This window comes from Brevibacterium sp. Lmc1, from assembly GCF_057654315.1.
Window position 1 is genome coordinate 747085 of sequence record NZ_CM172803.1, and the last position, 115343, is coordinate 862427.

90 protein-coding genes and 3 rRNA genes (1 of these 93 running past the window's edge) are annotated in these 115343 nt (G+C 63.8%); 54 read left to right on the forward strand and 39 right to left on the reverse strand.

Annotated elements, in window-relative coordinates:
- Together AC239G_RS03210 and AC239G_RS03215 are read left to right on the forward strand one after the other, a co-directional pair.
- A protein-coding gene (locus AC239G_RS03210; RefSeq protein WP_487489799.1) for a lysophospholipid acyltransferase family protein crosses the window boundary here: on the forward strand, positions 1–480 show its 3' portion. Its footprint begins 255 nt before the window's first position; only the last 480 of its 735 coding nucleotides appear in the window; its start codon lies off the left edge, out of view; its stop codon occupies positions 478–480.
- Complete coding sequence (locus AC239G_RS03215) at positions 477–2195, forward strand: FAD-binding oxidoreductase (protein WP_487489800.1); 1719 nt, start codon at positions 477–479, stop codon at positions 2193–2195. Before AC239G_RS03210 ends, AC239G_RS03215 begins: the two co-directional genes overlap by 4 nt.
- A gap of 31 nt (positions 2196–2226) precedes the next feature.
- On the opposite strand, the gene AC239G_RS03220 is transcribed toward AC239G_RS03215, so the two are convergent.
- The 7 genes from AC239G_RS03220 to AC239G_RS03250 all read right to left on the reverse strand — a co-directional run bounded on the left by AC239G_RS03220 (position 2227) and on the right by AC239G_RS03250 (position 17452).
- Positions 2227–2961 carry a 4'-phosphopantetheinyl transferase family protein gene (locus AC239G_RS03220; protein WP_487489801.1) on the reverse strand — a complete coding sequence of 245 codons (735 nt, stop codon included), beginning with the start codon at positions 2959–2961 and terminating at the stop codon, positions 2227–2229.
- Positions 2958–3758 (reverse strand): ABC transporter permease, encoded by an 801-nt coding sequence (locus AC239G_RS03225; RefSeq protein ID WP_487489802.1) that lies wholly within the window; start codon positions 3756–3758, stop codon positions 2958–2960. Before AC239G_RS03225 ends, AC239G_RS03220 begins: the two co-directional genes overlap by 4 nt.
- Positions 3755–4738 carry an ATP-binding cassette domain-containing protein gene (locus AC239G_RS03230; protein WP_487489803.1) on the reverse strand — a complete coding sequence of 328 codons (984 nt, stop codon included), beginning with the start codon at positions 4736–4738 and terminating at the stop codon, positions 3755–3757. Before AC239G_RS03230 ends, AC239G_RS03225 begins: the two co-directional genes overlap by 4 nt.
- Complete coding sequence (locus AC239G_RS03235) at positions 4738–4944, reverse strand: MbtH family protein (RefSeq protein ID WP_172174762.1); 207 nt, start codon at positions 4942–4944, stop codon at positions 4738–4740. Before AC239G_RS03235 ends, AC239G_RS03230 begins: the two co-directional genes overlap by 1 nt.
- 6 nt (positions 4945–4950) lie before the next feature.
- Complete coding sequence (locus AC239G_RS03240; protein WP_487489804.1) at positions 4951–15597, reverse strand: amino acid adenylation domain-containing protein; 10647 nt, start codon at positions 15595–15597, stop codon at positions 4951–4953.
- A gap of 117 nt (positions 15598–15714) precedes the next feature.
- Positions 15715–15930 (reverse strand): hypothetical protein, encoded by a 216-nt coding sequence (locus AC239G_RS03245; RefSeq protein ID WP_487489805.1) that lies wholly within the window; start codon positions 15928–15930, stop codon positions 15715–15717.
- A 250-nt stretch (positions 15931–16180) separates the two neighbouring features.
- Complete coding sequence (locus tag AC239G_RS03250; RefSeq protein ID WP_487490102.1) at positions 16181–17452, reverse strand: cation:dicarboxylate symporter family transporter; 1272 nt, start codon at positions 17450–17452, stop codon at positions 16181–16183.
- 324 nt (positions 17453–17776) lie between these two features.
- On the opposite strand from AC239G_RS03250, the gene AC239G_RS03255 reads away from it, so the two are divergent.
- From AC239G_RS03255 to AC239G_RS03270, 4 genes are all read left to right on the forward strand, one after another.
- Positions 17777–18205: a hypothetical protein gene (locus AC239G_RS03255; protein WP_487489806.1), complete on the forward strand. Its 429-nt coding sequence runs from the start codon at positions 17777–17779 to the stop codon at positions 18203–18205.
- The gene (locus tag AC239G_RS03260) at positions 18205–19938 is read left to right on the forward strand and encodes a sensor histidine kinase (protein WP_487489807.1); all 1734 of its coding nucleotides are present in this window, start codon (positions 18205–18207) and stop codon (positions 19936–19938) included. Before AC239G_RS03255 ends, AC239G_RS03260 begins: the two co-directional genes overlap by 1 nt.
- Positions 19886–20629: a response regulator gene (locus AC239G_RS03265; protein WP_487489808.1), complete on the forward strand. Its 744-nt coding sequence runs from the start codon at positions 19886–19888 to the stop codon at positions 20627–20629. The genes AC239G_RS03260 and AC239G_RS03265 overlap by 53 nt, the downstream gene beginning before the upstream one ends.
- Positions 20630–21060: 431 nt before the next feature.
- Entirely contained in the window at positions 21061–23352 is a 2292-nt protein-coding gene (locus AC239G_RS03270) for a helix-turn-helix transcriptional regulator (protein ID WP_487489809.1), read from the forward strand.
- 110 nt (positions 23353–23462) lie between these two features.
- On the opposite strand, the gene AC239G_RS03275 is transcribed toward AC239G_RS03270, so the two are convergent.
- A complete protein-coding gene (locus AC239G_RS03275) occupies positions 23463–25253 on the reverse strand; it encodes an RNA polymerase sigma factor (protein WP_487489810.1) in 1791 nt (596 codons plus the stop codon).
- A 520-nt stretch (positions 25254–25773) separates the two neighbouring features.
- Between AC239G_RS03275 and AC239G_RS03280 the strand changes: the two genes are divergently transcribed.
- Positions 25774–27897 (forward strand): SpaA isopeptide-forming pilin-related protein, encoded by a 2124-nt coding sequence (locus AC239G_RS03280; protein WP_487489811.1) that lies wholly within the window; start codon positions 25774–25776, stop codon positions 27895–27897.
- A gap of 61 nt (positions 27898–27958) precedes the next feature.
- On the opposite strand, the gene AC239G_RS03285 is transcribed toward AC239G_RS03280, so the two are convergent.
- The gene (locus AC239G_RS03285; RefSeq protein ID WP_487489812.1) at positions 27959–28738 is read right to left on the reverse strand and encodes a helix-turn-helix transcriptional regulator; all 780 of its coding nucleotides are present in this window, start codon (positions 28736–28738) and stop codon (positions 27959–27961) included.
- A gap of 49 nt (positions 28739–28787) precedes the next feature.
- On the opposite strand from AC239G_RS03285, the gene AC239G_RS03290 reads away from it, so the two are divergent.
- Positions 28788–29321, forward strand: coding sequence for a DUF2000 family protein (locus AC239G_RS03290; RefSeq protein ID WP_172174809.1), 534 nt, complete (start codon positions 28788–28790; stop codon positions 29319–29321).
- Between the two features lie 34 nt (positions 29322–29355).
- Here AC239G_RS03290 and AC239G_RS03295 read toward each other — a convergent pair whose 3' ends face one another.
- The gene (locus AC239G_RS03295; RefSeq protein WP_487489813.1) at positions 29356–29727 is read right to left on the reverse strand and encodes an ArsR/SmtB family transcription factor; all 372 of its coding nucleotides are present in this window, start codon (positions 29725–29727) and stop codon (positions 29356–29358) included.
- A 99-nt stretch (positions 29728–29826) separates the two neighbouring features.
- Here AC239G_RS03295 and arsB point away from each other — a divergent pair, with 99 nt between their 5' ends.
- The 3 genes from arsB to AC239G_RS03310 are packed head-to-tail and all read left to right on the forward strand — an operon-like array spanning position 29827 to position 32835.
- Entirely contained in the window at positions 29827–30924 is a 1098-nt protein-coding gene (arsB, locus tag AC239G_RS03300) for an ACR3 family arsenite efflux transporter (RefSeq protein ID WP_487489814.1), read from the forward strand.
- Positions 30925–30935: 11 nt separating this feature from the next.
- A complete protein-coding gene (locus tag AC239G_RS03305) occupies positions 30936–31403 on the forward strand; it encodes an arsenate reductase ArsC (protein ID WP_139469932.1) in 468 nt (155 codons plus the stop codon).
- On the forward strand, positions 31396–32835 hold the full coding sequence (locus AC239G_RS03310) for an NAD(P)-binding domain-containing protein (protein WP_487489815.1): 1440 nt from the start codon (positions 31396–31398) through the stop codon (positions 32833–32835). The genes AC239G_RS03305 and AC239G_RS03310 overlap by 8 nt, the downstream gene beginning before the upstream one ends.
- A gap of 74 nt (positions 32836–32909) precedes the next feature.
- Here the strand turns inward: AC239G_RS03310 and AC239G_RS03315 are convergent, their stop codons facing one another.
- Positions 32910–33563 carry a histidine phosphatase family protein gene (locus AC239G_RS03315; protein WP_487489816.1) on the reverse strand — a complete coding sequence of 218 codons (654 nt, stop codon included), beginning with the start codon at positions 33561–33563 and terminating at the stop codon, positions 32910–32912.
- Between the two features lie 63 nt (positions 33564–33626).
- A complete protein-coding gene (locus tag AC239G_RS03320) occupies positions 33627–34526 on the reverse strand; it encodes a LysR substrate-binding domain-containing protein (protein ID WP_259358804.1) in 900 nt (299 codons plus the stop codon).
- A gap of 158 nt (positions 34527–34684) precedes the next feature.
- Between AC239G_RS03320 and AC239G_RS03325 the strand changes: the two genes are divergently transcribed.
- The 3 genes from AC239G_RS03325 (at position 34685) to AC239G_RS03335 (ending at position 37934) form a co-directional block, all read left to right on the forward strand.
- Positions 34685–35599, forward strand: coding sequence for a CoA transferase subunit A (locus AC239G_RS03325; protein ID WP_487489817.1), 915 nt, complete (start codon positions 34685–34687; stop codon positions 35597–35599).
- Positions 35596–36444 carry a CoA-transferase subunit beta gene (locus AC239G_RS03330; RefSeq protein ID WP_487489818.1) on the forward strand — a complete coding sequence of 283 codons (849 nt, stop codon included), beginning with the start codon at positions 35596–35598 and terminating at the stop codon, positions 36442–36444. The genes AC239G_RS03325 and AC239G_RS03330 overlap by 4 nt, the downstream gene beginning before the upstream one ends.
- Positions 36445–36554: 110 nt before the next feature.
- Positions 36555–37934, forward strand: coding sequence for an MFS transporter (locus tag AC239G_RS03335; protein ID WP_482401396.1), 1380 nt, complete (start codon positions 36555–36557; stop codon positions 37932–37934).
- Between the two features lie 212 nt (positions 37935–38146).
- Here AC239G_RS03335 and AC239G_RS03340 read toward each other — a convergent pair whose 3' ends face one another.
- Positions 38147–40666 (reverse strand): HNH endonuclease signature motif containing protein, encoded by a 2520-nt coding sequence (locus AC239G_RS03340; protein WP_139469877.1) that lies wholly within the window; start codon positions 40664–40666, stop codon positions 38147–38149.
- A 651-nt stretch (positions 40667–41317) separates the two neighbouring features.
- Here AC239G_RS03340 and AC239G_RS03345 point away from each other — a divergent pair.
- The gene (locus AC239G_RS03345) at positions 41318–42523 is read left to right on the forward strand and encodes an NAD(P)-dependent malic enzyme (protein ID WP_482401397.1); all 1206 of its coding nucleotides are present in this window, start codon (positions 41318–41320) and stop codon (positions 42521–42523) included.
- Positions 42524–42741: 218 nt separating this feature from the next.
- On the opposite strand, the gene AC239G_RS03350 is transcribed toward AC239G_RS03345, so the two are convergent.
- The 3 genes from AC239G_RS03350 to AC239G_RS03360 all read right to left on the reverse strand — a co-directional run bounded on the left by AC239G_RS03350 (position 42742) and on the right by AC239G_RS03360 (position 45140).
- On the reverse strand, positions 42742–43164 hold the full coding sequence (locus AC239G_RS03350; RefSeq protein WP_139469879.1) for an organic hydroperoxide resistance protein: 423 nt from the start codon (positions 43162–43164) through the stop codon (positions 42742–42744).
- A 118-nt stretch (positions 43165–43282) separates the two neighbouring features.
- Positions 43283–43756, reverse strand: coding sequence for a MarR family winged helix-turn-helix transcriptional regulator (locus AC239G_RS03355; RefSeq protein ID WP_139469880.1), 474 nt, complete (start codon positions 43754–43756; stop codon positions 43283–43285).
- 214 nt (positions 43757–43970) lie between these two features.
- Positions 43971–45140, reverse strand: coding sequence for an SPFH domain-containing protein (locus AC239G_RS03360; protein ID WP_248284078.1), 1170 nt, complete (start codon positions 45138–45140; stop codon positions 43971–43973).
- Between the two features lie 201 nt (positions 45141–45341).
- On the opposite strand from AC239G_RS03360, the gene AC239G_RS03365 reads away from it, so the two are divergent.
- A complete protein-coding gene (locus AC239G_RS03365) occupies positions 45342–46040 on the forward strand; it encodes a FadR/GntR family transcriptional regulator (protein ID WP_487489819.1) in 699 nt (232 codons plus the stop codon).
- A gap of 83 nt (positions 46041–46123) precedes the next feature.
- Complete coding sequence (gene nagB, locus AC239G_RS03370; RefSeq protein ID WP_139469882.1) at positions 46124–46906, forward strand: glucosamine-6-phosphate deaminase; 783 nt, start codon at positions 46124–46126, stop codon at positions 46904–46906.
- Between the two features lie 84 nt (positions 46907–46990).
- Here the strand turns inward: nagB and AC239G_RS03375 are convergent, their stop codons facing one another.
- From AC239G_RS03375 to AC239G_RS03390, 4 genes are all read right to left on the reverse strand, one after another.
- On the reverse strand, positions 46991–47677 hold the full coding sequence (locus AC239G_RS03375; RefSeq protein WP_139469883.1) for an N-acetylmannosamine-6-phosphate 2-epimerase: 687 nt from the start codon (positions 47675–47677) through the stop codon (positions 46991–46993).
- 81 nt (positions 47678–47758) lie between these two features.
- Entirely contained in the window at positions 47759–48817 is a 1059-nt protein-coding gene (locus AC239G_RS03380; RefSeq protein ID WP_482401398.1) for an ROK family protein, read from the reverse strand.
- Positions 48814–49734: a dihydrodipicolinate synthase family protein gene (locus AC239G_RS03385; RefSeq protein WP_139469884.1), complete on the reverse strand. Its 921-nt coding sequence runs from the start codon at positions 49732–49734 to the stop codon at positions 48814–48816. The genes AC239G_RS03380 and AC239G_RS03385 overlap by 4 nt, the downstream gene beginning before the upstream one ends.
- 10 nt (positions 49735–49744) lie before the next feature.
- Positions 49745–51409: a sodium:solute symporter family protein gene (locus AC239G_RS03390; RefSeq protein ID WP_139469885.1), complete on the reverse strand. Its 1665-nt coding sequence runs from the start codon at positions 51407–51409 to the stop codon at positions 49745–49747.
- 320 nt (positions 51410–51729) lie between these two features.
- Here AC239G_RS03390 and AC239G_RS03395 point away from each other — a divergent pair, with 320 nt between their 5' ends.
- The 6 genes from AC239G_RS03395 to AC239G_RS03420 all read left to right on the forward strand — a co-directional run bounded on the left by AC239G_RS03395 (position 51730) and on the right by AC239G_RS03420 (position 57491).
- Positions 51730–52617 carry a CoA transferase gene (locus AC239G_RS03395; protein ID WP_482401399.1) on the forward strand — a complete coding sequence of 296 codons (888 nt, stop codon included), beginning with the start codon at positions 51730–51732 and terminating at the stop codon, positions 52615–52617.
- 141 nt (positions 52618–52758) lie between these two features.
- The gene (locus AC239G_RS03400; RefSeq protein ID WP_482401400.1) at positions 52759–53838 is read left to right on the forward strand and encodes a glycosyltransferase family 2 protein; all 1080 of its coding nucleotides are present in this window, start codon (positions 52759–52761) and stop codon (positions 53836–53838) included.
- A complete protein-coding gene (locus AC239G_RS03405) occupies positions 53835–54752 on the forward strand; it encodes a hypothetical protein (RefSeq protein WP_482401401.1) in 918 nt (305 codons plus the stop codon). Before AC239G_RS03400 ends, AC239G_RS03405 begins: the two co-directional genes overlap by 4 nt.
- An 89-nt stretch (positions 54753–54841) precedes the next feature.
- Positions 54842–55303: a DUF3151 domain-containing protein gene (locus AC239G_RS03410; protein ID WP_482401402.1), complete on the forward strand. Its 462-nt coding sequence runs from the start codon at positions 54842–54844 to the stop codon at positions 55301–55303.
- 103 nt (positions 55304–55406) lie between these two features.
- Positions 55407–56876 carry an MFS transporter gene (locus AC239G_RS03415; RefSeq protein WP_482401403.1) on the forward strand — a complete coding sequence of 490 codons (1470 nt, stop codon included), beginning with the start codon at positions 55407–55409 and terminating at the stop codon, positions 56874–56876.
- 162 nt (positions 56877–57038) lie between these two features.
- On the forward strand, positions 57039–57491 hold the full coding sequence (locus tag AC239G_RS03420; protein WP_482401404.1) for a MaoC/PaaZ C-terminal domain-containing protein: 453 nt from the start codon (positions 57039–57041) through the stop codon (positions 57489–57491).
- Positions 57492–57615: 124 nt separating this feature from the next.
- On the opposite strand, the gene AC239G_RS03425 is transcribed toward AC239G_RS03420, so the two are convergent.
- Positions 57616–58875, reverse strand: a complete 1260-nt coding sequence (locus tag AC239G_RS03425; protein WP_139470450.1) for an IS30 family transposase — start codon at positions 58873–58875, stop codon at positions 57616–57618.
- A 235-nt stretch (positions 58876–59110) separates the two neighbouring features.
- A complete protein-coding gene (locus AC239G_RS03430; RefSeq protein WP_487489820.1) occupies positions 59111–59491 on the reverse strand; it encodes an ArsR/SmtB family transcription factor in 381 nt (126 codons plus the stop codon).
- A 122-nt stretch (positions 59492–59613) separates the two neighbouring features.
- Between AC239G_RS03430 and AC239G_RS03435 the strand changes: the two genes are divergently transcribed.
- On the forward strand, positions 59614–60690 hold the full coding sequence (locus AC239G_RS03435) for an NADH:flavin oxidoreductase/NADH oxidase (RefSeq protein ID WP_139469892.1): 1077 nt from the start codon (positions 59614–59616) through the stop codon (positions 60688–60690).
- Positions 60691–60873: 183 nt separating this feature from the next.
- Here the strand turns inward: AC239G_RS03435 and crcB are convergent, their stop codons facing one another.
- From crcB to AC239G_RS03460, 5 genes are all read right to left on the reverse strand, one after another.
- The gene (crcB, locus tag AC239G_RS03440; protein WP_487489821.1) at positions 60874–61251 is read right to left on the reverse strand and encodes a fluoride efflux transporter CrcB; all 378 of its coding nucleotides are present in this window, start codon (positions 61249–61251) and stop codon (positions 60874–60876) included.
- Positions 61248–61682 carry a fluoride efflux transporter FluC gene (locus tag AC239G_RS03445; RefSeq protein ID WP_180345682.1) on the reverse strand — a complete coding sequence of 145 codons (435 nt, stop codon included), beginning with the start codon at positions 61680–61682 and terminating at the stop codon, positions 61248–61250. The genes crcB and AC239G_RS03445 overlap by 4 nt, the downstream gene beginning before the upstream one ends.
- Complete coding sequence (locus AC239G_RS03450; protein ID WP_487489822.1) at positions 61679–62407, reverse strand: universal stress protein; 729 nt, start codon at positions 62405–62407, stop codon at positions 61679–61681. Before AC239G_RS03450 ends, AC239G_RS03445 begins: the two co-directional genes overlap by 4 nt.
- Before the next feature lie 99 nt (positions 62408–62506).
- Positions 62507–62836, reverse strand: coding sequence for a nuclear transport factor 2 family protein (locus AC239G_RS03455; protein ID WP_487489823.1), 330 nt, complete (start codon positions 62834–62836; stop codon positions 62507–62509).
- A 69-nt stretch (positions 62837–62905) separates the two neighbouring features.
- Positions 62906–63661 carry an SDR family oxidoreductase gene (locus AC239G_RS03460; RefSeq protein ID WP_487489824.1) on the reverse strand — a complete coding sequence of 252 codons (756 nt, stop codon included), beginning with the start codon at positions 63659–63661 and terminating at the stop codon, positions 62906–62908.
- Positions 63662–63724: 63 nt separating this feature from the next.
- Between AC239G_RS03460 and AC239G_RS03465 the strand changes: the two genes are divergently transcribed.
- Positions 63725–64411 carry a TetR/AcrR family transcriptional regulator gene (locus AC239G_RS03465; RefSeq protein ID WP_172174944.1) on the forward strand — a complete coding sequence of 229 codons (687 nt, stop codon included), beginning with the start codon at positions 63725–63727 and terminating at the stop codon, positions 64409–64411.
- A 126-nt stretch (positions 64412–64537) separates the two neighbouring features.
- Here AC239G_RS03465 and AC239G_RS03470 read toward each other — a convergent pair whose 3' ends face one another.
- Positions 64538–65818: an aminotransferase-like domain-containing protein gene (locus AC239G_RS03470; RefSeq protein ID WP_259358778.1), complete on the reverse strand. Its 1281-nt coding sequence runs from the start codon at positions 65816–65818 to the stop codon at positions 64538–64540.
- A gap of 204 nt (positions 65819–66022) precedes the next feature.
- Here AC239G_RS03470 and AC239G_RS03475 point away from each other — a divergent pair, with 204 nt between their 5' ends.
- Together AC239G_RS03475 and AC239G_RS03480 are read left to right on the forward strand one after the other, a co-directional pair.
- Positions 66023–66562: a DinB family protein gene (locus AC239G_RS03475; protein ID WP_248284081.1), complete on the forward strand. Its 540-nt coding sequence runs from the start codon at positions 66023–66025 to the stop codon at positions 66560–66562.
- 147 nt (positions 66563–66709) lie between these two features.
- Positions 66710–67996, forward strand: coding sequence for an adenylosuccinate synthase (locus AC239G_RS03480; protein ID WP_139469898.1), 1287 nt, complete (start codon positions 66710–66712; stop codon positions 67994–67996).
- Positions 67997–68082: 86 nt separating this feature from the next.
- On the opposite strand, the gene AC239G_RS03485 is transcribed toward AC239G_RS03480, so the two are convergent.
- The gene (locus AC239G_RS03485; protein WP_139469899.1) at positions 68083–68361 is read right to left on the reverse strand and encodes a hypothetical protein; all 279 of its coding nucleotides are present in this window, start codon (positions 68359–68361) and stop codon (positions 68083–68085) included.
- A 446-nt stretch (positions 68362–68807) separates the two neighbouring features.
- Here AC239G_RS03485 and AC239G_RS03490 point away from each other — a divergent pair, with 446 nt between their 5' ends.
- From AC239G_RS03490 to AC239G_RS03505, 4 genes are all read left to right on the forward strand, one after another.
- Entirely contained in the window at positions 68808–70265 is a 1458-nt protein-coding gene (locus tag AC239G_RS03490) for a purine-cytosine permease family protein (RefSeq protein ID WP_482401416.1), read from the forward strand.
- Complete coding sequence (locus tag AC239G_RS03495) at positions 70255–71664, forward strand: amidase (protein ID WP_139469901.1); 1410 nt, start codon at positions 70255–70257, stop codon at positions 71662–71664. The genes AC239G_RS03490 and AC239G_RS03495 overlap by 11 nt, the downstream gene beginning before the upstream one ends.
- A 115-nt stretch (positions 71665–71779) precedes the next feature.
- A complete protein-coding gene (locus tag AC239G_RS03500; protein WP_139469902.1) occupies positions 71780–72631 on the forward strand; it encodes a helix-turn-helix domain-containing protein in 852 nt (283 codons plus the stop codon).
- Between the two features lie 80 nt (positions 72632–72711).
- A complete protein-coding gene (locus tag AC239G_RS03505) occupies positions 72712–73119 on the forward strand; it encodes a VOC family protein (protein WP_482401417.1) in 408 nt (135 codons plus the stop codon).
- A 31-nt stretch (positions 73120–73150) separates the two neighbouring features.
- Here the strand turns inward: AC239G_RS03505 and AC239G_RS03510 are convergent, their stop codons facing one another.
- Complete coding sequence (locus tag AC239G_RS03510; protein ID WP_248284084.1) at positions 73151–74311, reverse strand: GAF domain-containing protein; 1161 nt, start codon at positions 74309–74311, stop codon at positions 73151–73153.
- 156 nt (positions 74312–74467) lie between these two features.
- Between AC239G_RS03510 and AC239G_RS03515 the strand changes: the two genes are divergently transcribed.
- On the forward strand, positions 74468–76288 hold the full coding sequence (locus AC239G_RS03515; protein ID WP_139469904.1) for a flavin-containing monooxygenase: 1821 nt from the start codon (positions 74468–74470) through the stop codon (positions 76286–76288).
- A 202-nt stretch (positions 76289–76490) separates the two neighbouring features.
- Here the strand turns inward: AC239G_RS03515 and AC239G_RS03520 are convergent, their stop codons facing one another.
- A complete protein-coding gene (locus AC239G_RS03520) occupies positions 76491–77012 on the reverse strand; it encodes a TetR/AcrR family transcriptional regulator (RefSeq protein WP_487489825.1) in 522 nt (173 codons plus the stop codon).
- A 189-nt stretch (positions 77013–77201) separates the two neighbouring features.
- Between AC239G_RS03520 and AC239G_RS03525 the strand changes: the two genes are divergently transcribed.
- Both AC239G_RS03525 and AC239G_RS03530 read left to right on the forward strand, forming a co-directional pair.
- The gene (locus tag AC239G_RS03525) at positions 77202–78740 is read left to right on the forward strand and encodes an MFS transporter (protein ID WP_139469906.1); all 1539 of its coding nucleotides are present in this window, start codon (positions 77202–77204) and stop codon (positions 78738–78740) included.
- Between the two features lie 54 nt (positions 78741–78794).
- A complete protein-coding gene (locus tag AC239G_RS03530; protein ID WP_259358754.1) occupies positions 78795–79478 on the forward strand; it encodes a DUF4166 domain-containing protein in 684 nt (227 codons plus the stop codon).
- A gap of 160 nt (positions 79479–79638) precedes the next feature.
- On the opposite strand, the gene AC239G_RS03535 is transcribed toward AC239G_RS03530, so the two are convergent.
- Genes AC239G_RS03535 through AC239G_RS03545 form a run of 3 tightly spaced genes read right to left on the reverse strand, consistent with a single transcriptional unit; the run spans position 79639 to position 82896 of the window.
- Complete coding sequence (locus AC239G_RS03535; RefSeq protein ID WP_487489826.1) at positions 79639–81186, reverse strand: tripartite tricarboxylate transporter permease; 1548 nt, start codon at positions 81184–81186, stop codon at positions 79639–79641.
- Between the two features lies 1 nt (position 81187).
- Positions 81188–81862, reverse strand: a complete 675-nt coding sequence (locus tag AC239G_RS03540; RefSeq protein ID WP_172175010.1) for a tripartite tricarboxylate transporter TctB family protein — start codon at positions 81860–81862, stop codon at positions 81188–81190.
- A complete protein-coding gene (locus tag AC239G_RS03545; protein ID WP_487489827.1) occupies positions 81859–82896 on the reverse strand; it encodes a Bug family tripartite tricarboxylate transporter substrate binding protein in 1038 nt (345 codons plus the stop codon). Before AC239G_RS03545 ends, AC239G_RS03540 begins: the two co-directional genes overlap by 4 nt.
- Positions 82897–83085: 189 nt before the next feature.
- Here AC239G_RS03545 and AC239G_RS03550 point away from each other — a divergent pair, with 189 nt between their 5' ends.
- The 10 genes from AC239G_RS03550 to AC239G_RS03595 all read left to right on the forward strand — a co-directional run bounded on the left by AC239G_RS03550 (position 83086) and on the right by AC239G_RS03595 (position 95761).
- Complete coding sequence (locus tag AC239G_RS03550; protein ID WP_487489828.1) at positions 83086–85335, forward strand: S9 family peptidase; 2250 nt, start codon at positions 83086–83088, stop codon at positions 85333–85335.
- A gap of 266 nt (positions 85336–85601) precedes the next feature.
- Positions 85602–86585, forward strand: a complete 984-nt coding sequence (locus AC239G_RS03555; protein ID WP_259358752.1) for an ABC transporter substrate-binding protein — start codon at positions 85602–85604, stop codon at positions 86583–86585.
- A 145-nt stretch (positions 86586–86730) separates the two neighbouring features.
- Positions 86731–87714 (forward strand): ABC transporter permease, encoded by a 984-nt coding sequence (locus AC239G_RS03560; protein ID WP_259358751.1) that lies wholly within the window; start codon positions 86731–86733, stop codon positions 87712–87714.
- 5 nt (positions 87715–87719) lie between these two features.
- The gene (locus AC239G_RS03565; RefSeq protein ID WP_172175025.1) at positions 87720–88511 is read left to right on the forward strand and encodes an ABC transporter ATP-binding protein; all 792 of its coding nucleotides are present in this window, start codon (positions 87720–87722) and stop codon (positions 88509–88511) included.
- Between the two features lie 149 nt (positions 88512–88660).
- Positions 88661–89260 carry a TetR/AcrR family transcriptional regulator gene (locus AC239G_RS03570; RefSeq protein WP_259358749.1) on the forward strand — a complete coding sequence of 200 codons (600 nt, stop codon included), beginning with the start codon at positions 88661–88663 and terminating at the stop codon, positions 89258–89260.
- On the forward strand, positions 89257–89616 hold the full coding sequence (locus AC239G_RS03575; protein ID WP_172175031.1) for a DMT family transporter: 360 nt from the start codon (positions 89257–89259) through the stop codon (positions 89614–89616). Before AC239G_RS03570 ends, AC239G_RS03575 begins: the two co-directional genes overlap by 4 nt.
- The gene (locus AC239G_RS03580) at positions 89613–89927 is read left to right on the forward strand and encodes a DMT family transporter (protein WP_259358748.1); all 315 of its coding nucleotides are present in this window, start codon (positions 89613–89615) and stop codon (positions 89925–89927) included. The genes AC239G_RS03575 and AC239G_RS03580 overlap by 4 nt, the downstream gene beginning before the upstream one ends.
- Before the next feature lie 375 nt (positions 89928–90302).
- On the forward strand, positions 90303–92513 hold the full coding sequence (locus tag AC239G_RS03585; protein WP_487489829.1) for a BCCT family transporter: 2211 nt from the start codon (positions 90303–90305) through the stop codon (positions 92511–92513).
- Complete coding sequence (gene betC / locus AC239G_RS03590) at positions 92510–94096, forward strand: choline-sulfatase (RefSeq protein WP_487489830.1); 1587 nt, start codon at positions 92510–92512, stop codon at positions 94094–94096. Before AC239G_RS03585 ends, betC begins: the two co-directional genes overlap by 4 nt.
- 264 nt (positions 94097–94360) lie before the next feature.
- Entirely contained in the window at positions 94361–95761 is a 1401-nt protein-coding gene (locus AC239G_RS03595; RefSeq protein WP_487489831.1) for a TIGR01777 family oxidoreductase, read from the forward strand.
- Positions 95762–95789: 28 nt separating this feature from the next.
- Here the strand turns inward: AC239G_RS03595 and AC239G_RS03600 are convergent, their stop codons facing one another.
- Both AC239G_RS03600 and AC239G_RS03605 read right to left on the reverse strand, forming a co-directional pair.
- The gene (locus tag AC239G_RS03600; RefSeq protein WP_487489832.1) at positions 95790–96341 is read right to left on the reverse strand and encodes a DUF1648 domain-containing protein; all 552 of its coding nucleotides are present in this window, start codon (positions 96339–96341) and stop codon (positions 95790–95792) included.
- 109 nt (positions 96342–96450) lie between these two features.
- Entirely contained in the window at positions 96451–97680 is a 1230-nt protein-coding gene (locus AC239G_RS03605) for a cobalamin-independent methionine synthase II family protein (RefSeq protein ID WP_139906980.1), read from the reverse strand.
- 125 nt (positions 97681–97805) lie between these two features.
- Here AC239G_RS03605 and AC239G_RS03610 point away from each other — a divergent pair, with 125 nt between their 5' ends.
- On the forward strand, positions 97806–98081 hold the full coding sequence (locus tag AC239G_RS03610; RefSeq protein ID WP_487489833.1) for a hypothetical protein: 276 nt from the start codon (positions 97806–97808) through the stop codon (positions 98079–98081).
- Positions 98082–98086: 5 nt separating this feature from the next.
- Here AC239G_RS03610 and AC239G_RS03615 read toward each other — a convergent pair whose 3' ends face one another.
- Entirely contained in the window at positions 98087–98824 is a 738-nt protein-coding gene (locus AC239G_RS03615; protein ID WP_487489834.1) for an IclR family transcriptional regulator, read from the reverse strand.
- A 50-nt stretch (positions 98825–98874) separates the two neighbouring features.
- Here AC239G_RS03615 and AC239G_RS03620 point away from each other — a divergent pair, with 50 nt between their 5' ends.
- Genes AC239G_RS03620 through AC239G_RS03630 form a run of 3 tightly spaced genes read left to right on the forward strand, consistent with a single transcriptional unit; the run spans position 98875 to position 102348 of the window.
- Positions 98875–100065, forward strand: a complete 1191-nt coding sequence (locus AC239G_RS03620) for a CaiB/BaiF CoA transferase family protein (protein WP_487489835.1) — start codon at positions 98875–98877, stop codon at positions 100063–100065.
- 2 nt (positions 100066–100067) lie between these two features.
- Positions 100068–100934 carry a hydroxymethylglutaryl-CoA lyase gene (locus AC239G_RS03625; RefSeq protein WP_487490103.1) on the forward strand — a complete coding sequence of 289 codons (867 nt, stop codon included), beginning with the start codon at positions 100068–100070 and terminating at the stop codon, positions 100932–100934.
- Between the two features lie 40 nt (positions 100935–100974).
- The gene (locus AC239G_RS03630; protein WP_487489836.1) at positions 100975–102348 is read left to right on the forward strand and encodes a 2-hydroxycarboxylate transporter family protein; all 1374 of its coding nucleotides are present in this window, start codon (positions 100975–100977) and stop codon (positions 102346–102348) included.
- 138 nt (positions 102349–102486) lie between these two features.
- Here AC239G_RS03630 and purL read toward each other — a convergent pair whose 3' ends face one another.
- The gene (gene purL / locus AC239G_RS03635) at positions 102487–104871 is read right to left on the reverse strand and encodes a phosphoribosylformylglycinamidine synthase subunit PurL (RefSeq protein WP_487489837.1); all 2385 of its coding nucleotides are present in this window, start codon (positions 104869–104871) and stop codon (positions 102487–102489) included.
- A 162-nt stretch (positions 104872–105033) separates the two neighbouring features.
- Here purL and trhO point away from each other — a divergent pair, with 162 nt between their 5' ends.
- Positions 105034–105945, forward strand: a complete 912-nt coding sequence (trhO, locus tag AC239G_RS03640; RefSeq protein WP_139469925.1) for an oxygen-dependent tRNA uridine(34) hydroxylase TrhO — start codon at positions 105034–105036, stop codon at positions 105943–105945.
- A gap of 72 nt (positions 105946–106017) precedes the next feature.
- On the opposite strand, the gene AC239G_RS03645 is transcribed toward trhO, so the two are convergent.
- Entirely contained in the window at positions 106018–107034 is a 1017-nt protein-coding gene (locus AC239G_RS03645) for an epimerase (RefSeq protein ID WP_139469927.1), read from the reverse strand.
- A 536-nt stretch (positions 107035–107570) separates the two neighbouring features.
- Here AC239G_RS03645 and AC239G_RS03650 point away from each other — a divergent pair.
- The 5 genes from AC239G_RS03650 to AC239G_RS03670 all read left to right on the forward strand — a co-directional run bounded on the left by AC239G_RS03650 (position 107571) and on the right by AC239G_RS03670 (position 114882).
- A 16S ribosomal RNA gene (locus tag AC239G_RS03650) occupies positions 107571–109098 on the forward strand.
- 423 nt (positions 109099–109521) lie between these two features.
- A 23S ribosomal RNA gene (locus tag AC239G_RS03655) occupies positions 109522–112637 on the forward strand.
- A 186-nt stretch (positions 112638–112823) separates the two neighbouring features.
- Positions 112824–112942 (forward strand): 5S ribosomal RNA (gene rrf, locus AC239G_RS03660).
- Together the 16S, 23S and 5S rRNA genes form the textbook arrangement of a ribosomal RNA operon.
- A gap of 408 nt (positions 112943–113350) precedes the next feature.
- Positions 113351–113644, forward strand: a complete 294-nt coding sequence (locus AC239G_RS03665) for a helix-turn-helix domain-containing protein (protein WP_264800642.1) — start codon at positions 113351–113353, stop codon at positions 113642–113644.
- On the forward strand, positions 113641–114882 hold the full coding sequence (locus tag AC239G_RS03670) for a type II toxin-antitoxin system HipA family toxin (protein ID WP_487489838.1): 1242 nt from the start codon (positions 113641–113643) through the stop codon (positions 114880–114882). Before AC239G_RS03665 ends, AC239G_RS03670 begins: the two co-directional genes overlap by 4 nt.
- Positions 114883–115343 lie beyond the last annotated feature (461 nt).

The window sequence follows — 115343 nt, forward strand, 5'->3', positions numbered from 1 at the left end:
GGAGTCGCCAACGACTACTTCTTCACCGTATGGCACAAGCGGCTCTTCGTCCGGTGGCTCTTCAACGCGTTTCCGATCTATCGCGAAGGATCACGCGGCAGCGCGCATCTGCCCCGCGCTCTGCTGCGCTCAGGTGTGCCGGTTCTGCTGTTCCCCGAGGGCGGTCGGCAGAAGTCAGGCACGATCGCTGATTTCAAGGTCGGGTCGATCAAGCTGGCCGTCGATGCTTCTGTCCCCATCGTGCCGACGGCCGTCGTCGGAGGCTACGAAGCGATGCCCAAAGGCTCTGCCTGGCCGGTGCCGGGCAGGCCACCTGTGCATGTGGTCTTCGGCGAACCGGTCACCGCCCGATCAGAGGAATCGCTGTATGAGCTCACCGCGCGGGTGCAGCAACTCGTGGCGGAGCTCTTCGCCACGGGAGCCGACGACATCAGTGTCGGCAGTGAACACGCCGAATCGCCGGAAAGGACGAAGAAATGAGCGAACCCATGAGAATGCAGGACGTCAAGCGGCACCGCTGGTGGGGCTGGGGAGCCGAAGGAGTCGACTTCCGGTGGGAGACCAAACCCGACTTCGCTGCGATCGCCAAGGACAAAGTCGGTCTCGACCTCTGGAATGCTCCGCGGCCGACCACGCCGGCGCTCAGCGACCTGAACATACCCGAGTCTCGCATGTCAGCGAAGCTGATCGACGAGCTCGGCGCCGTGGTCGAGTCGGACAATGTCAGCGTCGACGACGAACTGCGCGTGGTCCATTCGTTCGGCCGCTCCCTGCCGGACCTCTACCGGGTGCGCCACGAGCCGATCACCCGCCTCGTCGACGCCGTCGTCTACCCAGGCAGCGAGGATGAGATCGCCGCTGTCCTCGCTCTCGTGCTCGACCGCGATCTCGTCCTCATCCCCTATGGCGGCGGCTCGTGCATCTCCGGCTCAGTGACCCCGAGCCCGGATGAGGAGCGTCCCATCGTCTCGCTGAATCTCGGGAGGATGCGTCGAGTCATCGACATCAACGAGTATTCGGGCCTCGCCCGAGTCGAAGCCGGAGCATACGGGCCCGACCTCGAGGAGCAGCTCAATCTTCGCGGATGGACGATGGGTCATTTCCCCGACTCGTTCAGCTATTCGACCCTCGGCGGATGGGCGGCGACCCGGTCATCGGGAATGCAGTCGGACAAGTACGGTGACATCGAAGACATCGTGCGTGGTCTTCGCGTCGTCCACCCTCGTGGCGTCATGATGAGCAAGCCCATTCCGGGCCGCGATTCGGGTCCCTCGGTGCATGAGATGGTCCTCGGCAGCGAAGGCCGTCTCGGTGTGATCTCGGAATGCACGGTGCAGGTGCATCGGCTGCCGAAGGTGCGGCAGGTCATCGCCTACCTCTTCCCCGATTGGGCGAGTGGAGTCGAGGCCATGCACGACATCGCCCGTTCCGAGGTCACGCCCGCGTTCACCCGTCTCTCAGACGGGCCCGAGACTCGGTTCAGTCTCGCGATGGTCTCTGAGCCGAAGGGTGTGAAGGCAACGATCGCGGCTCGCGGTCAGGACGCCCTGTTCGCCTACCTGCGGTCCAAAGGGTGGGACACGACAGAAGGCATGTGCCTGTCATACGTCTGCTTCGAAGGGTCGAAGGAGCGCGTGGCACGTGAGAAGGCCGAGGTGAAGGAACTCATCGCTCACCGAGGCGGAATCAGCCTCGGCTCCGGACCCGGCGCCGTCTACGATCAGAAGAAGTTCGACACCCCGTATCTGCGTGACTTCCTGCTCAACTACAAGGTCTTCGGCGATGTCTGCGAAACGGGAGTGACGTGGGGAGATCTCAAGAACGTCCATGCTCGGGTGCACGAGCGATTCCGCCAGACCCGCAGCGAGCAGGGCGGACCGGGGTTCATGTTCTGCCATCTGTCCCACAGCTATCACGGCGGCGCCTGCCTGTACTTCACCTTCGCGATTCCCTACACGGACGAGGACACAGCGCTGGCGGAGTATCAGGACGTCAAGGACAGCATTCAGCAGGAGTTCATCGACTCCGGCGGAGGCCTGTCGCACCACCACGGAGTCGGCACCGAACACCAGCCGTGGCTCGTCGACGACATCAGCGAGCCGGGGGCATTCATGGTCGATGCCGTATTCCGAGCCACCGACCCCGGGCAGAACCTCAACCCGGGGAAAGTCCTCGGCGATCGGGATCCGTCCTGAGGACGTTGACCTTGCTGGGCTGCATGCGTCCTCACCGGCCGGCGAGAATCTCCTCCAGACCGACAGCCTCGACGGGCAGTCGATCGGCACTGCACAACGCAGCGACATACGGTCGAGGGCATGTGAGCCGGGAGATGTTGAGTGCGTCGAGTTCGGAATTTCCGGGGGCCGCGATCGTGGCCGTCCATTGTCCGTGCGGGCCGATTCCCGACGGCAGGTCCATGATTTCGATATCACTGGGCGGCACGGACAACCCGTGCCCGGTGGTCTTCACCGCGGCTTCCTTGCACACCCAGAGGTCGACGCGCTGACGCACGGAATCGCCGCCCTCGGTCAGAGTTTCCGTCGGGCCGAGGACGTAGTCGTCGAAGCCTGAGAAGACATCGGGAGGGACCTGTTCGATGTCGACTCCGATCGGTGAGGTCCCAGGCGCCGAGGCGATCGCCACGGCCCCGTTCGACCGAGACAGGCTGAGCTCCGCCCCGGGGACTGTCGGCTTGCCATGAGGGCCGCCGCACGTACGACAGCGGCGTGTCAGTTCCAATTCGCCGGCCTCTTCGAGGTCGACGCCTAGGCGGCGAGCCGCCATGAGTCGAAAGATCAGATGCGCCCCTCGGAACGCGGCCCGATCGGAGGGTCTGCGAAAGCGGTCCGCGCGAGCGGCCTCGTCCGGTGATAACAGCGAATCGAGCCACGGGTGCTCGGCGAGCACCCGTTCGATTGCTGTTATGTCGCTGATGAGGTATTCGATCGGGGCTCTCGTCATCTCCGACTGATCCGACGGTACTGGGAGACGGCGATGGGCGAGAAGACGGCGATGACCGCAACGCAGCTGAGGATCGCATAGATGACGGCGTTGTCGGCCGCCCAGCCCGTGCTGGTGACGAACCCGGCCGGCGGTGCGTTGCCGAACAGTTCTCGGACACTGGTGGCGACTGCGGTGATGGGATTCCACGCGGCGATCGCCTGCAGCGGGCCCGGAAGGGTGTCGATCGAGACGAAGGCTCCGGAGATGAAGGTGACGGGGAAGAGCCAGATGAGGCCGAGGCTCTGTGCCACCTCGACGCTCCTGGCCGTCAGTGCGATGACCGCACCGATCCACGACATGGCGAAGCTGAAGAGCAGCAGGAGCGTGATGCCCAGCAGGGCTGAGCCGAATCCCTCGGTGATGCGCCACCCGATGAGCAGACCGCAGAGCATCGTCACGGCCACGGAGATGAGGCTGGTGACCAGGTCCGAGGATGTTCTGCCCAGAATCACGGCGACCCGTGACATCGGCAGCGAACGGAAACGGTCGATGAGTCCGAGCTGGAGGTCCTTGGCGAGGTAGACGGCGGTGAAGGAGGAATTGAAGGTCAGCGTCTGTGCCAGGATCCCGCCGATGAGGAACTCCCGGTACGGCCCGCCGCCGAGGCTGCCTCCGAAGACGAACGCGAGGAGGAAGACGAAGATGACCGGCTGGACGACTCCCGTGACCAGGGCGCCCGGAGTCCGACGGACGGTGAGCAGATTGCGCCAGGCGATGACGGAGCTGTCGCGAGCGGCGGAGACGAGTGCGGTCATGCTCCCACCTCGGCGGTGTCTGCCGGTGTCCGTGCGGGCCTCGCCGAGGTGGGCTGTCCGGTGAGATCGAGGAACACGTCGTCGAGCGTGGGACGGCACAGGGCCGCCTCGGTGACGGAATGCCCCTCTTCATCCAAGGCGGCAAGGACCTGCAGCAGATTCCGCTGTCCCAGTGGTGCGGACGCGGTGATGCGCTGTCCCGACGAGTCCGTCTGCGGGTGGGCGGAGTCGCCGATGATGCGGTCGAGGATCTGCAGGGTTCTGTCGAGGGAGTCGCGGTGGGTCAGCGTCAGTGTGATTCGTTCGGCACCGAGCTTGCCCTTGAGGTCCGTTGAGGTTCCCTCGGCGATGACGTGTCCGGAGTCGATGACGGCGATGCGATCGGCCAGCTGGTCTGCCTCCTCCAGGTACTGGGTCGTCAGCAGCACTGTGGTGCCGCCTCTGACCAGAGTGGTGATGACCTCCCAGGTGTCGAGACGTGCGCGCGGGTCGAGCCCGGTGGTCGGTTCGTCGAGGATGACGACCGGCGGGCGCACGACCAGGGCCGAGGCCAGGTCGAGTCGTCGCCGCATGCCTCCCGAATAGGCGCCTGCGCGTTTGCCTGCGACGTCGCTGAGACCGAATTCGGCCAGCAGCTCGCGGGCGCGGGACGCCGATTCCCGGCGGCTCATCCCGTAGAGGCGGGCGACCATGACGAGGTTCTCGTAACCGGTGAGTTTCTCATCGACGGCCGCGTACTGGCCGGAGAGGCCGATGCTGCGGCGGACGGCAGTGGGATCGGCGGTCACCGAGTGGCCTGCCACGACGGCAGTGCCGGAGTCGGGGCGGATCAGTGTGGACAGGACCTTGACGGTCGTTGTCTTCCCGGCCCCATTGGGGCCGAGGAGACCGAAGATCTGTCCCTCCTCGATGTCCAGGCTGATGCCGTCGAGAGCTCGAAAGGCCCCATAGTTCTTCCTCAGATTCTCCAGGCGAATCACTATGAGGCGATCTCGGTGAGTCGGCGCGGAGTGATGTCCGTCCAGTTCTCCTCGACGAATTCGAGGCAGTCGTCGCGGCTGGCCGGTCCGAACACGAGGACCCATCCCGCGGGCACATCGGCGAACGACGGCCACAGCGAATGCTGCTGCAGGTCATTGACCAGCACGCGGAAGGTCCCTGTTGTGTCATCGAAGGGGTTATTCACGGGGTTTCAGCTCCTAGTGGTGTTGCTTGGCGGGGTTTGGTTCCAGGAGTGGATGGAACTCATCTGTGATTCGGCGGCCTCGCCCATGTGGATGGACAGGACGGGAAGAATCTCTTCGAGAGCCTCGGCACTGAGCATGTCCGCGTGCCGGGCGTCGACCTCGGTGACGTGGATGTCGCCGGTGACGAATCGGCGCCATGAGTCGGGGCCGGGGGTGCCGCTGGGAACGTCCCGGGTCGCGGTGAAGAGCACCAGCTCACCGTCGAACGTCTCCACCGGGGCTTCGCGGATCAGCCTGGCCAGGGTGAAGAACCCGCGGGTCATCGCCGCAATTGTCTCGGGTGCCACATTGCCGAGGGGATCACCGTGTGCACGCAGGATCTCCAGGGCCCGTTCGTCATCGAGACCCTCCGTTGTCTCCGTGATCGCCGGATGATTGGCGCCGAGGTAGTTCGCCCACAGCTCGGACCCTTCGCCGACATCGGCGTTGCGCTCCTGCCCGGTGGGGAAGGCGTCGAGAATTCCGAGGAACGCGACGGACTCGCCCTGCTCCTGAAGGCGGGTGGCCAGACGGTGGGCGAGGATGCCGCCGAGAGACCACCCGATCAGGTGGTAGGGGCCCGACGGCTGAACCGTCTGCAGATGGTCGATGTAGTCGTCGGCGAGTTCGGTCAGCGTCTGGGCTGTCATCTGCTCCGGGTCCCCGGGTGAGAGGCCGGGCATCTGCAGGCCGATCAGCGGGCGGTCCGGATCGAGGCCGTGGAGCATCGCGGCGAAGCCCCAACTGATGCCCGTGGCCGGGTGAACGGCGAACAGGGGTGGCTTCGCACCCGCGGAGCGCAGCGGGAGCAGGCGGTGGAGGCTGTCGGCGATGGAGTCTGCGCCGCCTCGGCCGACCTCGCGAACGAGCTGTTCGACGGTCGGTGAGCGGAACAGGGCCTGGACCGACAGACCGGCACCGAGGGCCTCGTTGACAGCTGCGATGAGCGGCCGGGCGAGAAACGAATGCCCGCCGAGTTCGAAGAACGACTCGTCGATGCCGACATGCGGCAGGGACAGCACGCGTGCGAAGATCGCGGCGACGGTCTTCTCCTGCGGCGTGCGTGGTGTCAGCCGCGATCCGACGGTCGCGGTCGACGGGTCGGGCAGGGCCGCCTCGTCGATCTTGCCGTGAGCGGTGAGGGGGATCTCGTCGATGACGACGAGGTGCGAGGGCGCCATGTAGGAGGGAACGACCGAGCGCACATGGTCGCGGGCCTCATCGGCGAGGAGGCCCCGAGACGAAGTCCCGGTTGAGTCCTCGGCGAGCTGGGCGTCGGTCTCCGTTCTCGCGCCGACCTCGGCGACGATATAGCCGACGAGCTGCATCGTGGCAGGGTCCGTGCCGAACGGACGGACGACGGCGTCCTTGACGCCCGGTGCCTGGCGCAGGGCCTGCTCGACCTCCCCGAGTTCGACTCGGTATCCGCGCAGTTGGATCTGATCATCGCTGCGACCGATGAACTTGAGCTCTCCGCCCTCGTGCCTGACGACGAGATCCCCGGTCCGGTACATGCGCTCGCCCGGGCCCCCGTAGGGGTCGGCGATGAAGCGTTCGGCGCTCAGTCCCGGTCGGCCCCGGTACCCGTGGGCCAACTGCTCGCCCGCCAGATACAGTTCCCCGATCGTCCCGGACGGTACATGATGGAGGCGTTCATCGAGGACGTATCCGCGCATGCGCCCAAGCGGCGACCCGAGAATCGGAGTCGGGGAGGCACCCACAGGTGCGGCGAATGCGTCGACCGTGGTCTCCGTGGGCCCGTAGAGGTTGTGGGCGATGATGCCCGGGTGGCCCCGCAGCCACTGCCAGAGATCGGGGTCGATCGCTTCCCCGCCGAGGGCGAGGATGATCGGAGAGTCTTCTTCAGCGGCCTCAGCGATCATGCGCTCGAAATCCGGTTCGGCGGAGAGCAGACGAAGGTAGCTTGGTGTCGTCTCCCAGAATCCGATGCCGAGTCGGCGCAGATCGGCCGCCAGCTGCTGTGGATCGCGTTGGACGGCCTCCGAAGCGATGTGAAGCGGATGCCCGACCACCATCCACAGCAGGGGATCCCAAGCGGCGTCGAAGCCGATTCCGGTGGTGTGGGCGACCGGAATCCGGTCGGCCTCATCGCTCGGGGTCGGCAGGAACCGTGCCCGGTGGGAGGCGAGGAGGTTCGCCAAGGCCGAGTGGCCGACTGCGACACCCTTGGGCCGGCCTGTCGAGCCGGAGGTGAAGGTGACATAGGCCGCCGAATCCCGGTGAGGCGTCGGCAGCGTCGCGGTCGTGGTCGCAGCGGTTGCCCTTGAGGTCGTGGATTCCTGAGGAGCAGGTGAGGGGCGAGTCGAACCGTCGGCGGGCGAGATCTCGATGATGTTCGGGGTGATCCCGGCATCGGCGAGGAGGGGCGAGAGCTCTGAGGTTCTGCCCGGCTGTGTGATGACGATGGGTGGTTCGGCGTCGGCGAGGATTGCAGTGGTGCGACCGCGGGGATAGTCGATGTCGATCGGGTTGAAAGCTGCACCGGTCTTGAGTACGGCCAGTGTCGCGACGATGACGCCGAGGCCGCGACTCAGTCGAACGGAGATCGTGTCGCCGGCGCCTGCTCCCTGGTCGATGAGCTCGTGCGCCAAACGGGTCGAGGCGGCGTCGAGTTCGCGGTAGGACAGTGACGTCTGGTCGGACCGGACCGCTACGGCATCGGGCATTCGGGCTGCGGTGGCGGCGAAGACGTCGAGCACCGGCGGCGGCGTGTCAGCAGGCATGTGGCCGGTGAGGGACTCGATCGCCGTCCGGGTTTCGACCGGGTCGAGCAGGGCGATGTCGTGCAGCGGTCGTTCGGGATCCTGCACGGCCTCATCGACGAATCGGGAGAATCGTCGGCAGATGTCGGCGATGGTCTCCGCGTCGAACATCGATGAGTTGTAGTCGAGGACCACCGCAAGTCCCGCGTCGGCATCGCTGCGGCGGAATGTGAACGAGAGGTCGAACTTCGCGTCACCGGTCTCGACCTCAGGTTCGATGCTCGTGGTGACCCCGGGCAGCTCGAGTTTCGGTGCTGCCGACTCCTCGAGGGACAGCATGACCTGGAACAGGGGATGGCGGCCCAGTTCGCGAGGCGGATTGACCGATTCGACGAGACGTTCGAACGGCACGTCGTCGAGTTCCACTGCATCGATGACTGCGGCGCGGGTGCGAGCCAGGAGCGCGCGCAGGCCGGGGCCCGCCGAGGTGTCGGTGCGGATCGGAATGGTGTTGACGAAGAGTCCGACCATGTCTTCCAACGCCGGGTCCGACCGGCCGGCGCTGGGGGAGCCGATGACGATGTCGTCACCGGCACCGAGCCTGCTGAGATAGCCGGCGAGCACGGAGTGCAGCGCCATGAACAGACTGGCCCCGTTCTCCGCGGCCACCGCTGCCAGACGGGCAGAGGTACGGGCGTCGAGGCTGAAGTGATGGTGACGACCCGACTGCCTGGCGGTCGTGGGACGGGGGCGATCGGCGGGCAGGGTGATGTCGGTGGGAATCCCCTCGAGCCGGTCGTGCCAGGTTTGGATCTTCCGTTCCAGGAGTGGGACCTCCGCTCCAAGGGCCTGCTGGTCCTCGAGGACATTGCGCTGCCAGAGCGCGAACTCGGCGTACTGGATCTCGAGGGTGCGTTGCATCGGATGGGCCGAGCCGCGCAGTGCGGCATAGGCGGTGGAGAGGTCCTGGGTCAGTGGACTCAGCGAGGCGCCGTCGGTGGCGATATGGTGCATCACCAGGTGGAGAACCCACTCGTCGCCTTCAGTGAAGAGGCTCGCACGAATGGGAAGGTCGCGGCTGAGGTCGAATCCGACGGCGGCCTCGTCCCTCATCTGCTCCGCGGTCTCCGTGCCAGAGGTCGTGGTGCGGCGTGCCATAAGACCCTCACCGGCGTCCGGGGGCAGGATCTGCTGGACGGGGCGGCCATCGACACTGGGGTAGATGGTGCGCAGGATCTCGTGTCGGGCGATCACGTCCGTCAGCGCCTGGCCGAGGGACTCCGCGTCGAGATCTCCGGAGAATCGGACAGCCAGGGAGATGGTGTAGTCCGAGGCGTCGGTGTCGAGCTGATTGAGGAAGTGCAGCCGCGCCTGCCCATAGGACAGAGGGATCAGCTGCGGGCGGGTGGGTCCGTGCGACCGACTCCACGCGGTGAGGCTCAGCTGCGGCGCACCGTCGGCCGATTCCGCCGTGGTCGTGGGGTCCTCGGCGGGTTCCGCCTCGGTGGGGCCGCGAGAATCGAGTCGATGCAGCAGCGCAGCCGGGGTGGGAGAGTCGAAGATTGCGCGCAGGGGCAACTCGGTGTCGAAGGCAGTGCGGATGCGGCCGATGAGGGAGACCGCCAGCAACGAGTGCCCGCCGAGGTCGAAGAAGTCGTCGTCGAGGCCGATCTCCTTCGTGCCGAGCACGGACGAGAAGACTCGGCACATGGTGTGTTCGTCCGCGGTGCGCGCGGCTCTGGAGCCCGTGGTCCCCGAAGCAGTGGGGGCAGGCAGCCGGGAGCGGTCGAGTTTGCCATGTGACGTCAACGGGATCGAGTCGAGACCGACGAGGATGTGGGGGACCATCGGTGCCGGCAGCTGGGCGGCGAGGTGATCGCGGAGGGCCGCCTCGTCGGCGTCCCCGGTGTAGTAGCCGATGAGCCGTGCCGATTCGGGATCCGTGAGATTCTCGACGATGGCAGCGGCCTGGGTCACCCCCCTGCCCGAGGCCAGGGCGTTCTCGACGTCTCCGAGCTCGACCCTGTATCCGCGCAGTTTGATCAGGTCGTCATCGCGGGAGACGAAGTCGAGGCTGCCGTCAGGGTGTCGGCGCACGAGGTCGCCGGTCCGGTACATCCGAGCGCCCGGTTCGAGAGGATCGGCGACGAATCGTGTTGCCGTCTCCTTGGGCCTGTTGACGTAGCCGGAGGCGATTCCGGCGCCTGCGAGATAGAGATCGCCGACGACTCCATGAGGGACATCACGCAGATGCTGATCGAGGACCATGGTTCGAACATTCCTGATCGGACGGCCGATGGTGGGTCGGTCTCCCGCGACCGTGGCGGTGACGGAATCGATGGTGAATTCGGTGGGACCGTAGAAGTTGTGGGCTCGCACCTTGGGGTTTGCAGCAAGCTCCTGCCAGAGATCGGCGGGCACGGCCTCTCCGCCGAGGGCGAGCGACAGCGGGAATCGGTCTTCCTCGGTTACGTTCTCGAACAGTCCTGAGATGATGAGCTGCCTGACGAACGAAGGGGTGGTCTCGAGGGCCCGGATCTCGTGCTCGCGGCAGAATCGGACGAGTGCTTCGGCATCGCGGCGGATCTCGTCGCCGACGATGTGCAGGCTCGCTCCGGCCACGAGCCAGAGCACCGGGTCCCAGGCGGCGTCGAAGCCCAACCCCGCCGTGTGCGCTGCCTGGACCGGTCCGATGTCGAGTCCCGCCTCGGCGAAGATGGTCTCCCGATGATGGGCCAGCAGATTCAGCAGGGCACTGTGGGGGACTGCCACGCCCTTCGGGGTGCCGGTCGATCCGGAGGTGTACATCTCATAGGCGCGGTCGCTCGGAGCCGGACGGTCGGCTCCGTGACGACCGAGTTCGGCGGTGTCATCGTCACGTCGACCCGCCTCGGCGGTGTGGAGTTCGGTGGTGCCGATCGCTGTGCCCGGGCGGACCGGGAGCTCAGCCTCGTCGGTGATGACGGCTGCGGGGGCGCTCGCGTCGAGGATCAGCCGGATCCGCTCTCCGGGGTAGCTGAGGTCGATGGGCACAGCGACTGCCCCGATCGAGAGCACTGCCAAGGGTGCCGCGATGGCGTCGGCGGACCGGGGAAGGGCAATGGCGACGGTGTCTCCCGCTGTGATTCCTCGGGTGGCCAGGACATGAGCGATCTGGTCGATGCGGGTCCCGAGTCCGGCGAAGGTCAGCTCGCCGTCGTCGGCGATGAGCGCCCGGCGTTCGGGATGCCTCCTGATCGTCGAATCGAGGACGTCGAGGACCGTCGATTCGGGTGCGACCGCGTCGCGGCCCTGACCCTGAGCGCGGATCTCTGCGAGCTCGTCCGGGCGCAGCACCTCGAGTTGGCTGAGTTGTGTGTGCGGGTCGGCGGCGAACTGGTTGATCACATGGACGAATCGTGCGGCTATGGCTTCGGCGGTGGATTCGTCGAAGAGCGCGGAGTCGAACTCGAGGGAGCCGGTGATGCCGGCAGCCTCATTGACCGTGTGCATGTCACCGAGCGTGTGAGGCGCGCCGTCGTTCTCGCGTTCGGCAAGGTCGAGGAGGAGGTCGAACTTCGCCTCCGACACCTCTGGCCCGGGTGCGGGTTCGACGTCGAGGTCACCCATGTCCAGAGCCGCGGGGGCAGTGTTCTGCAGGGTCAGCATGACCTGGAACAGCGGATGGAGCTGATCCGAACGTGGGGGTGCGAGTTCGTCGACGACGCGTTCGAACGGCGCATCCTGATTGGCATAGGCGGAGAGGTTGGACGCGCGGACCCGATCGACGACATCGACGAGGCTGGGGTTGCCGGAGGTGTCGGTGCGCAGAACGATGGTGTTGACGAAGAAGCCGATGAGATCGTCGAGTTTCGTCTCTGTCCTGCCGGCGACGGGAGTGCCGATGGGAATGTCGTTGCCGGCACCGAGCTTGCTCAGCAGCACAGCGAAGGCGGCTTGCAGGACCATGAACAGGCTGGCGTTGCGCTCGCCGGAGAGCCGGCGCAGGCCGGTGTGGGTCTCGGCGTCGATGTCGACCGGGATCCTGCGGGAGACGCGGGCGGTGTTCTGTGCGCTCCTCGGCCGATCGACGGGGAGTCTGAGTTCGACCGGAGCCCCGGTCAGTGTGTTCTTCCAATAGGCCAGCTGGTCGGCGATCTCGCTGTCGGGGTTGTCTTCGGAGCCGAGAGTTCTCCGCTGCCACAGTGCGTAGTCGGCGTATTGGATCGGCAGCTCGGGGATGGTGGGGGTGGTGCCGCGAGCCCGGGCGCGGTAGGCAGCGGAGAGGTCACCGGCCAGGGGCCGCAGCGACCAGCCGTCGGCGGCGATGTGGTGGAGCGTGAGGAGCAGGAGATGATCCTCGGTGCCCAGCCTGATCAGCAGGGCCCGGATCGGCAGCTGCGTCGAAACGTCGAAGCCGTGTGTCGCCTCCGCATCGACGGTGTGATCGACGAGGTCCTCGCTGATCTCCACAATGGGCAGGGCGATCTGCGCATCGTCGGCGGCGCGGACCACCTGTTCGGGCTGGCCCTCGGTCCACGGGAACACGGTGCGCAGGCTCTCGTGCCGAGCGACGACGTCGTTGATTGCAGCATGCAGAGCATTGGTGTCCAGGTCTCCGCGGATGCGCAGGGTGAGCGGAATGTTGTAGGCCGCGGATGCCGGGTCGAACTGGTTGAGGAACCACAGACGGCTCTGCGCGTAGGACAGGGGAATGGTCGCGGGACGGTTTGCGGCGACGAGTTCGTCTGCCGGCTCCTGTGCCGTGTCGTCGAGGTCGAGTCCGGCACTGAGTTCGCGGACGGTGGGATGGTGGAAGATCTCGCTCAGGGCGGGTGGGTACGCGAACCTCTCCCGCAGTGAGGCCACCAGCTGGGTGGCGAGCAGGGAGTGCCCGCCGAGTTCGAAGAAGTCATCGTCGATGCCGACGGTCTCCACCCCCAGCACTTGGGCGAAGGCCTCGGCTACGGCCTGCTCCTGGGCCGTCCTTGGTTCTGCCGATTCCGATTGCGTCGACTGCGGCTCCGGCAGTGCGGCGCGGTCGAGCTTGCCGTTGACGGTGAGGGGAATCCGTTCGATCTGTGTGATGAACGAGGGGACCATGTAGTCGGGTACGCGCGTCTTCATCTGCCGGCGCACCTCGGCGGTATCGATCTGCTCATCGGCGGTGATATAGCCGAGAAGCTGACTGTAGCCGGCCTGGTTCTGTCCCAGGATGACCGCGGCCGACCGGATCCGGCCCTCCGACTGGAGAGCGAGCTCGACCTCGGAGAGTTCGACGCGATAGCCGCGCAGTTTGATCTGCTCATCGGCCCGGCCCAGGAACTCGATGCCTCCGGCCAGAGGCCTGCGGACGATGTCGCCGGTGCGATACATTCTGGAGCCGTCGTCGGCGAAGGGGTCGGCGATGAATCGTTCTGAGGTGGTGGCCGGGCGGCCCACGTAGCCGCGCGCCAGATTCAGCCCCGCAATGTAGAGCTCCCCACGCGCCTGCGCCGGAACAGGGGCCAACCGGGAGTCGAGGACGTAGTGCCTGGTGTTCGCCACGGAGCCGCCGAGGTCGGGTGAGGCACCGGCGACGATGGGAGCGGTGAGACTGTCGACCGTCGTTTCCGCCGGGCCGTACAAGTTAAAGGAGTCCACCTCGGGCAGGGCCGCGAGCTGATCCCAGAGACCGCGTTCGACCGCTTCACCGCCCAGGGCGACGACGCTGGGATGCTCGGTGCCGCTGAACGTGCCGTGGGCGAGAAGGGCCTTGACGAATGAAGGAGTCGTCTCGATCGAGTCGATGCCGTGGGCGGCGAAGTAGTCGGTGAGCGTTTCGGGGTCACGGCGGGTGATCGAGTCGATGAGGTGGAGTTCGTGCCCGGCGAAGAGCCACAGCAGCGGATCCCAGGAGGCGTCGAAGGAGATCCCGGCCGTGTGTGCCACGCGCAGTCCTCGCCCGAGTCGACGGGCGGCCGGATCGAAGATGGTCTCCTTGTGGCTGTGGAAGAGATTGAGCAGCGACCGGTGCTCGACCCCGATGCCCTTGGGTCGACCGGTCGACCCGGAGGTGAAGATGACGTAGGCGAGGTCTTCGGGGGCAGGTGTCGACCCGGTCTGCTGTGACCGAGCCTGCGCTGACCCGTCCTGGGTCGACTCGGTCCCGGGTGCTGCCGACTGCGGTTGCGCATCGATGTCGATGACGGGACGGTCGGTGGTCATACTCGTCTCTCCGGCGGGACCCGACACTGTTGAGGAATTGATGACGAGCACCGGCGCTGCGTCGGCGATCATCGCTTCGATGCGGTCGGCCGGATAGTCAGGGTCGAGGGGTACGTAGGCGGCACCTGTTTTCAGGATTCCGAGCACGGCGATGGGCAGCGTGGTGGACCGGCCCAAGCGTGCGGCGATGCGAGTCCCGGGCCCTGCACCGAAGTCCCGAAGACAGTCGGCGAGCTGAGTCGAGCGGCGGTCGAGTTCGCAGAAGCTGATGTGCCCGCCCTCGGCGACAACTGCGGTGGCGAAGGGGGACTTGCGGGCGTGACGGGAGAACTCCTCCACCACGGTGTGGCCGGGAAGCTGCTGGTCGGGTCCCTTGCCGCCCGCGATGAGTTCGTCGGACTCGTCGGCATCGACGAGAGCGAGGTCCGCCAGGTGCTGATCTTCGCTCGCGTCGAACTGGCACAGGACGGAGAGGAACTGCCGCAGGTGCTCGGCGAGGCTGTGCTGATCGTAGAGTTCGGCGTTCGCCTCGAATCGAACGATTGCCGGCCTACTGCCTCCATCGGAACTGGGATTCGCTCCGATGCCGTGGATGATGATCGAGAGGTCATCGACCGGGCCGGTCGACAGCAGGTGCAGCGAGGCGGTCGGCATCCCGAAGTCGATGTCGTCGACGTGCGGGAAGATGTTGACCGAAGGCCCGATGTAGTCGCTGTCGGTGCTCAGCTCCTGATATTGGAACCGCTGGTGGATGAGCGTCTCACGCAGCGTCGCGCCGGCGCCGGCGACGAGATCTGCCGACGTCATTCCCGGTGCTGCCTGCAGCTGAACCGGTAGGATCTTCGACATCATGGACGGCACTGATTTGGACAGGGCGCTGCGACGAGCAGTGACCGGAAGGCCCACCGAGATGGACTCTCGTCCGGTCATGCGGTGCAGGTAGGCCGCTGCGGCGCTGAGGATGAGAGTCGGGGCCGACCGGGAGCCGGCCAGGCGTGATGAGAGCTCCTGGGGGATGTCGGCATTGCAGGTGACAAGCCGTCGTGCCGGTGATGCCGGACGGTCGGCCAGGCCGGTGGCAGTCTCCGACTCGGAGCGCACCTGCTTCCAGAACTCGGCGTCGGTGCTGAAGCGCTGCGAGGAACGGTACTGAGCCTCCTCGGCCACCAGATCGTCGAGGCCGCCGAAGGGCGAGTCCGATGCGGTTCCCTGATCGGCGAGTTTCCGGTAGACCTGGGATTCGCGGCGGAGGACGAGGACGGCGGAATAGCCGTCGACGAGGAGGTGGTGGGCCCGCTGATAGAAGATCCAGTGGTCGGGTCCGATGTGGAACAGCTGGGACCGGAGCAGGTCACCCTCATCGACATCGTGGACGGTTTCGAGATCCTCCTGCATCAGCGCATGGGCCGAGGCTTCGGGATCCTCACTCGACTCCGTCCGCAGGTCACGGACCAGGAGATGGCTGCGTGCCGGTCCGAGCTGTTGGAAGGGACCTTTTTCGTCCTCACCGAAGACGACGTTGAGCGAGTCGGCTTCGGCTACGGTCGTGGCGACCGCCTTGCGCATTCTGTCGACATCGAGCGGCCCGCGAATATCGACATAGAGCCCGATCTGGAACGTCGGGTTGTCGGGTTCGATCTTCTGGGCGTACCAGATTCCGCGCTGTGCTGAGGTGAGGTCGATTCGAGCGTTCTCGTCAGTCATCGTGTCTTTCGCAGTGGGTGGGGGTTTCCTTGAGCGAGGGTTCCGTCGGCAAGGAGGCGCGCGGGTGCTCAGCGCAACCCGGCTGTGGGGTCACGTGAGCAAGTAGGGGATCGGTCGTTACTGGAACTGCCCGATGTTGATATCGCCGAGGAGGTCGCCCAGATCGATGATCGGGCCGTTGATGAGCGCCCCCGAGGCCTCGGGCGAATCGGTCGGTGAGGTCTCGGCGGCGGAGGCGCTCCCGGGTGCGGTCATGAGACCGACGGCCATGACGATGGTCGCGAGTGCGGCACCGGAGACGGTGCGGGCGTTGATGAGCTTGAGATTCTTCATGGTCCCTGTCCTCTTCTGGCATCGGTTGCAATCGTCCGTATGGGGACGGACATGTGTCATTCGGAAGACTCGCGAATGTGGATTGGCTGGCCAAGAGTTTTTCTTGGTCCGATGTTTCGAACCCTTCGTCACAGCACTACGACAGGGGAGGGCCGCCTCGGCGAGGGGAGACGAAAAACCACGGGTGCCGACGTCCTCACGATGAGGACATCGGCACCCGTGGTGGTTGTGGAGCGAGAGCGATCGAAGGTCAGCTCACGGCGACCTTCTCGCCTTCTGCGGGGCGAGCCGCCTCGGCGGGGGCACTATGCGCATCCGGTTCGAGCGAGAGCTCATCGAATGGGTTCTGACCCGACAGGGTGGCGCGGGCGACGTCGAGGTCGATCTCGTTCGTCCACTTGCCGATGAGCAGGGTGGCCACGGCGTTGCCGGTGAAGTTCGTCAGCGCACGGCACTCGGACATGAACTTGTCGATGCCGACGATGACGCCCATGCCGTCGAGCAGCTCGGGACGGTGCGACTGCAGACCGGCGGCCAGGGTGGCCAGGCCCGCACCGGTGACTCCGGCGGCACCCTTGGACGCGATGATCATGAACACGAGCAGCGAGATCTGCTCGGGAATCGACATCGGCATGCCCATGGCCGAGGACACGAACAGCGACGCCATGGTCAGGTAGATGGCGGTGCCGTCGAGGTTGAACGAGTAGCCGGTGGGCACGGTGATGCCGACGACCGGCTTCGAGACTCCGGCGTGCTCCATCTTCGCGATGAGGCGCGGCAGGGCCGACTCGGACGACGAGGTGGAGAAGATGAGCAGGAACTCACGGGCCAGGTACTTCAGCAGCAGGAAGATGTTCAGACCGGTGACGATCTTGAGCAGACCGCCGAGGACGATGACGATGAACAGCGCACAGGTGAGGTAGAAGGCGCCCATCAGAGTCGCCATCGCCCCGATCGCGGCCCAGCCGGTCTTGCCGACGACCGCGGCGATCGCACCGAAAGCGCCGACGGGGGCGGCCCACATGATCATCATCATGAGCTTGAAGACGACAGCCTGGATGTGCTTGATTCCGGTGAGCACGGGTTCGCCGGCCTTGCCCATCGACTGCAGGGCGAATCCGACGAGAAGCGCGAGCACGAGGGTCGGCAGCACCGGGATGTCACCGGGGATGAGGCTCATGAGGAAGCCGACCATGCCGCCTTCCTCGCCACCGGACGCCTCTTCGTACGGCTGGAGGTGGAGTCCCTCGCCGGGGTGGATGAAGTTGCCGACGACGAGGCCGATGACCAGGGCGAAGGTCGCCATGACCAGGAAGTAGATGAGGGCCAGTCCGCCGACCTTGCCGACGGTGGCCGCCTTGGCCACGGAGCCGACGCCGAGGACGATGGTGCAGAAGATGACCGGGGCGATGATCATTTTGATGAGAGCGACGAACGCCTTGCCGAGCGGCTCGAGGGCGATTCCCGCCTCGGGGGCGATGAGCCCGATGGCGGCACCGGCGAACACGGCGACGATGACCATGATGTAGAGCCAGTGGGTGCGATCCTTCTTCCGCTGCGGGGCACCCTGATCGGTGGCAGCTGCGGTGGCGTTGCCCGTCTTCGCGGACCCGCCTTCTTGCTGTGGCGACATTGCCATGATTCCTCCAAATGATTTCCGCGAACTCACCCGTCGGTGGGTGCGAACGCGCGCGACGACTGGCCGCGGTGGTGATGTACCCGACAACTGTGCCAGCCGGTGTGACGGGTGTCTCGGTTGCGTTCATAGTGTTCACAGACACAGTTCGCGGCTAATGTGGAGGCGTAAGGACACACCAATGGACACACCTGAAGAAGGAGCATATTCGTGAAGATCAGCACCGCACTTCTGCGCGCAGTCCCCGGCGCTTTCATCCTCAACTCGGGCATCGGCAAGCTCGGCCTCGACGAAGAATCCGCCGCCGGGCTCCAGCAGATGGCCGCCAACGGTGTGCCCATGGTCGAGAACATGACCCCCGCCCAGTTCGGGAAGTTCCTCTCCTACGGTGAGATCGCCGTCGGCTCCGCCCTGCTGCTGCCGTTCGTGCCCACCCGCATCGCCGGTGCCGCACTGACGACCTTCGCCGCCGGCCTCGTCGCGAACTACTTCTCCATCGATTCGATGACCAAGGACGACGGCATTCGCCCGTCCGAGGACGGCACCGCCGTGGCCAAGGACACCTGGCTGGCCGCGATCGGTCTGGCCCTCCTCATCTCCGGCGGCAGCCAGAAGAAAAAGAAGAGCGTCAAGAAGTAATGACGTCCCTCCCGGCCCCACCATGGCGGGGCCGGGAGCGATTCCGGGCTCGCCGAGGCGGAACCCTGGCCAGGCGCCTCTTCCTCGTCCAGCTCGTCCTCATCGTCCTCGTCTGCACCGCGCTGTCGGTGACGAGCTATGTGACGACGCTGAACAACATCCGGCACGCCACCGGCGAGCGGGTCTTGTCCATCGCCGAGACGCTGGCCCACGATCCCTACGTCACCGAGGCTGTGACCGGGGACGATCCCTCCGCCCGGTTGCAGCCCTATGCGCTGACCGTCATCGATTTCGCCGAGGTGGATTTCGTGACGATCATGGACCGCGACGGTACCCGCTACACCCACCCCGATCCCGATCAGCTGGGCAAGACCTACCTCGGGTCCACCGCGAAAGCTCGCGCCGGGCAGACCCAGACCGAGGAATACGTGGGCACGCTCGGCCCGTCGGTGCGCGCGATCGTGCCGATCAGGGGCGCCGACGGCGAGGTCACCGCGATGGTCGCCGTGGGTGTGACACTCGAGACCCTGTCGGTGGCGCAGGCGGCCTCCCTGCCGCAGATCATCCTCGTCGGCCTCGCCGCGCTCGCCCTCGGCGGACTCGGCTCCTGGCTGCTCGCCCGCTACCTGCGCCGAGTCACCCTCGGCTATGGTCCGGAGGAGCTGCGCCGGCTGTTCGCGTTCTACGATTCGGCCCTGCATTCCCTGCGCGAGGGCCTCATCCTTGCCGACGATTCCGGTCGGCTCGTTCTCTACAACGACGAGGCCGCGTCCCTGCTCGGCCTGCCCAAGGTGGAGGAATCGACGCCGATCTCCCTCGCCGAGGTGGCCCTGCCCGAATCTGTCCGCGACCTTCTGACAACCGGTCGGGTCGCCGTCGACGAAATCCACTTCACCGAGGACCGTGTCCTCGTCATCAGTCAGAAACAGGCCCGGCAGCCGCGCGGCGGGCGCGACGAAGGCGGAACGGTCGCGACCCTGCGCGATCGCACGGACATCCAGGAGCTCACCGGTGAGCTGGCAACGATGACGACTCTGTCCGAGGCTCTGCGTGCGCAGACCCACGAGCATGCCAACCGTTTGCACACAGTCTCCACTCTTATCGAACTCGGCCGGGTGCAGGAAGCCCTCGATTTCGCGGTCAAGGACGAGCAGGAATCACAGCGGCTGACGGATTCCTACGTCGCCTCCCTCGACGAACCATTCATCACCGCACTCATGATCGGCAAGGCCGCGCAGGCCAATGAGCGCGGCATCGAACTCACCGTCACCGCCACTGGCGAACTCCCTCCCGAACGACTCGATGCCCGCGACCTCGTCACCGTCGCCGGAAACCTCCTCGACAATGCCTTCGACGCGGTCGCTGACTCGGATGAGAAGCACGTGTGGGCGGACTTCGTCGCCGCTGATGGGGAACTCATCATCACCATCGCCGATTCCGGTGCAGGAGTCGCGGGGGAGGACATCGATGCGCTCTTCCACCTCGGCGCCTCGGCGAAACCCGAGGTCGGGGGAGTGGGACGGCACGGATTCGGGCTCGTCTTGGTTCGGCAGGCGGTGAGCCGCCTCGGCGGACATATCGATGTCGATTCCGATGGCGGTGCGATCTTCACGGTGACGCTTCCATTGGGGGACATCGACGCGGCCGGCGACTACGATTCTTCGGAGAACCACACCGCGGATGGTGAGGATTCGAGTCAGGATCGGGCGGAAGGAGACTCACGTGAGCGATGATGCCGCGCTGCGTGTGCTCATCGTCGAAGACGATCCGATGACGGCGCAGGCGCATGCGGACTTCGTGGCCCGGGTGCCCGGCTTCGAGGTCGTCGGAACGTGTCTGGGCGGGCATGAGGCGATCGAACGCTTCGACGAACTCGCCGCGGCCGGGACGCCAGTCGATATCGTCCTCCTCGACATGAACCTCACAGATTCGCACGGCCTCGAGGTCGCCGGGCGCCTGAACGCGCGCGGTCAGGACGTCGATATCATCGCGATCACGGCGGTGCGGCATCTGCAGGTCATCCGGTCGGCGATCTCGTCGGGCATTACCCAGTACCTCATCAAGCCCTTCACCTTCGCGTCGTTCCGGGAGAAGTTGGAGAACCAGCGGGAGTTCCGGCGCGGACTCAGCGGATCGGGTTCGTTGGCGACTCAGGCCTCGGTGGACAATGCGCTCTCAGCCCTGCGGTCGGTATCGTCGACGACCCTGCCGAAGGGGCTCATCGCCGAGACCTTGGAGGCTGTGTCTGCTTTTGTCCGCGATTCCAAGGTTCCGGTCTCGGCCACCGAGGTGGGGCGTCGGCTTGATCTGTCCAGGGTCACCGTCCGCCGGTACTTGGAGCACCTCGTCTCGACGAAGCAAGCGATCAAGCAGCCTCGGCATGGGACTCCGGGGCGGCCGGAGTACGAGTATCGGTGGGTGTGAGCTGGCTTCTGGTTTCAAGCGAACCCGACATGCGAAGGCGAGCGAAGGGATCTCTTCCTTCGCCCGCCTGCTTTTGCGCGAGATCAGTGGCTTCGTCTGTCTGAGCAGTCGTTGAAGTGCTCGATCATGCAGTCGGCCCCGGACGGGGTCAGATCAGGGAAAAGGGACCTGACCGGGGAACACGCGGTTCAGCGCTTGGAGTTGTCTTCGGTGGAATCTCCAGCGTCGTCGCCGTTGGGGCTCGAATCTATGATCAGCTGATGTGCAAATGCTGAGATTTGCCGCTGGTGAGCCGAGAACTGATCTCGGTTCACCAGCGCCACCAGTACGATGCGGTACTCTGACAACTGCCCAACGCCGCATTTCCCCTCCTTGTGGCATTTCCCCACTGTCCGTCGGCATCCGCCGCACTAGCAGAGAAGAACCGCGCCGTGACCAGTACCTGCCCTGTAGACCCCAAAAGCAATGACGAGGCGACTCCCCGAAAGGACTCCGGATTCGAGTTCCGGTTCGGTCCTCGCGCATCCTCCATCGACTCCTTTGCCGAGTCGGTCGGCCACAGTGATGAGCTGTCCCCAGCCGCTCTCGAACAGCTCTTCAGCTGCAGCGGCGGTCGCTCCCGTATCGCCGACACGCTCGTGCGAGCACGTGTCAACGCCGGCATACCGCTTACCGACGATGACCCCGACCGCATCGATGCGATGCTCTCATCTTCGTTGACGCCGGAAATCGAGGGCACCAATCGCGAATCCGGGGCACTCTACCTGTTGACCCTGTTCGCGTGGCCCCCGCGAATCACCTCGGCGATGGTCGATCTCATCCACGCCGCTTTCGCCGCCGCCGAGGTGGCCCCATCGGCAGGGGCCTCGCCTGAAGGACTCACTTCGCTCCTCATCGACGAAGGACTCCTGACAGTCCCGACCGACACCGAAAAGGTGTTCACGGTCCCGCCCTTGATCCGCATGCTCATGCGTCGAATCGTCACGTGCGGCTCCGACACCGCCGACAGGAGTCCGCGCGAAGCGCTCGGAGCGGCGGTCTCTGATTCTATCGGCCGACAGCGTTCGGACAGACGCGAAGGTCTGACCGAGGTCGTCGAACTCGTTATGGAGCTCCGTGATTGGCATGTGCTCGAACGGGCATGGGCGCGCCGTTCGGTCAATGTCTTCATCGATGTGCCCAGCGCCATCGAGGCCTACCTCAGCGTCCCCGAGGAGGTGTTGGCGCAGAACCCGACCCTCACCCTGGCTCGCAGTGCTGCCCGTCGCATCGACTCGACCCGCACTCGTCTGGGCACCGACGACATGGCGGCACTGGTTGCGGCCACGGATTTCGCCAGCATCGTGTTGCCCGAGATGCACGGACTCCTGTCCGCCGAGACCGAACGTCGACTCACCGCCGACGAGGTGACTGTGGTGACCATGCTAGAAGCGCGGACGCACCGGCTCAATCGGGAGAACGAAGCCGCGTTGAACGTCATCGATGTGGGACGGGAACGTCTGCGCCACCTCGGCGCGGGAGAGCCCGGGCCCTCGCTGATGCTGCAGGCCGAACTCAACCTCGAGCACGGGCGGAATCTGGTGGTGGCCGGTCGCTTCCCCGAAGCGATGCGCGTGCTCCAGAGGGTCGTCCAGTTCGCCGAGATCTACGCCCCGAACTCGCCGCATCCGCTGCTTGCGGGGCTCGTGGAGACCGCCCTGGCTGGAATGGGACATGGGCACGGATCAGATATGGACCGCAACCTGGAACGGGCACGTGAGGACGCTCGCAGATTCGGAATGGCCGCGTTGCCGGACGAATATACGGCCCTGTGCATCGAATTGATGCGCAGCCTGGACCGGCTCGATCTCGATGCGGCCGGGCAGATCCTCATCGCACTCGACCAGGCGAAGCCCACTCAATTCCTGGGGCCCATTCCGCACGTGCTGAGAAGTCTGTGCTTTGTGTATGAAGGGCGAGCCTCGGCCGCGGCGAAGCTGCTCGTGGAGAGTCCGCAGGTTCAACTTCTGCCGACGACAGGAGTTCCGAGCTCACGGTTCTCGGCCATCGTCAACATCGTCGGCTTCGTGCTGGCCGCCGCGGGGGAGGGGAAGGCCCTGCAGGACCTGGCCGGCCGGATGTGTCCGCAGAGTCCGGGGTACTCGGTCGTCAAGGCTCGTCAGGCCTTCGTCTTCGGGCAGCACGATCCCCTGTGGACTGCCACAGGACAGGTGCTGGCGGGCGAGGAGGGGCCCAGGCTCAAGAGCTCCGCCATGGCTCTGCGTGCCGACATTCTCCACCATGAGGGCCGTTCCGCCGAGGCGCTGGAGGCCCTCGTCGACATGCTCGACTACTGTGCGATCACGGCTTCGGTGCTTGCTGTCACTCAGCTGTCGAAGTCTGCTCGCGAGGTGCTCATTCCCGCTTCGGCCGATTTTTCCGAGTGGGTGGCCGTGGCGCGGTCGTTCAATTCTGCGGAGATCACGTCGGCCGTGTTGCAGAAGCGTCTGCTCGAGCTGCCGGAGACTTCTCCGGTGTCCCCGGACTTCCAGACCGATCTCACGCCGACCGAGCAGTCGCTGCTGTTCGCGATCGACTCATCGAAGTCGATCGCGCAGATCGCCCGTGAGTTCGGAGTGGTGCCGGGTACGCTGAAGAACCGACTGTCTGCGCTTTACCGCAAACTCGGCGTGCGCAGCCGCGCCGAGGCTGTGGCCTACGCCCACCGCGCTCAGCAGAGGTGACTGCGTGAGAATCGTCTGCGGCGAGGCGGCCGCCTGCGGGCCAGTTGTCAGAGGCACCGGAACGATCGATCCACCGCGAGCAGTCTGAGCTCTCCGTCTTCGGCGGTGGATCAGTGGCAGAACTCCCACCAGCCGACGACGTGACAGTGGGATCCTTCGTCAGGGTCTTCTCCGTCGGCGTCTGAGGCGTCAGAAGCATCTGCTGCAGTCGAATCGTCTGCGTCTGCGACTGCTTCTGAGGTCGAGTCGCCCCCCGCATCCGATTCGGTGGGCGCGGTCGAGGAGCCCGCGTCGCCGTTCGCAGTCGCATCGTCAGTGCCTTCCGACGAATCCGAAGAGGAGTCGGAACTCGGGACTGCTGGGGCCGAAGGAGTGCTGCTCGGTTCTGGGCTGGGCTCGCTCGAGTCCGTCGGCTCCTCGGCCGGTGTGGGTTCGGCAGTCTCTGGGGTCTTTTCGGATGAGGGCTCATCCGGTTCCGCAGGCGGAACCTTGGCGGGTTCCTGCTCTTCGTCATCGTCCCTCGGCTGCTGCCGTTCGGACGAGGAGGGGGTCTGGGTCTTTTCCTGCGGGGCGGGCTCTTGAGCGTTCTTCCGGGAGGCCCGCGACCGCTCCTCCTCTCGTGAAGCGGAGCGCTCAGCGGCGTTCTGCTCGCGTTCGTCCGAACTCTCACCTCTCTCATCGCCTCCGTCCGGTCCAGCAGCGTGCGGTGGAGAGACTGAAGAAGGCATCGTGTTCGGTGGGCCAGCAGGCGCCGAGGAGGTCTCTGCCGCAGCAGCAGACTGTGGGGCAGGGTCGCTCTGAAGATTCACAAGTGTGGCGGCACCGGCCGCGATGGCGGCGCTGGCAGCGATGCTCGCGATTGCGACTTTGACCGCAGACGCCCCGGCCACGATTCCGGTGGTGCTGCCTCCCGAGCCGCCCGCAGCCGCTGTGCCGGTGGTACTCTTCGAAACTGCGGCTGCCGGGCTTGAGTGCGGCTCCGCGGCGATCGTACCCGGCTGCCCATCGGGCCCGACGTTCGCCGTTCCTGCTCCTGTCAGCAACACAGCTGCTTCCGGGAAATAGCCCCATTCGATGAGCGCGGCAGCGAGAGCAGCGGGCGTGATCCATGCCTGGAACGTCGTATTGACGCTGCGGAGCTTGAAGGACTGACGGCGGCAGTGACCGCAGTGGCTGAGATGGGTCTCGATCGCTTCGGAGCGGTTCTGGCTCAGCTGCCGGCGCACGAAACGCGCAAGCTCGGAGGAGTACTCCGCACATTCAGGTGCACTGGGTTCAACGTGTTCCTGCAGATAGGCGGCCCGGAGCCCCTCTCTGGCACGACGCAGAAGCGAGTTGAAGGAATTCGGCGACAGCTCCATCTTCTCGGCTGCATCAGCGGTCGGTGTCCCGTCGATGTCGATGAGAATGAGCGCGTTCTGCCAGGTGTCGGGGAGAGATCTGAAGGCACGGCCCAGCTGATCTCGCTCAGCCACCTCGGCGGCGTGATCGCTCGGTTCGCTGTCTGCGAGGAACGTCAGCACATCGGGTTCGACAATCGTTGTGGCACGGGCTGTCGCCGTGCGCCGGTACGATTCGGAGCGCACAGCGGCCATGAGGTACGCCTTGAAGGACTCATCCGGCCCTTTCCCGTTCCCCCACGCGCGCCAGATCTTGGCGAAAGCCTCGGCGACGGCATCTTCTGCTTGCGCACGATTTCGGTTGAGGCGCAGTGCGAAATGCAATGCGGGCAGTCGATGTCGGGCATAGAGCTCACCGTAGGCGGTCCGTGCAGTTGCCGATTCGGGCCGGTGGTCACGGATGCGGGCACAGAGGTCGGAGTCGCTGAGTTCGCTGCCTGGGCGCGGCAGTCCGAAAGGGGACCGGGAACTATCGGTCGATGATGACCACGCTTCGGTCATCAGCTCATCGCTTCGAAGGTAAGGCGCGGACGTCGATGGGGAGACTGCATGAGGGACCTCAACTGTGAGTTCGGGGACAGTTCGGGGCTTTTCAGGGGGAGTGGAAGAACTCTACAGGAGCAGAACCCAGCTTCCCAATCGCCCAGGTCTGGGTGTATGGCGATGCATTCTCGGCCACATGTGCAGGAAGGCCCACGTGTGACTGAGCAATTTGAATTCGGCCGGACGCACGACCGAAGACCTTGTCCTGGTGCTCCGGAAGAAACTTCTGGAACTCGCGAACGAATGCCTCTGCGCGCAGGTCTCAGTCTGTGGAGAGGTCAATACCCACGATCGCTCCGAGCCTGAGCCGGCAGTTGGACGACAGCCGATCGGGTCCCCTCCGAGTCCCGGACTCGTTCGAGGCGGCCCTGCAGAACCACGTGGCTGCAGGGCCCCTCACAACCCCATAGTCAGCGCATCCGCTTACCTGGCATTCGTCGAATGTGCAGGTGACGGCCTTTTCTGAAGGAGCATACCCTTGTCCTTGAAGCGACATCCTCTGGCGAAGCATGGAGCCGCGATCCTCGCATCGTCCGTTCTTGCCTCGTTCGCATTCCTCGGTGCAGCCGTCGCACCGGCGCAGGCCGCGGCCGAACCCCTGCCGAACCCCTCATTGGTCGACAAATGCGGCCTCGATATCGGCGTCGTCCTCGACCTGTCGAATTCCCTGTCCGATCGGGATGTCGACGATTCGAAGTCGGCAGCCAAGGCGGTCGCCAGCGGTCTGTCCGGAACTCCCAGCAGAGTGTCCGTCAACTCATTTGCGACGTTCGGACCCGATGGCACCAATACGCCGATCAACGGTACGTCTGTCGCAACCTCGGACTCAGTGGACGAACTCAATAGGCAGATCGACGCGCTTCGGCGCGTTCCGCAGGACTCGGGAGGCACGAACTGGGACCGCGGTCTCGGGCAGCTGGGCGGCACGAACCATGACCTGGTGCTGTTCGTCACCGACGGCAAGCCAACGGCATACGGGGTGCCGGGATCCGAACCGGGCAATTCCGACCGCGGTACGCGAACCGATCAGATCGATATCGACAAAGCCATCGAATCGGCGAATGCACTGAAGTCGCAGGGTGCCAAGGTCGTCGGTTTGGGAGTGGGCAGCGAGATCAACGAGGGCAATATCAAGCTGGTCTCGGGCCAGACCTCAGGAGACGACTACTATGTGGTCTCGGACTACTCCGAATTGGCCGAGAAGCTCCGCGAGATCGCCACGAAGAGCTGTCGCGGAACTCTCAACGTCACCAAACTCATCGACCCTGGGGCCGGCAAACACGCGAAGAACACCGCGACGCACCCAGGCGAGGGCTGGGCGATCTCGTCTCCGGACTCGGTGGACGGAGTGGAGAAGACCACGAACGCGGCCGGGACGGTGAGTTTCAAACTGCAGACCCCGGCGGAAGGGGTGCAGGCTTCCGAGAAGCAGCAGGAAGGCTACCGGCTCCAGCCGCAATCGGGATCGAACGCGGTCTGCACCGCAGACGGACGCGAAGTCGGAACCAGAAACATCACCGACGGATTCGAATTGACCGAGACTGTCGATACGGACGCGATCATCACCTGCCGGATCGTCAACGAACAGATTCCCGGAGCACTGAGTTGGAAGAAGGTCGACGAGGACGGCAAAGCGCTCGTGGGTGCGGAATTCACCTTGACGGGTCCGGACGGCGAGGACTTCGTCGTGGCCGACAACGGAGAGCTCGACGCCGATGAGGCGGCCGGGCAGTTCGAAGTGACCGATTTGGCTTGGGGCGACTACAGCATCACGGAGACCAGCGCTCCTGAAGGATATGTGCTCACTGACGAGACGCAGACCGTGACGATCACCGGTGATAAGCGGGACGTGGCGTTCTCCGACATCGTCAACAAGAAGGACGTCGGAGCTGGTGCCGATCCGGATGGCGACTCCTCTGCAGACCCGGGTGCAGACGCGGACGCTTCCACTGATCCTGATGCGTCCGCAAATCCCGACGCGTCCGCAAATCCCGACGCGTCGCCTGATGCGGATGCATCGACTGACCCGGACACTTCATCCGACCCGGACACTTCGTCCGACGTGAATGCCGACCCCGACGCATCGAAGGAGTCTGACGCCGAGGCTTCGACCGATCCCAATGGTGCTGACGATGCGTCGACGGACCCTGACGGCAAGGACGAGGAGTCGAAGGATGCTGACGTAGACGCCATGGCTGACCCGAGTGGCCAGGCATCGGCCGATCCCAGCGGCCAGGACACAGCTTCGACGGACACCAATGCCAAGGCAACGGCCGATCCGGATGCCAATGCGGCGACTGATCCGGGCGCCGGCGACTCGGCCGCAGCTGATCCGGACGCTGATGACTCGGCCGCGACGAACTCGAATGCGGGCAGTGCTGCGTCGAGCACGTCTGAAGGCGGAAGCACCTCAGCCGATGGATCCACCAGCGACAGCGGAGGGAACACCAGCGGAGGAAACGACCGCGGCAGCGACGGCTCTCATCTGCCGAGGACAGGCGCCGCTGGAGCGGTGACGTTCGGCATCCTCGGCGTGCTCCTCATTGGGGGCGGAATCGCCGCTATCCTCGTGTCACGACGACGAAAGACCGACCTGCTGTGATGCAGTCTCGTATCTGATCCGAGCGCAGAGGGCGGAGCCGAATCGATATCGGCCCCGCCCTCTACCGTCCGGAGAATATACCGGGGGTCGCTCCCAGAGTCGACCGGAAATGGTGGGTGAGATGAGCTTGGTCGTGGAATCCTGACTCCACAGCCGCCTCGGCAGGGGAGTGCCCGGCCAGGAGAAGCCTGCGGGCACGATCGACCCGGCGGCCGATGACATACCGGTGGGGCGCGATCCCGAACGTCGTGGTGAACACCCGCACCAGGTGGCTGCGGTGGGCGCCGAGCTCGGCGGCCGCCTCGGCGATGGTGAACGACTCAAGCAGACGATCATCGAGCATCTCCCGCAGACGACGGGCGAGCGGCGCATCGGACGCGGTCTCGGTCGACGGCGTGAGGCAGGAATTCGCGATCTCGCGCAGGGCCAGGACACCACATTCGGCAGCGAAGGCATCGGCGGGATCGGCGAGGGCGGAGTGGATATCGGTGACGGTGCTCAGCGCATCGGCGCCGAGCAGGGTGGGCGAATCGGCCGCAGCGTCGACAGCGGTCGGCGGCAGCCAATCGGCATCGAGGTAGAGCACCCGTTTGCGAAAGCCCTGGTCAGCCAGTGCGGAACGGCCATCGTGGGGCACCTGCGGCGGCAGCAGAGTCACGGCCGCGGGAGTGGCAAGGTGATCGTGGCGGTCGAGATCATAGGTCACCGCGCCGTCGTCGATGAGCAGCACCGTCCATGAATCGTGGGTGTGCGCGGGGTAGGCGTGATGGTCGAAACGGGCGTGCAGGACTTCCTGCACCTGCGGGACCGCAGGGTGCCACGCGCGGATGACGTCGACCATGCAACAAATGTACAAGACCGGCAGTGCCACGGTCGGCCAGAGTGGATGCATGCACGAGAACACGAATGCCACAGATCAGACCGACGGTCAGCCCACCCCCTCCGAGGCGGCCGCGAGCAGTTCCATCACCGAGGCAGCCGCGCCAACACTGTCCGCCGATCCGAGCGTGCCGGTGCGGTTCGACACCAAGGTCGTCGTCGTCCTTCGCGACGACCTGCAGCCGTGGCAGGAGCTCAACGTCACCGCTTTCCTCATGTCCGGGATCGCCACGAGCGATGAGGGCTTGGTCGGGGAGAACTACCGGGACGCCGACGGCAACGACTACCTGCCGATGCTGCGCCAACCGGTGATGGTGATGACCGCGGATGGGGATAAGCTGCGGTCGATCCGAACGAAGGCGATGGGTCGCGGAATCCCGACAGCGATCTATACCGAGGAGCTGTTCTCCACCGGCCACGACGCAGCCAACCGGGCCGCCGTGGCCGGTGTCCCGGCCGAGGAGCTCAACCTCGTCGGGGTGGCCCTGCGCGGCGCGAAGAACGGGGTCGACCGGGTGGTGAAAGGCGCGCGGATGCACGCGTGAAGTTGGGCGAGCTCCCTGCTTTGTAGTTGTGCTCTCACTTCGTAGAGAGAAACGCTGATAGGCGGTTCAGTGTGTCCGCATCGAGCGAGTAGTACGACCAGACTCCGCGCTTCTCACGGTGAAGGACTCCGGCATCGACGAGGATCTTCAGGTGGTGGGAGACGGTCGGCTGGCCGAGACCGACGGGGTCGGTGAGATCGCAGACGCACGCTTCCTGCCGCTCGTGCGCGGCGACGAGGGAGACCAGGCGCAACCGAGTCGGATCGGCTACTGCCTTGAGGATGCGCGCGAAATCCTGAGCGTCATCGAGGCTCAACGGCGAGACGGTCAGCGACGGGCAGCAGTCGTCCGCCTGGGTCGGAGGGGGCGCGGGTTGTGTGGTCACTCTTCCATTATGCCCATACATTGACACTTGTCGATGTACTGTGGTCCTATCGTATCGATAAACTTCAATGCGTCCGCATGTGACCGCGGCGCCGAGTCGATCAGGACCTCGAGGGAGACAATGCATTCCACTGCGCCAGCCGGCACCGATTCGCCTGTGGCGGCGAAGATGTCGACACTGGATCGATTTCTGCCGCTGTGGATCATCGGCGCCATGGCCCTGGGCCTGGTGTTGGGCAGACTCGTTCCCGGCGTTGCCGAGACCCTGGACTCGGTCAAGGTCGCCGACGTGTCCCTGCCGATCGCCATCGGCCTGCTGGTGATGATGTTTCCGGTGCTCGCCAAGGTTCGGTACAACGAGACCGGACATGTGCTGAGTGACAAGAAGCTCATGATCACCTCTTTGGCCATCAACTGGTTGGCCGCACCGGCGTTCATGTTCGTGCTCGCATGGCTCTTCCTTCCTGATCTGCCCGAATACCGGACCGGACTGATCATCGTCGGTCTGGCCAGGTGCATCGCCATGGTCCTCATCTGGAACGATCTGGCCTGCGGAGACCGTGAGGCTGCCGTCGTGCTCGTGGCCATCAACTCGGTTTTCCAGGTTCTCGCATTCGGGCTCCTCGGTTGGTTCTACCTCCAGTGGCTTCCGAGCCTGCTGGGTCTGCCGACGACGACCAGCGAATTCTCCTTCTGGGCGATCACCCTCAGCGTCCTCGTCTTCCTCGGAATCCCGCTTCTTGCCGGCTTCCTCACACGCACGGTGGGGGAGAAGACGAAGGGACGTCAGTGGTACGAAGATCGATTCCTCCCTAAAGTCGGGCCGTGGGCACTGTACGGACTGCTCTTCACCATCGTCGTGCTCTTCGCCTTCCAGGGTGACGAAATTACCTCTCACCCGGGCAACGTCGCCCGCATCGCCTTGCCGTTGCTCGTCTACTTTGTCGTCGTCTTCGCTGCCGGGATGGTCATCGGCAAGGCACTGAACCTGGGTTATGAGAAGACGACGACCCTGGCATTCACCGCTGCCGGCAACAACTTCGAACTCGCCATCGCAGTGGCGATCGGAACCTATGGTGTCGCCTCGGGGCAGGCGCTCGCCGGAGTCGTCGGACCGCTCATCGAGGTGCCCATCCTCGTCGCCCTCGTCTACGTCGCGCTCTGGGTGCGACCCCGATTCTTCCCATCGGCCGCTGATCAAGGAGTGAACCGAGTATGAGTCCTGCACAGATGAGCAAGCCGAGTGTCCTCTTCGTCTGCGTGCACAACGCCGGCAGGTCCCAGATGGCGGCTGGATTCCTCCGCGAACTGGCCGGAGAGCGCATCGAGGTGCGGTCGGCCGGCAGCGCACCGGCCGAGACGATCAACCCAGTCGCAGTCGATGCGATGAGGGAACTCGACATCGACATCACTCGAAACAGTCCCACGCTCCTCGACGCCGACACCGTGCTCGCGTCCGATGTCGTGATCACGATGGGCTGCGGCGATACCTGCCCGATCTTCCCCGGCAAACGTTACGAAGACTGGGTTCTGGATGATCCCGCAGGTCAGGGCCTGGAATCTGTGCGCCGAATCCGGGATGAGATCAGGACCAGAGTCGAAGCCCTCGTCGTCGATCTCGCCCCCGATGCAGGGACGAGATCCACACTGTCGACGACCACGTCGAACCCCATCGCCGAGGAGGCGCCCAATGACTGATTATGCGTTCGAACAGCTCCCGGTCGCCGTGATCGGTTCCGGTCCCGTCGGCCTCGCGGCCGCGGCCCAGCTCGTCCGACGCGGTGTTCGACCGCTCGTTCTCGAAGCGGGAACCACTGTCGCGGCGGCAGTGGCCGAGTGGGGTCATATCGGTTTGTTCTCTCCGTGGAAGTACAACATCGACGAGGCGGCGCGCAGCCTGCTGGCGCCCACCGACTGGCAGGAGCCCGACGGGGACCGCCTGCCCACCGGTGCCGAGCTCATCCGTGACTACCTCAAGCCGCTTGCTGAGACAGCTGAACTCCGAGATTCCGTCCTCATCGATACCCGGGTTGTGGCAGTGAGCAGAGTCGGAATGGATCGGACGGGCACCGCGCAGCGCGAATCGACTCCTTTCCTTATCCGCACTCGGAGCTCAGATGGAACATCGGCGGATTTGCAGGTCAGGGCGGTTATTGACGCTGCGGGGACATGGGAGAGCCCGAACCCGCTCGGGCAGTCCGGTCTCGCAGCGACTGGCGAGGCCGAAGCCCGTCGCAGCGGGTTCGTCACATCGCCTCTGCCCGATGTGGTCGGCCGAGATCGAGAGCAGTTCGTCGGGCAGCGGACTCTTGTCGTTGGTGGAGGGCACTCGGCGGCCAACACGCTCCTGGCGCTGGCCGAACTGCGTGAGGAAGCCCCGGGCACGCGAATCGGCTGGGTGCTCAGGCGATCAGATCCCGCATATGTCTACGGCGGAGAGGACCAGGACGGTCTGCCAGCACGCGGGGCCTTGGGAACGCGACTTCGCCACCTCGTCGAGACCGGAGTCATCGGCGTGCATGCAGCGACGACGATCACCGGATTCTCCACCGACGGTCGTGGCACCTTAGCTGCGGAGAGTGGCGGCGAGTCGGTGACGCTCCATGCCGACAGGGTCGTCCCTGCCGCCGGCTTCCGGCCGGACCTGGGGTTCTTGCGTGAGATCCGACTCGACCTCGATCCGATTGTCGAAGCTCCGCGGCAGTTGGGCCCGCTCATCGATCCCGAACATCATAGTTGCGGAACTGTCGCTCCGCATGGTGCCCGGGTGCTCGGGCATCCGGAGCCGAATTTCTACATCGTGGGTATGAAGTCCTATGGGCGCGCCCCGACGTTCCTCATGTACACCGGCTATGAGCAAATCCGCTCCGTCGTCGCAGCGATCGCCGGGGACCAGGAGGCAGCCGACCGAGTCGAGCTCGTCTTGCCGGAGACCGGCGTGTGTTCGACCGACGCCGGATCTTCGTGTGATGCGCCGACCGGCAAGTCGGGTTTTGTCGACTTGCCCGACACCGCTGCCGCATCGGACGCATCAGACGCAGCCGGATGCTGCGGACCTGCAGAACCGGTTGTGATCGGGATACCCACAGGGACAGAACACGGGCGATCGGGAGAGAGCGGGAACGGCTGACTCGCGGGTCCGACCTTCGCCGCCTCGACCTTTGCCCCTCAGCGGGCTGATTCGCAGGTTCGGCTTACGCTGCCTCAGCGGTAGGTGGCGTTCTTCGGATCCTGGTGACCGTGGTCGTTGAACGAGATAAGGCTGGTGCCGCCTCGGCCGGTGATGATCTTCGTGATGCCGGTGTTGATGGTCACCCGGTTGAATGCCATCCACTGGTCGAAACCGCCGCCGATCAGGCGGGCGGCGGTCCACGCGATGGCGCCGGCGCTCGAGACCACGATCGTTGACTGGCCTGAGCCCATCGCGCTGGTCGTCTCATCGAGGGCACGTTCGACCCGTGACGTGAACTGCTTGTAGGTCTCCGTATAGTCCTCGTCGTGTTCGCCCGCGGCCCAGCGAGCCGCACCGCGTTCGAGCTCACCCTGGAAGATCTTGGAATCGTGCTGGGCGCGAGGGTCGAGATCCGTGAGCACTCCGGTGAGCTCCCAAGCGGCATATTCGTTCCAGCCGGCGTCGACGTGGGCGTCCATGCTCCGGCTCATGCCTTCGAGGAGGCCCTCGGCGGTCTGACGCTGCCGCAGCATCTCTCCGTGGACGAGCCGGTCTGGCTCGATGCCCTGGGAAGCGAGGAAGCGACCGGTGATGCGGCTCTGCTCTTTGCCGAGATCAGACAGCCTGTCATAGTCATCCGTGCCGAACGACGCCTGCCCGTGCCGAACCAGATAGAGCACACTCATGAATCACACATCCTCGTCGTGAAGCCCACGCTGCTTTTCGAGTGATCGTTTACTGATGTGAGTCTACGGGACATCGGTGGGGAACAGCTGCTCGGCCAGTCGAAGCACCTCAGCGAGGGCAGGACTGACGTCATCTCTGCGCCATGCCATGAGCAGCGGGAACGGCCCCTTCGGGTCTTCGAGGGGGACGAAGGCGATATTGGGGAAGGAGGCGTTCTTCGGCACCGACGCCACTGTGACTGAACAGCCGATCTCCGCACCGACGAGCGAGAGTATCGTCCACGTGTCCGGAGCCACCTGGATGACGGTGGGGTTGAAACCTGCGGCCTGCGACAGCTCGTAGAGCCGTTCGATCGTCGTCGACCCCGGATTCGGCGGCACCGTGATGAACTCCTCTCCCGCGAGCTCGCTCATCGACACCGACTCGCGGCCTGCTAAGGCATGCTCTCTGTGCATGGCGACGACAAGCGACTCCTGTGCGACGACGCGAGTATCGACCGACTGTGGCACGAATGGCCAATAGCCGAAGACGAGGTCCACTGAGCCGTCGGCGACGCTGTCGATGGCCGGCATCCCGAAGGAGGCGCTCTGCAGACTGAGGTGGATTCCCGGATGAGTCCCGCGGACCAGTTTGAGCAGCCGTCCGATGAGTTTGTGGGTCGCGATGCCGGTGAATCCCAGGCGCAGATGTCCGACCTCGCCTTTCCCTGCTGCCTGCACTGCGGAGTCGGCGAGGCGATGACTCATGAGGATGTCGCGCGCAGGTTCGACGAGCGCCTGTCCTGCCGGAGTCAGACGCACGGACCGAGTGCTGCGTTCGAACAGCTGTGCCGACATGTCGGACTCCAGGCCCCGGATGAGTCGGCTGAGGGGCGGTTGGGTCATATGCAGTCGTTCGGCGGCTCTGCCGAAGTGAAGTTCCTCGGCGAGGACGAGGAATGCGCGGATGTGCTTTGTGTCCATATCGGTGTCTCAATCGTGAAGGCGGCCGCCCAGTGAGGATCGGGCGATATTCGTGCAGTGACTGCATTAATCGTCTCCATTATAAGTATTGGACGGGTATCAATGATTTTGAAAGGATGACCCAGGTCACAGTCATCCGAGGTTCGAGGAGGAACGCGATGGACAAGACGATGAGTCTTCCCCAGGCGATCAGCACCTATCTGCGCAACGGGGATACAGTCGCCCTGGAGGGCTTCGGCCACATCGTGCCGGTCGCTGCCGCGCACGAGATCATCCGGCAGGGCTTCACTGATCTAGTCCTTGCGCGCATGTCCTGCGACGTCATTGTCGACCAGCTGCTCGGAGCGAACTGCCTGAAAGGTCTCATCTCCTCGTTCATCGCCAACAGTTCGGCCGGTTCCCTTCACGAGCTTCGGCGGCGCATTGAGAAGTCGGACCCGGAACCGCTGTGGTTCGACGAATACAGTCACGGCGGAATGGTCGCCCGCTATCAGGCCGGTGCCTCGAAGCTTCCGTTCCAGCCCATCGCCTCCTACCGGGGCAGCGACCTAGCGGCGAAGAATCCGCGGATCAAGTCCGTTCCCGACCCCTACGGTGGACCGGACATCCACGTCGTCCCCGCACTCAATCCCGACCTCACGATCATCCACGCCCAACGTGCGGACATGCATGGAAACGTGCAGGCATGGGGGATGCTCGGGATTCAAGCCGAGGCCGCATTCGCCAGTGACCGACTCATCGTCACAGTTGAGGAGATCGTCGACGAGGCTGTTGTCCGCTCCGACCCGAACCGCACAATCGTTCCCGCGCACGTCGTCGATGCCGTCGTCGCCGTGCCACGCGGCTCGCATCCTCATTCGGTCCAGGGCTATTACGACCGCGACGACGAATTCTCGAGACAGTGGTCCGCGCTCGCCCGCGACGCGGCGGCGGTCCAGGACTGGCTCGAGACCAATATCCGCGGCACGAGCGACCACGATGAGTTCCTTGCCACCCTCGGATCGGAACATTTTGAGCGGATGGCCATCCACGACGCATATTCGACGCCTGTGAACTATGGAGGGCGAGCATGACATTGAGTACCCACGACACCACTGAGACCCGGTCCCGCGACGAGCTCAGCGAGACCACAAGCAGCGAGGTCGCTGGCGACGTGGTCACCAGCAGCGAACTTCTCACCGTCCATTCGGCGCGGGCGCTGGCCGGACGCAACGTGGTCTTCGCCGGGCACGGCCTGCCCACTCTTGCCGTCTCTCTGGCTCAGCACACTGTCGCACCGGACATCGAGATCGTCTACGAGTCGGGAGTAACCGGAGCCAGGCCGCCGGTGATGCCGCGCAGCATCTCGGATTCGATTTTGGTTCCGGGGGCCGCCTCGGTGATGCCGATGACGCACCTGTTCAACTATGTTCTGCAAGGCCAGCGAATCGATGTCGGCTTCCTCGGTGCCGCGCAGGTCGACAAGTTCGGGAACCTGAACTCCACCCTCATCGGCGAGGACTGGGAGCACCCAGACAGCCGACTTCCGGGCTCAGGAGGAGCCATCGAAGCCATGGCGGGCGCAGCAGAGATCTTCCTCGTCATGCGCAGGCACACCCCGCGCACCTTCGTCGAATCCTTGGACTTCGTCACCTCCCCAGGGTCGAAGAAGGCCGCCGAGGCGGAGGTCGGATCCATGCCGGCGGGTTCCGGCGTGACCCACGTGATCACCGACCTGGGCATCATGACGCGCTTCGCTCGGGATGAGGAGCTCACTCTGACAGCCGTTCACCCCGGTGTCGACCCCGCCGAGGCGGTGCGGCAGACCGGATGGAACCTCCAGGTATCGACCGACCTCGAGACGACGCAGCCGCCGACTCCGGATGAGCTGGCACTGCTGCGAGAGACGCTCGATCCCACCCGCATCTACCTGCGCTGAACCGGAGCCCTCACCCGCCGACCGATGTCCGCGGGCAGCTGTAGGCGACAGTCGCCCACTGTGGCTCCCTGCTGAGCAAGCGAGAATTCGAATCGAAGAAAGTTGAAATCATGTCAATGAAGACAAACGCACAGGCTGCCTCCCCTCCTGATCCGAATGTGACTCGGCCCGAACTGCGCCGTGCCGCGTGGTCGTCGTGGCTCGGCAGTTCGCTCGAGTACATGGACTTCACCTTGTATACGCTCGCCTCGGCCCTGGTCTTCGGACCGCTCTTCTTCCCCAATGAGACTCCTGCGGTCGCGCTGATCTCCAGTCTCGGCGTCTACGGGTCCGGTTTCGTAGTCCGGCCGATCGGCGGATACGTCTTCGGACGAGTCGGTGACAAGCACGGACGTCGGATCGTCCTCATCGTCACTCTGTCGATGATGGGCATTGCCACCATGGGCATCGGTCTTCTGCCGACTTATGCTCAGATAGGCATCTGGGCACCTATGCTACTCGTCGTACTCCGGCTCGTGCAGGGGTTCGGAGCCGGAGCCGAATTGGCCGGAGCTTCGGTGCTCTTGGTCGAATCGTCGCCTGTGCGTCGCCGTGGGCTCTTCGGGGCGATCGTGGCGATGGGGACCAACAGCGGAATCTTCCTGGCCACAGTTCTGTGGACGCTGCTCACCCTGCTGCCGGACGAGGCTTTCCTCAGTTGGGGCTGGCGGGTGCCCTTCCTGCTCAGCATCGTCACCACTTTCGTGGCTCTGGCAATTCGTACGAAGGTCAGGGAGTCCCCGGTGTTCGAAGAGGCGAAGGAGCGCCGCGCCGAGGTGGCCGCGGACAAGAGCGATCAGCCGAGCATCCTCGTCGAAGCGCGTCGGTCGACGAAGTCGTTCCTGCTCGCCTTGGGCATCCGAATGGGAGAGAACTCCGCAGTCTACCTCGTCAAAGGCTTCATGGTCGGGTGGGTGGTCACCACGACGGGAATCGACTCCTCCATCGTCACCACCGGCATCATGATCGGCACCGTCATCGGCTTCGCGACTGTGCCGTACTTCGGCAAGCTCAGTGACAAGCTGGGTCGCCGACCCGTGTTCTTGGGGTTCACTCTATTCCAGATCCTCTTCGCGATTCCGGCCATGATCCTCATCGACACGGGCAACCCGATCATCATCGCGGCCGTCTTTGCGGTCTTCGTCGGCGGGCCTCTGCCGAATCTCTACGGTGTCGAGTCGAGCTGGTTGGTCGAACTGTTCGGATCGAAGCATCGGTATACGTTCATGACCACTATCAAAGAGGTCGGATCGGTCGTCTCCGGCGGTCTGGCGCCGGTGATCGCGGCCTCGCTCGTCGCCGTGATCACCGACTCATGGTGGCCCGTTGCGATCGTTCTCATTCTGTTCGCCGGCTGCGGCCTGCTCGGTGCGCTCTTCGCGCCCGAGACCCGTGGTCGCGACCTCACGACTGAAGTCGACGCAGTGGACGAATGGCAACCGCAGCAATAGGCAAGGGCCGGGACCCCGCGATGGGCGAGGGCCGGGACCCTGCGATACGCGACGGCCGGCCCGGTGAGGTGGACTACGACCAGCCCGCTGGGGTCGGCGACGGCCCTACTGCCGGATTGCGGTCAGTTGTTGTGGCGCGGAGGCGCTCTGCCACCAGTGCTGTCGCTGCAGCTCTGCGTTGAGAGCGATGCCACAGGCTCCGGGGGGCGTCATCAGAACGGTGGGGGATCGACCTCGAGGTCGTGGTCCCAGTTCACTGTCTTGGAGACGAAGCGGTGGTCCCAGGGATCGTCGGCTCCAGTGCCCTTGGGGTCTGCAGCGTCCTCAGACTGCGAGTTGCTTTCGAAACCGGTGAGGTTCGGGCCAGCGGCGGTACGGGCGCTGCGCTTGTCGGGCTCATTCGGGTCGAAGTCGATATCGTCGATGTCGAGCTTGGCAAGACGCGCCCATCTGACGACTCGGGCGTACTTCGCGTTCCCCGTCAGCTGCTTCACCGTGAGAGTGTTGGAGCCGGCGGGCAGACTGCGCTGATGGACAGAGTTCGCCCAATTGAGGCAACGCTCCAGCCGCCGCCGCCTGATCTCAGCCTGCTGCTCCCGATACGCCTCCGAAAGACGTCGCTGGTGTGCTTCGCGTTCCTCCCGCTGGCGCTTCTCTTCGTCGCGCTGACGAATCGTTGATTCGCCAGGCATGAGCTCGAGCACCCTCGGTGCTGAGGGAACCATCGACCAGGGCAGTTTCCACCGCTTGAGACCCAGTCGTCCCAGGGAATCGAATTCGAGCGCTTGGGCAACATTGATCGGCTGGCCGGGAGCTGACACAGTGGTCGAGATCCCGTGTTTGAACTCGTAATCGAGCTCACCGGATTTTGGCATAGTGACCCGAAGGCGGCCGGCGGTCTTCAATGCATGATGCTTCTTGCACAGAGGATGAAGGTTGCCGAACCGAGTGAGACCGCCCTTGAGCGGATCCAGATGGAAGAACGGAACGACATGGTCGATCTCCGACTTCTCAGCCCGACGAACACAGCCGGGAACGGTGCACACGGTCCACTGCTCGACCAAGGTCTTCCGAAGATCTCTGGGGACCTGGTAAGTGGTCGCTTTGGCGTCGATGGGAGTGCCGGTGGCGGGATCGGTGAGGATCCGCTGGATGCTCTTCGACCGGCCGGCGATGTTGCGAGCCACCTCAGCGGGTACCGGTGAGCCGTCGGCGAAAGTGCCGGGCAGGTCAGAATCTCCGGTGAGCGAGAGGAATGGAACGGTCACCACGGTGGCGGCCTGGTGTGACAGCCACCACGCGCTTGTGGGCATACGCAGCTTGACGACATATTCAATGGGACCGTCAGGGTCTTCACCTTCGACGCTGCAGTCGTGCCGGAAAGCCGAACCGTCGGGTCGGCTGGCGACAGAGAATCCATCGGACGACTCTGTGGTGCTGTCGGCCGAGCACTCGGCGGACGATTCTGCGGCATCGTCGTCCGAGTCCGAAGCGACGTGCTTCGCGAAGTCGGCGATGGCGTCGTCGCAATCCATATCCGGAATGAGTTCGCCGTCGGTGTCGAGCAGTGACTTCTCTTCGGCGGTTTGGATACCCGTGATCGGGTCGACCGAAATGACCTTGACCTTGAGCTCCGGGACTGGCCGGGTGAACAGATCGTACTCGAGCTGAGAGATGGAGCGGTCATCGCTGATCTCAACGCCCACAGGCAGATTGAACGCCGACTTGTTCTTTCCATGCACGGCCAGCGCCATGCCCTGGATTCGGTTGTAGCAGGCAAAGATCTCCGCTGAGGGTCCGCTGACGGTCAGGCAAGCCGAGCCGTCCTTATATCCTTCGACATCGACGCGGCGACGCTTGGTGGCGAGTTCGGTGTTGTCGATCGGCGGGACGAGCAGGGCGATCATCTTCGCCAGATCTCGGCGCAGGGTCTCACAGGTGATATCGGCGCGCCTCGCGGCCAGGAAGATGTCGAGCTTCGGAAGAAAGTCGAACGCGACATCAGCGCACTGGCGGGCGACCACATCGACATGTGCCTGGGTGAACTCTCCGGCGCGGACACGGTCGGCGAAGCGCGGCAGACCATAGAAGATCGTCATCGCGCCGGCGAGCTGACGGTAGGTACGGGCAGTGTTGGTCCCCAGCACCGTCGAGATCTCGACGAGGACCTCAGCGTCGACATAGTCATAGACCCATTTCGAGAAGCAGATGCCCTCATCGAGCTCGGGGAATTCGGGCAGCGCCTTCGCCTCGGGCTCAGTCGCCTTGCGCAACTGTTCGCGGGCGAAGTCGGCGTCATAGAGCACAACTGTCGCGGAAGGGGAGCCGCCGGTGCCGGTCGTGTCGTCAGTGGGTGACGACGCGACCTTAGGCGACGACGCGACGCTGGGCGAAGACGCGCCCTTGGGTGAGGCCTTCGACTTCTCCGCAGCGCCGAAGTCGGTGTTCTCTTCGGACTCTTTGGCGCGGCGATCAAAGGATGCGGAGATCGTCTCGCAGCGAAACGGTTCGGAGCCCTCGGGCATGGGCAGTTCGAGAGCGATGAAGACCTGTTCCAACACAACTGAGGAGACGGACTCGAGGAGGGAGAAATGGGCACGGTCGGAAGCGACAGCGTTCTCGGCGAAACGAGACATGCTTGATTCGAAGCGGATGGCGAATCGGGGCGACGGCTGTGTCACACCCGGCTCGTCTGCCTGGTCGGGGGTCGAACGGTTGGTGGTGCCCTTCATTGCTCTTTCACCTGCCTCGGACTTCGTTGTCGGGGAAGTGGTGCTGACTTGAAAAGCTGTTAATCAGATCTTAGCCGGTCAATCTGACATTCACAATAGTAAAAAGAAAAAAGATTCGAATAAGTTTCGATGGCATATTGATAGTGGATTGATTCTCTACTCATCATTGCACTCGGTGCTGACATGAGGACGTTCGGCCTTGTTCGGCCAGGTCAGGGGCTGTTCTGCGTCGGTCCAAAGGTCTGGAGAACATGCCACCGGAACGGCGGGACAACCTCGGTGGGGGCCGGATTTTCGGGTGAAACGGGTCACAGCATCGGTTATGATGATCGAGTTGTCGGGTGCGACCCATGAGGTCGGTACTCGCCTCATGCGAGCCGTATCCGCACTGCGCGCAACCGCGTCGCCCTTCACCTAGGGTCATGTCGCGGGCCGCGTCGACGTCACCGCACCATCCTTCACTGGTGACCAGTTCTTCGCCCAGACCATCGCCTGCGCTCACGGTCGACCGTGTCCGCGCCGGCCGACGTCCAGACGATCACTGCCGGCTGCACCGATGATCCGATCATCGAACGGAGTGCTCGCCCAACCGAGTGCTCACGAGCTTCGTAAGCTCACGAACCGCCGCCGCATCAACCACGAGGATCAACCATGACGACCACCGCTCACAGCTCCGCCGCCTCCGACCAGGGCTCGAAGGGCCCGATCACCGACGCCGAGATCTTCGAGGCGCACGAAGGCGGCAAGCTCTCCGCCGAGCTCACCTCACCGCTCGAGACCCAGCGCGACCTCTCGATCGCGTACACCCCGGGCGTGGCCAAGGTCTGCACCGCGATCAAGGACGAACCGCAGCTGGCGCGCACGCACACGTGGACCGGCCGGCTCGTCGCGGTCATCTCTGACGGGTCGGCTGTGCTCGGCCTCGGTGACATCGGTCCGGCCGCCTCGCTGCCGGTGATGGAGGGCAAGTGCGCCCTGTTCAAGTCCTTCTCCGGGCTGAATGCGATTCCGATCGTACTCGACACCAATGACACGGACGAGATCGTCGAAACCATCGTCCGCATGGCCCCGACCTTCGGTGCGATCAACCTCGAGGACATCTCGGCTCCGCGCTGCTTCGAGATCGAAGACCGGGTCAAGGAAGCCCTCGACATTCCCGTCATGCACGATGACCAGCACGGCACCGCCGTGGTCGTCCTCGCCGCGCTGACGAATGCTCTGCGCGTGGTGAAGAAGTCCTTCGAGTCCGTCCGCGTCGTCGTCTCCGGCGCCGGTGCTGCCGGAGTGGCCGTGGTGAAGATCCTCGCCGACGCCGGCGTGAAGGACATCGTGGTCCTCGATTCCAAGGGAGTCGTCGAATCCGGCCGCTCCGACCTCACCGAGACCAAGCAGTTCCTCGCTGAGTCGACGAACCCGCGCGGAATCTCCGGTGGGATCGGCGAAGCCCTCGACGGTGCCGATGCCTTCATCGGCGTCTCCGGCGGCACCATCGACGAGGCGCATCTGGAGAACATGGCCGACGATGCGATCATCTTCGCCCTGTCGAACCCCAACCCCGAGGTGGCCCCCGACGTCGCCGCCAAGTACGCCACCGTGGTGGCCACCGGGCGCAGCGACTTCCCAAACCAGATCAACAACGTCCTCGCGTTCCCCGGAATCTTCCGCGGCGCGCTCGACGCCGATGCCAACGAGATCACCGACGATATGAAGCTCGTCGCCGCTCGTGCGATCGCCGATCTCGTCGGCGATGATCTCGAGCCCGGTTACATCGTGCCCGGTGCGCTCGATTCGCGTGTCGCTCCGGCCGTCGCCGAGGCGGTCGAGAAGTCCGCGCTCGAGGCCATGGCCAAGCGCTGACGCCTCGTCGGTGAGCCATCGCCGACTCGGAATTGTCGCCGAGGCGGCCGAATACGGCTGAGGGGCGGGTGAAGAGTGATCTTCGCCCGCCCCTCAACTGTGTGTCGGTTGCTGATTGCGTTCCGCTCCAGGCCGTGTGCCACAGGTGGTCGGGCGCCGGCGGCCGTCGGTTGGCCAGCGGAGGACTGCCGCCCATGCCAGGCAGACGCGGTCGGAACTCAGTCGTCGGTGACGGTGATGGTGACGTCGATGTTGCCGCGGGTGGCATTCGAGTACGGGCAGACCTGGTGGGCCTTGTCGGCCAGGGCCTGTGCCTCGGCTTTGTCGAGGTGCGGGAGGGTGACCTCGAGTTCGACAGCGAGCTGGAACCCGCCCTCATTGTTCTTGCCGATGCTCACTCGTGAGCCGACCGCAGAGTCGTCGACGTTCGCCTTGGCCTGACCGGCCACGAGGCGCAGCGCCGAGTGATAGCAGGCCGCGTAGCCGACCGCGAAGAGCTGCTCGGGATTCGTGCCGTTGCCGCTGCCGCCCATCTCCGCGGGTGTGGCGAGATCGACGTCGACCTTTCCGTCGTTTGTGCGACCGTGGCCGTCGCGGCCTTCGCCGGTAGCCAGTGCCTCTGCAGTGTAGAGAGCCTTCATGATTCTTCCTTCCGTTGGCGGTGCGTTGTGGGTTAGTAGGGTTTTGTGGGTTGGTAGAGCTATCTGGGCTGGACGTGCGCTCTGGGGCAGGGCATTGATCGGTCTCGCATCGGGGCCGTCAGCGGGCCGCAGTCGAGTCGGTGACGGCCGCGGGATCTCCGCGCAGGTTCCTCGTCAGAGTGCGCAGGGTCTCGAGCAGCTCGGGCATCGCGGCGGGGTCGAGCTGCGTGCGCTCACCGATGCGAGCCGGAACGCACTCGGCGCGCTCCTTGGCTGCGGCGCCCTCGGCGCTGGGGCGGATGAACACACTGCGCGAGTCCTCGGCGGAGCGGTGACGGGTGACGTAGCCGAGCGATTCCAGCCGCGACAGCAGCGGAGACAGCGTGCCCGAATCGAGCTGCAGACGCTCACCGAGGTGTTTGACGGTCACGCCGTCGGGCGCGGAATCCTCCTCCCACAGCACAAGCATCACCAGATACTGCGGATAGGTGATGCCGAGCTCGGCCAGCAGATCCTTGTATGACGCGGTCATTGCACGCGACGCCGAGTAGAGGGCGAAGCAGAGCTGTCGGTCGAGGTCGAGCGTATTCATAACTAAATGGTTGCACACAATTCAATTGGGCACAACTGATTATCAGAAGTCGGATGAACGGGGATCGAGGTGAACACAGCGGAGGGGCGGGCGAAGATCTCTCTTCGCCCGCCCCTCCGCTGTGTGGTGCCTCAGTCGTTCGCCGGCACTCGGTGTCGTGCGGTGGCGTTCGGGCAGCTTCGGCGGCGCTTCGGCAGCCTGGCTCTGCCCTGGGTCACTGCGGTGGATTCTGCTTGGAGTTCTTCCACTGCTGAGCTGCCGCTTGAGCCGACTGGGCTGCCGACCGAACGGACTGGCCGAGCGACTGGCCGGAACCTCCGGGGCCACCTGACTGACCGTCATGACCCGAGCCGTCGGAACCATCGGAGCCGCCCGTGCTCGGCGGGTTGGACGGCTGAGGGGGAACGCTGGCCCGCTCGGAGCGGTGGCTCGAGGTGTACCGGCTCTCGGGTGCCGTGAAGGTCGCTCCATCCTCGGCGGCGTTGGCGGCGAACAGGGCGTTGCGGATCTCCTGGCCCATCTCGCCCAGGCCGCCCGGGTTCGAGGGCATAAACAGCACGTTCGACCGGCCCTCCTGGGCGACGTTCTGCATGGTGTCGAAGTACTGGGTCATCATCAGCAGCTGCTCGGCCGTCTTGTCGATGCCCACCTCCTGCAGCTTCGCATACTGCTCGGCGATACCCGTCGCGATCGCCTTGCGCTGAGCGGCGACACCCTCGCCGTGGAGGCGCATCGCCTCGGACTCCGCCTGAGCCTGGGTGACGCGCTTGATCTTGTCCGCCTCGGCGAGCGATTGAGCGGCGACGCGGTCACGCTGTGCGGCATTGATCGAGTTCATCGAATCGCGGACCTTCGGGTCCGGGGTGATATCCGTGACCAGGCTGCTGACGATCTTGAAGCCGTAGCGCTTCATCGATTCCGAGAGCCGGCCCTCGACGTTCTCCGCGATATCGTCCTTCGACTCGAACGCCGTGTCCAGAGTCAGGCCCGACAGAGCCGAACGAACGGTGTCGAAGACGTAGGAGCGGATCTGCTCCTCGGAGTTCGCCAGCTTGTAGTAGGCGTCGGCGACATTGTTCTCTTCGACGACGTACTGGACGGCGACGGGAACCGTGACGAAGACGTTGTCCTTCGTCTTCGACTCGATGTTGACCTCGAGCTGCTGGACGCGCAGCGAGATCGGCCGGCTCGTCGTCTCGATGAACGGCACCTTCGTGTTCAGTCCCGGCTTCGCCACTTTCTTGAATTTGCCGAATCGCTCGACGATGACGTTCTCCTGCGTCTTCACCGTGAAGAACATGCTGGTGCGCAGCTTGCCGAAAAGCAGAACGGCGATGATGAGGATGACGATGATTATGGCGAATGTGGCCACCAATCCAGTCATGGGTGCTCCAATGCGTCGTAGATTTCGGCCGCCGAGCGACCGCCTGTGACTACCACCCTAGTAGCCGGGACGGCATCCGCATATGCCAAGGCCGGTTGACGTCACGGTCCAAGCGTCTCGACATCGAAGAGCGACTGCCGACACATCTGATGTCAGACGTATACTGGAGGCTCAGCGTGGAACGACCAGCAGAAGGTGATCATGGCGGAGCCGATAGAGACCGGACGGAAAGTGACGACTTCCGACAGAATCAAGGATCTCATCCTCTCCGATGGTCTGCGTCCCGGAGACCTGCTGCCGACCGAAGGCGAACTGTGCACCCGCCTCGGCGTCTCGCGCTCGAACGTCCGGGAAGCCATCCGCAAGCTCTCGACCCTCGACATCGTCGACGTCCGGCACGGTCATGGCACCTACGTCGGCGAGATGACGCTCGACGCGCTCGTCGAAGCCCTCGTCTTCCGAGGCGTCCTCAGCCCCGGTGACGACCTCGACGCACTGCGCGATGTCGTCGAAGTGCGCAAGGCCCTCGACCACGGAATGTCCGAGCAGATCGTCCACGCCCTCAACGGCACGGAGAATTCCGAGCTCAAGGACCTGGTCGACGAGATGACCGCGCTCGCCGCTGACGGCAAGACCTTCCCGCAGCAGGATCGCGCCTTTCACACGGGACTGCTCGCGAAACTCGGAAACTCGCTCGTCGGCCAACTCGTCGCGGCGTTCTGGGATGTGCACACTGCCGTCCTGCCCAAACTCAACGTCGCCGTGGCCGCCGACCTGGAGCAGACCGCACGTGCCCACGGCCTCATGCTCGAAGCGGCAGAATCCGGCGATGCCGAAGCCTTCCGCGCCGCGATCACCGCCCACTATGAGCCGATCATGCGAGCCCTCGAACAGAAATGATTGACTGAAGAACAACGCCCACGCCGCCGATTGGGGCAGCGCCGAACGCAGACTATAGAGCGCAGAACGCCGAAGGAGACCACATGGAAGTCGTCATCGCCGACGAATACACGCTGGCGGAGCTCGCCGCCGACGCGATCGAGGAGCTGCTGCGCACCGAGGCTGCACCGGTCATCGGGCTGGCGACCGGCTCGAGCCCACTGCGCATCTACGACGAGCTGACCACCCGCCACAAGAACGAGGATCTGTCCTTCGCCCACGCGCAGGCGTTCATGCTCGACGAATACGTCGGCATCGCCGACGAACATCCGCAGCGCTATCGCAACGTCATCGACGCCGAGATCGCCACTCGCGTCGATTTCGCCGAGGGGGCCGTCCACGGTCCCGAGGGATCCGCCGATGACCTGGCGGCCGCCTCGGCGGACTATGAACGGAGGATCGCTGAGGCGGGCGGGATTGACCTGCAGATCCTCGGGATCGGCAGCGACGGTCACATCGCGTTCAACGAACCCGGATCGTCCCTGGCCTCGCGGACACGGGTGAAATCCCTGACGCACCAGACGCGGCTCGACAATGCGCGGTTCTTCGACGGCGACGTCGAGCAGGTGCCGAAGCTGTGCTTGACCCAGGGTCTGGGCACGATCATGGAGGCGAAGCATCTCGTGCTCGTCGCGACCGGAGGCAACAAGGCCGAGGCGGTGCATCAGATGGTCGAGGGGCCGATCTCGGCGATGTGGCCCGCGACCGTGCTGCAGATGCACCCGCATGTCACTGTCATGCTCGATGATGCGGCGGCGTCGCGGCTGCAGCTCGGCGACTATTACCGCCACGCGTACGAGAACAAGCCCGAGTGGCAGAGCCTCTGAACGATTTCGGCCCGGGCAGGCAGCTGGCGAACTCAGCCCGGGCCGCTTACCTGCGAACTTGACTTGGGCCGTTGGCTCCCGAGCTCAGCCCTCGACGGCCTCGGTGAACCACGAGGTGATCGTCGCGGGATGCGTGATCGCGGTGCCCACGACCACGGAGTCGGCGCCGGCTGAGCGGGCGGCGGCGGCATGCAACGGGGTGTGGATGCGGCCCTCGGCGACGAGCAGCGCAGGCAGCTCGGCCGCTCGGATCGCGCTGATGAGTTCGAGATCGGGACCCTCGGTCCTCGCCCGTTCGCCGGTGTAGCCGGCCAGGGTAGTTCCGATGATGTCGGCGCCGGCCTCGACCGCGGCCTTCGCATCATCGAGGCTGCCGCAATCGGCCATGACCAGGGCATTCGTCTGTTCGTGGAGGCGAGTGACCGTCTCGGCCAGGCTCAGTCCGTCGGGGCGTCCCCGCCGCGTCCCGTCGAGGGCGACGATGTGGGATCCGGCCAGAGCCACTGCATACGCGTGTTGGAAGGTCGGGGTGATGACGACTCCGTCCTTGCCGTCTTTCCAGAGCCCGATGACCGGGGCGTCGACGGCCGACCGTGTTGCCTGAATGTCGCCGAGTCCCTGCACTCGTACGGCTGCTGCTCCTCCGCTGACCGCCGAGGCAGCCACCTGAGCCATCGTTCTCGGATCGCGCATCGGCTCGCCGGGATAGGCCTGAGCGGAGACGATGAGCCGTCCCCGCAGCGCCTCGAGGATCTCGGTCTTCGACAGCATCAGTGAGTCTCCTTCTTCTGGCGGTTCTCCTCGCCGTTCGGCGAGTTCGTCAGTGTGTTGGTGCGGCGGGAGGGAAGCGTCTCAGTGCTTCTGGCCAGGCGCGTCATTCCAGAGGCCGGCAGCGCCGATGAGCGCGGCGTCCTGCCCCAATTCTGCCTTCACCAGCGGGGTTCCGGAGGCGGCGGGGATGAGTTCCGCGGCGAAAGCCTCGCGCAGAGGTGCCCACCAGGTCTCGTCCATATCGGCGAGTCCGCCGCCGATGACGACGAGCTCGGGGGAGAGCACGTTGACGATCCCACCGAGTGCCGAGCCGAGGGCACGCGCCCCGATGTCGAAGGCGCGAAGCGCCAATGCATCCCCCGCCGAGGCGGCCACCGCCAATTCTCGGGTGTTCGTTGGGGCTGGCGCAGGGGTGGGAGAGGTGATCCCGGAGGCCAGTCGCCGGTAGGTCTCGAGAATAGCCGGGCCCGAAGCGATGGCTTCGACGTGACCGGTGCCGCCGCACGGGCAGGCCAGTCCGGCCGCGGCTGCCGAGGGCACATGCCCGATGTGACCGGCGGCAGAATTCCTGCCAGTGAGCAGGTGACGATCGGTGATGAGCCCGCCGCCGATGCCGGTGCCCGCCGCGACGAGCAGCGAACTCCGAGTGCCGCTGGAGGCACCGGCGGCCGCCTCGCCGAGGGCATGAGCGTGCACATCGTTGACGACGCGCACGGGTAGGTCGGTGCGGGCGGAGAGTTCGGAGACCACGTCCGTTCCGGCCCATCCGGGCAGCGACTCCGTCGCCGAGACCACAGTCCCCGTCACAGGGTCGATGGCCCCGGCCGCGCCGATGCCGATCCGCCACGCGAATTCGGAACCTGAGCCGTCCCCGCCTCCGGATTCGGCGGCACTCGACGTGGACCCGGCACCATGCGAATCCGACACAGCACCACGCGAAGCGGACCCGGCGCCACGCGAACCCGACGTCTCCGCGATGACGGCGGCGGCCACCTCGGCGATGGAGTCGAGAACGGCCCGGGCACCCGCGGTCGCGGGAGTCGGCACGCTGCGCACGTGCGCAAGTTCGCCGTCGATGACGGAGCCGGCACGGATCTTCGTGCCTCCGACATCGACGGCGACGGTGGCGGGCAGGGTCACAGCAGTCCTGCGGCGGCGACGATTTCGCGGACGTGCTCGGTCTCATCGGCGTTGAGTGCTTCCATCGGTTCGGCCATCCGGTTCGAGCCGATGACGCCCATGAGCTGCAGGGCGGTCTTGAATCCGCCGAGGCCGGCCGCACCTGCGGACACGCGTCCCGGGGTCGCGGCTCCGGTGATGTCGAACAGAGCCGCCACGCGGTCCTGCTCGGCAGCCGCTGCCTGCCAGTCGCCGGCCTTCGCTGCATCATAGATGCGCACATATCCGGCGGGGTCGACGTTGCCGAGCCCGGGGACGATGCCCGCCGCGCCGCCGAGCATCGCACCGTCGGTGACCACCTCGTGGCCGGTGAAGACGGCGAAGTCCGGCAGGTGCTTCGTCGCGAGGAGCAGACGGCGGAAGCCGACATCGTCGCCAGAGGAGTCCTTGACTCCGGCGATGACACCCTCCTCGGCGAGGCGGACGAGGACGTCGAGCGGCATCTTCATATGCGTGCGCACCGGCACGTCATAGGCGAACAGGGGCACGCTGATATGGGCGGCGACGGTGCGCAGATGGCGCTCCACCTCGGCGGCGTCGGACAGCGCATAGAACGGCGTGGTCACGACGGCTGCGTCACCGCCGATGGCCAGCAGACGGTCGGCCTCTTCGAGGACCCGGGTCGTCGTCTGCTCGCTGATGCCCACGAGGACGGGCACCCTGCCGGCGGCGGCCTCGATCGCGGTGGAGAGGACGAGGTCACGCTCGGCGTTCGTCAGGTACGGGACCTCGCCGGAGGACCCGAGGACGAAGATTCCGTGCACACCGCCGGCGACGAGGTGGTCGACGAGGGCGGCCAGCCCGGCGCGGTCGATCTCACCGTCGGTGGTGCGCGGGGTCAGCAGCGGCGGGATGATTCCGTGGAAGTCAGCAGTCATGGTCGTGTCCTTACTTGTCGTACTTGTCATTGTTCGCCGAGGCGGCCCCGGGGTCGGCCGGAGCCGATCCGTTCGTCAGGGCAGAGTCGGCGGAGACCGCGAGGGAGGAGGCCACGGATGCGGCGGTCTCCCGGGCAGGTTCGGTGGGGACTCGGCGAGTGTAGGCCGAGCGCTTTCCGTAGATCGTCAGCGGCAGCACATCGTGGTCGCCGCGGCCGCGCTGCATCGCTCCGGTGAGCAGGGAGATGAGGTAGCCGAAGACCATGGCGCCGATGAACGCGACGGTGGAGACCGCGAACGGTGTGAGTCCGGCCTGCTCCTGGACGACCCAGGCCAGTGCGGCACCGAGCAGGAGGCCGGCGAGCACTCCCGAGGTGTTCGCCCGCTTCGTGAAGATACCGAGGGCGAAGACGCCGGCCAGTGGGACGCCGAAGAGTCCGGTGATCGAGAGGAACAGGTCCCAGGTCTGGGCCTGATCGGTCGCCGAGAGGTAGAGCGCAACCCCGACGGACAGGGCACCGACGATGACAATGACGGCGCGGGAGAAGCCGACGCCCGTGCGAGGCCGGCCGTCCTTGGGTGGGAAGAAGCGGTCGCGGATGTCGACGGTCACGCAGGCCGAGATCGAGTTGAGGCTCGAGGAGATCGTCGACTGCGCGGCAGCAAAGATCGCGGCGATGAGCAGACCCGAGACACCGGCCGGCAGAGCGGTGACCGCGAAGTAAGGCACGAGCGCCGAGGTGTTGAAGCCTTCCGGCAGAGCCTCCGAGTGCTGGTAGAAGCTGTAGAGCACAGTGCCGATGCCATAGAACAGCGGGATCGTCAGCAGGGCGAGGAAGCCGTTGACGATGAGCGAACGGGCCGTCGACTTCGGCGAATCCGTGGTCTGGTAGCGCTGGACGACGTCCTGGCTGGCCGTGTACTGATGCAGGTTGTTGAAGACCGAACCGAGGAAGACGATCGGGATGGCCGCTGCCGCTCCGCCGAACTTCCAGTTGTCGGCAGAGATGAACTTGTCATCGGCCGCGGCGTCGGCGGCGACCGTGACGAGACCTCCGTCGATGGCCATGACGCCGAAGACGAGGATGACCGCAGCACCCACGAGGAGGATGATGCCCTGGACGACATCGGACCAGATGACGCCCTCGATTCCGCCGAGGAAGGTATAGACGACCGAGAGCACGCCGACGGCTCCGGCGACGAGCGCCGGGTTGATGTCGGTGACCGAACTGATGGCCAGTGTCGGCAGGTAGATGACGATGGCGACGCGGCCGATGTGGAAGAGGACGAAGAGAACCGAGCCGAGCACGCGGATGCTCGGGCCGAAGCGTTCCTCGAGGTACTCGTACGCCGTGGTGACGTCGAGCTTGCGGAAGAACGGGATATAGAAGATCACGAGCAGCGGGACGATCGCGAAGATCGCGATATTGCCGGCTGCATAGGACCAGTCGGCGAGGAAGGCCTGCTCGGGCGTGGACATATACGTGATCGCCGACAGCGTCGTCGCGTAGATGGAGAAGCCCGCCGCCCAGGCAGGGATCCGCCCGCTGGCCTTGAAGAACTCCTCTGTTCCTCCGCTTGCTCTCTTGGTGAACCAGACTCCGATGCCGAGGGTGGCCAAGAGGTAGATGATGATCACGGCCCAGTTGAGGCCGCCGAGTCCCGGAGCGTCCATGCTCCCTCCTCACGTGGATGAACGTAGGGGACCGGCGCGGGCGTGAGTGCGAGCGGAAGTCCCATCTGACTTATAGAACCAACACGTAAGACGTATGATGTCCTATGTTGTGAATGTACGGGAATGTGCGGCACGGCACAACCCGGCAGACGGTGGATGTGTTATCCGCGCTGGTGAGGGTGGGTGGATCATGTGGGGCCGACGACAATCGGGCGCCGCTTATTGAACACTCTTTCAGTTTCCAATACATTCGGTGAAAGACGATGACGTGCAGCAGTCGTGCTGTGAGCCGATTCCATGGCCGAATACGAGGAGACGCGGTGCCCGACCAGCAACCACTTGACGGAGTCACGGTGATCACTCTCGCCGTGAACCTGCCCGGCCCCTTGGCCGCCGCCCGATTGAGCGCCCTGGGAGCCGAGGTCATCAAGGTCGAACCGCTCACCGGCGACCCTCTCGATGCCGCTGTGCCCGAGTACTACCGAGAACTGACCGTCGGCCAGGACATCCGCAGAATCGACCTCAAGGACCCTACCGGCAAGGCAGAGCTCGAGGCCCTCGCCGCCGATGCCCAGGTGCTGCTGACGGCGATGAGACCGCGGGCGGCGGCCGCTCTCGGCCTGCCCGAGCTCGTCGAACAGCATGGGCTTGTCCATGTCGAGATCGTCGGCTTTGCCGGAGACCGCGCCGATGTGCCCGGCCACGACCTCACCTATCAGGCAGCGCATTCCACACTCGTACCCGGCACGATGCCGACCGTGCCCATCGCCGACGTCCTCGGCGGAGAACACGCCGCCCTCGAAGCGCTCGCCGGCCTGCGCCAGAAGGAGCAGCTGGGTGCCGCCGGCGGCATCGTCAAGCGGGTCGTCCTCGACGACGCTGCCGCATGGGCGGCAGGGCCGGCACGGCACGGTCTGAGCTCACCCGGAGGCCACCTCGGCGGGGGATCACCGTTCTATCGGACCTACCCGACGTCCGACGGGCACATCGCCGTCGCCTGCCTCGAGCCCCATTTCGCGAAGGTGCTGGCCGCGCACATCGGCACCGAGGAGGCCGTACTCGAGCGCACCTTCGCCGAGAAGCCGACCGCGCACTGGGTGGAATTCGCCGCAGAGCACGACCTGCCGATCGAACGAGTCGCGCTCGGTTCCGGTCAGAATCCAGGTCGCTATCGGACACTTTCTGCGAACAGGAATATCCGGTGTTGACCTAGATTCGAGTGCTGGTGTCCGATGGTGACCTGAAGTCGGGATGTGCGGTCGAATGCGACGAGGAAGTCTCAGCTCGACAGAGCCCACCTGTACGCCCCCTCAAGGCCGAGCATTCACGGGTGTGGGAAGATTGAGGGCGTGTCGAAAGTACTTGAGATCCTGACCCCGGAGGGCCTTCCGCCGCTTAACGAGAAGCCCGGTGTCTCCTTCATCATGCCGGTCCTCAACGAGGCCGAACACATTGAGCAGGCGATCACCACGATTCTCGCTCAGGAGTACGACGGGGACAAGGAGATCGTCCTCGCCCTCGGCCCCTCGACCGACGATACGAACGCCATCATCGCATCGATGGCTGCGCATGATCCGCGGATCCAGACTGTCGACAATCCGCAGGCCGCGACTCCGATCGGACTCAACCTCGCGATCGCCGCGACCCGACACCCGGTGATCATCCGCGTCGACGCGCACTCCGGACTCGGCGCCGACTACACCAGACAGGCGATCGACACTCTGCGCGAGACGAAGGCCGCGAACTGCGGCGGACTCATGCTCGCCCGCGGCAAGACCTCCTTCCAGAAGGCCGTGGCACGGGCATACATGTCCCCGGTCGGCCTCGGCGGTCCCGCCTACCACTCCGGCGACGAGGCGCAGGAAGCCGAATCGGCCTACCTCGGCGTCTACCGTCGGGAAGTGTTCGACCACCTCGGCGGATTCGACGAAGGCATCAAACGCGGTCAGGACTGGGAACTCAACCTGCGCATCCGCTCCGCCGGCGGCCGCATCTGGTTCAACCCGGACATGGAAGTCACGTACTGGCCGCGCGGCACCTGGTCGAAGATCGCGCAGCAGTTCTGGGCCACCGGAATCTGGCGGGCCGAACTCATCCGCCGCTACGGGTCGCAGAACTCCATCCGCTACTTCGCCCCTCCGCTGCTCGTGCTCGGCATGGGCGCGGCCGTGATCGAGACCCTGCTCCAACTGTCCGGATCGACGAAGCGGTGGCCGAAGTTCCTCCGCCGCTTCACCTCCCTCATCCACGTCCCCAGCTTCGGCTACATCGCCGGAATCCTGGCCACCGCCTCGGCGGCGAAGGACTGCGGACGACGCGAGCGATTCTGGTTCGGTATCGTCCTGCCGACCATGCACCTGTGCTGGGGCGCCGGGTTCCTCCGGGGACTCGTCACCGGAGCCGGAACGACGAAGGACAGCAGCCGATGAGCAAGAAGAAACCGAGCCGGGCCCACCGGGACCGCTACGGCCGCGGCACCAATGATCCGCTGCCGAGCGTCGATCCCGAATCCCGCGAGCGGATTCCCGTGCCCGATCGTCCCGAGCCGAAGAAATTCAACGCACCCCTGTGGGCCGGCGCCATCGTCGTCCTCCTCGTCGCGGGTGTGTTCGCGATGAACATCTTCGGCTCCAAGGACCAGCTGACCGTCGATTCGCTCAACCCACCGGCCGTGGGCGCCCTCGACGGTGGATCGTCGGTGTACCCGGCGAACTCGAAGCTCGCCTTCACCGAGAACGTGAAGTTCGGCTACCTGCCCGCGCCCACACTCACCGCTCTGGGCGACGGCACGATCGTGGCCGCGAACCCGGAGACCGCCGCCGAGGACATGGGCCTGAAGAAGGGCCTCGACGAGCTCGACGCACACGAATTCCTCGACCAGACCATCAAACCGGCCCGCAAGAACACGAGTGCCGGCGATCCCATGACCTGGGACCAGATCGTCGACGAGTTCGGCGGGGACACCGTTTTCATGCCCGCCATCGACTCCGCCGAGGTGGCAACCCCGGCATTGAAGACCATCACCGAGGCGGAGCTCGAGGACTCGACGCTCGTGCGCACCGATGACCCCGAGGTGGCCCGGGCCGCCGCCGATGCGGGAGTCGGCGCCATGTTCACCGGGGACTACACGGTGAGCTCGGCTGAGGACCTCGATTCCGGCGGGTACACGGCAATGGCGGTTCGCGCCGATGATGCGTCGACCTGGGCCGAAACGGATCTGGCCGTCTGGGCCACCGATGTCAAGGACAAGAAGCAGCTCGAGAAGCTCGCCGACGCCGGGGTCACCGGAGCACTGAGTGCGAACCCGTACACGGTGCTGCCGTCCGAAGTGAAGAAGAACTGACTGCGGCCCCGAACTGAACGTGACGCTGGGGCGGACAGCCGCCTCGGCGAGAAAATGTTGACTACGACCCCGACTACGAAGGAGACGCAATGACTCAGCCCATCGGCAACCCGTCACACATCGGCAATCTGGATGCCAGCCAGCTCGGCCCGCAGCCGACCTACCTGCCCGATGACCACCCGGACGTCGACGCTCGCAAACGCATCGACGCAGGTGAAGAGCCAATCGATGTCGCGGCCGCACTGCCGGCCTCGTCCCTGGCCTGGGCAGAACTCGCGGATGAAGCGCACCAGGAAGGCCGCCTCGTCGACGCCTATGCCTATGCCCGCGTCGGTTACCACCGCGGACTCGACGCCCTGCGCGCTGCCGGTTGGCGCGGCGCGGGACCGATCCCGTATTCGCATGAGGTCAACCGCGGATTCCTCCGTGCGCTCTACGCGCTCGGCCGTGCCGCCGGAGCGATCGGCGAAGGCGAAGAGGCCACGCGCATCGAGGAGTTCCTGCACTCGTCCGACCCGAAGGCCGTGGAAGCCATCGGCCGCGGGGAGTAGGCCCGCCGCAGCTTTTTCGGACATATCGGCCTTCGTGGCGCGTGAGCAAACGCACCACGGAGGCCGATTGTGCTTGTCGCCAGGGCGGCGTAGAACTATATGAATGGGTAATGTTTCCGAGACGGTCATGACGGCAGAGCAGCGCAAGATCCTGGCGGTGATGCTCGTCCCGATGTTCATGTCGCTGCTGAGCGTCTCGATCGTCAATGTCATCCTCCCCGACATGCAGCGCTCGATCGGCGCCTCGAATTCGGCGATCCAGTGGGTGCTCTCGGGGTATACGCTCGCGTTCGGCGTGCTGCTCGTGGCCGCCGGCCGAGCCGGTGACCTCTTCGGCCGTGGTCGGCTCTTCGTCATCGGCGTCGGTGTCTTCGCCCTCGGTTCCCTCATCTCGGGACTGTCCCCGGACCCGCTCGTGCTCAACATCGCCCGTGTCGTCATGGGTCTCGGCTCCGGCCTGCTCAGCCCCCAGGGGGTGGGGATGCTCCAACAGTACTTCCACGGCCAGGTGCGCGGTCGCGCCTTCGGGATGTTCGGCACGATCGTCGGTGTCTCCGTGGGCATCGGCCCCGTGCTCGGCGGTGGACTCATCGCTGTTCTCGGCGACGAGTGGGGATGGCGTTCGGCGTTCCTCATCAACGTGCCGATCGCCCTGGCCGCAATCATCCTCGGCCGGTTCTGGCTCCCGAGGAGCGCCTGGGTCGGCGCCGGCACCGATTCCGACTCGCACGGCCGACGCCGCGCCGACTTCGACCCGGTTGGGCTCGTTCTGCTCGGCGTGGGCACGTTGCTGGTCATGCTGCCCTTCCTCGAGCGCAGCGCAGGTGCTTGGATCTACGCCCTCGTCCCGGTCGGCGTCGCCGTCGTCTGGCTGTGGGTGCGGTGGGAGAACCGATACTCCCGCCGAGGCGGATCACCGATGGTCGACATGCAGCTGTTCCGGACACGCAGCTTCGCGTACGGGGCGTCGCTGACGTCCATGTATTTCGTCGGTATGCCCGGCATCTGGGTCATCGTCGCGCTCTATTTGCAGAACGGTCTCGGATTCCCCGCCCTCCATGCGGGCCTCGTCGGTCTGCCCTCGGCGCTGCTCTCGGCGATCGCAGCACAGGCGGCCGGCCGTGTCGTGCTCACCTTCGGCCGGAAGATGGTCGTCCTCGGGGTCGCAATCGGTCTGACCGGGGTCGTCGCCTCGGCGCTCCTCGTGTTGGCGCATGAGGCCTGGGGGATCAGCATCTGGTGGCTGCTCCTCACACTCGGGGTCACCGGCCTCGGGCAGGGCATGGCGATCAGCCCGAATCAGACGCTCACTCTGGCTGAGGTGCCCGTCGAGTATGCGGGCAGCTCGGGCGGTGTGATGCAGACCGGGCAGCGGGTGGGCACGGCCATCGGCATCGCAATCGTCACCGCCGTGTTCTTCGTCGTCCAGCCGGTGGCCGGCTACGGCGCCGCCATCGTCGCGGGCTTCGGGTTCATTGCGCTCGTCATCGTCTTCGCCGGAATCATCGGACTGGTCGATCTTGCTCGCGGTCGGGCCAAGGCCCGGCAGGAGGGGCAGCCGGTCAGGAGCTGAGCCCCGCATCCCGCGCCTGCGATCGGGGCAGGCCCGGCTGTCGCCGGTGAGGAATCGGGCGAAGGGATTGCCGCCTTCCTCGAGATGCGTGCACCGAACTTTACAGCCGCCTCTGCGAAATCCGATGATGGAACTGAAAGAACGAGCGCAAGGAGGCGCAGAATGACTCTCTTCTATGAGGACCTGACCATCGGGCACGGGTGGACGAGCCCGGCGAGGACGATCACCGAATCCGACGTCGTCTCCTTCGCTCAGCTGACCGGGGACTTCCACCCGCTGCACACGAACGAACCCGTCGCGGCGAAGAGCCGGTTCGGCCAGCGCATCGCTCACGGAATGGTCGGGTTGACCTACGCGATCGGACTCATGCTCACCCGCAGCGGCGAGTTCGACGAATCGATCGCCGCGTTCCTCGGCGTCAAGGACTGGCGCTTCAGCGCTCCCGTGTTCTTCGGTGAGACGGTCCATATGCGCTACGAGATCACCGACCGGCGACTGTCGAAATCCGCCCCGTCCGACGGCATCGTCGATTTCCGCGTCGAGGTGCTCAATCAGAACGACGAGGTGGTTCAGGCGGGCACGCTTACGATGCTGGTGTCGGTGCGGCCCGGCTGAGTTCCAGGTTCCGACCGCTGCTGCGCGTTGAGGTCAACGGTCGTCCCGATTGCGACTTAAGTGGGGCCAGATTGCTCGTCTGCTCGAGGTGGGCTCAGTGTTCTAGTGCAACAGTGGGCTGGTCTCAGGCTACCTGCTCATGCAACAGATCAGCCAGGACCTCGGCCGGGGTCGCGAACCCGAGGACCTTCCGCGGCCTGCGGTTGAGCTGATCCTGCATCGCCTGGATCTCCTCGTCAGTAACCGACTCATCGAAGACCGTGCCCTTCGGGTAGTAGTCCCGAACGAGACCGTTGGAGTTCTCATTCGTCGGTCGTTGCCAGGGTGAGTGCGGGTCGCAGAAGTACACCTGGCAATCGGTGGCGACAGTGATCCGCAGATGCTCAGCCATCTCCTGACCCTGGTCCCACGTGAGAGTCGAGAACAACGCTTCCGGCAGGGAAGCGATCATGTCCTGGACTAGTCCGGTGACGGTGACCGATTCGCGGTTGTTCGGCAGTTTCCGGATCAAGGAGAACCGGGACCGGCGTTCGAAGACGGTCACCAGGCCACCGGCGTGGGAATCGACGACGAGATCACCCTCCCAGTGGCCAGGAACAGTGCGGTCGGCAGCTTGTGAGGGACGGTCGGTCAACAAGGCACCATCGAGCCAGGGACGGTTGGACCGACGCGGCAGCTTCGACTGTGGCTTCCTTCCCGTCTGTCCCGATCGGAGGGCTTTGACCACGGCCAGCTCGTGACGCAGGGATCCGCGTCCTTGGACGTAGAGAGCTTGGTAGACCGTTTCGTGGCTCACGTGCAGGTCCTTCCGGTCAGGGTAGTCACGCCGAAGCCTACCGGCGACCTGTTCGGGCGAGCACTTGTCGTTGAGCCCGTTGATCACGTGAGCCCGCAGCCACGGATCCTCGAGACGTGTGCGACGGTGTTTCTTGCGTGCCTGTCGGGCATAGGTGCGGCCGTGGGCGCCGGCGGCACTGTAGACCGGGTGTGGGCTGATTCTGTCGTATTGGATGAGTCGGTTGCGGCGGATCTCTCGGGACACGGTTGACGGAGCAACACCGAGTTGAGTCGCGATGGTTCTCATCGACAATGGCGGATCTGATTGCAGGCCAGCCTGGATCGTCATTCGGTCGGCGATCGTCAGGTGGCGGTAGGCAGGTGGTCGTGGTGGTGCCGGGGCAGCAACGATGGTGGTCGGCATGGACAGTATTCTGCCGGTCCTGCCTTTGGGCAGGCCGAGTCGCCGCGCCCACCGGGTGACGGTGTTGAGGTTGATGCCGAGGTGGTCAGCGATCGCTGATCGTGGTCTGCCTTCGAGGAGGAGCCAGAAGAGTTCGTCGAGGACGTGGAAGGGCAGCCGTGGACGTCTGTAGTGCGTGGTCATGGGGGTGTTCCTTCGTTCAGTGGAAACACCCGGTCTGATAGTGCTGGTCAGACCGGGTGTTGCACTAGAACCTAGAAACCGCCCGTAAGCAGCGGGCAATCTGGCCCCACTTAACTTTCGTCAGCGGGGGAGAGGGGGCTTGTTCGTGCGGGGAGAGGCGCCTGATCGCTCGTCTCGACGAGGGTCCGCGCAGAAGCGAATCGGCGAATTCGGGCTTGGAGGTGGAGCGGCCGGGTCAGTCGCGAGATTCGGGGGCGGTCGCCTCGGCGCGTTCGATGTCCTGGGCGGCGAACACGGCGTCGAGGAGGCCGGGGAAACGGGCGTCGAGATCGTCCTTGCGCAGGGTATTCATGATCTTCGTGCCCTCATATTCCTGGCGGATCACCCCCGCTTCGCGCAGTGTGCGGAAGTGGTAGGTCGCCGTGGACTTCGACACCGGCAGCTCGAAGGTCGCACACGCATGATCGCCGAAAGCGTCGTTGAGTTTGCAGGCGACGGTGCGGCGGACCGGGTCGGCGAGGGCAGCCAGGACGGTGTCGAGTCTCATCTCGTCCCTGCTGGGGTGGTCGAGTGTGCGCATCTGGATCCTCCCATCTCGCCATCGCGTCGATCTCATGTCGTACTCCTCATTGTACGAAATATTTGGTAGTACGAAATTCATCGTAGTAAAGTGCGAACTCGAAGTACGAAGAATCTCATACTTCCAATCGACTACTTTCGACGAGATCACGAGGTTTCATGTCTCATCTGCTGTTCGAACCGCTCACACTGCGCGGCCTGACCTTCCGCAACCGGATCTGGGTTCCGCCCATGTGCCAGTACTCCGTCGAGACTCTTGACGGGGTCCCCGCTCCTTGGCACACCGTCCACTACGGTGCGATGGCCCGCGGCGGAGCCGGCGCCGTCATCGTCGAAGCCACCGGAGTCGCTCCGGAGGCGCGCATCTCGGCCAAGGATCTGGGGCTGTGGAACGACGAACAGCGCGACGCCTTCGTCCCCATCGTCGACTTCCTCCACACCCAGGGCGCGGCCGCCGGCATCCAGCTCGCCCACGCCGGCCGTAAGGCCTCGACCTATCCGGAGTGGGGAACCGACCGCGACGGCAGCCTGCCCGTCGACGAAGGCGGTTGGCAGACCGTGGCTCCGTCCGCACTGGCCTTCGACGGCCTCGCCGAACCGCGAGCACTGACCGAAACGGAGATCGCCGAGGTGGTCGCGGCCTTCCGGTCCTCGGCTCGCCGGGCGATCGAGGCCGGGTTCGACTTCGTCGAGATCCACGCCGCACACGGTTACCTCCTCCATGAGTTCCTGTCGCCCCTGAGCAATACGCGCACCGACTCCTACGGCGGAACCTTGAAGAACCGGGCCCGACTGCTGCTCGACATCGTCGATGCCACCCGCACCGAGGTGGGCGAAGACGTTCCCGTGTTCGTGCGCCTGTCCGCGACGGACTGGACCGACGGTGGGCTCACGCTCGACGACACAGTGGAGGTCGCCGGATGGCTCAAGGAACATGGTGTCGACCTCATCGACGTCTCCTCCGGCGGCAATGTGATGGCGTCGATTCCCGTCGGTCCCGGCTACCAGACGACCCTGGCCGCCGGCGTGCGGCAGGGATCGGGGCTGCCGACCGCGGCCGTCGGCCTCATCAGCGAACCGTTCCAGGGCGAGCACATTCTGGCCACCGGCCAGGCCGATGCGATCCTCGTGGGCCGTGAGTACCTCCGCGATCCGAACTTCGCGCTGCGCGCCGCCGACGCACTGCGCTTCGACATCGACTACCGCCCGGCCCAGTACCACCGCGCGTATAAGTGAGTTGAGGCAGAGTCGCTGGAGCGGCTCAATGCTCATACGCTGACGGCCCAGTTGAAGGTGAAAAGCTCAGATTTGAATATGGGCTCTTCACCTTCAAATGGGCCGTTCGGCGTCTGTGCGGACAGCGTCTCGCCGAGGGTGAGCGTGTGGAGATGTGGCTGAGCCCAGAACGGTCGGTCGCAGCTAAGCCAGGCCGCCGAGCCACATTCCGATCGCCGCGGCCGCCGTGGCGAAGACGAGGGTGCCAATCCCGTTGACCAGGCCGGCGACCCAGCGACGTTCCTGGAGAAGCCGAACAGTCTCGAAGCTCGCCGTCGAAAACGTCGTATAGCCGCCGAGGAATCCCGTGCCGAGCACCAGGTGCCAGGCTTCCGGAAGCAGGTTCGCTCCGGCCAGTCCGGTCAGCAGGCCGAGCACGAGTGATCCCGAGACATTGATGATGATCGTTCCCCACGGCAGGGCCGTGCTCATGCGGGACTTGATGAGTCCGTCGATCAGCATTCGTGATGAGGCGCCGAGTCCGCCGGCGGCGGCAAGGGCGATGAAGACCAGCGGGGTCATCGGGCACCTCCTCGACGCAGCGTCGTCGCCGTGGCGATGCCGGCGAACGTGGCGAGACCGCCGATGAGTACCGTGCCCACCGCGTAGGCAAGACCGATGCCGGGGCTGCTCGCACCGCCCGGATCCGCGCCGAGGAGACCAGCGGTATCCGCGGCCAGCGCGCTGTACGTGGTGAACCCGCCCATGAAACCGGTGCCGACCAGGATCCGTGTTCGGCGACGCCACCCTTCATCGGGACCGCTGCGCGCCAGGGAATCCAGCAGCAGGCCGAGCATGAACGCCCCGAGGATGTTGACCGTGAGGATTGCCCACGGCACATCGCCGAGGGGCGGCAGGCTCAGACTGATCGCCTCGCGTGCCGCGGTTCCGAGTACGCCGCCGATGAACGCGAGCCCCAGATAGGACAGGCGCAGGTGGACCGGCCGGGTCACTGCTCGCCCTCGCCGGCTTGAGTCTCGGCAGCGGGGGAAGCGCCAGGGGTCGGCGACGTCGCAGGGGATTCGGGGTTGCCCATGTCGTCGGTGCCTGTCGCCAGCGGAACGACGACGAGAGGGCGATGCTGGCGCCTTGACAGCTGGATCGCGACCGAGCCGTTGAAGAACTCATGCAGTGAGCCGAGAACACCTGCGCGACGAACGCCGAGGGTGATCATGCGGGCATCGAGCGCCTCGGCGAGCCGGTCGAGTTCCTGTGCCGGTGACCCGGCCAGTGCGCGAGTCGACCAGGCGACATTCGTGCCTTCCAGGGCGGCAGCGATGCGGTCCTGGAGTTCGGGGTCGAACTCGGTGGCTGCCTCGTCGGTGGTGTCCGGATCGATGGGCATCGAGAGCACGGAGCCGTCGGGACGAGTCTCAACGGTGTAGCGGGAGTCGTCGACGTGGGCGCAGACGAGCTCGGCGTCGAAGTGGGCGGCGTAGTCCGCGGCGGCGGCGATCACCTCGGCGGGCTGATCGGGGACGACGCCGAGGATGATGCGGGTGCGTGGCGGCCCGTCGTCTATCGGATCGGGGCTGGCGGTCATGGTCTCTCCTACCTTTCGGGCATGCTGAAGCCGGTCGAGGTAGGGACTGTTGTCGAAGGCGAACACCGAGGTTCCGCCTCCGAGGTTGGGTACGGCGAGCCCCACCGCCGTGCCGCGCAGTCGCGACACCAACATTGTGCCACAGGACCGCAGCGAAAGGGCCGTCGGACGGCCGGCATCCGAAGATGGCCGGCATCCGACGGCCCCCGCTGGGGTATCAGCGCTCGCCGAGCCTCAGCCTTCGCGGATCGTCATCCGGCTCAGTTTGTCGCCGTCGATGATGAAGGCGAATGATGATCGACCGTTGGCATGCGTCGAACGCCAATCGCCGACGACGATGACGTCGTTTCCGTCGACGGTGACCTCCTCTGGCGTGAGGATGCCGGCTGCGCCGATGAACTCCTTGTCGCTCCACGCCTTGATGGCCTCTCGGCCCTGGAACTCTCGGCCCCAGTCATCCACGACTCCGTCAGAGGTGAATGCGTCGAGGAAACCCTGGTCATCGTGAGCGTTGACGGTGTCGATGAAGCCGGCGACGGGTTCGGGAATCTGCAGATCTGACATGTGTGCTCCTGTGGTTTCGAGAGATGGTTGTTGGATGGGTGCTCAGGGGACGGAAGTGTCGTGTCCGCCTCAGCGAGTGGTGTAGCCGCCGTTGGCGAAGATCGTCTGGCCGGTGATCCAGCTGCCTTCCGTGGCGAGGAATCGCACGATCGGTGCGATGTCTTCGATTCGGGTCAGACGGTTGCCCATGCCCTGCGATTTGTGGAACTCCACTCGTTCCGGGGTCTCCTGACCGTAGAAGAAGGGAGTGTCCATGGGCCCGGGCGCGATGGCGGTGACGGAGATGCCGCGGTCGGCATACTCCTTCGCCGCGGCTCGGGTGAAGTGCTCGACCGGACTCTTGCCGCCGGCGTAGGTCGAGTAGCCGTCGGTGAACGCGGCGAGCAGGGCGGTGACGATGGTGACGATCTTCCCATTGTCGGCAAGGTGTCTGCCTGCTTCCTTGATGAAGAAGTACGCGGCCTTCGCGTTGATGTCGAACATCGCGTCGTACTCGTCTTCGGTGGTCTCCGCAAAGGGCTTGCGCAGAACCTTGCCAGTCGTGTTCACCGCGATATCGATGGACCCCAGCGCGGAGACGGCATCGTCGAAGAGCCTCTCGACGTTGGCGGGCTTGGTGAGATCTCCGGTGAGCAGAACGCCCTTCGATCCGCTGGCCTCGACGGCCGCGAGTGTCTCTTCGGCCTCCGGGCGCGTTGATTCCGAGTTGTAGTGGATGGCGATATCGGCTCCGGCTGCGGCGGCCTGTCGAGCGATGAGTCCGCCGAGGTTCTTCCCGCCTCCTGCGATGAGGATGGTCTTGCCTTGCAGAGTCTGTTCAGTCATGGTCTCAACCTCCGTATCGTTGTTACATCGGACTATATCGACGGTACACTATAATATAGCGATATGACAGAAGTTGAGGGAACGGATACACGGACCCGCCTGCTCGAAGCGGCCGCCGACCTCATTGCCGCGACGCCCGGAGAGGACTTCTCTCTGCGCGCGGTCTGCGACGCGGCGGGGGTCAAGATGCCCACTCTGTACCATTTCTTCGGCAACAAGCAGGGACTGGTCGAGGCCGTCGTGGAGCGTGGCTTCGACATGTATCTGTCGGCCAAATCCTCGACCGAATCCAGTGGCGACCCGATTCAGGATCTGCGTCTGGGCTGGGATGCTCACGTCGCCTTCGGCCTGGAGAATCCGGGTTTCTACACCCTCATGTACGGCAAGGTCAGACCCGGCTATTCACCCGAGGCGCAGTCGAAGCCGAGCGAGATTCTGCGCGGTCTGACGCTCAAAGCGGAACAGGACGGACGGCTCGTCGTCGGCCACGAGCAGGCGGCCGCTCATGTGCTCGCCACGAATATCGGCGTCACCCTGCGACTGATCATTCAAGGCAAAAACGATCCCGAACTTTCGGCAGGCGTCCGTGAAGGCGTCCTCGCCGCCATCACCGGAACCGGACAGAGCGAACCGGGCGACGGTCGTCTGGGTCATGCTGTCATCGAACGTGCTGCGGCGAATCCGGACATCCTGGGCGAAACGGAGACTCAGCTCCTCATCCAATGGATCGGCCGCCTCGGCGAGGTCTGAAAACGGTCGCCGAACAGGCGGCCGCGCCCGCCTGTTCGGCCGAGGCGGGGTCGTCGGTTCGGGAGCGCTCGGACGTCGTGGTCGGGCGAGGTCGGAGCCGCCTCGGCGAAGGTGTCGTCCTGGTGATCAGCGCTCTGCGCGGTAGCGGTCGACGGCGCGGCGGAGGCGCTGCAGGCCGTCGTCGATGCGGTCTGGAGCCGCCGAGGCGAAGCACAGGCGCAGCGCGTTCGAGAAGTTCCCGGCCGGCGAGAACGCAGGACCGGGAATGTAGGCCACACCTTCCTCGAGTGCGGTGGTCATGAGGTCTTCGGTGTTGATGGATTCGTCCTCGAAGGTCACCCACAGGAAGAATCCGCCGTCGGGATCGGTGGCTCGGATCTCTCCGGGGAAGAGCCTCTCCAGCCCTTCCGACATCGCAATCTTCCGCTCGCGGTAGGCCTTGCGCAGGACCTCGACGTGCGAGTCGGCGCCGCCTTCGGCCAGCCACCGGGCGATGAGGTGCTGGTTGGGGACGGGGGCGCAGGAGTCCATCGTCTGTTTGGCGTTGACAGCGAGCTCGCGGACCTCGGGATCGACGTCGATCCAGCCGACTCGCAGACCCGGGGCGACGAATTTCGAGAACGTGCGCACCCCGAAGATGAGGGGATCGTTCGGGCTGAGGTCGCTCAGCGCGGGCAGGGACTGACCTTCGAAGCGCAGCATTCCGTACGGGTTGTCCTCGATGATGACCGACCGGTGGCGGTGGGCGAACTCGAGGAGGCGCTCGCGACGCGGCAGCGACATGGTCACGCCAGCGGGGTTCTGGAAGGTCGGGACGGTGTAGATGACCTTCGGGGCGCGCCCGGTGCGCTGTGTGCGCTCCTCGAGGACGTCGATCTGCATGCCTTCTTCGTCGACGGGGATCTCGAGGATCTCCGCCTCGTAGCTCATGGCCGTCGCCGAACCGTTCGTATAGGTCGGCGACTCACAGGCGACGAGGTCACCGGGGGTGACGAAGAGTTTGAACCCGAGATCGAGTCCCTGCATGCCGCCGGAGGTGATGAGGAGACGGTCGCGGTTCCCCTGCTGTTCGGGCGGGATCTGTTCGGTGGCGGCGAGGTAGTCGTGGAGGGCTTCGATGAGGATGGGCTCGCCCTTCGTCTCCCCGTAGGTGAAGTTCTCCGGGGAGAAGACGTCCGAGGCGATGCGGGCGAAGTCCGCGGCCGGGAGCATGTCCGGTGCCGGCGCACCCATGCCGAACTTGACGATGTCATGGTGATATTGGGCGAGCACCGTGGTGGAGGCATCGATGACGGATCCGACGAGCTGATCGCGGCGGCGGGCGTAGGGCAGCGCGGGGGACTGCGATTGGTTCTCGGGCTGGTTCTGCGAAGCACTCGTGGCCGGATGCATTGACGTGGTGGACATGAGCGACCTCCTCTGAGCGGTGATGCCCTGAAGTCGACGGCTCCGGCGACAATGCCAAGGCTCCTGCCCGAACGACGGTGTACGTGGGTCACTTCAGCATAGGGGTGGGGGACGTGGCGGACAAGGATGCTGATCCCCTGCGATTTCGGGCGAGTCGTCGATCAGGTCGGTCCTCCCTCGCCGAGGCGGCTCTACAGTGGGGACATGACAGGCAACGGAGTCGACGCCAACAGCACTTTCGCCATGCGAGAGGCCGACCTGGCCGCACAGTTCACAGCGTTCATCGACGAACACCGACAGCATCTGCTCGGGACCCTCGACGACCTGAGCGAAGACGAAGCGAGGCGATCCCTGGTACCGAGCAGAACCCGCCTGCTGTCTCTGCTCAAACATGCGGTGTTCGTCGAAACAGTCTGGTTCGGTGAAGCAGTCACCGGTCGGAGCCGGGTCGACTACGGGCTGCCTCACGACTCAAAAGACTCCTTCCTCCTAGACTCCTCGGACACGATCGCCAGCGTCTCGGCTGACTACCAGGCCGCCGTGGAGCGCTCGCATTCGGCGATCGAGGGGATGGACCTCGATTCCGTGCTCACCGGTCATCGGGCCGGGCCGATGCCGCTGCGATGGGTGCTTCTCCATGTCCTGCGGGAGCTCGCCCAACATTGCGGGCACGCGGACATCCTCCGCGAGCAGATCCTCGCCGAACGGGGGAGACGCGGCGGATGGTCCGGTGTCGCGCGCTAGGGAAGGGCCTCCTCGGCGAGTCGGGGTGGTGCGTGACGGCGGAGCCGCCTCGGCGATCTGACGCTCCCGATGGCGGCTGTGTCGGTGTGACCCAGTAGACTTGGGGAGTAATGACATCCCCTTTTCACTTCGAGGTGAAGCACTCTCATGCCAGCAATCGTTGTCGTCGGCGCTCAGTGGGGCGACGAAGGTAAAGGTAAGACCACCGATATCCTCGGCACCAGCGTCGACTACGTGGTCAAGCCCAATGGTGGGAACAACGCCGGCCACACGGTTGTCGTCGGAGGGGAGAAGTACGAACTCAAGCTTCTGCCGGCGGGCATCCTCTCGCCGAATGTCACCCCGGTCATCGGCAACGGCGTCGTCGTCAACCTCGAGGCGCTCTTCGAGGAGATCGATGCCCTCGAGTCCCGTGGCGCGGACACGTCGAAGCTGCGGATCTCGGCGAATGCCCACCTCGTGGCTCCGTACCACCAGACGCTGGACAAGGTGACCGAGCGGTTCCTCGGCAAGCGGGCCATCGGCACCACCGGCCGCGGCATCGGACCGGCCTATATGGACAAGATCGGTCGCCTGGGCATCCGCGTCCAGGACGTCTTCGACGAGTCCATCCTGCGTCAGAAGATCGAAGGGTCGCTGCGGCAGAAGAACGAACTGCTCGTCAAGGTCTACAACCGTCGTGCCGTGTCGGTCGAAGAGATCGTCGAATACTTCGAACCCTTCATCGAACGCCTGCGCCCCTACGTCGCCGAGACCGAGCTCATGCTCAACGAGGCACTCGACCGCGGTGAGGTCGTCGTCATGGAGGGTGGTCAGGCGACCATGCTCGACGTCGACCACGGCACGTACCCCTTCGTCACCTCGTCGAACCCGACCGCCGGCGGATCCTGTGTGGGCACCGGCATCGGCCCGACCCGAATCAACCGCGTCGTCGGCATCGTCAAGGCGTACACCACTCGTGTGGGCGCCGGACCGTTCCCGACCGAACTCTTCGATGAGATGGGCGAATACCTGCAGAAGGCCGGTGGAGAATTCGGTGTCAATACCGGCCGTCCGCGCCGCTGCGGCTGGTACGACGCGGTCATCGCCCGCTACGCCGCGCGCACCAACGGCTTCACCGACTATGTGCTGACCAAGCTCGACGTGCTCACCGGCATCGACCGGATCCCGGTCTGTGTCGCCTACGACGTCGACGGGCAGCGCCAGGACGAGATGCCGGTGTCGCAGACCGAGTTCCACCATGCGAAGCCGATCTTCGAGTACTTCGACGGCTGGACCGAGGACATCACGAAGGCTCGGACCTTCGACGACCTGCCGGAGAACGCGCAGAAGTACGTGCTCGCACTCGAGGAGCTCTCGGGTTGCCGGATGTCGGTCATCGGCGTCGGCCCCGATCGCGAACAGTCGATCGTGCGTCACGACCTCCTGGACTGAGGTCTCAACAGAACTGAACAGTTGAGGGCGGGGCTGACAGACCATGTCGGCCCCGCCCTTCGCTGTCTGCACAGTGATGCGGGCGGCTAGCCCCGCAGTTTTCGGATGGACTCGATGGCACCGTCGTAGGCGGCGGCGATGTCGACGAGGTCGATCCGGTCCGGCAAGTCCCCGGAGGGCTGATGGCTGAGGAGGAATTCCACGGTCGCGCGGACGGTGGCCTCGTCGTTGTCCAAGACCCCGTCGGAGACGTCTTCGGCATCGTCGAACATCAGAACGATCTCGTCGGTTCCCGTCGCCGTGTGGATTCGGGCCAGGAATTCGCCCGTGTCCTGCATCTCGACGTCGATCTTCTCGCCAGCCATTTCGACCTCCCACTGCTCGGCCCACGCGGTTCGGTTCATCCGACGGCGCGGCCCAATCGACTGCGTCCATTCCTGCTCTTCAGCATAGACCTGACTTGCGACCCCTTGGGCAGACGTGCAGAAGTGGGGCCAATAACGGAGCACGCCACCGATTCTCGCCAGGCACGTGTCGAGTTTGAGGGCCGAAGACGACGAGAATGCCCTCAGTTGGGCGATCATGGTGGCTCTGCCAAGAAATGTGTCATGTGTCCCTGTGGACCATCGAATTGAGATGGTACTCGAATTGTAAACTGCTCGACAGTCCGAGAAGACTTGGAGTGGTCTACTCATCAGTAATGTAAGCCGGCGCACAATTGGTGTGTAAAAATGCAGTCTTGGAAAGCGAGATATTCTTTTGTTTCTCTTGTGGGAAGAATGTGGTGATGTGAGGCTGACAGGTACCTTCTATGAAAGAGGTCCAATTGGCGCTCAAAGATGCCTTTAGGAGTCCAGCAACGTCGCTGGATGACCAGATGGAAAGTTACGCAACGGAAAGGGTTCCCCGATCGCAAAGGTGGCCTGCCTTTGCAATCCTGCTGATATTGACCGGAAACGTCACTGCAATGTTCTGGTTTACTCTCGGTGGGCAAATCGGGTTCCTGGTTGGCTGGCCCCTGATGCTCATTCCGATCGGATACCTGGTGGTCGTATCGACTGTCCTCGGATCGCTGATCATGAGAATTGCGTCCAGGGAAGGTCTGAGCCTTGTGCTTCTGACTCGAGGTCTCGGGTTCGGAGCGAAAGGTTCTGCCGTAGCCTCGTTCATCTACGGAATTAACTACATCTTCTACTTCATTTTTGAGGGAAGCATCGTTTCTCATGCATTGAGTCAATACTTCGGTGTGGGACAGAACTCGGTTACCGCTAGCGTAATATTTGCTTTAGTCGGAGCTGCTGCGTTGTTCTTCGCTTGGCGAGGAATGCATTCCATGAACATTCTTCAGAGATTTGGGATGCCGATCTTTCTGATTCTGTTTGCTGTCGGCATTTTCATGCTCTCCCAGGGGCACGCACTGGTCGGCCCCGGCCAGTGGGAATCCCTGACGCCCAATGACCCGACCGTCATGTGGCAGGCCTTCTCGCTTGTGAACGGGCAAATCGTCTTCCAAGCCCTACTTGCGACCGACTATGGAAGGTTTTCGCGACCGCAGATCGGCTACAAAGGCACTGCCGGGATCATGTTCGGAGAAATGATGATGATCGCGGTAGTGCTGGTGCTTGGTTCCTTCCTTGCGTTCACCATCTACCCGAGCATCACAGAAGGTGACCCGGTGCTTTACTCGACGGACCCAGGTTTCGTATTCGCCCTCATTATGGGTCTACTTGGCGTGATTTTCGCTATCATCACTCAGATCAGAATTAACGTCATGAACCTCTACTCTGGCTCCCTAGCGTTCTCGAACACTTGGGACGCTTTTGCGAAGAAGCCGATTCGGCGGAATTGGTGGATGGTCGGTCTGCTGGCTCTTGGCATCGTCCTCTACCCGGTCAACGTCCTTCAGTACACCGACACCTTCTTGGCTGTTACCGGGATCATGACCAATACGTGGATCTTTATACTCCTGTCGGACTATTTCATCTGCCGAAAGGGCCTCAAGCTGGCACCTGCGGAAAAGATTGAGTACGACGAGCGTGTCATCCGGGATTGGAATCCTTGCGGGATGATTGCAATGGCGATTGCTGTGGCTCTAGGAGCCTGTGGACTCGCTGGCCTCTACCCGATCTATTACGCGTCATTCATTGCAATGATTTCAGGACCCATCACCCACGTTCTATTGACCGCTCTGACTAGGGGCAGATTCTATTCCCCGAAGACCTCACGCAGTAGTGACCAGGTTCTAGAAGGAGAAACCAATGCCAACTGACCAGCTGCATTTCGAGTCTATCGAAGGAATCTCGAGCCGGATTGCTCGGCGCGAACTCTCTTCGCGAGAAGTTGTTGAACACATGTTCACCCGCATCAGCGAAGTAGACCCAATCCTCGGCGCCTACTCATCGATCAATTCCGATTCTGCCCGAGTTGAAGCTGATCAGTTGGATCGCGACTACGCGGACGGCAGATGGAGAGGGCCGTTGCATGGAGTGCCCGTAGCGGTCAAAGATATCTACGGAGACGCGGGACACCCATTCGAGATCGGGATGCCGAGTCGGCAAGGTCTCACCGCGCCGGTCACTGCAACCGTGGTGGACCGTCTTAGGGAAGCGGGCGCGGTCATCCTCGGTCGTGTTCACACCACTGAGGGTGTGTATGGCGAACATACGCTGCCTTTCGAACCTCCACGCAATCCCTGGGGGCTTGACCGGTGGGTTGGGGTCTCCTCGAGCGGTAGCGGATCCTCAACTGCAGGAGGACTGGCCATTGCTACTTTGGGGTCAGACACTGGCGGGTCGATCCGCATGCCATCTTCGGCAAATGGCGTGACGGGCCTGAAACCCACCTGGGGCCGCTGCAGCCGCTATGGCGTCTTTGAACTTGCGGCCACCCTCGACCACGTTGGACCGATGGCACGATCGGCACGTGATGCGGGACTAATGCTGGAAGCTATCGCCGGATTCGACCCAAAGGATCCGACTTCGTTATCAGTACCCGTGGACGACTTCGGTCTCCATGCCAGCCGGGATCTGAGTGGATTGAGGATCGGCGTCGACTATTCATGGGCGCTCACCGACGTGTCTCCCAGTGTTCATCGCAGCCTGCTGTCTGCCATCGACACTTTCGAAGCATTAGGTGCATTGATCGTTCCAATCAGCTTTCCAGATCCCGAGGAGATCAACGAAGACTGGTTTACCGTCTGCGGAGTCCAGACTGCTCGTGCGCATGGCGGATGGTTTGACTCCCATCTCGACCAGTACGGGGACGCACTCGCCGAGGTGATCCAGATTGGGCGGAACGTCACAGCAGTTGAATATCAAGAGGTGCTTAGGAGGCGCGACGATTTCAAAGGCAATGTCGCGCATGTGCTTTCCACTGTCGACGCCATGCTGATCCCAGGGCTGCCCTATGAGGCGCCTCCGGCCGCAGAGATGATGAAGATGGGGGCCGACCAGCTGGCTGAGGTGCATCGCTACACCGTTCCGTTCACAATGAGTCAGATGCCGACTATTACGTTCCCGACCGGCTTTACTGAGGCCGAAGGACTTCCTGTGGCTGGACAATTAGTCGGCGGTGCTTTGAGCGAAAAGAAGCTGGTGAGAATCGCCGATGCGTTCCAGCAGGTGACCGATTTTCACCGGAAGCACCCTGAGGTCGGAAAAGGCCTCTAAGTAGCAATGCCGATTGAGCACTGCGGAGGAGGCCACGCGACTTTGCTGGTCTCCTCCGCCTGGTCATATGTAGTTGTATCTATTTTGCCTGCACTTGCGGGTCTACACTGGCGCCATGTCCGCGTCGCGCACTGACGAGCTGATCCGCCGGCCTCACCCGAGACTGCGATCGTTCGTGGGCGATTACGCCGGCTATGACATCTCGGGCGTCCCCGCGGGGACGCATCTCGGGCTGCCCTCGGGAACGCTGACCTTCATCGTCTCGATCGACGAACCACTGTGCCAAGTCGATTCGGTCACCGGCAGTCGCGAGCATTTCGATGTGCTGCTCGCCGGCCTCCACCTGCGCTCGACGCTCATCGCTCACCCGGGCACGATGTCCGGAATCCAGATCAACTTCAATCCGTCGGCTCCGCGCGCGTTCTTCGGAATCCCCGCCGCCGAGTTCGCCCACCACAGCGTCGACGTCGCTCGGATCTCCCGGCCGCTGGCCGCGGAACTGCACGAGCGGGTCAACCTCGAGACCGAATGGCCAGCCCGCTTCGCCGCCGTCGACGACGTGCTCATGCGCACGATCGATGATGCGAATCGTCCCCGCGCCGAGGTGACCGCCGCCTGGCATCGGATCACTGACAGTCATGGCGGGCTGCCCGTCTCCCTCATCGCCGACGACGTCGGATGGAGCCGACGCCATCTGGGCAGTCAGTTCCGGTCCGAATACGGGATCGGGCCGAAGGATGCCGCACGAATCGTCCGCTTCGATCGAGCGCGGCGACTCATCCCCGCCGGTCGGGGCAGTTTGGCGGAGATCGCTGTGAGCTGCGGTTATGCCGATCAAGCCCACCTCAACCGGGACTTCCGGGATTTCGTCGGTCTCAGCCCGAGCCAGTGGCTGGCCGCCGATGACGTGGCCCGGTCACGGACGGTGGGAACAGATTCGGCGGGGGTCGCCTCGGCGATGGGATGAACTGTTCCCATTTGTCCAAGACGTGGAGGGAGGTGCTCCGCGACGATGGAGTTCCATCTGCGACAAACTGAGGAGTGACCATGTCCGAGAACCATGCCAACGTCTGGCCCACTTTCCGCTACCGCGATGCCAGAGCCGCGATCGCATTTCTCCAGGATGCGCTCGGATTCGACATCGTCGCCGAGTACACGAACGTTGACGATCCGAACCGCGTCGATCACGCCGAACTGGCCTGGCCCGAGGGTGGGGGAGTGATGCTCGGGTCCGTCCGCGATGATGGCGGGGTCATGACGAAGACCGGAGTCGCCTCGGGGTCGGTGTATCTGGCCTCCGGCAACGTTCGCGAACTCCACGCGCGTGCGATCGCCGCCGGTGCCATCGAGGTCATGGGACTGACCGAACAGGACTACGGGTCGCTCGACTTCGCCATCCAAGACCCCGAGGGTGTGCTGTGGTCGGTCGGGAGCTACCGTGGGGCGGACAGGTGACGGCTGTGCCCGGTTCACGCCGTTCAGAGAGTCATTCCACCCGCGCGTCGACGCCGTCGGCCCACCGATAGGGGCGGGTGGCGAGCAGGGCTCCGACCGATCGGCGCAGACGCGAGACCTCTGCGCGGACGGTGACCACGTGGTCACCGTCCCCGTAGAGGCGCTGGCTGAGGTCGGCGGCACTGATCCCGGCCAGCCCCGCCGAGGTGACCGCCGCCAGAATCTGCGCCCTCCGTGGCGTGAGCGGAACGACCAGAGGTTCGGTGCCGGAATGGATATCCAGAACGGGCGGATCTTGCTTCGTCCGCAGAGTCACAGAAGCTCGACGATCGCCGGTGGGCCGCAGCAGCCATCCACCGGTGATCTTCTCCGGCAGGCACAGACCGGCACCGGGGATGAGGATCGAACGGTCGGCGGCCGGCACCTCGATGCGGTCGCGGCTGCGCACTCCCTGCTGATACGCCACCCATCCTGCATCATCGACGACGAGGGCCGGACCGGACGTGCCGGCGAGCATCGCCGACATCCGATCGCGGAGTGTGTTCAGCGCTTCCTGCTGAGCGATCATCAGCCGAGCCTCGGCCAGACGCACCGCCGTCGTCACCAACGACTGCACCGCAGGATGAAGAGTCATCGCCGGGCCGCTGATGTCGACAACTCCTAAGAGGGTCCCGACATGCGGGTCGTGGACGGGCACGGCGCTGCAGTACCAAGGGTGCTGAGAGGCCTCAAAATGTTCGGCGGAGAAGAGCTGGACGGGTGCCTCCTCGGTCAGAGCCGTGCCGATGGCGTTGGTGCCGACCTTGGCTTCGGACCAATGCGCTCCCTCGACGAATCCGAGCTCATCGGCTTGCCGTCTGGCGGAAGCCGCACCATCTCGCCACAGAATGACTCCATCGGCATCCGTGACGACGAGGATGAACGGCGCGGCGTCGGGAGCCCGCAACAGCACTGAGCGCATCTCATCGACGACCAGTCGCAACTGCGACTTCCGGCGTCGAGTCTCCAGCTCAGCCTCATCGGCGACGATCCGCGCATTCGCGCCATCCGGGTCCAGCCCCAAGCGCAGCATCCGATCCCACGAGCGCCTGACCAGCGCGCGCGGTTGCACCGGCGGCGAAGCCCCGGTGATCACAGCATCGTGAATGCGTGTCAGATCTCTGGCGAGATGCGCCAGATCCGGCTGAAGCATGCCTTGAGTATAAGTCGGGAACGTACCCCTGGCCATGAGGGCGAGGCGTCGGTGAGAATCCCGGCACGGCGTGGGCCATGCAATCCGATGCAACTCTTCCGAGCTGGGAGTGCCCGGCCTAGTTTGGAGTCACTGAACTCAATGAGGAGGAGTGACATGACAACGACGCTCGACCGTCCCCAGCTGACCGCCGACGACATCGCGATGAGGTGGCTGCAGGACTTCGAATCGGCGCTCAGCCGCCGGGACATCCCTGCCGCAGCCGGACTGTTCGCCACCGACAGCTATTGGAGGGACCTCGTGTCCTTCACCTGGAATCTCAAAACAGTGGAGAACCCCGACGGAGTCACCGACCTGCTCACACACAATCTCGACCGGGTCTCACCGGAGGAATTCGAACTCAGCGAACCGGCGGCAACCGCTGACGGAGTGACGGAAGCATGGTTCACCTTCACCACCTCGGTGGGGCGTGGCAAGGGACTCGTCCGCCTCATCGATGAAGACGGCATCAAGGCCTGGACCGTGCTCACCTCGCTGCAGGAGATCACCGGACACGAAGAGCCGCGCGGCACCCGCCGGGTCAAAGGTGCCGAGCACGGCGTCGATCCTGAGCGGAAGAGCTGGTCGGAGAAGCTCGCCGAGGAGGACGCCGCCTGGGGCGCGACCGCCGACCCCTACATCCTCGTCGTCGGTGGCGGTCAGGGCGGGATCGCCCTCGGCGCTCGCCTCCGCCAACTCGGGGTGCCGTCCCTGGTCATCGACCGGTGGGAGCGGCCGGGTGATCAGTGGCGGTCGAGGTACAAGTCGCTGTGCCTGCATGACCCGGTCTGGTATGACCACCTTCCGTACCTGAAGTTCCCAGACAATTGGCCGGTGTTCGCACCGAAGGACAAGATCGCGGACTGGTTGGAGTTCTACACGAAGGTGATGGAGATTCCGTACTGGTCGTCGACCACAGCTGCCTCGGCGAAATACGAAGAAGCGGAAGGCCGGTGGACGGTCGAGGTTGACCGGAACGGGGAGAAAGTCACCCTGCGGCCGACCCATCTGGTGATGGCCACGGGCATGTCGGGCAAGCCGAGCATCCCAACGTTCCCGGGCTCGGACATCTTCAAGGGCGAGCAGCAGCACTCCTCGCAGCACCCGGGCCCCGACGCTTATGCGGGCAAGAAGGTCGTCGTCATCGGCAGCAACAACTCCGCCTTCGACATCTGCGGTGCTCTGTACGAGAACGGCGCCGATGTCACGATGGTGCAGCGATCGAGTACGCACATCGTCAAGAGCGATTCGCTCGTGGAGATCGCGATGGGCGACCTGTACTCCGAACGCGCGCTGGAGAACGGCGTGACGACGGAGAAGGCGGATCTCATCTTCGCGTCACTGCCGTACCGGATCATGCACGAGTTCCAGATCCCGCTCTACGACCAGATCAAGGAAGCGGATAAGGACTTCTACCAGCGCATGGAGGCCGCCGGGTTCGACCTCGACTTCGGCGACGACGAGTCTGGTCTGTTCCTCAAGTATCTGCGCCGCGGTTCGGGCTACTACATCGATGTCGGATCCGCCGAGCTCGTCGCCGACGGCAAAGTGAAGCTGGCCAAAGGGCAGGTCGACCACCTCGCCGAGGATGCCGTCGTCCTTTCCGATGGGACTGAGCTGCCGGCTGACCTCGTCGTCTACGCCACCGGCTATGGCTCGATGAACGGCTGGGTCGCGGACCTCGTCGACCAGGAGACCGCGGACAAGGTCGGCAAATGCTGGGGACTGGGGTCGGAGACGACGAAGGACCCGGGCCCGTGGGAGGGCGAGCAGCGCAATATGTGGAAGCCCACCCAGCAGGAGAACCTGTGGTTCATGGGCGGCAATCTGCACCAGGCCAGGCACTACTCGCTGTATCTGGCGCTGCAGCTCAAGGCCCGGCACGAAGGCATCGAGACTCCGGTGTATGGGCTGCAGGAGGTTCATCACCTGAGCTGAGCTCGGGGTGAATCCGGCTCTTTGAGGTCGGGTGGATGCTCATAGGTGGGCGAAATGGTCACGTTCTGTTACTCGGGACGTGACCATTTCGCCCACCGAAGGCATCTAGTAGGGAAGTGCATCTGCCGGGGGAGGTGCGCAGATCGTAGGAGAAGTTGCTCTAGGGGCCCAGGCGCCCAAGCCGCCCAGGCGCGTAGGTGTCTTAAAGCCCCAAACGCGTGAGCACTCGCTTCACATGATCGAGGGCCTCATTCTGTGACAGCCCGAAGTTCTGATTGAAATACATTCCGTCGCCGATGAGCTGAATCGTCATCGCCAGATCAGCATCGCCGAGGTGGTTGTTGAGAGTGTCGAACCACGCTTCACGTGTGCGACGCAGAGCCGCCTTGGCGTCCTCGTTCTCGAGAGCGAGGCAGCCGGCGGCGATGAGGCTGCGGTCCAGGGGAGTACCGACCTCGGCGGAGGTCTCGAGGTAGTAATAGTGGAGGCGCGCGCCGGCGGCCTTCATCTCCTCGACGTCTTCGGCGACCAGCTGGTCGAGGCGTTCCAGGCTGCCCTTGATGAGCTCGGCCTTCGACCCGAAATGATAGAGCAGACCGCCTTTGGAGACTCCGGCCTTCGCAGCTACTGCGTCCAGAGTCGCTCCGGCTGTGCCGTGTTCGTCGAGGAGCGTATCGAAAGCGTCGAGCAGCTTCTCCTTGGTTGCGGTCGGATTGCGTGCCATAGCCACGAGCCTAGTCCATGGCTGTACTTACGAGACGGACGTGTGCCTGGTGTTCTGCCAGCTGGGCATGCATGAGACCGCTCGGATTTCTCGCGCGGCCGGGCCTGTATCTGCGAAGTACCTGAGCATCTCGGTTGCAGCACGCCAACCGCTTTTCAACTGTACCGTCCAGACGGTACAGTTGATGACATGACGACGACACTGACTCCACAGCTGCGTGCCGGCCGGCGCGAATGGGCCGGACTCGCGGTGCTCATGATCCCCGTGCTGCTGATCTCGATCGACAACACGGTCCTCGGCTTCGCGATCCCGGCAATCAGCACCGGCCTGCATCCGACGGGCACGCAGCTGCTGTGGATCGTCGACATCTATGCGCTCATGCTCGCCGGTCTGCTGGTGGCCATGGGCAGCCTCGGTGATCGGGTCGGACGTCGCAAGCTGCTCATCATCGGGTCCGTCGGCTTCGGTGCGGCCTCGCTGCTCGCGGCGTTCTCCACCTCCGCCGAGATGCTCATCCTTGCCCGCGCACTGCTCGGCATCTTCGGCGCCACCCTCATGCCATCGACACTGTCGCTCATCCGCAACATCTTCGACCATGACAAAGACCGTCGCATCGCGATCGCCACCTGGGCCGCGATGTTCTCCGGTGGTGCCGCACTCGGGCCCATCGTCGGCGGCTTCCTGCTCGAGCACTTCCACTGGAGCTCCGTCTTCTTCATCAACCTGCCGCTCATCGCGCTCTTCATTCCCGCAGCTGCAATTCTGCTGCCCGAATCGCGCGACCCGAACCCCGGCCGCTTCGACCCGTTCTCCATCATTCTGTCGATGCTTGCTCTGGCCCCGCTCGTCTTCGCCATCAAACACAGCATGGCGTCTGGCGCCGACTTCCTCTTCTGGCTCAGCCTGTCCGTGGCGATCGTCGCCGGAGCCAGCTTCGTCCTCCGCCAGCTCGCGACTCCGAACCCGATGCTCGACGTCCGTCTGTTCGCGAACTCCGTGTTCACCTCGGCGGTGGTGTCGAACCTGTTGAGCATCATGGGACTGGCAGGGTTCCTCTACTTCGGCACCCAGCTGCTCCAGCTCGTGCTCGGACTCTCACCGATCGACGCGGCCCTAGTGCTCATCCCGGGACTCATCACCTCGGTTGCGGCCGGCTATCTGGCAGTGCCGCTCATCGCCCGCTTCGAACCGCGCGTCGTCGTGCCCTGCGCGCTCGCGCTCAACGCGGTCGGCATGGGCATCATCGCCTTCACCTCCGAACACTCCGTGATGGGAATGCTGCTGGCCTTCCTTATCCTCGGCATCGGACTCGGCACCGCCGAGGTCATCACGAACGACCTCATCCTCGCCGCGGTCCCCGCTCACAAGGCCGGAGCTGCCTCGGCGATATCGGAAACCGCGTACGAATTCGGGTCCGTCATGGGCACGACCGTCCTCGGCGGACTCTCGACCTTCATGTACGGATCCGCGCTGCAGTCGGCGATCGGGGACAAAGCGGACAGAGCACAGTTCGATACGCTCGGCTCCGCCCTCGAATACGCGTCTGGGTTGAGTGGTGCAGCCGGTGAGCGAATCACCGAGGCGGCCGTGTCAGCCTTCGACTTCGGCGTGCAGTGGGCCGCCGGTGCGGCCGTCGTCCTCGTCCTCATCGCCGCCGTGCTCACGAGCTTCGGCCTCAAGGGGGCCGGGCGACTGCTGCCGGGAGCTGCCGCCAACGCCGACCGCTGAGGCCGGGACGGTTCCTGACCACTGTTCCGGCGGAGTTGCCCTACACTCGCAGCCATGAGCTCTCCCTCCCGATCCGCATATGAGCGGGCGCTCGGCGCTCGAGTGGCAGAACTCCACCCGGTCCTCAGGCGATACTTCGCGGTGATCCCTCCCGGCGCGGTGGGTGTCGGTGAAGGTGTCTTCGAATCGTTCGGCACCCAACGGCGGTGGCTGTGGCCCGTCCTCGCAATTGCGAAACGGTGCGGTGTGATCGTGCCGGGTGTGCACCGCGAGGTTCCTTTTCGCGTAGAGAACCGAACGGAAGACGGTGAGCAGACGGCGACGCGGACGATGAAATTCGACGACGGTGATTGGTCGATGGTCGATGCGGTGTCGTTCGTCCCGCGCGGATCCCGATCCGAGGTAGGTGGAGAAGTTCCGTGCGACTCTCAGGGCGGAGTCGTCGACGTGCTGGGGAAGCCGTCCATCGTCGAGGCGGAGTTTGCTGTTGACGTGGTCAATGGGGGATTGCGACTGCGCAGCCGCCGAATCGCGCTACGGGCAGGTGGGTTGCGGCTGCCCATGCCGTTAGTGCTGCGACCGGTCATCGAATTGAGTGAGCGATTCGACGACACCCTCGACCGGCAGAGAGTCGAGCTCAACGTCGACGTACCGCTGATCGGACGTGTCTACGAGTACTCCGGCACTTTCACCTACCGCATCGTGAGCGAATACCTGCGTTCGACGAGGGGCAATTGAGCGATTCGGGCAGTCGGCGAAGGTCGTCAATGCCCTCGATCAAGCAGAAGCGCGGATATCGGGACGTAGACGTCTCGATATCCGCGCTTGGCCTTGAACGGCGGTTATTTGGCTGGCGAACCGCGCTTCGCCTTGAACGACGGCTGGGAGCCGCGCTAGTTCAGAGGTTGACCGACTCCGCGGAGTTCGATGCCTTCGACGTAGCCTGTTTCTGTCGTTTGCGAGCCAGCACTCGGCCGATGCCGGTGTAGACAAGAGCGGCGATGAGCACGACGTAGATGACGATCGTGATCGGCGAGGACACCAGAGTCGACGCATCACCGCCGGAGGCCAGCAGAGAGTCGCGCAGGTTCGATTCGGCCAGGGGGCCGAGCACCATGCCGATCATCAGCGGAGCCAGCGGCACACCGTAGCGCTTGAGCACGAAGCTCAGCACTCCGATGCCCAGCAGGATGAGCAGCTCGAAGGTCGAGGCGGACGTCGCATAGATGCCCAGTCCGCAGAAGACCGCGATGCCGCCGTAGAGGTACGGGTCCGGGATCTTCAACAGCTTCGCCCACAGAGGAGCGAACGGCAGGTTGATGATGAGCAGCACGATCATCGCGACGAAGAAGCTCGCCAGCAGACCCCACACGAGCTCGGGGGAGCGGTCGAAGAGCAGCGGACCGGGCTGGATGCCGTACTGGCGGAAGGCCGCGAGCATGATCGCCGCCGTCGCCGAGATCGGCAGACCCAGAGCCAACAGGGCACCCATGGCGATGCCCGTCGTCGCCGATCCGGCCGCCTCGGGGGCGGCAAGACCACGGATCGCGCCCTTGCCGAACTGCGGATCCTTCCGACGGGAATCGAGCTTGCGCTCCAGGCCGTAGGCCATGAACGTCGGAACATCGGCACCGCCGACAGGAATGACGCCGAAAGGCAGGCCGATCGCTGTTCCACGCAGCCACGCCGGCAGAGCTTCGCGGACTTCCTTGCGGGAGAGGAAAGGCCGACCAGAGGCGTTGATCGTATTGTCCTTGGTCTGACGGCGGATGCGGGAGGCGATGAAGAACACTTCGCCCAGCGCCAGCACACCCACGGTCACCGTGACGAGGGAGACTCCGTCGAAGAGCTCGGGCACGCCGAGGGTGAACCGCTCGGTACCCGAGACCGAGTCGATGCCGATGACAGTGAAGCCGATGCCCAGCACCAGGGCCGTGAGCCCCTTGAGCACCGAATCGGCCACCACCGAGGAGGTGGCGACGAAGGCAAACAGGGCAAGGGCGAAGAACTCGGCCGGGCCGAAGCTTGTTGACAGCTCCGCCAGAGCGGGAGCGACGAAGACGACGAGGCAGCAGGAGATGAACCCGCCGATGAACGCACCGATCGCGGCCGTCGCCAAAGCCTGCGGGGCCCGCCCGGCCTTGGCCATCTTGTGGCCTTCGAACGTCGAGGCGATGGCCGAGGCCTGCCCAGGGGTGTTCATGAGGATGGCCATCGTCGAGTCGCCGAAGAGCCCGCCGAAGTAGACGCCGGCGAACATGATGAACGCACCCGTGGGGTCCAGCGCAAAGGTCATCGGCAGCAGCAGGGCCACGGCCATCGATGAGCCCAGGCCCGGCAGCACGCCGACAGCGGTGCCGAGGAAGCAGCCGACGAGGACCCACAGCAGGTTCATCGGCGTCAGAGCGTGTGTGAACCCTTCGAAGAGGGACATGAGAGCGTCCATATCAGAAGCCACCTCCCAGAATTCCCGAAGGAAGGTTGAGCCCCAGCATCACCGAGAAGGCGATGTAGACCAGGGACGAGAACGTCAGTGCCAGAGTGAGATCGAACAGCGGCTTCTTCGAACCCATCGACCGGGCCACGCACCAGAACAGCAGAGCGGCGGCGATGATCCACCCGGCGAATTCGAGGATGAGCGCGAAGGCCGCGAAGCCGCCCGCACCCCAGGCCAGGGACACGAAGTCGCTGTGCGTGCGGTGCTTCGCATCGGCCTTGCGAGCCGCAGCGAGAGCCTGACGGTCTTCTTCCGGCTCGTCTTCCTCATGAGGGGAGAGCCGCGAGGCCGCAACAGCTGAGGTCACCGGAGTCGAGAACGCCTTGTCCTCCTCGGCCGCGGCCGGCAGCTCGTCGTCGACGTCGACGGGTTCCGGATTGCGGATATAGGCGATGACCAGCAGGATCGTCAGCGCGTATCCGACGAGCATGATGATCGTCGGGAAGAACTGCGGACCGGGTTTGTCCGCGTCCGGGGCGACGTCCATAGTGAGGATGCCGATGAGCAGATAGGTGGAGAATGCTCCCATGATGAGGGGGACGATGAGCCCCGACCGTCCCTGCCACCAGGTGCCCGCGCCGAGGTGGCCCGTCCTGTCCGTGTGCGTTGTCGTCTGTGCGCTCACAGTCCCAACTCCTTCAGCAGCTTCTCCACTCGGGAGGTGTCTTCTTTGACGAATTCGGCGAACTCCTCGCCGGTCTGCCACACATCGGTCCACTTGTTCCGATCGAGGGCGTCCTTCCAGGCCGTACTGTCACGAGTCTTCTGCAGGATCTCGAGAAGCTGAGCGGAGTCGTCAATGTTGATGTCCGGTGCTCCGAGCCAGCCGCGCCAGTTCGTCAGCGTGACCTCGTATCCCTGTTCGGACATGGTCGGCACGTCGTCGAAGCCCTCGATGCGTTGGGGCGCGGCCACGCCGATGGCTTTGACACGTCCGGCCTCGATCTGGTCGGAGACCTCGTTGAAGCCGCACGAGGCGAAGTCGGTGGTGCCCGAGAGCAGAGTCTGGATGGCTTCACCGCCGCCGGACTTCGGAATGTAGGTGATGTCGGAGGCGGGGATCTTGCCGAGCAGAGCAAGCTGCGCAATGGTCAGGTGGTCGACCGAGCCGGCCGAACCGCCCGTCCACACGAATCCCTTCGGGTCCTTCTTCCACGCGCCGATGACATCGTCGATCGTATTGTGCGGGGAATCCGCTGCGGCGATGAGCACGTCATAGTCCTCGGCCACGCGGGCGAGCAGAGTCGTGTTGTCGAATCCGACCGGCGACTTATTCAGCGCGATCCCGCCGACCATAGCGGTGCCGGTGGCGAGGATCGTGTCCGACTGGCCGTGCATGGTCGAGAATTTGCCGAGGCCGATGGTGCCGCCGGCGCCCGGGATGTTGACGACCTGGGCATTGTTGGCTAGCCGGTCGACGCGCATGGCCTGTTGGGTCTCGCGGGCGAATCCGTCCCAGCCGCCGCCGGCGCCGGCCGGAGCGATGAGGGTGAGATTCGATGACAGGTCACCCTTCGCCGAGGCGGCCCTGACCGAGTAGGTCGTCGCCGTTCCGATCGCCGCCAAGGCGATCGCCCCGTAGGCGATGCGACCGAAGGTTCGTCGCGAGGGATGGGAGGATTCCGACACGGAATCCCCGGGAGGTGGCGCCTTTGGCACGGACTTCTCCTTTGAAGGCAGGTGTGATGTGAGACTCACCTTAGAGGTTCCTGAGTGTCGACTGCGAGGTTGTGCTCACTCTGCGCGTTCTGCTCATTGAGCGCGTTGAGTGCATTCTGCTCAGAATGAGTCGGCGACGATACATCGGTCGGGTCCCGGGGTTTCCGGGCCGGCGGCTAGGCTGACGTCATGAGCGAAACTTCCGGCACAGACTCCGCAGCCTCGACGACCGCGACCCCGGCATCGGCACCGGTGGCGAAGAAGGTCCCGTTCGAGCGCACGCACCACGGCCATACTTTCGTCGACGACTACGAATGGTTGCGTGAGAAGGAGTCGCCCGAGGTCATCGCCCACCTCGAAGCAGAGAACGCCTGGACGAGCGCACAGACCGCTCACCTCGAAGGGCTGCAGAACTCGATCTTCACCGAGATCAAGACACGCATCAAAGAAACCGATATGTCCGTGCCCAACCGGCGCGGGAGCTACTGGTACTTCTCTCGCACGAAAGCAGGACTCGACTACGGCATCAGCGTCCGAATCCCCGTCTCGGGTCCCGACGATTGGACTCCGCCGGAGGTCGGCGAAGAGCCTCTGTCCGGCGAAGAGGTCATCTTCGACTCAAACGTCGCCGCCGAAGGCGAGGAGTTCTTCTCACTCGGTACATTCTCGCTGAGCGACGACGGTCGCTGGCTTCTCTACGGTGTCGACACCACCGGCGACGAACGCTATACGCTCCGGCTTCGCGATCTGGCCACGGGAGACGACCTCGCCGACACGGTCGACGGCACCTTCGCAGGAGCCTCCCTCGATCCGAGCGGCCGCTTCGTCTTCTACACCACCGTCGACGACGCCTGGCGACCGGAGAAAGTGTGGCGCCACGTCGTCGGCACCGACAGCAGCGACGACGTGTGCATCTTCCATGAACCCGATGAGCGCTTCTTCGTCGGCTCGGGCTTCTCACGTTCGGGCCGGATGATGTTCGTCGTCACCGGATCGAAGACGACCACCGGATATTGGAGCATCAGCGTCGACGACCTCGAGGCCGAACCGCAGGAGATCTGGCCCCGCGTCGACGGTGTCGAATACAACGTCGAGCACGCCGTCATCGGCGGTGAGGACCGCTTCCTCATCACCCACAACCGCAATCGCGCCGACTTCGAACTCGTCGACGTTCCAGCGGCCGATCCGACCGCCACGGGCCGTCCGGTGCTTGATGACATTGACGATCTGCGCATCGAAGACGTCGACGCCTTCGCCGACTTCATCGTGCTCAGCTACCGTCGCGGCGGCTTTGCGCGCGTCGGCATCATCCGCTTGGGTGATTCCTCCTCTCCGTTCGGACCGCTGCAGGAGCTGCCCTTCGGCCGGGAGACCGGGTCACTCTACGTGGGCAACAACCCCGAGTTCGTGCAGACGAGCATCCGACTGCATTTCACCTCCATGTCGACGCCCGCCGTGATCTATTCCCACAGCGTTGCAGACGGCACTGACACGGTTCTCAAACGTCAGCCCGTTCTCGGCTCCGTCGACCTGGACGCCTACACCGAAACCCTGCTGTGGACGAAGGCCGAAGATGGCACCGATATCCCGATCTCGGTCGTCTTCCGCAAGGACCTGCACCGATCCGACGGTTACGGCGGTCCCGCCTCGGCGAACGAGGGGGCAGGCGACGGCGGGGATGCGACGAACGGAAGCCCCGCCTCGGCGAAAGTCGAGCCGGCACCGCTGCTCCTCTACGGATACGGGTCTTACGAAGCGAGCATGGACCCGTACTTCTCGGTCTCCCGGCTGTCCCTGCTCGACCGCGGCGTCGTCTTCGCCATCGCCCATGTGCGCGGCGGCGGCGAAATGGGCCGACACTGGTACGACCAGGGCAAGACGACGGCGAAGAAGAACACCTTCACCGACTTCATCGACGTCGCCCGCCACCTCATCGACACCGGGTGGACGAGCCCGGACCGGCTCGTCGCCAGCGGCGGATCGGCCGGCGGCCTGCTCATGGGCGCGATCGCGAACATGGCACCCGAGCTCTTCGCCGGAATCAGCGCCGAAGTGCCGTTCGTCGACGCCCTGACCTCGATCCTCATGCCCGAGCTGCCGCTGACCGTCATCGAATGGGAGGAGTGGGGAGACCCGCTCCATGATCCGCAAGTGTACGAGTACATGCGCTCGTACTCTCCCTACGAAAACGTCACCGAGGCGGCCTACCCGCAGATCTTGGCCGTGACCTCGCTCAACGACACCCGAGTCCTCTACGTCGAACCCGCGAAATGGGTCGCCCGACTCCGTGAAGTCGGTGCGAACGCCCTGCTCAAGACCGAAATGGTCGCCGGGCACGGGGGAGCATCGGGGCGCTATGACGCGTGGAAGGAGATCGCGTTCGAGTACGCGTGGATCCTCGATGTGCTGGGACGATCGGATGTCGAAATAGAGCCCTGAGGGGACGACTGTCGCCGCAGATAACGATACTGGGACGATTGTCTCCAAAACCCGGATTCGGCACCCGGCGTCAGTGCCGGGCCATACAGTGGATATCATCACATTCGACGTGATGCGCGTCATGATCTCAGAACGGTCTGAGTGACGGCGGCGCATCATTCATCTGCATTGCCGTGACTACTCCTTGCGTGCGAGGAGCGGCGGTGTCGAATGCAGAATTCGTGACGGATCCGCACCGGCGGACCGAAATTCCGAAAGGGAGAAGAATGCGTCTCAGGAAAGTGGCCACAGCGATGGTGGCAGTCGGTTCGATTCTTGCGGTTTCGGCCTGCGGAGGCGGCGAAGGCGGTGGCGGTGGCGGCGAGGGCGATTCGTACTCCATCGGCGTCTCTCAGCTCGTACAGCACCCGGCGCTCGACGCTGCGACCGAAGGCTTCAAGAAGTCGTTCGAAGATGCCGGCGTCGACGTCGAATGGGACGTACAGAACGCCCAGGGCGAACAGGCCAACGCGACCTCGATCGCCCAGCAGTTCGCCAACGACGACCTCGACCTCGTGCTCGCCGTCGCCACCCCGGCCGCTCAGGCCGCAGCCCAGGCGATCACCGACAAGCCCGTGCTCTTCACCGCCGTCACCGACGCCGAAGAGGCCGGCCTCGTCGACAGCAACGACAAGCCAGGCGGAAACGTCACCGGCACCTCCGACCTCAACCCGGTCGAAGAGCAGCTCAAGCTGGTCAAGGACGTCAAGCCAGATGCGAAGACCGTCGGCATCGTCTACAGCTCCGGTGAGGTCAACTCGCAGGTTCAGGTCGATCTCGCGAAGAAGGCCGCCAAGGACCTCGACGTGACGATCAAGGAAGCGACGATCGCGAACTCGGGTGAGCTCGCTCAGGCCGTGGATTCGCTCGGCAAGGTCGACGCCTACTATGTGCCCACCGACAACAACGTCGTCTCGGCAGTGTCGACCATGGTCCAGGCAGCAGAGAAGAACAAGGCTCTGCTCGTCGGGTCGGAAGCCGGCCAGGTCGAATCCGGTGCGGCGATCACCCGCGGCATCGACTACACGAAGCTCGGCGAACAGACCGGCGAAATGGCTCTGAAGATCCTCCAGGACGGAAAGAAGCCCGCCGAGTTGCCCGTCGAGACCAGCTCGAACCTCGAACTCGTCGTCAACCCGAAGGCCGCCAAGGCCCAAGGCGTCGAGATTCCGAAGAAGCTCGTCGACGAGGCCGACAAGGTCATCGAGTGATCGGAACCTGCTTCACCCCGTGACCCGGTGCCCGGAGTCATCGACTCCCCGACGGCACCGACGTCACCGGCCCCGAGGCCGTCGGCACTGAAACCGACGGCCTCGGGGCCACCACGAACCACACACCAGAAATGAACGGAAACCCATGTTCGGAGCATTGGAGCTCGGGCTCATCTACGGCGCGATGGCGCTCGGGGTCTATCTGACCTTCAAGGTCCTCAACTTCCCCGACCTCACCGTCGACGGAAGCTTCACCACGGGCGGCGCCACCGCAGCCTCCCTCATCATCGCCGGGGTCAACCCCTTCCTGGCCACCCTCGCGGCGATCGGCGCCGGACTCATCGCCGGCTACATCACCGGTCTGCTCCACACGAAGGGCGGAATCGACGGACTGCTCGCCGGAATCCTCACCATGATCGGCCTCTGGTCGATCAACCTGCGGATCATGGGGAAGGCGAACCTGCCGCTCCTGCGAGAAGACACCGTGTTCACCCCGCTGCGGGAGAACATGCTCATGGGCACCTGGGCATCGATCGCGATCCTGCTCGTCTTCGCCCTCATCCTCAAGTTCGCCATCGACTGGTTCCTCACCACCGATCTCGGGCTGGCCATCCAGGCCACCGGCAACAACAAAGAGATGATCCGCAGCCTCGGCGTCAACACCGACAACTCGACGATGCTCACCCTGGCACTGTCGAACGGCTTCGTCGCGCTCTGCGGTGCACTCGTCGCCCAGTACCAGGGGTTCTCCGACATCAGCATGGGCATCGGCCTCATCCTCGTCGGACTCGCCTCGGTGATCCTCGGCCAGGCCGTCTTCGGCAGCCGCAACATCTTCATGGCCAGCCTCGGCGCGCTCCTCGGATCGGTCGTCTACCGGCTGATCATCTTCCTCGCCCTGCGCGCGGGCCTGGATACGAACGATATGAAGCTGACGACCGCGCTGCTCGTCGTCATCGCACTGCTGCTGCCTAGGTGGGGCTTCCTCAAACGGATCCCCTCACTGCGCGGACGCGGAAACCGCGCGGCCGCCTCGGTGCCGGCAGGGACCACCGATATGAAGGACCCAGCCGAGATCGCAGACATTCCCGCCGGTGCGACCGGTGCCCGAACCGGGAAGGAGATCTGAGACCCATGCTCAAGATCGACAACATCTCCAAGACCTTCTTCCCGGGCACCGTCAACGAACGCAAGGCACTGCAAGGACTCTCGCTCGAACTCGACGAGTCCGACTTCGTCACCGTCATCGGCTCCAACGGAGCCGGAAAATCGACGCTGCTCAACACCATCTCCGGCCGTCTGCCCATCGACTCCGGTTCGATCACCATCGACGGCGCCGAGGTGTCGCGGATGCCCGAGTACAAACGGGCGAGATACCTGGGCCGCGTCTTCCAGGATCCGATGGCCGGCACCGCTCCGGACCTCACGATCGAGCAGAACCTCTCGCTCGCGCTCAGACGCGGAAAGCCGCGTGGGCTGGGGCGGGGGACCACCTCGGAGCGACGCGAGCACTTCAAGGAGGAGCTCGCCACTCTCGAACTCGGACTGGAAAACCGGCTGAAGACGAAGGTCGGGCTGCTCTCCGGCGGTCAGCGGCAGGCGCTCAGCCTGCTCATGGCCGGATTCACCCAGCCGCGGATCCTGCTGCTCGACGAGCACACCGCCGCCCTCGACCCGCAGCGCGCGGCCCTGGTGTCAGCTCTGACGAAGAAGATCGTCGAAGCCGACGGGCTGACCACGCTCATGGTCACCCACAATATGGAGCAGGCCATCGCGCTGGGCAACCGGCTGATCATGATGCACGAGGGACGGATCATCTACCAGGCCTCGGCCGAGGAGAAGAAGGATCTGACCGTCGAGACGCTGCTCGGCGAATTCTCGAAACTCAAGGGAGCGACCCTGGGCGACCGGGCACTGCTGAACTGAACCGAGACTTCGCCGGAAGCCAGGCGAACGCCCGCAGGCAGGCGAACAGTCTGCAGACCGGATGAGAGGGGCGGTTCGCACCGACAGGGTGCGGACCGCCCTCTCTTCCGCACTGGCGTACTTTACCAACCGGTTGGTAAAGTCGAGGCATGGCGAATGATGGACGGATGCGGATTCTCAAGGCGGCGAAGGCTCTGGCCGAATCGCATGATTCGGTGCAGGGGGTGACGATCTCGCTGGAGTCGGTCGCGCAGCAGGCGGGTCTGACGAAGCCGGGCCTGATGTATCACTTCCCGTCTAAGGAAGCGCTCATGCTCGGGCTCGTCGACCATGCCGCAGAAGACTGGGCACGGCGACTGCGCGAGCACACCGGGCGCCCGAGTCAGGAGCTGTCGAGCTTCGAGCGGCACCGTGCCTATGTCACAGTGGCCACCACTGCCGAGGTCTCCCGCGCCGACTATTGGATCTTCTCCGATGCGCTCTACCACCCGAAGCTGTCGCGGGCATGGAGCGAGCACCTCGGTCCGTGGTTCGGCACCACCGGACTCGACGATCGTGCGGTATCTCTGCTGACCGCGGCTCGATTCTGCGCCGACGGTGCGTGGATGTCAGAGGCGACAGGAGTCTTCCCCTCCGAGGACCTCGCCGCCGTGCGCGAGCACGCCCTCGCTCTCATCGACGCCGCTGAGACCTCAACCGATACCGCCGAGGGTGCATCCGACAACACCGAACCGGAGGTGAGCGAATGAATGCGAAACGTCTGCTGCTGCTCGTCATGGCCATCCTCGCCGAGGTGGCCGCCACCCTGATGCTGCGCGCCTCGGTTGCCGATCCGAGGTGGATCCCCGGAGTCGTCGTCCTCTACGCCACAGCCTTCTTCATCCTCGGGCTCACCCAGCGGCTGGGCATGCCGCTCGGAGCCGTCTACGCCACCTGGTCGGCCAGCGGAGTCGCCCTCGTCGCCGTGCTCGGCGTCGTGTTCTTCGGTGAGCTCCTGAGCATCGGCGCCATCATCGGCATCGCCCTCATCATCATTGGGGTCATCCTCGTCGAATCCGGCACTCCCGAGGAATCCGAGACCGTCGACGCGGAGGTGACCGAATGAGCTGGATGTGGTTGGCCCTGTCGATCCTCAGCGAAGTCGCCGGCACCTTGTGCCTGCGCGCCAGCGCCGGACTGCAGCGCAAGATCTGGTTCGTCCCGGTGGCGATCAGCTACACCGCGGCCTTCTTCTTCCTCAGCCGCACCCTCGCCGAGGGCATGCCGCTCGGCGTCGCCTACGGCCTCTGGGCGGCGTGCGGAGTCGCACTGGTCTGTCTGCTCTCTCGAGTGATCTGGAAGGATCCGCTGACGCGGAAGGCGCTCCTCGGGATCGGCTTCATCACCGTCGGCGTCATTCTCGTCGAAATCGGCTGACCCGGTCTTTGCTGGGAATTTATTGTGAAGCCGCAAGGAAGCTGTTATCGTCCGAAGTTATGGCCCCTCTTCGATTCGACGACCTCCGCCGCTGGGGATGGTCGACCCCGAATCGAGAGCGCCCGAGCTGCGGCTTCGCCAATGATTCCTGGGAGCCCGTGGCCGTCGGGTGGTGGGGCGGAGAGCCCTAGTCACTGATCGCCGATCCGCAGACCATCTGCCCGATCGACGGCCGCCGACCGGTCGCATCACCTGATTTCCCACTCGTACCCGATGTGCGTTCTTGCCATCGGGCCATGATGCGTTCGTCTCCGTGTCCGGCACCGATCGATTTCGGCAGTCTTCCGCAACTATCGAAAGAGTGTGAACCGACACATGACAGATGACTCCACCCGTACCGACGAACACGATCCGGGCCCAGATCGACAGTCCGATGCCTCCACCGAGGCGGCCCGCCGTGCGTCACGTGAGAGGATCATGGCCGATGCCCGCCGAATGAGAGACGACGCCAAACGCGTCGGTCGCGAGACCGGGCGCAACCTCGGCCAGTTCGACTACCGCCGCCCGCGCGGTCCCGTGAAGGCCGATCTCGAAGATACGCACGGCCACTACCCGCACGACACCCACCCGATCCTCGTGCCCGGAATCGCCATCGACGAACAGCGACGCAAGTACTCGCTGGACACGATCATCTTCGCGATCGCCGGCGGCCTCACCGTCGCCTTCGTCATCTGGGGCATCTCCAGCCCTGCCAGCGTCGCCAGTGTCGCTCAGTCGGCGTATGACTGGGCCACGCTCAACGTCGGGTGGCTGTTCAACCTCGTCGCGATCATCATCCTCGTCTCACTGCTCATCCTCGCGTTCTCTCCCTACGGCAAGATCCCTTTGGGCAAGGACGGGGAGACCTCCGAGTTCTCCACCTTCTCCTGGGTCGCCATGCTCTTCGCGGCGGGCATCGGCATCGGCGTCCTCTTCTTCGGACCCTCCGAACCGCTGACCTACTTCATCTCACCGCCGCCGCTGACGAACGATCCGGAGACGACCGAGGCGCTCCACGGTGCGATGGCCCAGACCTACTTCCACTGGGGCTTCCATGCGTGGGCGATGTACGCCCTCGTCGGCGGTGCCATCGCCTATGCCGCCTATCGTCGCGGTCGTTCGCTGCTGCTGTCTTCGATCTTCCAGACTCTGTTCGGCAAACGCCAGACCGAGGGATTCGCCGGAAAGCTCGTCGATATCTTCGCGATCGTCGCCACTCTCTTCGGTACGGCCGCAGCCCTGGGCATCGCGGCCATGCAGATCGGCACCGGTGTCAGCATCGTCTCCGGTGCGGGACCGATGACGAACAATATGCTCGTCGTCATCATCCTCGTCCTCACCCTCGGCTTCATCATCTCCGCGGTCTCCGGCGTCTCGCGCGGAATCCGCTACCTGTCCTCGATCAACATCGTCCTCACCGTCGGCATCGTCGCTCTCGTGCTGTTCCTCGGACCCACGCTCTACCTGCTCAACTTGCTGCCCTCGGCGTTCATGGAATACCTCGGATCGATGTTCGACATGATGGGCCGGTCCCTGTCCTGGGGCGCCGAGACCCAGGAATTCCAGTCCCTGTGGACCGTCTACTACTGGGCGTGGTGGATCTCCTGGTCGCCGTTCGTCGGCACCTTCATCGCCCGCATCTCCCGCGGCCGTTCGATCCGCCAGTTCATCCTCGGCACGATCTTCATCCCCTCGACGCTGCTCTTCGTTGCCTACGGAATCATGGGCGGAACCTCGATCTGGATGTACCGGTCCGGAGCATCGGGCTTCACCGACAGCATGGAAGCCCCCGAGGTGTTCTTCACCCTCATCGACAACCTGCCCTATGTCGAATGGCTGCCGTTCGTCGTCATCATCGTCCTGGCGATCTTCTTCATCACCTCCGCGGACTCCGCCTCGGTGGTCATGGGCATGCTCACCAGCCGCGGCGATCAGGAGCCGAAGAAGTGGGTCGTCGTGTTCTGGGGTCTGGTGATGTCCGGAATCGCCGTGGTGATGCTCCTCCTCGGCGACGCCAGCGCACTCGAGGGACTCCAACAGCTCGTCATCGTCACTGCGGTGCCGTTCGCTCTCGTCATGCTCTTCATCATCGTCGCCTGGTTCAAGGAGCTGCGCACGGATCCGCTGGCGCTGCGTCGTCAGTACGCGCTCAACGCGGTCGACAACGCCGTGGTCGCCGGTGCCGATGCCTACGGTGACGACTTCGCCCTGCAGGTCGTGCCCACCGAACCCGGTGACGGTGCGAACGGCGGAATCGACTCCGAGCACGGGGACTACACCGACTGGTACCAGCGCACGGACGAGAACGGCGAACCCGTCGGCTTCGACTACGAAACCGGCGAATGGGCCGACGGGTGGACGCCGGACGACGATTCCACGAACACCGAGGATTCCGCAGCGACTGAGGAATCCACCGCCGCCGAGGCGGACGCCGACTCCACGATCGATGCGGACTCCGGGACCGCCTCGGCGATGGAATCCGATCCGGATTCAGCGACCGATTCCGAAGCCGACTCCGGCTCCGACCGCAGAGAGGACCACTCATGACCACCCCGAACATCGTCGTCATCCAAGCCGATCAGATGGCCGCCCAGGCTCTGGGTGCCTATGGCGATGCGGCCGCGCTGACACCGAATATGGATGCCCTGGCTGCTGACGGAGCCGTCTTCGACCGTGCGTACTGCAATACTCCGCTGTGCTCGCCGTCGCGGGCGTCGATGATGACCGGGCGGATGCCCTCGGAGATCGACTGCCTGGACAACGGTGACGACTTCGCGGCCTCCGTGCCGACGTTCGCCCACCGTCTGCGCAAGCTCGGCTACCACACGGCGCTGATCGGACGGATGCACTTCATCGGCCCTGATCAGCACCACGGTTTCGAAGAGCGCCTGACCACGGACGTGTACCCGGCCGATCTCGATATGGTGCCCGACTGGAACCGTCCCCTGGAGCAGAAGCTGCAGTGGTACCACGAGGCGGATCCCGTGTTCACCGCCGGTGCGGCGACCGCGAACGTCCAACAGGACTTCGACGACGAGGTGATCTTCAGAACCCTGCGCCACCTCAACGACCGCAAGCGCGCGAACCAGGCCGCCGGGTGCGATCAGCCGTTCCTCATGGTCACCTCGTTCATCCACCCCCACGACCCGTACGAGCCGCCGAAGGCCAACTGGGACCGATTCGCCGAGGTGGCCATCCCGGATCCGGCCCACCCCGAGGTTCCCGATGCGGCCGTGGACCCGCACAGCCACCGTCTGCGCACGATGTGCGGTTTCGACGAACGCGAGCCGGGAATCGAGGACGTGCGGTGGGCCCGCCGTGCCTACTATGCGGCGGTGAACTACATCGACGACCATGTCGGAGCGATCCGGCGCAAACTCGAGGAGCTCGACCTGGCGGACAACACTGTCATCGTCGTCACCAGCGACCACGGTGACATGCTGGGGGAGAAGGGGCTGTGGTTCAAGATGTCGCCTTACGAGCAGTCCTCCCGAGTTCCCCTCATCATCAACGGACCCGCCGAGGTGATCGCCCCGGGCCGGTATGCGACCCCGGTCAGTCTCGTCGACCTCGCGCCGACCCTGCTCGAGATCGCACAGGTTTCGGCCTCGTCCGGGCCGTCCGTGGGCACGGAGGATGCAGGTGCAGGAGCCGCCTCGGCGATCGATGAAGGACTGACCGGAACCTCGATACTCGAATCTGCCAGGCGGGAAGCCGCCGGCGGGCTCGAACCCGAGGACCGCGACGTCGTCATCGAGTACTTTGCCGAGGGCACCTACCGGCCGCAGGTCACGCTGGTGCGCGGCGATCTCAAGCTCACGGTGTGCCCTGGAGATCCGGAGCTGCTCTTCGACCTGGCGGCGGATCCCGACGAGCTGGTCAACCGCGCCGAGGATCCGGCCTACGCCCAGGCGCATGAGTCGATGCGTGCAGAACTCGAATCCCGGTACGACCTCGAACACCTCGAAGAGCATGTGCTTGCTTCTCAGCGCAGCCGCCAACTCGTCGCCGACGCGCTCAAGGTCGGTCGAGTCCGCCACTGGGACTTCGACCCGGAACCGTCGCACGGATATGTGCGCGGTGACTTCTGGTCGGCGTTCCGTTTCGGCAAGATCCCAGCCGCCGACTGAGTCGCCGGCTGCAGCGCCAACGGACCGCGTTGCCCTCGCGGTCGGTCGCGCTGCCCCCGCGGGTTCGAAGCGTGGGCGCACTGATCGAGATCACTGCGCTCACACTTCGAGCCCGCGGAAGCAGGTTTCGGACCCCGCCGAGCGGTCACAGCAGGTGGGCTGGGAGGGTGAGCCGCCTCGGCGAGAACAATTCACTTGGACTTAGGTGAGTTGCGGGTCACATTCTCAGAAACCGGTGGCATCATTCGAGGTAGGAGGGATGCCATGACCATCTTTGAGTCGACATCTGAAGTTCCGCTCGGTGCGGAGACCACATTCGACTGGCATGCTCGGCCGGGAGCGCTGACCCGCCTCTCACCCCACTGGGCGCAGGAGATCGTCGAGGAGAGCTATCCTCCGATCGCGCCGGGCTCGGTGGCGCAGGTGAAGACGAGCGTTCCCGGCACTTACGGACTTGTGCGGCGGCCGTTCAGCTCGGTGCATTCGGAGGGGCCGTCGCGGTTCTCCTTCGTCGATGAGCTGAAGAAGGGGCCGCTGAGCCAGTGGAAGCACACGCACGAGTTCACTTCGGTCGCCGGTGGGACGAAGATCGACGACCACATCGAATTCTCCATGGCCCCGCAGGGCTTCGACGTCATCGACCGGGGCCTCACCCACTACCTCGAGGCCACCTTCGATGCCCGCCGCAAGCGGATGCTCATGGATATCGACTTCCTCGAATCCACGAATGCGCCCCTGCTGAGGCGGAAGAAGGGCAAACACATCCTCATCGCCGGCGGCAGCGGAATGATCGGACGCCAGGTCGCCGCCCTGTTCTCCACCGCGGGACACTTCGTGCGACTTCTTGTGCGCGACACCCCGAAGTTCCCCTACGAGGTGCACTGGAACCCGGACTTGGGAATCCTCAATCCGCGGGACCTCGCGTGGGCGGATGCGGTGGTCCACCTCGGTGGGCGATCCATCGCAACTCGGTTCACCAAACACGCGAAGGACGAGATCTGGTCGTCCCGCATCGACTCGACGAGGCTGCTCGTCGAAACGATGCGCGGCCTGCCCGAGGCGAAGCGTCCGTCGGTCTTCGTCTGCGCCTCCGCGGTCGGCTATTACGGGTCGAAGGCGGACGAACCAGTCGACGAAACCGGACCGGCCGGCGACGGATTCCTCGCTGAGGTATGTCAGAAGTGGGAAGAGACGGCGGCCGGTGTCGAGGACGCCGGGATCAGACGTGTGTCGATTCGAACCGGAGTCGTGCTCAGCTCTGTGGGCGGTCTGCTCAAACTGCAGGCGCCGCTGTTCCTTGCCGGTGCGGGCGGTCGATTGGGCAGCGGGGAGCAGGCACTGGCGTGGATCTCGCTTGACGATGTGGCGCGGTCATATGTGCATGCGGTCCTCTATGACTATGTGCGCGGACCGGTCAACGCTGTTGCGCCGGAGCTTGTCACGCAGGCGGAATTCGCCGAGGCGCTCGCCGCTCACCTGCGCAGGCCCGCGTGGATCCCGACGCCCGGTTTCATCACCGAGATCATGCTCGGCCGAGACGGAGCAAAGGAGCTCGCTCTGGCCGACCAGCGAGTGGTGCCGGAGAAGCTGCAGGAGACCGGATACCAGTTCGCCCACCCCACTTTGAGGGATTGCTTCGACGAGGAGCTCGGCGGCGGGGCGTAGGGTGCCCGGTGATCTGCGTTTGGTCGCTCTAGTCTGATTCCGTCGACTCGTCTGGGGACCACTCCGACGGGCGAAGCCTGAGATAGTGGCGGACAGTTGCCGCGCCCAGTAGAGCCGCCAATGACGCGAAGACGATCGGCGGAATCGGTGACGGCACGGGCCTCCCGGTGGATTCGAGCCAGGACATCCACAAAGTGGAGCTGAAGAAGGCACTGCTGAGTCCGGACAGAATCTGCAGATACTCGATCAACTGCTTCCGAAGGAATTCTGATCTTCCCTCGGCGATCCAAAACGCGCCGTTGAAGACGAACGGTGCAGGCCATGCGCGCAGGGGAATTGCTTCGTGCAGCGGGGTGAGGAGGAGCCCGCCGGAGATCAGCAGGGAGAGGGGAACGACGATGAAGAGCACGCTGCTCTTTGAGGATCTGCCGTCGATGGTTCCGTCGATTCCGATATGGCTCGGCACGGTTTCTGGAGCATAGACCGTGAACCACAGGATCGTGACCACCAGAATCGCCAGCAGGGCCCCTGCCGCGGTCGCGGCCCATCGGTTTGAACGAGGGGAAGACGTCGAAGCCATCGAATCACTCTATCAAGATGCGTTGCAACAAAGTCCCCTCCGGTCGGCTCACATGCCGAACGGAGGGGACCGGTGTTTCTGCTGTTACTGCTGTTTCCGCAGTACGGGGTCAGAAGCGCTTCGAGGCGATCTCCGCACCTTCGGTCAGGGACTGCAGCTTCGCGACGGCGATGTCCGGGTGGACGCGGCCGCCCAGCCCGCAGTCGGTGGAGGCGACGACGTTCTCGGGTCCGACGAGACCAGCGAACCGGCCGATGCGTTCGGCGACGAGCTCGGGATGCTCGATGACGTTAGTCGAGTGAGAGACGATTCCGGGAATGATGTACTTGCCCTCGGGCAGCTTCTTCTCTTCCCAGATCCGCCATTCGTGTTCGTGGCGGACGTTCGCGGCTTCGAAAGTGATGCCGGCGGCGTTGATCGAAAGCACCTGGTCGACGATCTCGACGAACGGCAGGTCGGTGACGTGCGGTCCGTGCCACGAGCCCCAACAGGTGTGCACGCGCACCTGCGCCGGGTCGATTCCGCGTAGCGCATGGTTGAGTGCATCGATGCGGACCTGGATGAACGCGCGGTAGTCATCGAAGGACGGTTCCGGGTTGATCTGGTCGAAGTTCTCCGCGAGGGACGGATCGTCGATCTGGACGGTCAGACCCGCCTCGGTGATGGCGAGGTATTCCTCCCGCAGCACATCGGCCCACGCCCAGATGAACTCCTCATCGCTTGAGTAGTACTCGTTGGCGATGCGAGAGGCCGAACCGGGGGAAAGCGCATTGATGTACCCGGCACGCTCGTCATAGCCGGCGGCGGCCAGACCGGCCTTGAGGTTCGCGACGTCGCGGTTGACCTGGTCCTGACCGATGTAGCTGATCGGGCCGGTGGCCTTCGGGAACTGCGGTTGCTGGCCGGTGTCGGTGCCGGCGTCGGCATCGGAGTAGACGTTGGGGAACAGATTGCGATCGCGGCGGTCACCGAAGCTGGTGAGAACCGTCTTACCGGGCTCGGAACGCACGGCCGGTGCATCCCACTTGTCGACATCGTCGAGCTCGAGCCCGCCAGTGCGGGCGAACGAGTAGTGCCACCATGCGCCGTAGTCGAAGTCGGCGGCCATGGCATGACCGTACTCGCCGTCGTTGGGCAGTGAGATGCCCAGGTTCTTCTGGCGTTTGACGAGGTCGGTGACGCTGGCGGCGAGGAGCTCGTCGAATTCCTGCTCCTGTTCCTGCGACACGGACTCGCCAGCCAGGCGGGCGGTGTTCTGAGCCTGCTTGACCTTGTTGGCCTCGATGAGTTCGGGTGTGCGGGGTAAGGATCCCGCGTGGGATGTGCGAATCGTTGCCATGTCTGGCTCCTCTTCCTTGGTTCGATCGTGCAGTGCGACTGCGGCAGTCGCGCCGCAGCATTCACTCTTAGGCAATCACATTCGCAGTGGCGCATGTGTGGTTGTCGTCATCTTGGGACACGTGGGTGGAGCGAGTAGGCGGCTCGCTGCCCACCACGAAGATCGTCCACGACGTGCTCAGTGCGATCTTCTTGGCGGCGGTGTTCCGCGGATGGAACACCGCGCGCAATCGTCGGTGGTGGATCCTCGTCATCGCAGCCGTCATGGCTGTGGTGATCACCGGAGTCGACATGCTCATCACCACCCAGCCGGTGGCAGTCCTATCACCCAGCGGTGCTCTGGGTGCACGCATCCAAACCGGTGACAGGTACCGAATGCCACTGTGGCTGTGGTCGATGTGAATCAACTACGCGGATATCAACGCTCGCTCGATTGTTGAAGCCGCGACAAGCAGGCGAGTTCCGTGCAGCTCACCCAGATCGGAATTCACGCGAGCAACCGGCGCGACGATGCACACGGCGCCGATGAGTCCGTCGGTCGATGAGATCGGCGCGCTGATGCTCGTCAGTCCGGGGGTCCGCTCCGACACTGTGAGGACCCAGCCTTGTTCGGTGCGCTCACCATTGATGATGCGGGCTGCGGTGCCGCCGTCTGCCAGCGGGAGCTGGGTGCCTTCCCTGAGTTCGACGTGGAGTTCGTTTGGCATCGCTTCACTGACGAGGCACAGTCGATTCGGTCCGCGTGGAACCCAGAGCTGACAAGCCTCACCCGTGTGTTCAGCCAAATCGCGCAGAGGGCCACGGGCGACAGCCCCGATGCCGAAGCTGATGAATCGCGGCCCTGTTCGCAAGCTCCCGCTCCGTTCTTTCGCCAGCAGTCCATGCGCGATCAAGGCCCGGGCCAGGCGATGGACCGTTGGAATGGTGAGGTCGAGGTGCTCGGCGATCTCCGCCACGGTGCGCGGAGTCGCTTCGCAGGAGCTGATTATCGCCATGCTCTTGTCAAGCACTCCGACGTCCGTTACATTGTGCGAAATCATATGATGATCATATGTTTTCAGATAATGATAATCAACCGAAAGGCGGGTCGCCGTTGACTCTCCACGCCTCCAGCTCTCCTCCCCGAAACGACCATGGTTCGACACCAGCTGACGACACCGGTCAATGCGACAGCTCGAATGGCCTGCTTACAGGGGTGCGAGTGCTCGAACTGGGCAACTTCATCGCGGCTCCGTTCGCCTCGCGACTGCTCGCCGACTTCGGAGCCGAAGTCATCAAGATCGAGGCCCCGCAGCACGGCGACGAACTCCGGAACTGGCGTCGACAGCGAGGCGAGGTCTCGATGATGTTCCGCACTCTCGGACGCAACAAGAAGTCGATCACCATGGATCTGCGCACCCCGGAAGGTCAGGAGCTGGCGACGAAACTGGTCGGCGAATCCGACGTGGTGATCGAGAACTTCCGCCCGGGCACTCTGGAACGCTGGGGCATGGGCGAGGACGAGCTCAAAGCCGTCAACGGCGACATCGTCGTGGTGCGGATCTCGGGGTACGGGCAAACCGGCCCGTACCGTGATCGAGCCGGCTTCGGCGGCGTCGCCGAGGCATTCGCCGGGCTTCGCCACGTTACCGGCCATGCAGACCGGCCAGCGGTCAGGCCCGCTGCACCTATCGGCGACGTGATGGCCGGCCTCTATAGTGCTCTCGGCGCAGTGATCCAGCTCTTCGCCAAGAAGAACGGGCACAAGGCATCGTCCACCCGCGTCGTCGACGTCGCACTCTACGAGGCAGTCTACTCTGCGATGGAATCCCTCATCCCCGACTACGACGCCTATGGAATGGTGCGCGAACGCAGCGGAGCGAACCTTCCCGGAGTCGTCCCCAGCGGCAGCTACCCGACCGCCGATGGGCAGACGGTGATGATCGCCGGCAACGCTGCAAAGCCATTCAAGCAGCTCATGCACCTGTGCGGACGACGCGACCTCGCCGAAGACGGGTCCCTGGCCGATGGGCACGAACGCAGCAAACGCGAGGATGAACTCGACGAGGTGGTCCGGAAATGGACACTGCAGCGATCGGTCAGCGACGCCGTCGACCAGCTGGCCGCTGCGGGCGTTCCGGCGGGCCCGGTCTACGACGCAGAGGGAATCGCCGCCGACGAGCACTATGCCGCCCGCGGAATGCTCAAGGAGATCGATGTCCACATCGATGGAGATACGACCGAACCGATTCGATTCCCCGGTGTCGTCCCGCGGATCCCCGGTGCAGAAGGCCAGATCAGATGGGTCGGGCCGGATCTAGGAGAGCACACCGAGGAAGTTCTCGGCGGAGTGCTGGGACTCGACTCCGCTGAACGCGCGGATCTCAGGGCGAAAGGTGTGGTGTGACCATGGCAGTAAACGTGACGATCACCGACGTGGTTCTTCGCGACGGACTGCAAGACGAGCCCCGAGTGACCTCGGTCCAGAGCCGACAGCTCATTGCCCAAGCGCTCGTCGATGCGGGTGTGCACGACATCGAGGCGGCTTCCTTCGTCAACCCGGCCCGCGTTCCGCAGATGGTCGGAGCCGAAGAGCTCGCCGCTGGAATCCTGGCCATACCGAACATCACTTGGCGAGCCCTCGCACTCAATGCAAAAGGCGTCGAACGCGCCGTCGCAGCAGGCTTCACCGACATCAGCCTCGCCGTCTCGGCGAGCACCGCGCACAGTCAGGCGAATTCCGGTCGCAGCCCGAGCGACGCGATCCGAGATCTCACGCATGTCGTCTCCGAGAATCCCGAAGTCACATTCAGCGGGGGAGTGGCCACGGCCTTCGTCTGCCCGTTCGAAGGTGAAATCCCTGCTGAGGCCGTCCTCGCTGTGGCCGATGCCTACGCCTCGATCGGCGTCGACCGCATCGGACTGGCCGACACGATCGGCACCGCGGCCCCGGCCGCAGTACAGACGACTCTCAAGACGCTGCACCGTGCCTACCCTGACCTCGCGCTCAGCCTCCACCTGCACAACGCACACGGTCGGGCATTCGAGACCGTCGACCTCGCGCTCGATGCTGGCGTCGCTGAGTTCGACGCTGCCACCGGAGGATATGGCGGCTGCCCCTTCGCGCCCGGTTCGCACGGCAATATCGCCACAGAGGACCTGGTCACCCACATCCATGCGCAGGGAAAGCAGACCGGCATCGATCTGGCGGCCCTCCACGAGGTGCGCCGACTCATCGCCGAAGCACTCGAGGACGGGACGCCCGTCCCTGCCTGACCCCAGCACTTACGACCACCACCAGCGAAAAGAGACAACGATGTCCGAAGCTCGTCCGACAGTCGACAACGACCCCGTCACCGCCCACCACGCGACACCGACACCGGAGCCGAAGAGGAAGCGCGACCTCTTCACCATCGCCGGGATGCCCTACCTGTACTTTGGGCCACTTTTCGTCACATTCCTCATCGCCGCCCTGACCGACAACCTTCCCGACAGCATGCTCGTCGGCTTCGGCGTGACGATCGTCCTCGGCGGCGTGCTCATGTCGGTCGGACAGGCCGCCCCGAAGGTTCGCGACTACGGCCTGCCAACTCTTCTGTGCACCTTCGTCCCCGCAGTCCTCATCTATGCCGGTGTGATGCCTGAGTCTGTCGCGCCAGTTGTGACGAATTTCCTCGACGGCTACGGCTTTCTCGACTTCTTCGTCGTTGCGGTCATCGCCGGATCCGTTCTGGGGATGCCGAGGGCACTGCTGCTCAAAGCGGGTCCCCGGTTTCTCATTCCGCTGCTCGGGTGCATCGTGCTCACCTTCGCAATCATCGGCGGTATCAGTGCCGTCCTAGGCTATGGTTTCATCAAGGGCATCCTCTTCATCGCCGGACCGATCATGGCCGGAGGTCTCGGGGTCGGCGCCATTCCCATGTCACAGATGTACGCGGCCCAGACCGGGACCGAAGCCTCCGTGTTCATGGCCGACCTCATGGCAGCGCTCGTCATCGGCAACATCTTCTGCATCCTCTTCGCCGGTCTGCTCAACGGGATCGGACGATCGGGCAGACAGTGGTTCGTCGGGTTCAACGGCAAGGGTGAGCTCATGCGCATCAGGGGACGAGAGAATGAACTCGCACTGCCGACGAAAAAGTCGGGGGCCAGCTTCCAGAACCTGGGAATCGGGGTCGCGATCGCTGCCGGACTCTTCATCCTCGGCACCTTGCTCGGTGCAGTACTGCCGTTCCTCCACCCCTACGCCTGGACCATCATCGCCGCCGCGGTCATCAAGATCTTCGGCCTCTTCCCTCGCTCTCTCGAGGAGGCGAGCACCGAGTGGGGCGATCTGATGACCTCCTACTTCCTGCCCGCTCTGCTCGTGGCGGTGAGCATCACGTTCATCGATATCGATGAAGTGCTCGGGTCGATCACGGATCCGATCTTCATGGGGCTGACAGTGCTGACAGTCATCTCCGCCGGACTGGTCGCCGGAGTTCTCGGGTGGCTGCTCAAGTTCAACTTCGTCGAGGCTGCCATCACTCCGGGGCTGGTCATGGCCGACACCGGCGGCAGCGGCGACGTGGCAGTCCTCTCCGCGGCCGACCGCATCCATCTCATGCCGTTCGCGGCCCTGAGCACCCGCCTCGGCGGGGCGGTGAATCTCTTCCTCGTTTCTCTGCTGGTCCCATTCCTGAGCATGTGAGTCCGTCAGGTGCACGGCCCCGTCGAAACGAGCGAGGGCCCAGAGCCTCCCTGTCGTGGGGGAGGCTCTGGGCCCGGCTTCCTCTGTCTCCTCCGACTTCAGGGTGAGCTTCGGGCTCAGATGACGTCGGGTTGTGGCTCAGACCGCGGTTTCGGTCACCGCCGCGACGCTGCCGCCGAAGCGATCAGCCAGCGTACCCTCGTGGGCCTGACCGAGTTCGTCGAGTCCGATCGAGAAGTGGTCGACGACCTCGAGCTCGGGAGCTCCGTCGCCGGCATCGGTCATGCCGATGCGCACGAACGGGAACCGCCGTGCCGTGCACATGTCCTTGAAGCGGACTTCTTCCGAGCGCGGCACGGCCACGATGGCGCGCGCCGCCGATTCGGAGAACAGTGCGGTGAACACATCGATGCCGTCACGCTCGCAGACCTCATCGAGCCAGATCCGGGCGCCGGTGCCGTAGCGCAGCGACGATTCGACGAGGGCCTGCGACAGCCCACCCTCGGACAGATCGTGCGCGGCATCGATCATGCCGTCGCGCGAGCAGTTGATGAGGATCTCGCCGAGTTCCTTCTCCGCCGCCGGCTTGTACTGCGGAGGAACACCGCCGAGGTGGCCCGCCGTGACGTCGGCCCACGCCGAACCGTCGAGCTCCGCCTCGGTAATGCCGAGCAGATAGATGGTCTGGCCCGGCTCCTGCCAGCCGCTCGGGGTGGCGCGGGTGACATCATCGAAGACACCGAGCACACCGACGACCGGAGTCGGGTGGATGGCCACTCCGCCGGTCTGGTTGTACAGGGACACATTGCCGCCGGTGACCGGGATCCCCATGTCCTGGCAAGCGTCGGCGAGGCCTTCGACGGCCTGCGCGAACTGCCACATGATCTCCGGATCCTCGGGAGACCCGAAGTTCAGGCAGTCGGTGACCGCACGCGGAATGGCACCGGCGGTCGAGACATTGCGGTAGGCCTCGGCCAGAGCCAGCTGGGCACCGCGCGCCGGGTCGAGGAAGCTGTAGCGACCGTTGGCGTCGGTGGCGATGGCCACGCCGAGACCGGACTCCTCGTCGACGCGGACGACACCGGCATCATCGGGATAGGCCAACGCAGTGTTGCCCTGGACGTACTTGTCGTACTGCGAGGTGATCCACGACTTCGAGGCGAGGTTCGGCGACCCCGCGAGCTCGAGCATCGTCGACCGCAGCTCATCATCGGACTCGGGCTTCGCCAGGCCGGCGGCCTCAACGGTGTTCGCAGCCACCTCGGCGGTCCATGACGGTTCGGTGAACGGACGGTTGTAGACGGGTCCGTCGTGGGCGACCGAGCGCGGGGGCACATCGACGATGACGTCGCCGTGCCATTCGATGACGAGACGATCGGAATCAGTGACCTCGCCGAGCACGGAGGTCTCGACCTCCCATTTGCCGACGATGCGCAAGAATTCGTCGAGGCGGTCGGGACGGACGACGGCCATCATCCGCTCCTGCGACTCCGACATGAGGATCTCCTCAGGGGTGAGGGTCTCATCGCGCAGCAGCACATCGTCGAGCGCGATGTGCATTCCGCCGTCACCGTTGGAGGCCAGTTCCGAGGTCGCACAGGAGATGCCTGCAGCGCCGAGGTCCTGAATGCCTTCGACGACACCGGCGTGGAAGAGCTCGAGGCAGCATTCGATGAGCACCTTCTCGGCGAACGGGTCGCCGACCTGCACGGCGGGGCGCTTCGAGGGCTTCGAATCGTCGAAGGACTCGGAAGCGAGGATCGAAGCACCGCCGATGCCGTCGCCACCGGTGCGCGCACCGAAGAGCACGACCTTGTTGCCCAGTCCCGACGCGTTGGCCAGACGGATGTCCTCATGTCGCATGACACCCACAGCCAGGGCGTTGACCAGCGGATTTCCCTGATAGACGGAATCGAAGACGGTCTCGCCGCCGATGTTCGGCAGGCCCAGGGAATTGCCGTAGTTGCTGATGCCGGCGACCACGCCGTGGACGACACGGGCGGTGTCCGGATGGTCGATGGCTCCGAACCGCAGCTGATCCATCACGGCGACCGGGCGCGCACCCATGGAGATGATGTCGCGGACGATGCCGCCGACGCCTGTGGCCGCACCCTGGTGGGGTTCGACATAGCTGGGGTGGTTGTGCGATTCGACCTTGAAGGTCACCGCCCAGCCGTTCCCGATGTCGACGACGCCGGCGTTCTCGCCGATGCCCACGAGCAGGTGCTTCTTCATGTCCTCGGTGACCTTGTCGCCGAACTTGGACAGGTGGACCTTCGAGGACTTGTACGAGCAGTGCTCGGACCACATCACCGAATACATGGCCAATTCCGCCGAGGTGGGGCGACGTCCGAGGATCGCCTTGATCTTCTCGTATTCGTCGGCCGTGAGACCGAGATCGGCGAAAGGCTGCTCGACGTCGGGGTTCGCCGCTGCGAACTCGACCGTCTCCTTGACCTTCTTCGATGCATTCTGCGGGGAATCGACCTGCGTGGAATCCGCAGAGCTGAGGTTAGACGTCATGTCCTCTTCGGGGCCCTTTCATACGACACGGCACTCACGGCCAATCTTAGCCGTGTCCTCACCGCGGGGGCGAAGCGCGTCCACGGGCGGACCACCTCGGCGCGGGTAGGGACCGTTCCCCGCTGGGAATCGGACTGTCGCACCCCACTTAGAATGGGAGCCATGGCAACTCCCAAGATCGTCCTGTTCTATGTCTTCACCCCGCTGCCCGACCCCGAAGCGGTCAAGCTGTGGCAGCACACCTTGGCCGAGAGCCTCAGGCTCAAGGGGCGGATCATCGTGTCGAAGGACGGGATCAACGCCACTGTCGGCGGGGACATCTTCGAGGTGAAGCAGTACGTGCGGGCAACGAAGTCGTACGCGCCTTTCAAAGGTGCGGACATCAAATGGTCGAACGGTCAAGGCGATGACTTCCCGCGGCTGAGCGTGAAGGTCCGCGACGAACTCGTCACCTTCGGCACTCCTGATGAGATCACGGTGACCGAAGACGGAGTCCAAGGCGGAGGTCAGCACCTCAAACCGGGAGCCCTGCACAAACTCCTCGACGAACGCGGCGAGGAGGTCGTCTTCTTCGACGGCCGCAATGCGATGGAGGCGCAGATCGGGAAGTTCCGGGACGCGATCGTTCCCGACACCGACACCACGCGTGACTTCATCGCCGAGATCGAATCCGGCAAATACGACGACCTCAAAGACAAACCCGTCGTCACCTACTGCACCGGCGGAATCCGCTGCGAGGTCCTGTCCGTGCTCATGAAGAACCGCGGGTTCGAAGAGGTCTACCAGCTCGACGGCGGCATCGTCCGCTACGGCGAGACCTTCGGCAGCTCCGGCTACTGGGACGGTTCGCTGTACGTCTTCGACAAGCGCATGCACGTCGAGTTCGGTGACAATGTCGAATCCATCGGGCATTGCGTGTCCTGCGACAGGAAGACGCCTGAATTCGTCAACTGTGCGAACCTCGAGTGCCGCAGACAGTACCTGCGGTGCGCCGATTGCACGGACAAGGGTCTGCAGCCCTATTGCGCCGACTGCGTCGAGCAGGGAATCCCCGCCGAGGCGGCCGTCGGCTGAGGGTGCGATCCTGCCGTTCCCCGGAGGTGGGGGCGGCGTTCCCCCGAGGTGGGGGAGTGCCGTACCGACACTTCAGCGCAGCAGGTGCTTCGTCGCCGCCTCGATGTCGGTCCACCTGAAGTCGAATCCGGCCGCTTCGAGTCTTTCCGGCAGCACCCACCGACTCTTGAGCACGAGTTCTGACTCCTGCCGCAGGACGGTCATCCCGATCTCGAGCAGCCACCTGGGTGCAGGAATCCCCGCGGGCATACGCACTGCCTTGCGCAGCGCTTTCATCAGTGAGCGATTGTCCGAGACCTGTGGGTTCGAGACGTTGATCGGGCCACTTAGCTCCTCATGTTCGTCGATGAACCGGATTGCCCGGAGCACGTCGTCGATATGGACCCAGCTGAACCGCTGTCGTCCGTGAGTCGGCGGGTGTCCTCGCCAGACGGTCGGCCCGGAAGCCGCCGGGCCGATCCCGCGATAGCGTCGGTGCGGGAACCAGCGCCCTTCATGCTGAGCTCCTCCCGCGCCGAATCTCGCCGCGGTGGCCAACATGTTCAACGCCGCTCCGTCACCGAGCACGATCGCCATCCGCAGCGCGACTCGTCTGGTCGCGGGCAGGCCCCCGGCGAAGAACTCCTTCTCCCAGGCTTTGGCGATGTCGACTGAGAACCCTTCGCCGATGTCGCCGTCGTCCTCGGTCTGCGGTCGGTCCATCGAGTGACGGTAGATGGTGGCCGTGCTCGAATTGATCCACAGACGCGGCGGCACCGAGGCGGCTGCCACCGCCGTATTGAGGGCGCGGGTCGTATCGACTCGGGAATCCCAGATGACCTGTCGATTGGCATCCGTGTACCGACATCCGACGCTCCGGCCGGCGAGGTTGATAAGCAGGTCGGCACCGTCGATGAGTTCGGCGATTCGGTCGGGACGGTCCCAGGTGGCGTCGGCGGAGTCAGGGGAGCGGCCGATCGTCCGCGTCGCATACCCCCAAGCGCTGAGCGCATCGAGCAGCTCTCCGCCGATGAACCCCGATGCCCCGGCGACGACGGCGATCGGGGCCTGGGCGCTTGTCAGCGATGTGTCTGTGGGTAACGTGCTCATACTCAGGACGCTAGCACCCCGCATTGGCGGGGATGTCGATGCGGCAACGAGGCTGTGTGGTGGGTGTCACGTGGAGAAAGTCGGTTTTTGATTTGCACGGTGGCTCTGGGGTGGTCTAGAGTTATATCTCGTTGCCCCGCCGGAAACACCGTCTTCGAGACAGAGTTTCCACCGGGTCTGACCAGGACAAACACGGTTTGGTCCACGGGTTCAGGCGATCGGGTGGGTGACACAAAATGAAACTGATACCCCCAGTGAACATGCTGCGTATTTGTGTGGTGTGGTGATGGGTGTGTGTTTGTGGTTTGAGAATCCAATAGCGTGTTTGTTTGAACAAGTTGTGATGCCAGAACATTTTTATTTTCTGGTAAGACAATCACCTGGCCAAACATTGGTTCACCTGTGGTGGGTGGTTCTTCGCCGAACCTCTCGCATCACATGGGTGGATGGTGTGTTTGGTCAGTATTTTTTGGTCAACCTTCTCACCCCGTGAGGGGTTGGCTGTCTTGCTGGGATTCATTCGTAACATAAAGTTTTTTATGGAGAGTTTGATCCTGGCTCAGGACGAACGCTGGCTGCGTGCTTAACACATGCAAGTCGAACGCTGAAGCCGACAGCTTGCTGTTGGTGGATGAGTGGCGAACGGGTGAGTAACACGTGAGTAACCTGCCCCTGATTTCGGGATAAGCCTGGGAAACTGGGTCTAATACCGGATATGACCAATCCTTGCATGAGGGTTGGTGGAAAGTTTTTCGATCGGGGATGGGCTCGCGGCCTATCAGCTTGTTGGTGGGGTAATGGCCTACCAAGGCGACGACGGGTAGCCGGCCTGAGAGGGCGACCGGCCACACTGGGACTGAGACACGGCCCAGACTCCTACGGGAGGCAGCAGTGGGGAATATTGCACAATGGGGGAAACCCTGATGCAGCGACGCAGCGTGCGGGATGACGGCCTTCGGGTTGTAAACCGCTTTCAGCAGGGAAGAAGCGAAAGTGACGGTACCTGCAGAAGAAGTACCGGCTAACTACGTGCCAGCAGCCGCGGTAATACGTAGGGTACGAGCGTTGTCCGGAATTATTGGGCGTAAAGAGCTCGTAGGTGGTTGGTCACGTCTGCTGTGGAAACGCAACGCTTAACGTTGCGCGTGCAGTGGGTACGGGCTGACTAGAGTGCAGTAGGGGAGTCTGGAATTCCTGGTGTAGCGGTGAAATGCGCAGATATCAGGAGGAACACCGGTGGCGAAGGCGGGACTCTGGGCTGTAACTGACACTGAGGAGCGAAAGCATGGGGAGCGAACAGGATTAGATACCCTGGTAGTCCATGCCGTAAACGTTGGGCACTAGGTGTGGGGGACATTCCACGTTCTCCGCGCCGTAGCTAACGCATTAAGTGCCCCGCCTGGGGAGTACGGTCGCAAGGCTAAAACTCAAAGGAATTGACGGGGGCCCGCACAAGCGGCGGAGCATGCGGATTAATTCGATGCAACGCGAAGAACCTTACCAAGGCTTGACATACACTGGACCGTTCTGGAAACAGTTCTTCTCTTTGGAGCTGGTGTACAGGTGGTGCATGGTTGTCGTCAGCTCGTGTCGTGAGATGTTGGGTTAAGTCCCGCAACGAGCGCAACCCTCGTTCTATGTTGCCAGCACGTGATGGTGGGAACTCATAGGAGACTGCCGGGGTCAACTCGGAGGAAGGTGGGGATGACGTCAAATCATCATGCCCTTTATGTCTTGGGCTTCACGCATGCTACAATGGCTGGTACAGAGAGAGGCGAACCCGTGAGGGTAAGCGAATCCCTTAAAGCCAGTCTCAGTTCGGATCGTAGTCTGCAATTCGACTACGTGAAGTCGGAGTCGCTAGTAATCGCAGATCAGCAACGCTGCGGTGAATACGTTCCCGGGCCTTGTACACACCGCCCGTCAAGTCACGAAAGTCGGTAACACCCGAAGCCGGTGTCCCAACCCACTTGTGGGAGGGGGCCGTCTAAGGTGGGACTGGTGATTGGGACTAAGTCGTAACAAGGTAGCCGTACCGGAAGGTGCGGCTGGATCACCTCCTTTCTAAGGAGCACACATTAAGATCCTCATGGTATGACCCGTATGTGGTCATCATGAGAGCTCAAGGGTGGAACATCACTTCTTCCGCTTGCCCACACAGCCCGGCTGGGGTCAATGCCCCGGGTGCGGTGAGTGATCGGGTGGGCTAGAACGAACACGTTATTGGGTCCTGGAATCACAAACCCCACACGATTGTGTGGGTGTGGTTTCAACCAACAGGACCAACCCGACCAACAGGCAGCAGCGTGAAGCGGTTGTGTGGTGGTGGGTGTTTGGTAGTGGTTTGAGAATCGTATAGTGGACGCGAGCATCAAACACCATATTTGTGTGGTGTTTATGTAATGTGATTTTTCTTGTCATCATCTAGTTAAGGTGAATGAAACAATATTTTTCGCGCACATGAAGCTGGTCCCTTTTTTGGGGGTTGGGTGAGTGTGTAAGAGCGCATGGTGGATGCCTTGGCATCAGGAGCCGATGAAGGACGTGGAAATCTGCGATAAGCCTCGGGGAGCCGATAAACAGGCGTTGATCCGAGGGTCTCCGAATGGGGAAACCCCGCCACTCGTGAGGGTGGTGACCCGTGTCTGAATATATAGGGCATGTGGAGGGAACGCGGGGAAGTGAAACATCTCAGTACCCGCAGGAAGAGAAAATAACAATGATTCCGGGAGTAGTGGCGAGCGAAACTGGATGAGCCTAAACCTGTGCAGTGTCAAGCGTGCTGGTGTTGCTGCAGGGGTGTTGTGGGGTGTACGTGGTCCGGTCCAGCATGACCGGTCTGTGAGTGTTGTTGGTGTAGTCGAACCTGGTGGGAAACAGGACCGGAGTGGGTGAGAGTCCCGTAGACGAAACGCTGACTGTTCGCAGTGTGTGCATGCCCGAGTAGCACGGAACTCGTGGAATTTCGTGTGAATCTGCCAGGACCACCTGGTAAGGCTAAATACTTCCTGATGACCGATAGCGGATAAGTACCGTGAGGGAATGGTGAAAAGTACCCCGGGAGGGGAGTGAAAGAGTACCTGAAACCATGTGCTTACAATCCGTCAGAGCAGTATCTAGATGACTGTGATGGCGTGCCTTTTGAAGAATGAGCCTGCGAGTTAGCGGTGCGTGGCGAGGTTAACCCGTGTGGGGTAGCCGTAGCGAAAGCGAGTCCGAATAGGGCGATCCTAGTCGCGTGTCCTAGACCCGAAGCGGAGTGATCTAGCCATGGGCAGGGTGAAGCGTGTGTAAGAGCGCGTGGAGGCCCGCACCCACTTCAGTTGAAAATGGAGGGGATGACCTGTGGTTAGGGGTGAAAGGCCAATCAAACTCTGTGATAGCTGGTTCTCCCCGAAATGCATTTAGGTGCAGCGTTGCGTGGTTCTTGCTGGAGGTAGAGCTACTGGATGGCTGATGGGCCCTACCGGGTTACTGACGTCAACTAAACTCCGAATGCCAGTCAAGGTTCAGCGTGGCAGTGAGACAGTGGGGGATAAGCTTCATTGTCGAGAGGGAAACAGCCCAGACCATCAACTAAGGCCCCTAAGCGTGTGCTCAGTGGGAAAGGATGTTCAGTTGCGAAGACAACCAGGAGGTTGGCTTAGAAGCAGCCACCCTTGAAAGAGTGCGTAATAGCTCACTGGTCAAGTGATTGAGCGCCGATAATGTAGCGGGGCTAAGTACACCGCCGAAGTTGTGGCAGCACCACAATCGCCGTAATGGTGTGGTGTTGGGTAGGGGAGCGTCGAGTTGCCGGAGAAGCTGCCGTGTGAACGAGTGGTGGAGGCGATTCGAGTGAGAATGCAGGCATGAGTAGCGAAAGACGGGTGAGAAACCCGTCCACCGGATGACCAAGGGTTCCAGGGCTAGGCTAATCCGCCCTGGGTAAGTCGGGACCTAAGGCGAGGCCGACAGGCGTAGTCGATGGACAACCAGTTGATATTCTGGTACCGACACACAACCGACAGTACCAAAACACACGATACTAACCATCCAATTCCTCCTTTGAGTCTTCGGACTTGATGTTGGGGTTGCGGGTGGGACCTGAGTGTGGAGTCGGTAAGCGTGAGGTGTGACGCAGAAAGGTAGCCAGGCCGTGCGATGGTAGTCACGGTCTAAGGTTGTAGCACGTGGGGGTAGGTAAATCCGTCCCCGCATAGAGTGTGAGAGCTGATGGGCGCCCCACATTGGTGGGGTGATCTGGTGATCCTCTGCTGCCGAGAAAAGCATCGACGTGAGGGTGTGTGTTGCCCGTACCCTATAACCGACACAGGTGGTCGAGTAGAGAATACTAAGGTGATCGAGAGAATCGTGGTTAAGGAACTCGGCAAAATGCCCCCGTAACTTCGGGAGAAGGGGGACCATCCCGGTGAACCCAACTTGCTTGGGGATGTGCTGGTGGTGGTCGCAGAGGCCAGAGAGAAGCGACTGTTTATTAAAAACACAGGTCCGTGCGAAGATGTAAGTCGATGTATACGGACTGACGCCTGCCCGGTGCTGGAAGGTTAAGAGGACCTGTTAACCCGTAAGGGTGAAGCGGAGAATTTAAGCCCCAGTAAACGGCGGTGGTAACTATAACCATCCTAAGGTAGCGAAATTCCTTGTCGGGTAAGTTCCGACCTGCACGAATGGCGTAACGACTTCTCTGCTGTCTCAACCACGAACTCGGCGAAATTGCATTACGAGTAAAGATGCTCGTTACGCGCAGCAGGACGGAAAGACCCCGAGACCTTCACTATAGTTTGGTATTGGGATTCGGTGTGGTTTGTGTAGGATAGGTGGAAGACTGGGAAGCCCTGACGCTAGTTGGGGTGGAGTCGATCGGTGAAATACCACTCTGACCATAGTGGATTCCTTAACTTCGGACCCTGATCGGGTTCAGGGACAGTGCCTGATGGGTAGTTTAACTGGGGCGGTTGCCTCCTAAAGAGTAACGGAGGCGCCCAAAGGTTCCCTCAGCCTGGTTGGCAATCAGGTGTCGAGTGTAAGTGCACAAGGGAGCTTGACTGTGAGACGGACGTGTCGAGCAGGAGCGAAAGCTGGGACTAGTGACCCGGCCATGGCTTGTGGAAGCGTGGTCGCTCAACGGATAAAAGGTACCTCGGGGATAACAGGCTGATCTTGCCCAAGAGTCCATATCGACGGCATGGTTTGGCACCTCGATGTCGGCTCGTCGCATCCTGGGGCTGGAGTCGGTCCCAAGGGTTGGGCTGTTCGCCCATTAAAGCGGTACGCGAGCTGGGTTTAGAACGTCGTGAGACAGTTCGGTCCCTATCCGCTGCGTGCGTAGGAAATTTGTGGAGGTCTGTCCTTAGTACGAGAGGACCGGGACGGACGAACCTCTGGTGTGCCAGTTGTTCCGCCAGGAGCATGGCTGGTTGGCTACGTTCGGGATGGATAACCGCTGAAAGCATCTAAGCGGGAAGCCGGCTCCGAGATGAGATTTCCAACTGACTTTTGTCAGGGGAGGTGTCCTATAGATGATGGGGTTGATAGGCCGGGTATGGAAGCACTGTAAGGTGTGGAGTTGACTGGTACTAATACACCGATCACTCACCAACTTTTTCCCTTTAGTGGGGTTGGTGTGTGCGAAGAGTCTTTATTCGCCTTTCTGGTTGTGATGAGAGAATGCGCCCCGTTTTGTGGGGTGTGCATGACATAGTTTTGGTGTTCGCGTTCGCTGTGCGGTTCTTGGACCACTACCGCTGACAACCCTGTGTGGGGTTGTGGTGGTGGTTTGTTGGTTTTGCGGTGGTGATAGTGGTGGGGAAACGCCCGGTTAACCGTTCCGATCCCGGTAGCTAAGCCCATTCGCGCTGATGGTACTGCAACTTGGTGGTTGTGGGAGAGTAAGTGACTGCCGCAATAATTTTTTAGTGGTGATGGCCTCGTCCAGTTTTTGGGCGGGGCCATTACTGTATTCACGAACGAGTGCGTGTGTTGTGTGTTTTCACGTGTGGGTGGGATGCCCGGTGCTTATTACTACCTGACGGGGGTACTGCTACCTGGCGCGGGGTTGCTGCACCCCCGTCAGGTAGCAAATGGTCTCGTGCGACTCTCAGTGGGAGTCGGACGAGACCATTCGTGTATTCTCCGGCTTGTCGCCGGCAACTGAGAGTGGTGTTCTCGCAGACGTGCGGAGATCTTGTGGAGTCCTTCCGGACAGCAGCCGGCCACCGATCCGTCCGAAATCGTCATTGCCAGTTGATCTAATGGCGCGTATTCTAGTCGTTAATTGGCCGTACGGTGTTTATTGCACTCATAAGGAGTCGAAATGAGCGTCACTCGCCAAGTGGATCGCCGTCTCACCGAGATCGGATCCTCGATTCGTCGGTGGCGACTCATGCAGTCGCTCAAGGCTGTCGAAGTCGCGGAGCGGGCCGGCATCTCTCGATCGACGCTCCAGAAAGTCGAACGGGGTGATGCAGGGGTATCAATCGGCGCAGTGATGTCGGTTATGCAGGCACTGGGGCAGCTCGACCACGTGTCCGCCTCATTCGATCCTTTGAGCACCGATGTCGGCAGACTGCGTTCTGCTGAAACGCTTCCGGACAGGGTTCGTCGATGAGTGAGCAGATCCGGGTTGAATTGGACCATGGCGGAACGGCGGTATTCGTCGGTACTGCGTATTTCCACATGGCACGGGGGCATATCTCGACGACGTTCAAATACTCCGATGAATATGTGGGAGCTCGATGGGCCTATTCCGTCGACCCAGAGCTCCCACTGTCGACGGTCCCGTTCAGCGTACCCGGTTTGCCGGGAGCATTCGCCGACTGTTCTCCTGACCGATGGGGTCGTAATCTCGTGGCGAAGGAGCATCGGCGGCAGGTCGCCGACGGCTTCGTCCGTGACCGCCGCCTGACAGATATTGACTTCCTGCTCGGAGTCAGCGATCGCACTCGACAGGGAGCTCTGCGGTTTCGTCGTGCTGCCGACGAAGACTTTCTCAGCCCTTCGAGCCGAGTACCGAAGCTTCTTTCTTTGCCCGAACTGCAGCGGGCTGCTGATGGGGCCGCAGAAGGGTCGGGCACGGCTGTGAAGCGCCTCCTTGACGCTGGGACAGGGTCTCTGGGAGGGGCGCGGCCCAAGGCATCTGTGGTGGACGATGAGGGAAAGCTGTCAATTGCGAAGTTCTCCCGACCTGGCGACGATCGAGACGTCATCGCGTGGGAGAGCCTGGCACTCGAACTCGCCCGCAGGGCCGGAATCGACACCACTGAATCTCGGTTGCTGAGTATCGACGAGAGATCTGTGCTCCTTCTGCAGAGATTCGATCGCGCGGTTGACCGTCGGATCGGATATATGAGTGCGATGACAGCAACCGGGCATCGAGACGGAGAAGCCGGTGACTATCTCGATATCGTCGAAGCTATCGAAGACCACAGCCGGCGCTGGCGCAGCGACTGTGCGGAACTGTTTCGCCGAGTGGCATTCTCAGTTGCACTGCACAATACGGATGATCATTTGCGTAACCATGGCTTCATACGGGCGGACGCGGGATGGCAGCTGAGCCCGGCTTTCGACATCAACCCGGAACCGGAACCCGCGGTCGAACGGCAGACAGCGATCAATGGCGTCGTGTCCGCGGAGACCGAAGCCGAGGCGCTGCTCGAATTCGCCTCTCTCTGCCATCTGACGAAGCCGACCGCAGTGTCGGTGCTCAATGAGGTCGTGAGCGCAGTCGAGGGGTGGAGGTCGCGGGCTGTGGAACGGGGGATCCGACAGACAGAGATCACCGAGGTGGGTGCCGTCATCGACGAGCAGCTCGCACGCCTGCGCAAAGCTGTCCGCCCGGGCAGCTGAATCGCGCGGCATTCGGGCTCGGTTGGTGCAAGGGCTGGGGTGCGGCCGGCCTCTCTGCAAGGGGACATCGTTGAGCACTGCAGGCTGTGTGGTGGGTGTCACGTGGAGAAAGTCGGTTTTGGATTTGCACGGTGGCTCTGGGGTGGTCTAGAGTTATATCTCGTTGCCCCGCCGGAAACACGGTCTTCGAGACACTGTTTCTACCGGGTCTGACCAGGACAAACACGGTTTGTTCCACGGGTTCAGGCGATCGGGTGGGTAACCGAAAAGGAAACTGATACCCCCAGTGAACATGCTGCGTATTTGTGTGGTGTGGTGATGGGTGTGTGTTTGTGGTTTGAGAATCCAATAGCGTGTTTGTTTGAACAAGTTGTGATGCCAGAACATTTTATTTTCTGGTAAGACAATCACCTGGCCAAACAGTGGTTCACCTGTGGTGGGTGGTTCTTCGCCGAACCTCT

Excerpts from the sequence above, each read along its gene's own strand:
- AC239G_RS03570 (WP_259358749.1), top strand. The coding sequence starts at position 88,661 with ATGGCGAATGATGGACGGATGCGGATTCTCAAGGCGGCGAAGGCTCTG.
- AC239G_RS03625 (WP_487490103.1), top strand. The coding sequence starts at position 100,068 with ATGGCAGTAAACGTGACGATCACCGACGTGGTTCTTCGCGACGGACTG.
- AC239G_RS03605 (WP_139906980.1), bottom strand. The coding sequence starts at position 97,680 with ATGGCAACGATTCGCACATCCCACGCGGGATCCTTACCCCGCACACCC.
- AC239G_RS03375 (WP_139469883.1), bottom strand. The coding sequence starts at position 47,677 with ATGCTGTCGAAGACCGAGATCCTCGAGGCGCTGCGGGGACGGCTCATC.
- AC239G_RS03285 (WP_487489812.1), bottom strand. The coding sequence starts at position 28,738 with ATGGTCGACGTCATCCGCGCGTGGCACCCTGCGGTCCCGCAGGTGCAG.
- AC239G_RS03645 (WP_139469927.1), bottom strand. The coding sequence starts at position 107,034 with ATGAGCACGTTACCCACAGACACATCGCTGACAAGCGCCCAGGCCCCG.
- AC239G_RS03330 (WP_487489818.1), top strand. The coding sequence starts at position 35,596 with ATGACATTGAGTACCCACGACACCACTGAGACCCGGTCCCGCGACGAG.
- AC239G_RS03580 (WP_259358748.1), top strand. The coding sequence starts at position 89,613 with ATGAGCTGGATGTGGTTGGCCCTGTCGATCCTCAGCGAAGTCGCCGGC.
- AC239G_RS03365 (WP_487489819.1), top strand. The coding sequence starts at position 45,342 with ATGGCGGAGCCGATAGAGACCGGACGGAAAGTGACGACTTCCGACAGA.
- AC239G_RS03245 (WP_487489805.1), bottom strand. The coding sequence starts at position 15,930 with ATGAAGAATCTCAAGCTCATCAACGCCCGCACCGTCTCCGGTGCCGCA.
- AC239G_RS03450 (WP_487489822.1), bottom strand. The coding sequence starts at position 62,407 with ATGTTGGTGTCGCGACTGCGCGGCACGGCGGTGGGGCTCGCCGTACCC.
- purL (WP_487489837.1), bottom strand. The coding sequence starts at position 104,871 with ATGACGTCTAACCTCAGCTCTGCGGATTCCACGCAGGTCGATTCCCCG.
- AC239G_RS03355 (WP_139469880.1), bottom strand. The coding sequence starts at position 43,756 with ATGAATACGCTCGACCTCGACCGACAGCTCTGCTTCGCCCTCTACTCG.
- AC239G_RS03430 (WP_487489820.1), bottom strand. The coding sequence starts at position 59,491 with ATGAGATCGACGCGATGGCGAGATGGGAGGATCCAGATGCGCACACTC.
- AC239G_RS03630 (WP_487489836.1), top strand. The coding sequence starts at position 100,975 with ATGTCCGAAGCTCGTCCGACAGTCGACAACGACCCCGTCACCGCCCAC.
- AC239G_RS03555 (WP_259358752.1), top strand. The coding sequence starts at position 85,602 with ATGCGTCTCAGGAAAGTGGCCACAGCGATGGTGGCAGTCGGTTCGATT.
- AC239G_RS03215 (WP_487489800.1), top strand. The coding sequence starts at position 477 with ATGAGCGAACCCATGAGAATGCAGGACGTCAAGCGGCACCGCTGGTGG.
- AC239G_RS03585 (WP_487489829.1), top strand. The coding sequence starts at position 90,303 with ATGACAGATGACTCCACCCGTACCGACGAACACGATCCGGGCCCAGAT.
- AC239G_RS03265 (WP_487489808.1), top strand. The coding sequence starts at position 19,886 with ATGGTGAGGATTCGAGTCAGGATCGGGCGGAAGGAGACTCACGTGAGC.
- AC239G_RS03560 (WP_259358751.1), top strand. The coding sequence starts at position 86,731 with ATGTTCGGAGCATTGGAGCTCGGGCTCATCTACGGCGCGATGGCGCTC.
- crcB (WP_487489821.1), bottom strand. The coding sequence starts at position 61,251 with ATGACCCCGCTGGTCTTCATCGCCCTTGCCGCCGCCGGCGGACTCGGC.
- AC239G_RS03435 (WP_139469892.1), top strand. The coding sequence starts at position 59,614 with ATGTCTCATCTGCTGTTCGAACCGCTCACACTGCGCGGCCTGACCTTC.
- AC239G_RS03415 (WP_482401403.1), top strand. The coding sequence starts at position 55,407 with ATGGGTAATGTTTCCGAGACGGTCATGACGGCAGAGCAGCGCAAGATC.
- AC239G_RS03455 (WP_487489823.1), bottom strand. The coding sequence starts at position 62,836 with ATGTCAGATCTGCAGATTCCCGAACCCGTCGCCGGCTTCATCGACACC.
- AC239G_RS03390 (WP_139469885.1), bottom strand. The coding sequence starts at position 51,409 with ATGGACGCTCCGGGACTCGGCGGCCTCAACTGGGCCGTGATCATCATC.
- AC239G_RS03535 (WP_487489826.1), bottom strand. The coding sequence starts at position 81,186 with ATGGACGCTCTCATGTCCCTCTTCGAAGGGTTCACACACGCTCTGACG.
- AC239G_RS03460 (WP_487489824.1), bottom strand. The coding sequence starts at position 63,661 with ATGACTGAACAGACTCTGCAAGGCAAGACCATCCTCATCGCAGGAGGC.
- AC239G_RS03385 (WP_139469884.1), bottom strand. The coding sequence starts at position 49,734 with ATGACTGCTGACTTCCACGGAATCATCCCGCCGCTGCTGACCCCGCGC.
- AC239G_RS03275 (WP_487489810.1), bottom strand. The coding sequence starts at position 25,253 with ATGACCGAAGCGTGGTCATCATCGACCGATAGTTCCCGGTCCCCTTTC.
- AC239G_RS03290 (WP_172174809.1), top strand. The coding sequence starts at position 28,788 with ATGCACGAGAACACGAATGCCACAGATCAGACCGACGGTCAGCCCACC.
- AC239G_RS03665 (WP_264800642.1), top strand. The coding sequence starts at position 113,351 with ATGAGCGTCACTCGCCAAGTGGATCGCCGTCTCACCGAGATCGGATCC.
- nagB (WP_139469882.1), top strand. The coding sequence starts at position 46,124 with ATGGAAGTCGTCATCGCCGACGAATACACGCTGGCGGAGCTCGCCGCC.
- AC239G_RS03320 (WP_259358804.1), bottom strand. The coding sequence starts at position 34,526 with ATGGACACAAAGCACATCCGCGCATTCCTCGTCCTCGCCGAGGAACTT.
- AC239G_RS03480 (WP_139469898.1), top strand. The coding sequence starts at position 66,710 with ATGCCAGCAATCGTTGTCGTCGGCGCTCAGTGGGGCGACGAAGGTAAA.
- AC239G_RS03420 (WP_482401404.1), top strand. The coding sequence starts at position 57,039 with ATGACTCTCTTCTATGAGGACCTGACCATCGGGCACGGGTGGACGAGC.
- AC239G_RS03220 (WP_487489801.1), bottom strand. The coding sequence starts at position 2,961 with ATGACGAGAGCCCCGATCGAATACCTCATCAGCGACATAACAGCAATC.
- AC239G_RS03515 (WP_139469904.1), top strand. The coding sequence starts at position 74,468 with ATGACAACGACGCTCGACCGTCCCCAGCTGACCGCCGACGACATCGCG.
- AC239G_RS03510 (WP_248284084.1), bottom strand. The coding sequence starts at position 74,311 with ATGCTTCAGCCGGATCTGGCGCATCTCGCCAGAGATCTGACACGCATT.
- AC239G_RS03240 (WP_487489804.1), bottom strand. The coding sequence starts at position 15,597 with ATGACTGACGAGAACGCTCGAATCGACCTCACCTCAGCACAGCGCGGA.
- AC239G_RS03500 (WP_139469902.1), top strand. The coding sequence starts at position 71,780 with ATGTCCGCGTCGCGCACTGACGAGCTGATCCGCCGGCCTCACCCGAGA.
- AC239G_RS03410 (WP_482401402.1), top strand. The coding sequence starts at position 54,842 with ATGACTCAGCCCATCGGCAACCCGTCACACATCGGCAATCTGGATGCC.
- betC (WP_487489830.1), top strand. The coding sequence starts at position 92,510 with ATGACCACCCCGAACATCGTCGTCATCCAAGCCGATCAGATGGCCGCC.
- AC239G_RS03345 (WP_482401397.1), top strand. The coding sequence starts at position 41,318 with ATGACGACCACCGCTCACAGCTCCGCCGCCTCCGACCAGGGCTCGAAG.
- AC239G_RS03600 (WP_487489832.1), bottom strand. The coding sequence starts at position 96,341 with ATGGCTTCGACGTCTTCCCCTCGTTCAAACCGATGGGCCGCGACCGCG.
- AC239G_RS03670 (WP_487489838.1), top strand. The coding sequence starts at position 113,641 with ATGAGTGAGCAGATCCGGGTTGAATTGGACCATGGCGGAACGGCGGTA.
- AC239G_RS03475 (WP_248284081.1), top strand. The coding sequence starts at position 66,023 with ATGACAGGCAACGGAGTCGACGCCAACAGCACTTTCGCCATGCGAGAG.
- AC239G_RS03225 (WP_487489802.1), bottom strand. The coding sequence starts at position 3,758 with ATGACCGCACTCGTCTCCGCCGCTCGCGACAGCTCCGTCATCGCCTGG.
- AC239G_RS03335 (WP_482401396.1), top strand. The coding sequence starts at position 36,555 with ATGTCAATGAAGACAAACGCACAGGCTGCCTCCCCTCCTGATCCGAAT.
- AC239G_RS03530 (WP_259358754.1), top strand. The coding sequence starts at position 78,795 with ATGAGCTCTCCCTCCCGATCCGCATATGAGCGGGCGCTCGGCGCTCGA.
- AC239G_RS03565 (WP_172175025.1), top strand. The coding sequence starts at position 87,720 with ATGCTCAAGATCGACAACATCTCCAAGACCTTCTTCCCGGGCACCGTC.
- AC239G_RS03250 (WP_487490102.1), bottom strand. The coding sequence starts at position 17,452 with ATGGTCATCGTCGCCGTGTTCGCCGGTGCCGCCATCGGGCTCATCGCC.
- AC239G_RS03360 (WP_248284078.1), bottom strand. The coding sequence starts at position 45,140 with ATGACTGGATTGGTGGCCACATTCGCCATAATCATCGTCATCCTCATC.
- arsB (WP_487489814.1), top strand. The coding sequence starts at position 29,827 with ATGCATTCCACTGCGCCAGCCGGCACCGATTCGCCTGTGGCGGCGAAG.
- AC239G_RS03310 (WP_487489815.1), top strand. The coding sequence starts at position 31,396 with ATGACTGATTATGCGTTCGAACAGCTCCCGGTCGCCGTGATCGGTTCC.
- AC239G_RS03405 (WP_482401401.1), top strand. The coding sequence starts at position 53,835 with ATGAGCAAGAAGAAACCGAGCCGGGCCCACCGGGACCGCTACGGCCGC.
- AC239G_RS03305 (WP_139469932.1), top strand. The coding sequence starts at position 30,936 with ATGAGCAAGCCGAGTGTCCTCTTCGTCTGCGTGCACAACGCCGGCAGG.
- AC239G_RS03490 (WP_482401416.1), top strand. The coding sequence starts at position 68,808 with ATGAAAGAGGTCCAATTGGCGCTCAAAGATGCCTTTAGGAGTCCAGCA.
- AC239G_RS03550 (WP_487489828.1), top strand. The coding sequence starts at position 83,086 with ATGAGCGAAACTTCCGGCACAGACTCCGCAGCCTCGACGACCGCGACC.
- AC239G_RS03325 (WP_487489817.1), top strand. The coding sequence starts at position 34,685 with ATGGACAAGACGATGAGTCTTCCCCAGGCGATCAGCACCTATCTGCGC.
- AC239G_RS03260 (WP_487489807.1), top strand. The coding sequence starts at position 18,205 with ATGACGTCCCTCCCGGCCCCACCATGGCGGGGCCGGGAGCGATTCCGG.
- AC239G_RS03295 (WP_487489813.1), bottom strand. The coding sequence starts at position 29,727 with ATGTATGGGCATAATGGAAGAGTGACCACACAACCCGCGCCCCCTCCG.
- AC239G_RS03595 (WP_487489831.1), top strand. The coding sequence starts at position 94,361 with ATGACCATCTTTGAGTCGACATCTGAAGTTCCGCTCGGTGCGGAGACC.
- AC239G_RS03315 (WP_487489816.1), bottom strand. The coding sequence starts at position 33,563 with ATGAGTGTGCTCTATCTGGTTCGGCACGGGCAGGCGTCGTTCGGCACG.
- AC239G_RS03575 (WP_172175031.1), top strand. The coding sequence starts at position 89,257 with ATGAATGCGAAACGTCTGCTGCTGCTCGTCATGGCCATCCTCGCCGAG.
- AC239G_RS03470 (WP_259358778.1), bottom strand. The coding sequence starts at position 65,818 with ATGTCCACCACGTCAATGCATCCGGCCACGAGTGCTTCGCAGAACCAG.
- AC239G_RS03340 (WP_139469877.1), bottom strand. The coding sequence starts at position 40,666 with ATGAAGGGCACCACCAACCGTTCGACCCCCGACCAGGCAGACGAGCCG.
- AC239G_RS03520 (WP_487489825.1), bottom strand. The coding sequence starts at position 77,012 with ATGGCACGCAATCCGACCGCAACCAAGGAGAAGCTGCTCGACGCTTTC.
- AC239G_RS03350 (WP_139469879.1), bottom strand. The coding sequence starts at position 43,164 with ATGAAGGCTCTCTACACTGCAGAGGCACTGGCTACCGGCGAAGGCCGC.
- trhO (WP_139469925.1), top strand. The coding sequence starts at position 105,034 with ATGGCAACTCCCAAGATCGTCCTGTTCTATGTCTTCACCCCGCTGCCC.
- AC239G_RS03465 (WP_172174944.1), top strand. The coding sequence starts at position 63,725 with ATGACAGAAGTTGAGGGAACGGATACACGGACCCGCCTGCTCGAAGCG.
- AC239G_RS03485 (WP_139469899.1), bottom strand. The coding sequence starts at position 68,361 with ATGGCTGGCGAGAAGATCGACGTCGAGATGCAGGACACGGGCGAATTC.
- AC239G_RS03495 (WP_139469901.1), top strand. The coding sequence starts at position 70,255 with ATGCCAACTGACCAGCTGCATTTCGAGTCTATCGAAGGAATCTCGAGC.
- AC239G_RS03425 (WP_139470450.1), bottom strand. The coding sequence starts at position 58,875 with ATGACCACGCACTACAGACGTCCACGGCTGCCCTTCCACGTCCTCGAC.
- AC239G_RS03505 (WP_482401417.1), top strand. The coding sequence starts at position 72,712 with ATGTCCGAGAACCATGCCAACGTCTGGCCCACTTTCCGCTACCGCGAT.
- AC239G_RS03525 (WP_139469906.1), top strand. The coding sequence starts at position 77,202 with ATGACGACGACACTGACTCCACAGCTGCGTGCCGGCCGGCGCGAATGG.